We start from the raw sequence: 115,343 nt of genomic DNA on the forward strand, positions 1-115,343 counted from the left end.
TTACCATATTTTGGGTTATTTTTATCGGATTTTTCTTAACATTCAACACTTTTGGCAAGAAGCATACTATTGCTATGCTCGATGGGGAGCAAAAGCTAAAATCGATGACTTAGAAAAACGCTATCCTAAATTACTCCAACCCATCTTACATCAACAACTCAGCTTTAATTCCCTAGAAACCATTAGTACTATTGCCCACAGTTCGATATCTTTATCTAGCCAAACTTCCATTATTAGTAGCACAAATATTTCCAATGCCTTAGACTTTATGTCTATTATGAAAGCAGCTCAAGCTATTTCTAGTAGCATTGAATTGGATGAAATTATTGCTAGCCTGACGCAAATTATTCTCGAAAACTCCGGTGCAGAAAAATTTGCTTTAATTCTTTCTGAAGATGGAAACTTAAAAGTCAAGGCAATTACTTTTATTAATCACCAAGACAATTTTTCAATTCCAATCCAAACTATTCTTAAATCACAATCACTAGATACTTGTGAAGATATTCCGAGAAAAATTATCAATTATGTCAAAAATACTCAAAAAACAATTGTTATAGATAACTGCCAAACAGAGATACCTGGGCTACTTGGAGAATATCTGCTCGAATTTCAACCCCAGAGTGTATTTTGTACGCCGATTATTAATCAAGGACATTTAGTGGGTATTCTCTATTTAGAAAATAAATTAGTAGCAGGGGTATTTACTAGCGATCGCATCAAAGTTATCCAAATGTTATCTGTGCAAGCTGCCATCTCTCTAGAAAATGCCCGTCTTTATCAAGAATCTCAAGACAAAGCTCAACAGATCCAACAATCCCTCCAGCAGCAAAAAACCTTATTTAATGTTGTGAATCAAATCCGAGAGTCTTTAGATTTAGATGCGATTTTTCGTGCGGTAACTCAAAATATTCGCTCAATCCTTAATGTCTCACGCGTCGGAATTTATCAATTTCATATCGGTTTAAATTACGAATATGGCGAATTTATTGCCGAAGATGTCCTACCCCAATTTCCTTCTGGTTTAGCTGTAAAAATTCAAGACCATTGTTTTGGAGAGAACTATGCAACCCAATACAAACAGAGACGTTTTTGTGCAATGTCAGATATTCAAACCGCAGAAGTTTTAGATTGTCATCGGGCAATTTTGCAACAGTTTAATGTTAGAGCATCATTGGTTGTACCAATTATGCAAGATGACGAACTTTGGGGCTTACTCTGCATTCACCAATGCGATCGCCCACATCACTGGCAACCTTCTGAGATTGAATTTGCCCAACAAATTGCTGCACAAATGGGAGTTGCACTCCAACAAACCGATCTCCTGCTGGAAACTCGCCAACAAGCAACCCAATTAGAAGAAACACTCCAACATCTCAAAGAAACTCAACTTCAATTAGTACAAAATGAAAAAATGTCTGCGTTGGGAAACCTTGTAGCGGGGGTAGCTCATGAAATGAATAATCCTCTCGGTTTTATTTCTGCTAGCCTTGAACAAAGTAAACCTGTATTTGCAGATATTCTTAAACATCTGAAATTATATCAAGAAAGTCTGCCAAATCCCAAAGAGGAAATTATTGAACACGCCGAAGAAATCGACTTGGAATATAGCTTAGAAGATTTGCCCAAGATGATTGATTCGATGATGATAGCCTGTGACAGGCTGAAAAATATCAGTACCAGTCTCCGCACTTTCTCCCGTGCCGATCAAGACTACAAAGTACCTTTCAATATCCACCAAGGCATTGATAGTACCATTCTCATTCTCAAACATCGTCTGAAAGCAAATGAACAACGTCCCGCCATTGAAGTTATCACAAACTACGATAATTTACCTCAAGTAGAATGTTTTCCTGGTCAATTAAATCAGGTATTTATGAACATCCTGGCGAATGCTATTGATGCCTTGGATGAATCAAATACAGACCGGAGTTTTGGAGAGATTAAAGCCAATCCAAATCGGATTATAATTACCACCTCATTGCAAGAAAAACAGGTTGAGGTGAAGATTGCTGATAATGGTCAAGGCATGAGTGAATCAGTCAAACAAAAAGTATTTGACCACTTGTTTACTACAAAAGGTGTTGGTAAAGGAACAGGATTAGGATTAGCGATCGCTCAGTCTATTGTTGTAGAAAAACATGGTGGAACTTTGGATGTGAATTCTACCCCGGGCGTTGGAACAGAATTTGTAATTATCTTACCGATTCTGGCTCAGACTCAAAGTTAATTTGGTCGAAAGTGTGATTTCAGTTAATCATTGCCAGTCAATCGCACACCACAGACGTACACCCGCTATCATTGTTAACCCAGATTTACCAAAAGTTGAGTTTCTTTAATACCTCAATGAGTGGAGGATTTGAGGGAATTGTTACTGAAACTAAAGAGAAGTACGAAAGCCAAATTTGCTATATTGGCAGAGTTAAGTGCTGGGCTGATGAAGCTCGTTTTAGCGGTAAGCTAATCGGCATTTAACTTGCATAAAAGCAGGGCTGAAGCCCTTACTACAAGCGAATCATTCTGGAAAAATGAATGACGATTAGCTTATTGTCATTGAAACGATGATAGATGATGATTTGCCTAATCACTAGCAACCCAGTAAACAATGGATTATAAAAAAATTCGATTGCTGCAAGCAACTGTTAGATGATTCACCATTGGGTACAGTTCAGAATCTGGCTTCTACCGTGCAATATAAAACTGCCCTAGACGTAAGCCAGAGCAGTTTTTGATAGAAGTAAATTATATAGGAGACTTTTACTGTTGTCCCCGGTTTATCCATAATAATTATTGTTATACAATACTATTCACCTCAAATTTCGTGCTTTACACAAAAAACGAATAATCTTTAAATTGGCATTACAAAGTTTAGACGATGTTTTTCTACCAACTGATACCAATTTGAAAAATGATTGCGACAGATGGAAAACTGAAACACTTATCCAATGGATGTTTCACAATCCAAAATCTAAAATCTAAAATCCAGAATGGTATGAGGCTGGGAAATAACTCGCGCCCTATGTATATAGCGATAAACAGTTTGGCTACAAGAGTTTTTATTATAAGTACACCTATTGATGGCTAGGTTCTCTTCCTGATAATTTTACTTACGGTACGGAGTCTGTGATTTGCTGTCTCAGCCTCATCTAATGCCAGTTGCTCTGTCTCCAAATCTTGAGCGTGAGCTTCTCCCCTGCTCTCTTGGGTGTTAATGATAAATCTTCAACCGGACAGTATATGACAGATTAATAGTGCTGACCTATCCAAACTGAGTCGAGTTAGCCCGTAAATACACGTATGCAATTAGATTATAATTAGATTATTATATAACCGAAATATTACTGTGATTTTTGAAGGTTTTTATATATGTAAATGGCTGATTTCAGGGGATATACGGTAACAATAACCAAAGCGATCGCGGTAATTTAATTTTCATAAATCTTATATTATTCCGATTAAAAAACTCAGAAAAGATGACGAACACAGAATGTAGAAGCTGAAGCTAATAATCGATTCTAGCCTAAAACTAGTACGGTAAAACTCTGAGAAATGCCAAACGTAGTTTTTTTTAGAAGATGAGAGCCACTCTCTAGGCGTATGCGCATCTACAAGAGGTCTGAGGCTAAAAACCTCTTCTTTGGCACTTCAGGCTTTAGTGAAGACTTATGCAATGTATAGGTTTTTATGATGGAATTTTTAGATAATTTTTTCTCTACTAGCCAGTTTATTCCCCACGGACATTGCTATCTCTGGAAACCAGAATTGGTGTGGTTGCATCTGATTTCAGATGTGTTAACTGGACTTGCTTATTATTCAATTCCAGTGATGTTGGTTTATTTTGTTCGTAAACGGCGAGATATGCCTTTCGGCTGGATATTCCTAATGTTTGGCACATTCATCGTTGCTTGTGGCACAACTCATTTAATGGATGTATGGACGCTTTGGTATCCTACCTATTGGCTATCAGGGTTTCTCAAAGCTATCACCGCTTTTGCCTCCGTATTAACGGCTATAGAGCTTGTGCCATTGATACCACAGGCGCTGGCTCTACCGAGTCCTGCTCAACTAGAGGCTGCAAACTACCAGCTAGCGAAAGAAATTGCTGAACGTATACGGACTGAGGAGGTGTTGAGGGAAAGCGAACAACGCTGGCAATTAGCTTTGCGCGGCAATAAGGATGGAATTTGGGACTGGAATGTTAAAACCAATGAAGTTTTCTTCTCACCTCGCTCGAAAGAAATGCTCGGTTACGAAGACCACGAAATTTCTAACCATTTAAATGAATCTGTAACACGAGTGCATCCGAACGATATTGAGCGGGTGCAACAAGCGGTTCAAGATCACTTTGCTCAGAAAACACCGTTTTACATAACCGAGTATCGAATTTTATGTAAAGATGGCACCTATAAATGGATTTTAGATCGAGGGCAAGCACAGTGGGATGAAAATGGTAATGTAGTACGAATGGCAGGCTCACATACTGACATTACCGATCGCAAGCAAGCAGAGGAGACACTAAATAGCCTACTTAACCAATTAGAAAGCATGGTTGAGAAAAGGACAGGAGAGTTAAGAAGAATCAACGAATCATTACAGACAGAAATTACTGAACGCCAGCGAATAGAAGAAGCATTGCGAGAGAGCGAACAACGATTTCGGGCTGCATTCCATCAAGCTGCTGTTGGCATTGCCCATGTTGCAATCGATGGAAGCTGGTTGTTAGTTAATCAGAAGCTTTGCGATATTCTCGGTTACACACTCGAAGAATTACAGTTATTAACCTTCCAAGATATTACTCACCCGGACGATCTTAACACTGACCTGAAATATGTTGAGCAGATTTTAGCAGATAATATTCAAACTTACTCGATGGAAAAGCGCTATTTTCGCAAAGATAATTCTTTAGTTTGGATTAATCTCACTGTGTCTTTAATGCGCGAACCTAATGGGGAGCCAAAGTATTTTATTTCTGTGATAGAAGATATTAACGAACGGAAAGCCGCACAGCACGAACGCAAGGAGTGGGAAGAACAAATTAAAGCATCACTATTAGAAAAAGAGGTGTTATTAAAAGAAATTTACCATCGGGTCAAAAATAATTTACAGGTTATTTCCAGTCTGCTAAACCTGCAATCTGCCTATATCAAAGACCAAGAAGATTTGGTAATATTTCAACAAAGCCAACAGCGGATTGCATCAATGGCTCTCGTTCACGAAAAATTATATCAATCTCAAGACTTAGCAAGGATTAATTTTGGTGAATATATTCGAGATTTGGTAGCAAGTTTATTTACTGCTTATGAAGTCAATGAAGATGCGATCGCTTTAACAATAAATGCTGAAGATTGTATTTTTCTCGGTTTAGATACAGCAATTCCTTGTAGCTTAATTATCCATGAGCTTGTATCTAATTCCTTAAAATATGCATTTCCCAAGGATAGGAATGGTGTAATTAATATTGAAATCAAAAAAGAAATTAACAATAATTTAAGACTGATAGTTAGTGATAACGGTATTGGCTTACCACCAAATTTTGATTTTAAAAAACTCGCATCATTAGGATGGGAATTAGTAGATGCTTTAACCCATCAACTAACAGGAAACATGAATATTACAAGTGCTACTGGAGTAGAGTACCAAGTGATATTTCCTTTACCATAAATAATTAATAAAAAATGAAAAACGCAAAAATTTTAGTTGTGGAAGATGAAGCTATTGTTGCCAAAGACTTACAATATCGACTTAAAAAAGTTGGTTACACAGTGCCTGCTATCGCTTCTTCAGGAGAAGAAGCAATTAATATAGCAATAGAAATATCTCCAGATTTAGTACTGATGGATATCAAGCTTAAAGGCTCAATGGACGGCATAGAAGCTGCTGAAGAAATCTATAAGCGTTTGGATATTCCAGTAATTTATTTAACTGCTTATGCAGATGATAATACATTGGAACGAGCTAAGATAACTGAGCCGTTTGCCTACCTACTGAAACCTTTTAAAGAAAGAGAACTACAAACAAATATTGAAATAAGTTTGACTAAACATGGTTTGGAAAGGCAATTAAAAGTTAATAAAAAATGGCTGGATGCACTTTTAAAAAGTATTAGCGATGGTGTGATTGCTAGCGACTTACAAGATTTAATCACTTTTATGAATCCGGTTGCGGAAAATCTAACTGGATGGAAGCAAGAAGAAGCCTGTGGCAGAAATTCCTCAGAAGTATTTAATATTGCTAATGGCGAAACTCATAACCCTCTTGAAAGTCCGATTATAAAAGTTCTTCAAGATGGTACTATCGTTAATCTCCCCGCAGAAACAATTTTGATTACTAAAGATGGTGCAGAAATACCAATTGATGACAGCGCTGCACCGATTAAAGATGACAAAGAGAACATTACAGGCGCTGTATTAGTTTTTCGAGATATTACCGAACGCAAACGAGCGATTGAGGCACGTCAAAGGCAAATTGAGCAAGAGCAACTTGTGGTGCAATGGGAAAATATAAATCAACTCAAAAATGACTTTTTGAATTTAGTTTCTCACGAACTGCGATCGCCTCTGAGTAATATCAAGATGATGGTTCAAATGATACAACTATCTAATAATACTGAGCAAGCTCAACGTTATCTAAAATTAATCGAAAGCGAGTGCGATCGCGAACTAGAATTAATTAACGATCTACTAGACTTACAACGGCTAGAAAGCTCATCCTATCAAGTTATTACACCTGATGCGTTGCTCTTACAACAGTGGTTACTTTGGGTTATCGAGCCGTTTCAAATTCGTGTTCAAGAACATCAGCAAACTCTACAGGTGAATCTCCCTGTAAACCTCCCGCCGCTATTCTCAGATGGCATTAGCTTGGAACGCATCGTAATAGAATTGCTCAATAATGCCTGTAAATACACACCTGCGGGTGGTGAAATTGTCTTAAGTGTAAGTCACAATTCCTCGGAAACACCTGCAAAAACAATTATTACTGTCAGTAATTCAGTAGAAATTCCGGTAATAGAGTTACCACAGATATTTGATAAATTTTATCGTCTCCCCAATGCAGATATCTGGAATCAAGGTGGTTCGGGATTAGGTTTATCTATAGTACAGAAATTAGTCGAACAATTGCAAGGAAACATTCAAGTAGAAAGTGGCAATGGATGGACTACATTCACTCTGACATTAACTGATTTATAGCATTTGATAATCCATAAATTGCTAGGTGAGTTTGGGGAGCAAAAATTTTTTTGTTGTCAAACGTTTGGATACTTAGCAAATTATTTTCGAGAAATAATAGATTTTTGATATTAAAACTTCATGAAATTGATTGTTGTTCCGATTGGGTTTCACTGCCGTCTAACCCAACCGGAAATAATAGATTTTATCAGGAGTAATTAACCGAACTTGATATGAGATAATTAAAGCAAATTATTAAATATCGAAAAATGTCATTAACTATATCTTCCACACCTCAAGGTTTTAGTACATTCATCACTAATTTGGGAATACGAGATACAACTGATGATTTTGTATATATTCAATCATCAGTTCCTTGTGTTGCAGATGGAGTCTTCACTCAAAGTCTTTTTGCTGGGCCAAGTGTTACTATTAGCCGTGATAATTTAAAAGATTCACAAGCACAAGCAATTGTCGTTATATCTAAAAATGCAAATGTAGCTAATGGTTCTGTTGGCATTGCTGACGCTCATGAAGTTTTGCAATTAGTTGCAACTGAAACTGGAATTACTACACATAATATTGTGATAGCTTCTACAGGTGTAATTGGCAGACGTTACCCCATTGAAAAAATCCGAGATGGTTTATTAGGATTGGGCAAAAAATTGACTGATGCTGATTTTCATGCCGCCGCTCGTGGGATTATGACCACCGATACAATAGCTAAACTAGCTACACGGCAAATAGGAAATGCCAAGCTAGTAGGAATTGCCAAAGGTGTTGGCATGATTGAGCCTAATATGGCTACCCTTTTAACTTTCTTTTTTACTGACGCTGCAATTTCTGCAAATAGCCTTCGTTCTATTTTTCGTTCTACTATAGATAAAACTTTTAATTGCTTGAGTGTAGATACGGATACTTCTACTAGTGACTCCGCCGTGATTCTAGCTAATGGTTTAGCCGGTGAAGTTTCAGAACCAGATTTTGCTAGTGCATTGCAAGAAGTTGCACAGGAATTAGTGCTGAAAATTGCACGAGATGCAGAAGGTGCTACTAAGATAATTGAGGTAACTGTAGATTCAGCGATTAACTATGCACAAGCTAAAACAGTAGCTAAATCAATTGTAAATTCACCATTGGTAAAAACTGCTGTTTATGGAGCAGATCCGAATTGGGGACGAGTTGCTATGGCTATAGGCAAATGTGAAAATGAACAGGATATCAATCCAGAAAGAGTTATTATTAGTTTTGATAATGTGAAAGTTTATCCTAGTAGCTTAACTGAGGAAAATTTAGAACAGTTACGGCAAATTATGTCTAAGGATAAAGTAGATATTCATGTTAGCCTTAATATTGGCGAAGCCTCGGCAACTGTATGGGGTTGCGATCTTTCAGAGGGTTATATAGAAATTAATGGTAAATACTCAACTTGATTAAACCTCTTGCACAAATGCAAAGTTTGCCCTCAATCTCTTCTCCCAATTTTGGGAGAAGGGGAGCGAATTTCAAAGTCCCTCTCCCAAACTTGGGTGAGGGCTTTTGGTTCATTGCGCTTGGCATTGAAAAAAGAGCGTAGCGTCTCGTAGAGAAGGGTTAATTAGTGGGGGACAATTTCTAATTGCCCTTTTAAAGTTAAGTTGACTTTTTCCCTCGAATCTTGTCCAAGATTGTACCTTCATCAAAGAATTTTGCCTGAATCTCGTCCCATCTTCCTAAATCTTCAGCTTTGAAAATAGTTTTAATTCGGGGAAAATTGGCTTCTGTTTCTTTGGCGATCGCTAGGTTAACGGGACGAAATCCCAATTTGGCAAACTCTCGTTGCGAGTCTGGGGTGTAGAGAAATTTGATAAATGCTTCTGCAACAGAGCGAGTACCGTGTTTATCAACATTTTTATCGACAACAGCAACAGGATTATCGATGGAGATATTAATATCAGGTACAATATATGGAAGTTTTTCACCATTTTCCGTCGATACAATCATCTCTTTTTCATAGTTGAGCAAAACGTCACCCTGACCATGTTTGAAGAATAGTTCGCTGGCATTCCGCGCAGTTTTGGGTAACACAGGTACATTCTTATAGACTTTAGAAATAAAGTCTATTGCTTGATTGTCATTTCCGCCAGTATTTATCACTGAACCCCAGAGATTAAGAAAACTCCAACGAGCCGCACCAGAAGTTTTGGGGTTAGCTGTAACTATCTTGACGCCATCTTTTGCCAAATCTTCCCAAGTTTTAATATTTTTGGGATTACCTTCACGAATAGCGATCGCATCTACAGATTTGGTAACAATTGCATTATTAGGCGCTTCTTTTTCCCAACCTGGTTGAATAAAGCCCGCTTCAACAAGTTTATTAATGTCAAGGGGAAGTGACAAATGTACCACATCAGCTTCCTTACCCTCAATCACTGCTGCAAGGGTTTGGGAAGCGGACGCATCATAGCTTTGATTGAAAGTGACGTTTTGGTTGTGTTCTTTCTTCCATTGTTCGATAAATTTGGGAATGATTTGCTCGTATGCTGCGCTAGTAACTGAATAAGAAACAAACGTTAAGCTTACATTAGGCTGAGAAACTGCGCTAGTATTACCAGTGTAATTGACATTACGTAAAGAGCAAGCAGCTAACAGGATACTCAAACTAATTCCAGCTAAAAATAGAGAGACAATACCCCACGAAGTATATCTATAGAACCAACTTTGGATTGGTTGTATACACCACGGTTTTATAGCCTGCAAAGGTTTAACAATACAAGTGGAAACTAATTGAGTTAAATATCTCCTGAGTTTAAGAGTAGGTTGCCACTGGTTCATCAAATTTTTCCTTTGAATCTGTAGTATTTTAAACGAGATCCTGTAAAGGGTCATTATAAAACGGTGGTTAAACAAAAATATTTTTGATCAACCTAAATTTAAACAAGTATTAGGACTAGCCCTTTCAAGGTGGGTGAAAATTATAGTCTATAAATTCCTCTTTAAACTCTTCTCTCTGTGTTCTCTGTGCCTCTGCGGTTAAATAAATCACTTTTAAACCGCAGAGGCACAGAGAGCGCTGAGAAAAAATAGGAGACTTAACGAGTCACTTTGAAAGGGCTAGTCCTAGTTATTTAAAATATCAAGGAGAACTAGTTTTAGAAACTTCTGGACTACGAAACAAATACAATAATCAACGGTTAATAGATTTAATAAAAATATGCTTTTTTATTCTTGAATCCCTACGATATAAGGACTTAACCTGATATCAAGTATTAATTTTCTATAACTAGTCTAGGAGAGCCATATTAGTGATCATCCCCTAACCCCTTCTCTCTACAAACCGATTCATTCACAACAACTTATCTGGTGTAATTGGCAAATTACGAATCCGCTTACCTGTGGCATGATAAACTGCATTAGATATGGCAGCGGCTACCCCAACAATCGGAAGTTCCCCCAAGCTTTTGGTTCCTAGTGCATTCACATAAGGATCGTGTTCTTCAATAAATTGCACTTCCATATTGGGGATATCTGCATGAACGGGAATCAGGTAATCGGAAAGGTTAGCACCAACTATTCTGCCCTGATTAGCATCCATTACAGTTTTCTCCATCAGCGCCATACCAATTCCCCAGGTAATTCCGCCGATAACTTGACTCCGCGCTGTCTTGAAGTTGAGAATTCGCCCTGCATCATAAACGCCTACGCAACGTCTAACTTTAATTTCTCCTAAGAATTCATCAACTGCAACTTCGACAAATATCGCCCCAAAAGAATGTTTAGCGTATTGTTGGCTCTCTGGATTGAGTGAGGATTCCTCTGTAACTTCTAAACTTTCTAATCCATGACGGCGCAGAATATCGCTGTAGCTGTCTCGCTTCGATGGGTCTTGTTTTGAAAATATTTGCCCTGACTCAACGGTAATATCTTCTGTTTGCGATCCGTAAAGCAGAGAATTTGCATCTACGATCGCCATTTTAATTATCTTATCCCGTGCGGCGATCGCGGCTTGATGCACCGCCGGGGAAACACTGGCAACGGTAATTGAGTTCCCTGTCATCGGGGCTTTGGGAAGATTGGTATCACCTAATTCAAACTGCACTGGTAATCCCAATACCTCAGCAGCTACTTGCGTCATCACTGTATATGTACCAGTACCGATGTCTTGAGAACCACTTTGTACTTTTACTTCTCCAGTAGCAAAAATTTCTACCTTGACTGATGCAGTTCTAGCATTGGTGGGAAATGTCACACTTGCCATTCCCCAACCAATCAGGAAATGACGATCTCGCAAAGAACGGGGAACTGGATTGCGTTGTGCCCATCCAAAAATTTCTGCCCCTTTTTGATAACATTCTTTCAGGGATTTACTTGACCAAGGCAATCCTTTGTGGGGATCGATATCTGCATGATTTCTCAGTCTTAGTTCAATTGGGTCAATATTTAAGGTGTATGCCAGTTCATCCATTGCCGATTCTAAAGCAAACATTCCGGGTGCTTCTCCTGGTCCCCGCATAAAGGTTGGTGTGCCGGCGTTGATGCGTCCCAAACGGTATTTAATTTCCAAATTGGCACAGGCGTACATCATGGTTGTTGCAGCACCCACTGGTTCGGCAAAGTCATCAAACAGGGAAGTTAAAGATGTCCCAATTTGCTCGATTACAGTTAGTTTTCCTTCCTTGGTTGCACCTAACGTTAGCTGCTGCTGAGTTTCGGAACGGTGGCCGCAAGCTGTGTACATTTGCGATCGCGTTAGCACAACTTTTACTGGGCGTTTTACTTGCCGAGCGGCGATCGCTGCTAAAATCGTATGCGATCGCAACAGCGCCTTACAACCAAATCCGCCGCCTAAATATTTGGAGATGACGCGGACATTTTCTTCGGGAATATTCAGAATAGATGCAATTCGGTTTTGGGTTGCAGAAACGCCTTGAGTGGTTTCATATAGCGTCAAGTTATCCCCTGACCACATTGCGATCGTTGCAGAAGGTTCTAGGGGATTATGATGTTCTATTGGCGTAGTATAAACTTGCTCTACCAAAACATCTGCCTGTACTTTCCCCGATTCAACGTCGCCTCTAGTGATTTTAGCTGGCATCATGCCAAAAAATATTGATTCGGGTTCAAATATCTCTGTATGTGCCATTGTGACTGTCGGAATGGCTTCTTCGTAGATAATTTGTATCCTAGAGGCAGCAGTTTCGGCTTGTTCTAAAGTTTGGGCAATTACAATCCCCAGATGTTGACCATCGTAGTAGATATTATGGTCTTTTTCAGTTGACTGAGGTTGTGGAGGGCCAAAGAAGGGTATTTTTACCAGTGATGGGGTTTGTTGGTAGGTAACAACATCTAGCACACCAGGGGCGATTGCGGCTGCTGTTGTGTCTATTTGGATAATTTTACCGCTGGCAATCGCGCTTTGAAAAATCACTCCATAAGTTAAATTCTCGATTGGCACATCGGCTGTGTAAGGCGCTTCTCCCGTTACTTTCAGCCTACCATCAACGCGATCGAGTGGTTTCCCAATAATTTTATTCATAATTTTTCTGCCACAACTGAGAGTGCGCGTACCAAAGCGCGTTTGACTAATTCAATTTTGAATTCATTGTGTGTTTGCGGTTTTGCTTCCTTGACGGCTGCTGCTGCTGCGGCTGTAAAGATATCTTCGTTAATTGCTTTCCCTTTGATAATTTCCTCAGCATCCCTTGCACGCCAAGGTTTGGGTGCTACTCCCCCAAAAGCGATGCGTGCTGATTTTATCGTGTCTTGTTCTATATCTAAGGCAACAGCTACAGAAACGAGAGCAAATTCGTAAGAAGCTCGATCCCTTACTTTTAAATAATGGGACTTATATGCAAAATCTGGAACTTCAATAGCAACAATTAATTCTCCAGGCTGTAATAGAGTTTCTTTGGCTGGTGTCTCACCTGGTAAGAGATAAAAATCATGAATTGAAATTCGATGTGATTGTTCGATTCCTTGGATGCAAATCACTGCATCTAATGCCGTCAAAGCTACAGCTAAATCGGAAGGATGAACGGCAATGCAATGTTCGCTAGCTCCGAAAATGGAATGCATTCGATTGTAACCTGTAATTGCCGAACAACCTATACCGGGAGTGCGTTTATTACAAGGAAAAACCGGATCGCGAAAATAACCACAGCGGACTCGTTGCAGTAAATTCCCGCCTACTGTTGCCATATTTCGCAGTTGCGGCGAAGCGCTTTGTAATAAAGCTTGGCTAATTACGGGATAACATTCCTGAATTTGGGGATGAAAAGCCACATCACTCATTCGAGAAATCGCACCAATGCGGATTCCATTTGCTTGAGATTCAATATCTGCTAAGGGCAAACTATTAATATCAATTAATATATTCGCTGTTTGGACTCCATCTTTCATTAATCCCAGTAAATCTGTGCCACCAGCAATAAATGCAGCATTTTTGTCTTGCTCAACTGTGGCGATCGCCACTTCTTTTGAGGTAACTTTAGCATAACTAAATGGCTGCATCTTGCTTTTCCTCTAGCACATCCTGAATCGCCGCAATAATATTTGGATATGCTCCACAACGGCAAAGGTTTCCACTCATTTTCTCTCGAATTTCTGCCTCAGATTTTGGCGATTCTTCCAATATCATCCCTACGGCTGAAATAATTTGACCTGATGTACAGTAGCCACATTGAAAAGCATCATGGGTAATAAAGGCTGTTTGCATAGGATGGAGTTTACCATCTTGTGCTAATCCCTCAATTGTGGTAATTTCAGCACCGATGTGCATTACAGCTAGAGTCATACAAGAGTTAATGCGCCGATTATCAATTAATACAGTACATGCACCACATTCACCGCGATCGCAAGCTTTTTTAGTACCCATCAAACCCAGCTTTTCTCGAAGTGCATCTAGTAATGTAACACGAGGTTCTATCTTCAAGGAATAAGATGTATTATTAACATTCAGTGATAATTCTACTTCCTCTGAACCGAATATTTTCACTTCCTGAGTAAGTGAGTCTGAAGTTCTTGAAGCTAAGGAATTTTCTTCCATGTCTCATGTAGATAATAATTACATCATTTACTATACTACCGATAAAAAGTCTGCGGTTATTCTAGCTTTACTTCCTGATATTTAGAATTCGAGAAGGTAACGGCAAGAATGGATAGCAAAATGCACCTTCTTGAAAAAATGATAGGGCGGATCTGGGAACACTAAATGCTAAGGTCTTAAAAATTCAAAAGAATTATGATTAGCAGTGTAGTCACCATTCCCGGCTATCGAGTCAGCGAAGAACTCTACAACGGTTCTAGAACCCTAGTTTATCGGGCAGTTCGAGAGACTGACCAACAGCCTGTGGTCATTAAGCTGCTGAAAAATCCTTATCCCAGCTTCATTGAGCTTTTGTCATTTCGCAATCAGTACACCATAGCTAAAAATCTCAACTTACCTGGAATCATTCAAACCTACAGCTTGGAAACGTACCAGAATGGCTATGCGTTGATAATGGAAGACTTTGGGGGAATTTCCCTAAAGCAATGGGGAACTGTGCCAAATCTGATGGAATTTTTGCACTTAGCGATCGCCCTGTGCAATATATTAGATATTCTCATCCGTCATCGGATTATTCACAAAGATATCAAACCCGCCAATATTCTGATTAATCCAGAAACTCGTGATATCAGACTCATTGATTTTAGTATTGCATCTCTGCTACCACGAGAAACCCAAAGCCTGAAAAGTCCCAATGTGTTGGAAGGGACACTCGGCTATTTGTCACCGGAACAAACCGGACGCATGAATCGCGGTATAGACTACCGCACTGATTTCTATTCTCTAGGCGTAACTTTTTACGAGTTACTGACCGGGCAATTACCTTTCCAATTAAACGACCCAATGGAGTTAGTGCATTGCCATATTGCCAAACTTCCACCTCTAGTACATGAAATTAATCCAGAAATTGCGCCGATACTCTCAGATATTGTCAGCAAATTGATGGCGAAAAATGCCGAAGACCGCTATCAGAGTGCATTCGGGCTGAAATCTGATTTAGAAACTTGCTTGCATCAACTCCAGCAAACGGGCAAAATTGAAAGTTTCCCCATTGGGCAACGGGATGTTAGCGATCGCTTCATTATCCCTGAAAAACTCTATGGTCGGGAAGAGGAAGTCAAAACTTTGCTAGCAGCATTTGACCGTGTTACTAATCATCAGACAGAACTGATGTTAGTCGCTGGGTTTTCTGGGATTGGTAAAACGGCAATTATTAATGAAGTCCATAAACCGATTGTCGAACAACGGGGGTACTTCATCAAAGGCAAGTTTGATCAATTTAATCGGAATATTCCTTTTTCTGCCTTTGTACAAACGTTTCGAGATTTAATGGGGCAATTGAGATGTGAAAATGATACTCAATTATCAGCTTGGAAAACCAAAATATTAGCAGCGCTGGGTGATAATGGGCAAGTTATTATTGAGGTAATTCCAGAACTAGAACAAATTATCGGTCAACAGCTACCATCACCTAATTTATCTGGAACTGCGGCACAGAATCGCTTTAATTTACTATTTAAAAATTTTATCCAAGTATTCACTACCAAAGAACATCCTCTGGTGATTTTTTTGGATGATTTGCAGTGGGCAGATTCAGCATCTTTGAAGTTAATGCAGTTGCTGATGGATGATTCAGTGAGGGGATATTTATTATTGATTGGAGCTTACCGAAATCATGAGGTTTCTGCTGCTCATCCTTTGATGTTGACACTAGAAGAGATTGCTAAAGCCAAAGTCACAATTAACATTATTACACTAGCACCTTTGAGTACAGCCAGCTTAAATCAACTAGTTGCCGATACCCTCAGTTGTTCGCAAGAAGTCGCACAACCACTAACCCAACTGGTATATCAAAAGACTAAAGGTAATCCATTTTTTAGTACGCAATTTCTCAAAGCACTGCATGAAGATGGACTAATCCAGTTTGATTTTGATCGGGGAATTTGGCAGTGTGATATTCCTGAAGTGAAAGCGTTAGCTTTAACGGATGACGTTGTTGAATTCATGACATTGCAGTTGCAAAAGTTGCCAACAGCAACCCAGGATGTTTTGAAATTAGCTGCGTGCATTGGTAACGAATTTGACTTAGCAACCTTGGCGATGGCTACGCCCGCCGTTGGCGTTCGCGTTAGCGTCTCTGAAAGAGAAGCCTCTCCAAGAGAAGGCATCGCACGAGGCGCAGGCTCAAATAATCTGCCCACAACATCAGAAGCCGAAACTGCAACAGCCCTATGGAAAGCTTTACAAGAGGGCTTAATTCTACCTCAAACTGAAGTTTATAAGTTTTATATAGGTCAAGAGACTCAAACAATTGTAGGGCAAAATTCACAAGTAGTTACTTATAAGTTTTCCCACGATCGCGTCCAACAAGCTGCTTATTCCCTAATACCTGACGAAGAGAAACAGACTACTCACTTAAGGCTGGGGCATCTACTATTAAATAATATTTCTCCGAGCGATCAACAAGAGAATATTTTTCAAATTGTTAGTCAATTGAACATGGGGTTGGGGTTACTTACTCAACAGACCGAACGCAATCAACTAGCTCAATTAAATCTGGTAGCTGGACGGAAAGCCAAAGCTTCTACTGCCTACACTGCTGCGGTTCAGTATTTAACACTAGGAATAGAATTGTTAGCAGCAGACAGTTGGCAAAATCAGTATGCTTTGACGCTAGCGCTGTATGAGGAAGCCGCAGAAGCAGAATATTTAAACACCCACTTTCAACAAGCTATCAATCTAGCAGACCCGATCTTGCAAGAAACTACACATCTGTTAGACAGAATTAAGACCTATGAGCTAAAAGTTCAAATTTATATTGCTCAAGATCGGCAAGTTCAAGCTATTGAAACAGGGTTAAAAGCATTAGAGCAGTTAAAAATTTCCTTGATATTACCTGATGTAAAGCAGGAGAATCATTTAAAGCAACTACCAGAGTTGACAAGTTTAGCCAATATTCCAGAGATGAGCAATCCAGAATCTCTGGCTGCACTCCGGTTGCTGATTAGCATTACCCCTGCTGTGCATCATGTCAAACCGGATATGTTTCCGTCAGTGGCGTTGACAATGCTCCATCTTTGTCTTGAGCAGGGACATTCATCATTAGCTGCTTATGTCTATGGAATTTATGGCTTGTTTCTGTGTGCTGTAATCAAAGATGTAGACACTGCCTATCACTCAGGTCAGATATCTCTAAGGCTACTAGAACAATACCATGCCAAAGAACTCAGTTCCAAAATTTATATGCTCTTTGGTGTTTTTATCTGTGCTTGTAAAGAGCATGGTCGAAATACACTCAAGTTCTTACGAGAAGGTATGCAGTGTGGATTAGAAGTCGGAGACATCGAATACGCTAGCTATGCAATGATGGCTGAGTCTGCACATTTATTCTTGGTTGGAGAACCTCTAAATTATGTTGAGAAAAGGCAAGCAAAATATATTGATTTACTTTTAAACTTCAAACAAAAGCATTGTCTTGATTATGCCCAGATTTGGCGGCAACTCACTTTAAATTTACTTGGGCAAACCTCCGATCAATTTCACCCGACTGGGATTGATTTCGATGAGACAGAAATGCTGGTGCATTTTCATAAAACCCATAATCATCAATCACTATTTGCCATCTATGTAGCTAAAACAGTTATCCTTTTTACTTTTGAAAAGTATGAACTGGCTGTAACTAATGCAGAGCAAGCCACTGAGTTTGTAGATGGAGCCTTTGGTCTACTACTTGTTGCTGGACATAACTTTTACTATTCTTTGTCCTTACTTGCACGGTATTTGAACTGCGATCGCGTAAGCGTCCGCTCTGCGGAAGCGCTGCTGCCTCCAGCAGATCGCAATCAACAGGAACGTTGCTTACATCAAGTAGCTACCAACCAAAAACTCATGCGCTACTGGGCCGATAATGCTCCTGCTAATTTCCAGCACAAGTATGATTTAGTTGAAGCAGAGATAGCGCGAGTGATGGGAGATACACTCAAAGCAATGGAGTATTACGATCGCGCCATTGCAGCAGCTAAAGAAAACGGCTACCTCAACGAAGAAGCACTTAGCAATGAGTTGGCAGCCAAATTCTACCTCAACTGGGGTAAAGAAAAGGTGGCTCAAGCCTACATCCAAGAAGCCTACTACTGCTACGCTCGTTGGGATGCCAAAGCTAAAATCGATGACTTGGAAACACGTTATCCGCAATTACTCCAACCGATTTTGCAACAAAAGCAATTCACTATCCAGCCCTTAGAAACCCTCGCTATACCTGCCCGCACGATTCATCAACCAATGCAAACATCTAGCTCCAGCAGCACTTCTATCTCTGAAGTCTTGGATTTTGCCACCATCTTCAAAGCTTCCCAGAGTCTTTCTAGGGAGATTCAGTTAGACAAATTGCTCATTAACTTGCTCAATGCAATTATCACCAATGCTGGAGCCAGTAAATGTGTGTTGATATTGATGCAAGAGAATGACTTGCAAGTAGAAGCGATCGCTCAACTAGGACAAGAACCCAGCATTGGATTAGCACTGCCAATAGATCGGAGTTTTGATATTCCTGTCAGCCTGATTTACATTGTCAAACGCAGTCTACAATCCCTTGTCATCGCTGATGCCAGAATAGAGGCTGTTCTGGTGGCTGATTTCTACATCACGAAGCACCAGCCCAAGAGCCTATTGTGTAATCCCATCGTGCATCAGGGTAAACTGCTGGGAATTTTATATCTGGAAAATAACCTGGCTACGGAAGCATTTACACCAGACCGATTGGAAATTGTCAAGCTCTTATCATCCCAAGCTGCCATTTCGATCGAAAACGCTAATCTCTACAATACTCTCGAACAGAAAGTTAGCGATCGCACTCAACAACTTTCCCAAGCCTTAGAAGAACTCAAAACAACTCAAGATCAGCTTGTGGAATCCAAGAAAATGGCTGCTTTAGGTAGCTTGGTGGCAGGGGTTGCTCATGAAGTTAATACCCCGGTTGGTACTAGCATTACACTGGTATCGACTCTAATTGATAAAACTACCGCTCTCATCACCACAGTTGAGCAGGGACAGCTAAAACGGGCAGATTTAACCAACTACCTGAACCTTGCTAAAGAATGTGGAGATATTATTTTGACAAACCTTAATAGTGCCGCAGAGTTGGTGCAAAGTTTCAAACAGGTTGCTGTCGATCAAACCAACCTGGAGCGACGCTCTATTAGGGTTAAACTTTATCTGGAAGAAACGCTTTTTAGTTTGGCACCAAATTTAAGAAAAACACTACATACGGTAACTATAACTGGCGATGATACTGTAACCATTAACACTTATCCAGGAGCATTGGCACAAGTTGTCACCAATTTGGTGATGAACTCTCTCATGCACGCATATCAGCCCGAAGAAGCTGGGGAAATGCACTTTCATGTATTACAGCAAGCCGATCGAGCCATTATTCAGTACCGTGATGATGGCTGTGGTATTCCCGAAGAGTATCACAGCCGCATTTTTGAACCCTTTTTTACCACAGCAAGGCATCGCGGTGGAACAGGACTAGGATTGCATATTGTCTACAATCTAGTCACCCAAAAATTGCGGGGAAGAATCAATGTGCAAAGCGAAGTGGGGAAGGGAACTCTATTTATAGTAACCCTTCCACTTGAGTCACAGGTTACTCCATGAACGCCAGAATTAGGGATGATCGAGTATGTCCAGCGAAAATCAAAGGGTTTCCAACTCAGAAACTGATGCTTTTTTTGTCTTTGCAGACAACGATGATACGTTTATCTTTGCAGATGACAATGACGGACAACCAATCAATGAAGATGATAGGGGTTCCCAAGCGGTTTCAAACTCTCCACCAGCACCTGTAGCAGTTTGGAAAATCTTGATTGTGGATGACGATGTATTAGTCCATCGAGCCACAATTCTGGCACTCGAAGATTGCACTTTTGAAGGTAAACCTCTAACGTTTCTCCATGCCCACTCTGCTACAGAAGCAAAGTACTTAATCCAGACACATCCCGATACGGCGTTAATTTTGCTGGATGTCGTAATGGAAACAGATGATGCTGGATTGCAAGTGGTTCAGTATATTCGTGCAGAATTGCACAACCACCAAGTACGAATTATTTTACGTACAGGTCAGCCTGGAGAAGCGCCGGAAGCCTCGGTGGTGCTGGACTACGATATTAACGATTATCGGCTTAAAACAGAACTGACACGGCAAAAGCTGATTACAGTAGTGATTTCTTCCCTTCGTTCTTACGGTAATATCCTCAAAATAGAGAACCAGAATTCTGAACTTACCCTCGCCCTACAACATCTTCAACAAACTCAAGCTCAACTAATTCAAGCAGAAAAAATGTCGTCTTTGGGAGAAATAGTTGCAGGCGTTGCTCATGAAATTAACAATCCGACAAACTTCATTTATGGCAACCTGTTTCATACAGAAACTTATGTGCAGTCTCTGTTAAAACTCATCAAAACCTATCAAGAACATTATCCTACTCCAGTGGACGCGATCCAAACTATAGCAGAGTCTATTGATTTACCGTTTTTAATGGAGGATTTACCTAAACTATTCGACTCAATGCGAGTTGGAACTGAGCGTATTAAACATATTGTTGAATCACTGCGTAACTTCTCCCGCTTAGATGAAGCAGAAATTAAACCAGTAGACATTCACTCCGGCATTGAAAGCACTCTATTAATTTTGCAGCACCGACTCCAAGCTAATGCTAACCGCCCAACGATCGCGGTGATTAAAGAATATGGTCAACTGCCTTTGGTTAACTGCTATGTCAGTGCCCTCAATCAGGTATTTATGAATATCTTGAGTAATGCAATTGATGCTTTGGAAATGGGGACTGGCGACTGTAGAATAACAAGTGAAACATTTTCCCTCCCGACAATTCACATTCGCACCGAAATTCAGGATGCTAATAGAGTGCTGATTCGCATCGCTGACAATGGTACAGGCATGAGTGAATCGATACTCAAGAGAATATTTAATCCTTTTTTTACCACTAAACCTGTGGGCAGTGGCACAGGTTTGGGATTATCGATTAGCTACTCGATTGTGGTGGAACAACATAGAGGTCATTTAACCTGCTCTTCTGCGCCAGGCAAAGGTACAGAGTTTGTCATCGATATTTTTATTTAAAGTTGGTTTTTGTTACTACGAGCAACCGCAAAACTGATGACAATCCATTAGAACACGAATTCAGGGTTGATTCTTAAGGAAGATTGACTAAAAAAGTACTTAGGAGTCAAAGTAATGACTGTGGATCTAGCTGAAAGATAAAGTTGCCTTCAGACATGCAAGAAGTGTATATATTCGTAAGAATATTCTGAATTCTGACTTAATAATATAAACACAAATCTAACTCAGAAATTCTCCCAACCCATAGTAGAGAAAGTTGCTATTGTCGGTGTTGACCCAGGCGGTTTAGCTGCGGCGATCGCACTGAGAAGCCAAGGGATAGAGGTTCAAGTATACGAAAAAGCCCAAGAATTTCGTCCGGCAGGAACTGGACTAGGACTAGCTCCCAATGGCTTGCATTCTCTAGATACGATGCCTACGGCGGGCTGTGCCAACGCACCGGGAATTGTCGAAACCCTTAAAAGTTCAGGATGCGAGGTTCACCACACGGTTTTAAAGAATATTCAGTCTGAGACAATCCGAACTAATGACTAGATACGAACAGTGTCGCATCGAGCGTACAAAACTCATTCAAGCTCGTAGTGCCTTGGGTGAGATGCGTTACTACGACATTAACACCGTGGCATCTAATGGGCAGACGCAAGAGCGGCAAATGAGTCTTAACGATGATTTTCACAAATGGGTGTACAGCTTTAAGCCATCTGTAAAAAGTTAAATTCTAATGTGGAATTAGTAAAGTTACTTCGATCGCAACTAGCGAATAAAGTTACAGCAAACCCTAATCTTATCGAGTAATTTGAGGCTATCAGAAGTGACTGTTTTTAGTCAAGTTCTCAAACACAACAAATTCGTTGAATAATTGAGAATTACTCGCACAAAATCAACATAACTTAATCAAAGTGTTAATTTTTATGAAAAGTTAATGGCGATCTAATACAGTTGAGAATGAGCAACAAAATCCAGATGTAGAGATGCGATTTATCGCGTCTTAAAAGACAAATTGTCTACACGAATAACCCTTAACTCAAGCGTATTGGATCGCTATTAGCTTTTTGGGGGAAAGTGAATTATTAAACCTCGCTTTGGAGTTACTAACTCACTCCTGTTTTGGGTTGAGATTGAGCGCAAGTAATGACTTTAGCGTCTATTTTTAAGTTCCTGAAAATTCTCAATTGTCAAAAATATTTCTTCATCAGCTATTTGACTATTGTAATCGATATTAATTTTAGTTGGATAGCCAAGTTTAGCATTGTATTCTACATCCAGGTTGGATGCCTTACGGTTGATAGCATCTTGAATCACATTAAAGAGTTCGGGAATTGTGTCATATTTTTGAAAGAATTGCGGATTAACTGGTTGACCTGTAGCTACAGAAGTGATGGAAATTGGTTGACCATTACGTACTCGAATAACTACTGGCCCTCTAGCATCTGGTATACAGAAGCAACTATTGCTAACTGTAATGCGATAGTTATAAATATTTGCCCGCTCCCACAAACGCTTATTAAATGCCAACCGTCTTGAATTCAAGTTATTATTTGTTTGCGTTTGATATTGTGCTTTCTCTGCGGTAGTTTCGGATATACCTGGTAGATTCAGACCCAGAGATAGCAATAGTGTTGCACTGATAAGGATAGGTAAACGCATATTAATCGATTGATTAGTTGTAAAAACTCTAACTATTATTATGCTACAACAAATTTCAATTTATTTACGAGAGGTTGTTTAAATAAACTTTATCTTTTAATTAATTTTTCCGTAGAAAAATAAATCTGTATTTTTTAAGAATGCCCATCCATAATTCAACTTTCAATACATCAATTAGGAACTTTTCCGAAATATTTTTGATCGTCCAAAATTACCTGCTTTTCCAAAGCGATGCCTACGGTTGGCTACGCCTATGCAACAACTCTTAATACCATTTTAGATTTTAGATTTTAGATTTTAGATTTTGGATTTTGGATTGTGAAACATCCATTGGATAAGTGTTTCAGTTTTCCATCTGTCGCAATCATTTTTCAAATTGGTATAAGTTTTTCGGATCTATCTGGATTGAACTGTATAATCCTCCCCGTACTTGAAGTATGAGGAGGATTCAATTATCCCTAATTAGCAATCATCAACGTTGCTAATTAGGATTTAGCTACGAGCTTGCAGATATGCCTTAGCTTCTATGGATTTTAAGAGATGTTTACGCAACGATCTCAAAGCTTGTAGCTGATAATAATGGTGGGGCTGTGAATTGATTGTTATCGTTATCAATGTTGGCAAACAGACTACCTGTCCCAAAGCCTGGTGATGTCAAGTTTTGGTTGAAGAACAAGTTGCCAGTTCCAAGACTGTAAGTAATGAGTCCAGAGCTAGTTGCAGCTGCTGCATCATTAGCTACTATCCTAATTTGGAACAGATTATTGAGTCCGCCAAAAGTTGTCTTATCGAGGACAATTTTATCGCTAAAGCTGCTGAAGTCAGTAATTTTATCTACACCGAGATCGGCGCTATTGTACGCAGCGCCTGAGTTGAACACAAAGCGATCGCCACCAGCACCACCAGTCAGGATGTCATTGCCTTTACCACCTCGTAATGTATCATTACCAGTATCTCCATAAAGTAAGTCATTGCCAGCACCACCATAGAGGATGTCATTACCCTCACCACCAAAGCCGGTTAATGGTGTCGCTGTACCACTACCATCAAGGAAGTCATTTCCAGCCCCGCCTGTGAACCAGACTGCATTTAGAGAAGTTGCTGACAGGTTGTTGACATCGAGGGTGTCATCACCGCCACCACCATTGATTTCAAACCTCTCTGCACTGTCTACAGTCAGAGTGAAAGGAACTAGGTTCAACCGATCGAAGATTGCTCTGCCTTGAGCATCTTGTTGTAGGCGGAAGTTATCTCCCACACCCGCGCCGTTGACTTCAACCACGTCAAAGCCAGCGTTACCGCTGATTCTATCGCTACCGTCACCATTGTTCCAGATCAAGCGATCGTTGCCATTTCCGCCAGTGAAGGTGTCGTTGCCACGATTTCCGAGTATGGTATCGTTCCCATCCCCACCAGATAGAAAGTCGATACCATCGCCACCTCGTAACAGGTCATTACCGGTATCACCAGAGAGGAAGTCATTGCCAGTACCACCTGTCAGGCTGTCATTACCCTCACCACCCAAGCCTCTCAACGGTGTCGCTGTACCACTACCATCGAGCAAGTCATTTCCAGCCCCGCCTGTGAACCAGACTGCATTTACAGAAGTTGCTGACAGGTTGTTGACATCGAGGGTGTCATCACCGCCACCACCATTGATTTCAAACCTCTCTGCACTGTCTACAGTCAGAGTGAAGGGAACCAGGTTCAGCCGATCAAAGATTGCTCTGCCTTGAGCATCTTGTTGTAGGCGGAAGTTGTCTCCCACACCCGCGCCGTTGACTTCAACCACGTCAAAGCCAGCGTTACCGCTAATTCTATCGCTACCGTCACCATTGTTCCAGATCAAGCGATCGTTGCCATTTCCACCAGTGAAGGTGTCGTTGCCACGATTTCCGAGTATGGTATCGTTCCCGTCCCCACCAGATAGAAAGTCGATACCATCGCCACCTCGTAACAGGTCATTACCGGTATCACCAGAGAGGAAGTCATTGCCAGTACCACCTGTCAGGCTGTCATTACCCTCACCACCCAAGCCTCTCAACGGTGTCGCTGTACCACTACCATCGAGCAAGTCATTTCCAGCCCCGCCTGTGAACCAGACTGCATTTACAGAAGTTGCTGACAGGTTGTTGACATCGAGGGTGTCATCACCGCCACCACCATTGATTTCAAACCTCTCTGCACTGTCTACAGTCAGAGTGAAAGGAACTAGGTTCAACCGATCGAAGATTGCTCTGCCTTGAGCATCTTGTTGTAGGCGGAAGTTATCTCCCACACCCGCGCCGTTGACTTCAACCACGTCAAAGCCAGCGTTACCGCTGATTCTATCGCTACCGTCACCATTGTTCCAGATCAAGCGATCGTTGCCGTTTCCGCCAGTGAAGGTGTCGTTGCCACGATCTCCTATTAGAGTATCGTCCCCGTCCCCACCGGATAAAAAGTCAATACCATCGCCACCTCGTAACAGGTCATTACCAGCATTTCCATAAAGGCTGTCATTTCCACCCAAACCATTGAAGTTATCAGAAGCGGCATTACTAATACCTACATCTGCTGCATTAGTCGGCCCTGGCCCTGGAATCCAATTTACTGCCATGATTAATACTCCTAATTCTTAATTTCTCTAAGTGAATAATGAGTTACTAATACTTCATTTCTAGGAAAAGTATTGAAGTACTAGTTTCTGCCTATGAACTACAAAACTTATAGTTTTTAGCTGCTAAGTATTACTCAGAGGTATTTTCTTCTTTTATGCAGAATATTGGTTTTTGTAAAACTTCTTCACTATGAATTTTATAGACAGAGTTGACTACATCCTGACTTGTTAGGTCATTTAAAAAAGAAAGAGTAGCTCGTGAATGCCTTTTGCCAACTAGCTTTCAACTGATTGAACGATTTTCGCTCAAGTTCAAACAAATGTAAGTAACGTTGAACAAATGACAATATTAAATACTAACCCGTATTCGTATTGTGACTTTACTGACAACTGCTTAATTTGTTGATTAGTATTAATAAGTGAGTGTTTACCTCTAAAGTATAGTAAGTATTTATTCAAATATTTATAAGTAATAGTGATTTCAAAGCACCTAATAAAAATCAATTCATTCAGTCATTAACCCAGATTTTTGTTGAAGTTGGAGCATTTATTTTTACATTTACTCTCAAACAAGTGTTTATCTAACTAGTAAAATATAATACTTTAATCTGATTCAATATTTTGGTTCTGAATTACGTAAATTCGACGGCTCATATCGTGTCCGCTGAATTGCCCATAATAAAAGAACCTCACCCTGGTTTTGCTACGCAAAGCCTGTCCCTCTCCTTGAGGCGGTGTATACACAAGTCTTCTATCGGTGCGAACGTAGGCATCGCACTCAATATACTTCGTCGAAATGGTTATGCTTCCATCACAACTACTCAAAGATTTATCTCTAATGATATTGACAAAATTTTTGCTTTTATGGTATATACAAACCTGCTTATAGGCTATCCATTAATAGGTTATGATGTGCGATCGCATCCACCAATGGGAATTATATACTTAGCAACTATTGCTACGTCACCATTAGAACTCCCAAGGTAGATATACGATGGCCTATCAAAATATTGCAGCCTCCCTTTCGCCACAAGATATCCAAGAAATTAAAGCCGCGCTACAGACAGTCCAAAAAAAGATGCCCTTTCTGATTACTCTCAGCACTGAAGAACGACGCAAGTTAGTAAAAATGGGCGATAAAAGCCTAGCCTTTGTAAACAATAGCATCACTGCTGCTCAGTCTAACCGCGAAATCCTTCCAGCCACTTTTGATGTTGAGGAACTGGTTCAAGATTATCAATTAGCTGCTGCGCTTACCGAACTTTTAACCTCAATGCAGCAACTCACCGAACAGGTAGATGATACTTTAATGGCTGTCGGTAGTGAAGCTATGACTAGCAGTTTGACTGTTTATGATTACGTGAAGACTGCATCGAAAAAGACTCCCGGCTTAAAGACTGTCGCTGAACAGTTGGGCGAACGTTTTAAAGCTATTGGTAGAGGTAAATCTGCTAAAACTCCCGTCTCTTGATAATTTAATACTCATCGGCGAACTGTAGGGGCGTACATTTGTACGCCCCTATTCTGTAGACCTCTTGCATAAATCACAAAGAAGAACCCCACTCCGCCAAAGTTATGCTTTGTCTCTCCTCCCCTTAGTAAGGGTGTATACACAAGTAAAATTACCCCCCTTAATCCCCCCGATGCAAAGGGGGGAAACAGGAATCTAGTTCCCTCCCCTTTCCAAGGGGAGGGTTAGGGTGGGGTAAAACTGACGCAAAAAACCAGGTGAGTAAACTATTTCAGACTTGTGTATACACCGTAGTTACTAAGGGGAGGGGATTAAGGAGTGGGGTGCTAGGGACTTTTGCAAGATACCTTGTATATCACATTTTATCTCCGTCGTCGAGTATTTGAACCGGATGAATCCACCTTTTATCTCCGTTAACGAGTATTTGAACTGGATGAATCCACCTTTTATCTCCGTCAACGAGTGTTTTAACTGGATGAATCCACCTTTTATCTCCGTTAACGAGTATTTGAACTGGATGAATCCACCTTTTATCTCCGTCAACGAGTGTTTTAACTGGATGAATCCACCTTTTATCTCCGTCAACGAGTGTTTTAACTGGATGAATCCACCTTTTATCTCCGTTAACGAGTCTTTGAACCGGATGAATCCACCTCTACAGGTTTATTGAGTAGGGGCGCTATGAGAATATCTACCTATTATGCCGCTCTAAGATTTTGCGATCGCTATTCCCACACATCTATATAATAAGAAAACAGTTACGATGAGCGATAACTATATTTTGAAACGTATACATACATACAGACAGCAAATCCTAAAAGAAAATAAAGAAACCTGTCTTTCGCCTATCCAAATAATAAGATACTAATAGTAATAGGATATACAGAAAATAGATTTATAGCCTTACCAAATTCATATTTGAGTGCATCTGAGTACAGCTTAATATATTGCAAAATATCTTGATAAAATCTTAGCAAATGCTTACGGGTAAAGTTTCTTGTAGCGTGAACAGAAATTCTTAACCCCTGCCCCAAAAATACTAGTACCCCTATCATTAAATACTAGTGCCCCTACCCCAAGATAAATTTTAAGTTTATCTGGAGTCGGGGTTTCGGCGTTTGAGTACAACCTCAATCAATCCAATAAATCCAATCAGCATTGGATTTTCTATCGAGTTGGATGTCACCTGATATAAGCATAAAAATAGCAGATGACTCATTTACCAGATAGACATTACCGATGCAACAGTCTTTAGACAGTATTAGCGATCGCCAAACTACCAAAACGCAGGATTCTGCCCGTACATCCATGCTGAAAAATCTCCTCTCTGGCGTTTTTTTTGAGCCATTATTGAGTGATTTTCGCATTATTTTTGAGCGCGATCCCGCAGCACGTAATTGGCTAGAAGTGGTGTTTTGCTACCCTGGATTGCACGCGCTATGTTTGCATCGTCTTGCTCACTGGTTACATTGTCGAGGAGTCGGTTTTATCCCCCGTTTTATTTCTCATTTGGGGCGATTTTTGACGGGAATTGAAATTCACCCAGGTGCAGAGATTGGTGAGGGCGTGTTTATCGACCACGGAATGGGAGTAGTCATTGGCGAAACTGCAATCGTGGGCGACTATACACTGATTTACCAAGGCGTCACCCTTGGCGGAACTGGTAAAGAAACTGGTAAGCGTCATCCCACAGTCGGCAAAAATGCAGTGATTGGGGCGGGTGCGAAAGTTTTAGGTAATCTGCAAATTGGCGATCGCGTCCGTATTGGTGCAGGTTCGGTTGTCTTGCAGAATGTCCCCAGCGATCGCACTGTTGTGGGAATTCCCGGCCGAATTATTTCTCGCAACGAAAGCGCCAGCCTTTCTCCTCTAGAACATGGAAAGCTACCCGATGTGGAAGCAACCGTGATTCGTTCTTTGCTCTCGCGCATTGAAGAACTCGAAAAACAACTGCAAACTTTAAGCGTTAAGAGTCATTAGTCATTGGTCATTTGCAAATGACAAAGGACAAAGGACAACTGACAAAGGACAAATGATAAATGACAAATCACGTTTTGCAGATTCCTTTGAGCGATCGCTGGCGAATCTATCACCGTTTGCAAGAGTTAAAAATTAATTGCTCTTGTCCCCCCGATGGTTCTTTACGGGTACAAGTGAATAATTTGCTCGAAGTAATTCTAATTCGTAGTACAGTTATGCAACTTCTCGCTTCTCGTCACGAATTATTAGAATGGCTAGAGCGTTGCTGGCATTACAGTGATGAGTCATGATTATTTCAAAAAGACCTTATTTAGGGACGATTAATCTTGAATTCATGACGCAAGTACTGGACTTTATCCTTTTTGTTCATAGATGCACAAAGCTCAAATAGGTTTAGAGTTTGAAGCTACTGTCTGCTAGCAGAATTTGTTGCAGACTGAGATGGATTAGACGGGGTTTAGATTTTGTTGGGTCTACTAAATCTGAAACTTCCCTGACATATAGCAACAATTAAAAAGGCGAAATTCCTAAATATAAATTGGAATTTCTGATTTTTAAATTTTTCCCAAATTAAGAAATTGAAAGTTCAATCACTTATGGCGACTCGGAACAGAGATATAAAACTACTCAATTTTTTGCACAATGAACTTGAACTTTCAAATGCTGATATTGCTGTAGCTCTGCGACACCGTGAATTAGAAAATGGCCCGCTACCGATGCTCCTCTGGCAGTATGGTTTCGTTGACTTGGAGCAGCTAGGAAAGATATTTGATTGGCTAGCAGACCAAAGTTAGCGAATTTGTACCCCTTAGCATTGAGTACCATTACCTGCCTAAATTACACCCACATGCACTAGAAAAGATGAGGTTACGAAGATGATTACATCCTTAATTGCTGGCTTCTGTGTATTACTTTGTTCGGGATTTGCTAATAGTTATATTAGTTCATTGCTACTCGAAGACATTTCAACTGACATCGGTGAAAACGATTAGTAAATTATACATTGATTTAGTTCCCTGCCATACAGATGTGATGCTAATAATGGGGCAATAATTAAGGATCATGTATCCTACATTATGAATTGTGATATTTTTAGCATTTACCATCACGAGGGATTGTAGAGGGAAAGGATATTAAGAATACTTCCAATAGAGGGATATTTGCAATGAATCAAATCATAATTAATGACACTACATTACGTGATGGCGAACAAGCAGCAGGTGTTGCCTTTACTCTACAAGAAAAAGTAGCGATCGCGAAGTTTCTCGATGCTATTGGTATACCGGAATTAGAAGTGGGTATACCGGCTATGGGTGACGAAGAAACCCGTGCGATCGCCGCAATTTCTAACTTAGGTTTACAAGCAAAACTCTTGGGCTGGAACCGTGCTGTCATCTCAGATATCAAGGCTTCCATCGCTTGTGGTTTGAACCGGGTGCATATTGCTATTCCCGTCTCTGGTATCCAAATTGCCACTAAATTTCATGGTCAGTGGCGAGTAAGTTTGCAAAAACTCAAAGACTCAATCCACTTCGCCCTCGATCAAGGTCTTTGGGTAGCAGTCGGCGGAGAAGATTCTTCCCGGGCTGATGAAAACTTTCTCTTAGATGTAGCACTTTATGCCCAAGAATGGGGTGCATCCCGTTTCCGTTTCTGCGACACTGTAGGAGTTCTCGACCCCTTCACCACCTACACCAAAGTCCAAAGGCTGGTTTCAGCGTTGACGATTCCCCTAGAAATCCACACGCATAATGATTTTGGTCTGGCAACTGCCAACGCCCTTGCGGGTATCAAAGCCGGAGCTTCATCAGTGAATACCACAGTCAACGGATTGGGTGAAAGGGCAGGAAATGCAGCATTAGAAGAAGTTGTCATGGCGATCAAACGCATCTACGGCGTTGATTTGGGCATTGACACTCCCAGTTTGCTGGAACTGTCTCAACTAGTTGCAGCCGCATCAGGAGCCGATGTACCACCTTGGAAAGCGATCGTTGGCGAAAATACCTTTGCTCACGAATCTGGCATCCATGCTCACGGGGTATTGCAAAATCCCATTACCTACGAACCATTTGCTCCTGAAGAAGTGGGTTGGGAACGACGTTTAGTAGTAGGTAAACATTCTGGACGGCATTTAGTTGCTAACTTGCTAGAACAGCATGGAATTTTCTTGAACTCCCAAGAAACCCAATCTGTTTTAGATGCAGTGCGCCATCAATCGGTACAGAAAAAACGTAGTTTGACGACAGAAGAACTATTGAATTTGGTCAGAGAACAGAGGTACTCTCATGCAACGCGATGAATTAGAACTAAACTTGCCACCCGCTTTTGAAATCGGTGAAAAAGTCAGAGTTCGTAAACTGCTAAAAAACGATGGTACCTTTCCCGGTAAGGAAGTCGGCCAAGTTTTAGTCAACAAGGGAGATATCGGTTACATAGCGAGTATAGGCACATATTTGCAGACTTCCTATATATATGCTGTGCATTTCTTGGAAACAGGGTTCGTCGTCGGCTGTATGAAAAAAGAACTAGAATCGGTTGAGGAATCTCATGAAAGTAATGCTACGGATGAATGATGCCGGCACTTTAGTAGTCTACGTTGCTAAAAAAGACCTGGAAGAAGAAGTCGTCAAACAAACGGATGGAAATGATGGCAAAATTCTCACCCTAGCAAATGGTTGGGAATTAGAATTTCGTGATTTGCCAGACACAGCAAATTTACCTCAAACAGTAGAAGCTAAACGACTCGCTTAACAAGAATAGGGAGTGGGAATTTTAGATTTTAGATTTTGGATTTTGGAATTAAATTTCAATCTAAAATCTAAAATTTAATTGACCCATGCCCAATGCCCAATGCCCAATTCCCAATAACTTTTTATCAATCATGGGTAACAAGTATTTGACGTTATCAGAATTGAACCTTGAGGGACAGTTACTAGGTTTTGTTGGTGGTGAACCAGGAAAATATAAATACTTACAATTGGCGGTTCCATCTGGAGATGTGGAAATTAAACTGCCTAAAGAGTTACGTCGTTTACTAAGTTCATCCTTAGTTCCTGGTCAGCAACTTCGCATTTGTGGTCATAGTGAGATAGACTCGCGCACAAGTAAAATTAAAATTAAAGCCTATCAGGTGACACCAATCAATACTTGTCCAAAGCAAGATTTACCACCTCAAACCAAAGCGAGGATTATGGTATGTCAAAAGGGCGGTTGCTTGAAACGTGGTGGTAAAGGTTTATTATCAGAATTAGAAAAAACTTTGTGCGATCGCGGTTTGTCAGACAAAGTTACTATTGAATATACTGGTTGCCAAAAATGCTGTGGCAGCGCTCCCAACTGTGTTTTGCAGCTTGGTAAAAAGAAATACAAGAATATTCATCCTGATGCGATCGCATCTTTGCTAGAAAGTCACTTAACTTCAGAGCAATAAACTTCTCTAGCTATTCTTAAAATAATACATAACTTTGTAGGGGTAAAAATTTTACCCCTATTTTGGTTGGTATAGTATAGCACCCTTGTCAAACTGCGATCGGCTAAGTTATAACTGCTGCAACGTTAGTAATAACGAATACAAACAGAACTTATAAAAACCTGCCCTGGCGAATGGAATTCGCGGCTATACAGACAAAACCCACCTCCGTGGGTTTCAACTTCTTAGAGTCCGCGTAGGCGGACTTTGTTTGTGTAGCCGCGATTTCCAATCGCCAGGTATATTTGCTTTTTTAGAATTACCTTAAATACTTAAAAATCAATGTCTTTGTTTAGCAATTTACTCAATCTGCATTTAGGAAACAAACCGCGTGAAGATTTTTTTACTGAGATTGTTGCTTATTTTTTGTCCCTCAATAATGATATTTTACTTGATTGGCTAAAACATTACTCAATTATCGGTGATGATAAATATTCCAGCATCAAGATTTCAACTCAACAAGAACATCAAGCACTGGCGATCCATACTGAGGATAGTAGACTTGATATTGTAGTTGAACTTTCAACTGGTTTAACTACAGATGTAATATTTATTGAATCAAAAATTGGCTCTAAAGAAGGATGGGAGCAATTAAAAAAATATGCTGATATTTTGAGTAATTTACCAAATATCAAACATCGAATTTTAATTTACATCACCCGTGATTATGACCCAAAAGAAGAAATTAAAACTCCAGCATTTAATTTAGAGCCAAAAGTAATTTTTTATCAATTGAGGTGGCATCAATTTTATGCCCGCTTACAACAACACTCGACTGATATCTTAGCCCAAGAAATATTAATTTTCATGAGGAAAAATGGAATGTCTACCACTAATCAATTCTCATCAGTTGACTTATTGACAATGGTGAATTTTAACAAAACTCTCCATTTAATGAAATCAACTCTCAATGAAGAAGTACAGCGTGAATTCAAGCTAGCCTTTGGAGGTGTTATCAAAGGCGCAGCAAGTATGACTCAATGGAGATGGTACAGTATATATATTATCTATACTAAATTTTCAGGCGATAATCTTTGGTGTGGTCTTGGATACTTTAATTTAAATCCAGATACTTTAACAGAATATCCATATTTAGGTATATTTTTGGAGGTTTCTGCTAGTTTTGGAGAACGCCCAAAAATTATTGAATCTATGCAGAAAGTAATTAACGACAAACCCAATATATGGACTCCTGCTGATTTGACGATTTTGCCAGCATGTTCAGCTATTTTTTATCAAAAAAGCCTACAAGACTTTTTATCTGAAAAAGACCAGCTATCTGCTATTAAAGATTTTTTCTTGAAATCTATTGATGAACTCAAAAATATTCATCCAGATTTCAGCTTCCCTTGGAAAGGTGTAAGTATAGAAACAGTTACAGAACCTGATAAAGAAGAAGATCCAGATATATTATTATCTTCTATCGGTGAAGTTTAATCAGCTACAGCTATATTAAGATAAAAATAACTCTGCATTCTCGTAGTTGTTATGAGCCTTACCACTGCTAAACGCTTTACTATAGCTGAATATCACCGTCTAGCTGAACTCGGCTTCTTTGAGGAGAATGACCGAGTTGAGCTAATTAAAGGTGAAATAATCCAGATGGCAGCAAAAGGTACACCGCACTCTGTTTGCAGCACCCGCTTATATCGGGAGTTGTTCAAGCTGGTTCTAGAAGAGGCGATTCTTCGAGGACAAGAACCAATTATTATACCTAATGACAGTGAACCAGAACCCGATCTAGTCATTGTGCGAAATCGTCCTGATGACTATTTAGAAGCTCATCCTAGCCCATCTGATGTATTGCTGGTAATTGAAATTTCTAATTCCACTTTGAAATATGACCAAGATGTAAAATTATCTGTTTATGCAGAAGCTGGTATTTCCGACTATTGGATATTTAATTTAGTAGATAACTACCTAGAATCTTACAGCGAACCTTATAAAGATTTACAAGCTAAATATGGTTATCGCCGCAAGTTAATTTTTCTGCAAAATGAGTCAGTTAGTCTGCCATATTTTCCTGATTTAGTTCTGGATTTATCTAAAGTATTTCCAGGTTAATGTATGAGAGGCAATGTCTAATGACAAACCACTGTGTGTCTACGTTCTACACCTCTATCTTTCGGAGACTTCCCAAGGATTAATAATAGAAATACCACACCCTTCAAAGTCAGAGAAATTGCGTGTTGCTATAGTTGCTGCATGAGTGTAACAAATAGCTGCAATCTGAGCATCGGCTTGAGAAATGGGAGTCCCATTGTGTCTTCTTTGAGACGCAATATTAGCAAAAGCCACAGCAGCAGCTTGATCAAAAGGAAGAACACGCCCAGCAAAATCTTCTGAGAACATCAGTTGTGCTGCTTGACTAAGTTCTTCTCGCCGTTTTCCCGCAGGGAGTAAGGCGATACCATAGAGAATTTCTGCTTGAGTGATTGTTGTAGTAAATAGACTTATTAACGATTGTTGAGCAGCCCAACTACGAACTATTTCAGACTTTTTTGGCTTCATTAATTCGGACAAAACGTTTGTATCAAGAATAATCATTCTTCAAATGTTGATACAGTGCGAATAGGTTCTCTAGGAATTTCTGCTAATTCAAATTCTCCCAAATTTGCAAAACGCTGCTCAATCATATTAGCTAAGTTTAATGGCTGTTCGTGATTTTCTATTAGAGCCATACGAAGAATTTCTTTGGCTTCTTCTTCGAGAGAACGACCATGTTTTTCGGCTCGTTTCTGTAGACGATATTTGATGTCATCATCAAGATTAGATATAGTAATATTGTTCACAATCAATCCTCATATTACTTTTTAAATCAAACTTTCCAATGCGTGTTGTAAATCGTTCGTTACATCAGCAACAGCCTGTCTAGCACCCAACCGATTTTCCTTATATACCGGGTAACGCTCAGAAATAGATATGGGTTCACCCACAGTAATTTTTACCTTTTGCTTACCCAATTGCGGACGCTGCACAGTTTTATTGCCTTTGATTTTAGCAATCATTTGCCATAAAATTAAAGTCGTCTCAGCAAACCTTTCTACTGTTGGATTTTCGCGAATATAATTACCAGAAACAGCCACAAAACTTTCTACTAAACGCATGTGCCACATCCGTGCATTCGCTTCTTCCGCAATGCGATCGCCTAAAGCTCTTTCAACCGCAGATACTCCTTTGACATCTTTAAATTCTTCTCTAAATATATAATTCCAACCCGCTTGTTCTACTCGCCGACAACGGTCGCTCAAACTACCTTTTGACTGCAAATTAAAATACTGTTCTGAGATTAACAGCGCTGCATTCAACAAAGCTTGTAAACGAACAGCTAACGCTTCATTTCTATCTGGAATTTGCCCGTTGACAATCTTGGGATCTGGCAGTTTCTGATGATAAAACCGGGTGTAAAATTCCTCCATTAGCAAAAGTAAATGTTCTGCCAAAGTCAACAACCGAGGATAAAGCGACTCTATAGAAGCATTTTCTGCTGCATTCACAGGTAAACCACTAGCCGCTTCCAATTCACTTAAAAGATTTGCGATCGCATCCCAAGGAGCATCAACGTAACTATATTTAATCCCAACTGGTACAATTAGAACCTGTTCGGGGCGTTTAGCTTTGTGCAAGTCTTCAGCACACCAAAAGCCTAATTGGGCGATACCGGGTTCCAGAGGGCTAATATTCTCCGATAAACCATTAGTTGCACCTTCTGGCGCAGCCGCCATCGGGAATCTCCCATTGGCGAACAAGTCACGCGCCGAACGTAACCCCGTCCAGTCAGCCTTACCTCGCTGAATCGGAGTACCACCTAAATGAGAAGCAATCCAACCGACGTAGGAACCTGCCCATAGAGGAATGCCGCGATCGTAGATAAAATGAGCGTGAATCGGAAGTTGTAGTGCTGTACCTTGCGATCGCGCTGTCTTTGGTACAATTTGAGACAGCAAGTAACCCAAACAAAACGGATCGTCTGTTTTCGGATGGCGAAATGCCAGCATAAAACGGATCTTACCCTCCTGAAACTGGCGATAAAGATCCACCAGAACCTCTACGTTGTCTGCTTCAATTTGGGTAATAGGTGTTTGCCATTTTATCCAACTGGGTAGCAACAGATGGACAACTCGTAGCAATAAAGGGTTAAACGCGGGGGGAATAAATTCTAAGGGTGCTTGTGCTTGATAAATTACATCTGCCAAAGTAGTTTCTCCTAAAGATTCCCTGATTTTAATCGCCTGAAGGTTATTTCTTTTAAGATATCCTAACGGCTGTAATATGCCCTGAGTAATGAAGTCCAGGTAAAATCTGCCTCTTGTGCTGTGCTTGGCACATTACTCAGGTTAGAAAACTAGGATACCTTCTTAGTCTACGCAGATTATTTTAATGAAGCGTACTTACGCAGACTTATAAAGTATTTTCTGCTGCAATGAAAAGTGTTGGCAGATAGTGGAGGTTTAGCAGCACTTGCAAATCTTAATAACAAGAAAGACTCAAGCTAAATCCTGGCAATACATCTTCACCCGATAATTGTGTGGGTAGATTTCGCACTTCTACATCTTGTTTTTGACGATAAATTTCTACTTGCTGCTGTTGGGGGTTAATTAACCATGCTAACTGCACCCCTGCATCCATATATTCCTGCATTTTGGAACGCAACATTTCCAAATCATCCGTTGCTGACCTTAATTCAATGACAAAATCGGGTGCAATGGGGGGAAATTTGCGTCTTTGTTCAGGTGTAAGTGCTTGCCAACGTTCTCGTTGAATCCAAGCGACATCTGGGGAACGGTCAGCACTATTGGGTAATTTGAATATAGTAGAAGAACTGAAAGTGTAACCCAGTCCAGTTTGCCGATTCCAAATTCCCAGATCGATAATTAAATCTGCTTCTCGATTCCCACTTTCACCTCCAACGGGGGACATAATGATTAATTCTCCCTTGGCAGTGCGTTCAAATTTCAATTCGCGGTTATTTTGACATAAGTGATAAAATTGTTCGTCACTCAGGTGAACGGTGTCTAGTTTTAATGTCAAAAGACTCATAACCTAGACCTAGATTAAATAGTTGCAAAGATTATATCACAATACAGTTCAGATAAGCCCAAAACACTTGTAGAGACGGCGATTTATCGCGTCTCGAAAACCCAAAATTGTTGCCAGTAGACCTTAACTGAACCGTATTGGTTTATAAACAAATTAGAGATTCTGGAAAGGGAGTAAACGATGCGACTTTCACAAATGTTATTTGTTACACTGCGGGATGATCCGGCTGATGCTGAGATTCCTAGCCATAAATTATTACTCCGTGCAGGCTACATTCGTCGCATCGGTAGTGGCCTTTATGCTTATTTGCCGTTGATGTGGCGGGTAATGCAAAAAGTTTCCCAGATTGTGCGGGAAGAAATGAACGCGACAGGCGCACAAGAATGTCTCCTACCGCAATTACAGCCTGCTGATTTATGGAAGGAATCGGGACGCTGGGACACTTACACCAAAGCTGAGGGGATTATGTTTTCCCTAATTGACCGCCGCGAGCAACAATTAGGATTAGGCCCAACTCATGAGGAAGTAATCACAGCGATCGCTCGTGATATGATTCGCTCTTATCGCCAGTTACCACTGCATCTCTACCAAATTCAAACTAAATTCCGTGATGAAATTCGTCCCCGCTTTGGTTTGATGCGCGGACGAGAGTTTATCATGAAGGACGGCTACTCCTTCCATACCGATGAAGCCAGCCTCAAGGAAACTTACCAGGATATGTATAAAGCGTACAGCAATATCCTGCGACGTTCTGGTTTAGCTTTTCGCGCAGTGGAAGCCGATTCTGGTGCAATTGGTGGTTCTGGTTCCACAGAATTTATGATTTTGGCGGAAGCTGGTGAAGACGAAGTTCTCTACACTGAGGATGGTAAATACGCCGCTAACGTAGAAAAGGCTGTTTCTTTACCAATTGATGCCGAAACTTCACGGTTTACAACTTATGAGAAACGCGATACACCTGGAACAGAAACGATTGAAAAGGTGTGTCAACTCCTCAACTGTTCTCCTACTCAATTGGTGAAAAATGTCCTTTATCAGACAGTTTATGATAATGGCACAACAGTGTTAGTTCTGATAAGCATTCGAGGCGATCAGGAAGTTAATGAGGTCAAATTGCAAAATGAACTGACTAAATTAGCTTCTGAATATGGTGCTAAAACTATCATTAGTTTGAATGTACCAAATGTAGAAGCCCAGCAAGCATGGACAGCTAAATCTTTACCTTTAGGCTACATTGCGCCTGATATCGCAGATGAGTATATTGCTGCTAATAAACAGATCCATCCCAAGTTTTTGCGCTTGGTGGATCAAACAGCCGTTGATTTAAAAAACTTTGTTACAGGCGCAAATGAAGCTGGTTATCACGTAGTTGGCGCTAATTGGGGTGAGCAATTTAAGTTACCAGGGCGAGTAGTAGATATTCGTAAGTCAAGACCCGGCGATCGCGCCATCCATAACCCAGAACAAACTCTTGCAAGCGCCCGTGGAATTGAAGCAGGTCACATCTTCCAATTAGGCACTAAATATTCCCAAGCGATGGGTGCAACTTATACCAACGAACAGGGTGAAGAAAAGCCATTATTTATGGGTTGTTTTGGTGTAGGCGTGTCACGATTAGCCCAAGCTGCCGTAGAGCAATCTTATGATAAAGATGGGATTATTTGGCCAGTAGCGATCGCACCCTACCACGCGATCGTCACAATTCCTAACATTAAAGATGCTCAACAAATCGAAATTGCCCAAAAACTTTACACAGAACTCAATCAAGCGGGAATTGAAACCCTACTAGATGACCGCGACGAACGGGCGGGAGTCAAATTTAAAGATGCGGACTTGATTGGCATACCTTATAGAATTGTAACCGGACGCGCGATCGCTAATGGCAAAGTTGAAGTTGTAGAAAGAGCCACCCGCAAATCGCAAGAAATAGTCATTGATGAAGTGACAACAACACTTCATAAGTGGATTACAGAAGCACTAAGACATAGGGCATAAGTATGGAGAAGAGACAAGGAAGAGGGGGGAGACAAGGGAGAGACTTGTTCAATAATTTCCCCTTATCTTCCTGTCCCCTTATCCCCAACTTCTTAACTCCTAACTCCTAACTCTGAACTTTTCACTCTCGACTCTCAAAAATTTACATAATTTGGCAGGTGACGGATTAAAAATAAAAATCCTAAAATTATATTAGGGACTTGCAGAATTAAAAGCTATTAAGTCTCCTCTAGATTGTGGGAAACTCTCTACTTATAAGTATCGTCTTTAACCAGGCTGCTCCTCACATAACTACCATATCAGCCCTCAGTTAGGAAGGTTTTGAACATGAAAGACCAACAAGGATCTAATCGTATTTCTTCAGGCGTAATTGCAGCCGTGTCAGCAGCGGTTGTAGCGGTGGGTGGCGGTGTAGCTTGGTTTACCACACAATCCAGCAATCCTCCCACACCATCAAATCCTTCTGGCCGCATTGAGCCAGCACAGCCATCAACTAGGCAGCCAGCTAATGAGCAAACCCCCAACGTTTATTGGTTAAGATCAAATAACAAAAATCTTACTTTGGTTCCCCAGCCTATTAAAGTCGCTTCTATTCGACCCAACCAGCCTTTAGAAGCAGCTTTCCAAAGTTTGTTAGCAGGTCCAACAGAAGGGACAGATTCGACAACCATCCCTAAAGGAACCAAGCTATTGGGGTTGAAAGCGGAAAATGATGAGGTTCACGTTAATTTATCTGAAGATTTTACCAGCGGTGGTGGTAGCACCTCAATGATGGGACGCGTAGGACAAGTTGTTTACACTGCCACAACTTTAAATCCCAAAGCCAAAGTATACATTGATGTGAACGGCAAACCGTTGGATGTTTTAGGCGGTGAGGGTGTAGAGTTACAACAACCGCTAACTCGTGAACAGTTTCAAAAAGATTATCCCCTTTAAAAAAGTTAGGAGTTACAAGTTAGGAGTTTTAATTCATAACTCATAACTCATAACTCTCTTAAACTTACCGTTTACTATTTAACACGCGAAAATTCCGGGCTTGCTGCTCCAACCTTGTGGCGAGGCGATCGCAAACCCGATTACACAACTCAAAAATCATTTGATCTTCCACCCGGTAATAGGCGCAAGTTCCTTCACTGCGGCGGCTAAGGATACCTGCTTGCCACATTACCTTCAGGTGTTTTGACACATTTGCCTGGGAAGTCTGTGTTGCCTCTACCAACTCTTGCACGCATTTTTCTTCATCCCGTAATAAGTGTAGCAGCCGTAGGCGCATTGGCTCACTTAACAGGCTGAAGTATTCAGCTACTTGTTGCACCACTTCTGGTGGTAAAGGCAACGTTTGTTTCATCAGGGTTGACCCGCAAGGACTGAAAGTTTTAACAATGACTCACATCATATATACATTAATACTTAATCAGGGTTAATTCGCATCAAAGGTTGACCATATTCTACAGCGTCGCCATTTTGAAGGAGAATTTCCATCACCTGTCCAGAGACTTCGGCTTCGATTTCATTCATCAGCTTCATGGCTTCAATGATACAGACTGTTTGACCCTTGCGGACGCGATCGCCCACTTCCACAAATGCCGCTTCCCCAGGCGCAGGAGCGCGATAAAACGTTCCTACCATTGGGGAAGGCACTTCTACTAATCTCTGGTCAATGGTTGAGGCAGGATTTACTGATAACTGCATTTGTGTGCTAGTTCCAGTATTCTCAAATACACGAGATGTGGACACCTCCGTTACCTGACTTCCGCTCATCTGGTTTCCTCCAGATGAACCCGATGTCAAGCCTGAACCTACCACACCGCCTAAAGTCCCTTGACCTACCGACAACATCTGATTGCTAATGCTCACAGCCTTACGGACTGTTAGCTCAAAATCATCGCTTTTGAGTATGACTTCTGCAATATCTGTTTGTGCGATAGTTGCCAGTAGTTGGCGGATTTCATTAAAGTCCAATGGCACAGTTTTTATTACCTCGACCTATCCGTAAATTAGCATTTTAAGTGTGGCAGGGGATTAATCCCTATGTAGGGATTTCAAGCGGGACTTGCATCTCCGTAGAGATGAAAGTTATTCCCTGCTGATATATTTATCTTCCTGGGTATCAACTTTGATGCGTTCTCCTTGAGAAATAAACAAAGGAACCATCACAACTGCACCAGTTTCTAGAGTTGCTGGTTTTGAGCCACCTGTGGCAGTGTCACCTTTTAAACCTGGATCTGTTTGGACAATTTCCAGAACTACAGACTTAGGTAACTCTACTCCCAATACCTGTTCGCCCCACCGAATCACTTCGGCTTCCATACCTTCCTTAAGGTACTTGACGCGATCGCCAATTTGTTCACGAGTCAATCTGCCTTCTTCGTAGGTTTCCATATCCATAAAGACAAACTCATCGCCTTCTTTATAGGTATGCTGCATCGTGCTTTTTTCTAAAGTAGCTTGCGGCACTGTTTCCCCTGCGCGGAACGTTTTTTCCATAACGCTCCCACTCTGGACATTTTTTAGCTTAGTTCGTACAAAGGCGGAACCTTTGCCTGGTTTGACGTGCAAGAATTCAAGCACTCGCCATACAGACCCATCCAATACAATTGAAACACCGGGTCGAAAGTCGTTACTGGAGATCATGAAACTTTCAAATTTTGGAAGACAATCGGCATTTATTGTACCCTTCTAGGGTCGTCATTGGGCATTTGTCATTAGTTTAGTGTCATTGTCATTAGTCATTTTTCCTCTGCCCTAGACCTCTGCTCCACTCATCACCTAACGTGGGAAGATTATTTATGGGTTACGTCCAGTCAACAATTCACTGCTGCATTTGAGTTATCCCATGCTTAACTTATTAAAATCCTGGCTGAAGAACAGCCTAATGGCAATACTGCTGATAACAATATTTTTAGGCATAACTACAGCTGGGTGGACTCCCTCCAGTAGTGCCGCGTTACCATCCGGCAATGCAATTACCGACGGAAAGGCTTTGTTGCGGTATGCACTCCCGATAGATAACAAACCTGTGCGGCAACTACAAGGCAGTTTAGAGGACATCTCTGCCCAACTGCGGGCGAATCGGCGTTGGGGTGCTATTTCCAAAGACATTAGCCAAGCATCCCGCATTCTCGATAAACCTTCCCAAATCTTAACAAGCGTTCCCGCAGAACGCCAACCCCAAGCCGAAGCTTGGATTACCGAGTTGAAATCTGGGGTGGGTAAATTACAAGAATTGGCGAACAGCAAAGATAAAGAACAAATTCTGCAAGAGAGAGGCAAACTTCTGAATCTTGTTACTCAGCTAGAAGAGTCAATGGTGAAACAATTCCCCTTTGAAGTGCCTGCTGAGTACAGTAATCTGCCGCAACTTAAAGGTCGTGCCACTGTAGAAATCAAAACCAACAAAGGCGATTTGGCCCTTGTCGTAGACGGTTACAGCGCTCCCGTGACTGCTGGTAATTTTGTAGATTTGGTAAATAGGGGTTTTTATAATGGCTTAGAATTTACCCGTTCTGAAGAATCTTACTTTCTCCAAACTGGAGATCCTGCTGGGAAAGATGTGGGTTTCATTGATCCAAAAACGGGCAAATATCGCGCTATTCCCTTAGAAGTCTTAGTCCAAGGCGATAAAGCACCTACTTATGGCATTACTCTAGAAGAAGCTGGTCGTTACGTTGATATGCCAGTTCTGCCTTTTTCTGCCTTTGGTGCAGTAGTGATGGCTCGTCCTGAAAGTGAAGTAAATGGTGGTTCATCACAATTTTTCTTCTTTTTGTTTGAACCAGAACTCACCCCCGCCGGACGCAACCTGTTAGATGGACGCTATGCCGTTTTTGGCTATCTCACCGAAGGTAAAGAAGTTTTGGATAAACTGAAGGCTGGTGACAAAATTGAATCGGCAACTGTGGTTCAGGGAATAGAAAATCTGGTTGAGCCGCAAGCTGCATAAGAAGACACAGGGGACAGGAAAAGAATAATTCTTGTACAGACGCGATTAATCGCGTCTCTCCTGATTCAGATTTCCGGCGGTGAACACCTGATCAACTGCGATCCTTAAGTTATGGACAGAGAGGAATTTATCAAGCGCTACAGTAATGAAACCGATTTGGTTGGGATTGATTTGAGTGGAGCCGATCTCAGAGGACTTGGTTTTGATGGAGATATGAGTGGAGCCAATCTCAGTGATGCCAACTTGGAAGGAGCGGATTTGGGATCTGTTGAACTGTGCGATGCCAACCTGAGTGGAGCTAACTTGAGAAATGCCATTTTGGATGATATTGACTTCAGTGGAGCTAATCTCACTGGATCTGACCTGAGCGGTGTTCGTATGCATCAAGCCAGTTTCAATAATGCTATTTTGAAGGATGTTAACCTGAGTGGTGCCGATTTGTTGCAAACTGTATTTGATAGTGCTGACTTGAGGAGTGCCAATCTCAGTGAAGCTTTTCTCGATGAAACTTTCTTTTACAATACCAACCTCAGCAACGCAAATTTGATGGGGGCTAAGTACTTGAGTGAACGTAGACTGAAGGGTGCTATCTTGTGCAACACTATCATGCCAGATGGGAGTATTAGAAATGATGGTTGTAGGGAAATGAGGCAGAATAATTACTAACTTTTAACTTCTAGCTTCTAACTCCCCTAACTCAGATTCCCTGCGGTGAATATCCGATCAACTGCGATCGCTAATTCTGGAAAAGTCCGTGATACAATTTGCTGAGTGGCTGTAAAAACTGTTTCTTCGTAAAATCCATCTTCCAGTAGTAACACTGAAACTTTTGTCGCCAGTGGGTCTACAATCCAATATTCAGGAACCTCTAAAGCAGCATATTCTGAGCGTTTATAACGATAGTCCCGTTTCACCGACTCTGGACTAACCACCTCGACAATTAGTAATGGTGGTGACTCAAATACTGCTAGAGCATTCAATAATTCTCTAGCTTGTTCCAGTGTCACTACACACAAATCAGTCAACCTAGATTTATTTCTACCCGTCCTCACCCCACTTTCTCGAAAACACAGCCAAGGTGAGCTACAACGTTTGATTTCTGCATCTAGCAATTGCTCAAGAAATTTGGCAATCAGGAAATGTTCTATAGTAGGTGGGTTCATTAACTCTAGCTTGCCATCCACCAGTTCATAATGAAAATCGCTACCATCATCATAGGTTAAGTACTCCTCAAATGTGATGCTGGTTACTGGTGTTGTTACCATTCCAACTGACTCCTAGACAATACCCTTATCTTAAACAGTAAAGTAAATCATCAGTTTTCTTCGTAATTTTGCAACACGGAAAACCGATTGTGAACATTAAGTTATCTTCTCAACAGGTAAAAGATACTGGCGAACAAGGTCTTTTAGAAAGATTACAGCGCTTCTGCCCACCAGAAATTATCGGCGATGATGCGGCAGTACTTGAGACTGCACCAGGGCAATCTTTGGTAGTTACTACAGATGTACTGGTTGATGGCGTGCATTTTAGTAATCTCACCACTTCCCCAGAAGATACTGGTTGGCGAGCTGCTGCTGCCAATTTATCAGATTTAGCAGCAATGGGCGCTTCCCCATTGGGAATCACTGTCGGGTTGGGACTACCCGGTGAACTTAGGGTGAGTTGGGTAGAACGCTTGTACCAGGGAATGACAGAATGCCTGCAAAAATACAATACCCCAATTGTTGGGGGTGATGTCGTGCGATCGCCTGTAACTACTCTGGCAATTACCGCTTTTGGTCAAGTCAACCCTAGTCAAATTATTCGCCGTTCTGCTGCTGTTCTTGGGGATGCGATCGTCGTTACAGGCGTTCATGGAGCCTCCCACGCTGGCTTAGAACTACTCTTGCATCCCGAACTAGGACAAAACCTCAAAGATGTAGAACGCACGGCTCTAATCCGCGCACATCAACGTCCCCAACCACGATTAGATGTCTTACCAATCCTCTGGAAAATTTTAGCATCCCAATGCCCAATGCCCCATGCCCCATGCCCCATGCCCATTGCTGGTATGGATAGCAGTGATGGTTTGGCAGATGCAATTATCCAAATTTGCCGCGCCAGTGGCGTTGGCGCTGTCTTAGAATACAGACAAATTTCCGTACCAAAAACTTTTAACAATTGGCTGACACCAGACCAAGCGTTAAAATATGCTCTATATGGTGGCGAAGACTTTGAATTAGTGCTGTGTTTACCACAAGAATTAGCATTAGTCTTAGTGCAACATCTTGGAGAAGGTGCTGCGATCGCAGGCAGGATTATAGCCGGATCGAAAGTAATATTGCACGACGAGCAAAAAAAGTTCCCTGACCAAGTTCTGAATCTTAGCCAGGGATTTCAACATTTTGGTCAATAGTGTGTTTGGGATTTTTCTAATGACTAATGACCAATGACTAATGACAGTTTGGGATTTTTCTAATGACTAATGACCAATGACTAATGACAAATTATTGCCACTTCTCAGCTACTAATTCTGCCAAATCCAAGACTCGTTGGCTATAACCCCACTCGTTGTCATACCACGCCATAACTTTTACTAAGTCATTACCCAAGACCAACGTCAAGTTAGCATCGACAATTGAAGAAGCATCACTACCTTGATAATCGGAAGATACTAGTTCTAGTTCGCTGTAGTCCAAAATTCCTTTAAGTGGGCCTTCGGCAGCATCTTTGAGAGCTTGGTTAACTTCTTCAGTAATAGTACGCTTCTCAACCTGAACTACGAAATCTACCATTGAGACGTTCGGGGTTGGTACGCGCAAGGCAACACCATTCAGCTTGCCTTTGAGGTCTGGGATAACCAGCGCCACTGCTTTTGCTGCGCCAGTAGAGGTGGGTACAATGTTTATCGCTGCGGCCCTCGCCCGTCGTAAATCCCGGTGAGAAGCGTCTAGCAATCGCTGATCGCCTGTATAGCTGTGGGTAGTGGTCATCGTACCTTTGATGATGCCGAACTTATCGTTCAACACCTTGGCGATTGGTGCCAAGCAGTTGGTAGTACAGCTAGCGTTACTGATAATATTGTGTATGTTGTGGTCATAGTCGTGATGATTCACACCAACCACAAAAGTACCATCCTCGTTTTTACCAGGAGCGGTAATCAGAACTTTTTTGGCTCCAGCATTTACGTGCTTGAGCGCTCCTTCTTTGCTAGTAAATACCCCGGTTGCTTCGATAATTAGGTCAATTCCCCAATCTTTCCAGGGCAAGTTTTCGGGATTGCGATCGGACACGCACTTAATGGTCTTACCGTTGACGATGATAGAGTTATCGTCAGCACTAATCTCAGCACCTTTGATCTTGCCTAGCATTGAGTCATACTTTAGCAGGTGAGCATTGGTTCTAGGGTCTGAAGTGTCATTAATAGCGACAAGATCAATCCGACTATTCTCTCTACCCACCCAGCAACGCGCAAAGTTACGTCCAATCCGCCCGAAACCGTTGATTGCAACTCTAATCACAGTGTCTTGCCCTCTGTATTTATGCTTATATGTTGATATCGTTGACCCCAATCATATCGCAAAGGGGGGGGGCACTTTTAACCATAAAGTGTTAGATCAATAAAAAAACACATAATTTATTCAGATTTGTAAGAGTAGAGATTGTTGTTAGTGATATATGATCTGACCGATTCCGGGACTAAATAACGAATTGACTGGCGATCGCGGCAAAATTTGCGAATTAGACTTGACGAAACCCCTACTAAAGGTATATTCAAGAGTTGCCAGTTAATGATCGCAGACTCCTCCTTGAGTTGTTGCTCCACTTGCTTGCAGATTAATTTGCTTTGAGTTATAGTCTCACCACTTAGCTGTCGGGGTGCGATTAACCAATCACACATTTGTGCTAATTCGTGTCCTCGGTACCAACCGGGTAAGGTTTGGAAAGTATCCAAGCCCACAATCCAGTACCAGTGAGTATTTGGGTAACAAGCAGATAAGTCAATCAGGGTGTTAATGGCATAAGAAGTCCCAGAGCGATTAGTCTCCACTAGTGAGACAGTAAATGCTGGGTTATCTTTTATTGCTAATTGCAGCATTTGCAGACGATGCTCAAACAAAGCTGCTTCTTTGTGAGGAGGATTTAGGGTTGGTACCCAAATAACCTTTTCAAGGGATACTTGATGCAAAGCTGTCTCGGCTACGAGCAGGTGTCCCCAATGAATTGGATCGAATGTGCCACCAAAAATTGCTAGTTGCTGCATCCAGATAAGCCTGGGTTATATGCAATTGAAAAATAGTTTCATTACCAATGTACTATTGTACTCAATTCACGCCTAGACTTGATGCAATTTCAATTTAGTTTCACTAAACAATGTATTATGTAGCCAATTCCAGTAAGGTAGCCAAAAATATGTATTTGACATTACAAGAATTTCTTTCCCGATGCGGCCAAAATTTTCAGAATAATCTTAAGAACAGTTCAGAAATAGCAAAAACCTCCAACCAAGGTAAAATCATTCTCAACCAGGAAAACCAGAGCAGAAACATCATTTGGGCATCAAACATGAACATGATACAGGAGTAGTTACGGTAAAAATCAAATTCCTGTTATGATACGCGTGTCATTTGTGATTATGGTGTGGTGTGGTGTAAGAGGAGCAATAAATGACTAATTCTGTAGATTTTAGTGGTAGACCATTTCATTTTATTGGCATCGGTGGCATAGGTATGTCTGCTCTGGCATACGTTCTTGCAAAGCGTCAATTTCCAGTGTCAGGTTCGGATCTTCGTCCTAACCACATTACGCACAAGTTGGAATCTATCGGTGCTCATATTTTTAGTAAACAAGAGGCAAGCAATCTCGAATTCTTTCACCCTCAGGTATTGGCTAATCCAGTAGTATTAAATTCACAAGAACAATTATCTGCTGATACTAAGTCAAAACTGCCTCAAGTCATTTGTTCAACAGCAATTAACACTAATAATTTAGAATACAAAGCAGCGCTGGAATTAGGTTGTCCAGTTTTACATCGTTCAGATGTACTAGCAGCTTTAATTGCCGATTACTACAGTATTGCAGTGGCAGGAACACACGGCAAAACTACAACCAGTAGTATGATTGGCTATATGCTTCTGGAAGCGGGTCTAGACCCAACGATTTTAGTCGGTGGCGAAGTCAATGCTTGGGAAGGTAATGCTCGATTGGGACAAAGCCAATATTTAGTAGCCGAAGCAGATGAATCAGATGGTTCTCTGGTAAAACACGCTCCCGAAATTGGTATCATCACCAATATTGAACTCGATCACCCTGACCACTACGATACATTAGAAGAAGTTATTGACATCTTCCAGACATTTGCTAAGGGTTGTAAAACGTTAATAGGTAGCATTGACTGTGCGACAGTGCGCGATCGCTTGCAACCCACAATCAGCTACAGTTTACACTCAGATACCGACGCTGATTACACCGTCACCAATATTGATTATCGTGCTGATGGTACCACGGCTTTGGTTTGGGAAAGAGGTACAGCTTTGGGCGTGTTAAAGTTGCGGTTGCTCAGTCGGCACAATCTCAGCAATGCCCTAGCCGCAGTCGCTGTTGGTCGCGCTTTGGGCTTAGAATTTGGAGCAATTGCCAAAGGTATCGCCACCTTCGAAGGAGCAAGACGACGCTTTGAGTTCCGAGGTGAAGTCAATGGCATTACCTTCATTGATGACTATGCTCATCACCCTAGTGAGATTCGCGTTACTCTCGCCGCAGCCCGTTTACAGGCAAGACCAGGGCAAAGAGTGGTTGCTATCTTCCAACCCCATCGCTATAGCCGTACACTGACCTTTTTAAATGAATTTGCCGAGTCTTTTACCCATGCTGATTTGGTGGTGTTGACTGATATTTACAGTGCAGGCGAACCTAATTTAGGGCAAATTAGTGGTGAACGTCTAACGGCGGAAATTGCTAAACAGCATTCGCAGGTAGTTTATCAACCAACTTTACCAGCAGTGTGTGAGTACTTGCTACAAACACTACGCCCAGGAGACTTGGCGCTGTTTTTAGGCGCTGGAAATTTGAACCAGGTGATTCCTGAAGTAATTACGACACTTTGTGAGCCGGCTAAAGCCACATCCTAAGTGGAAACTTTGCGAAGTTTTATTTCTGAGCAAAGCGCTCCTCTCGCAACGGTTTCATCTGTGAACTCTATTACCGTATATTTACGGTAGATTAATGTAAAAATTTTACCAAAATAAAGTAAAGATGACCATTTCCCAGGCAGCTGGAAACGTCTGCACAGTTTCTGCTTTGAATACAAAGAAACAGCAAACAGCTAATTCAGTGGAGAGCGAAGTAATTTACTTACCCAGTACTGATTGTGCGATCAAGTCCCAGGCTTCTTTGTCAGCATTTACTTCCTATAGAGTTGGGGGAGCAGCTGATTTATACGTTGCCCCCCGAAACTTAGAAGCACTGCAAGCAAGTCTTAAATACGCAAAAGAACGTAATTTAAAAGTGACAACGTTGGGAGCAGGTTCTAACTTGCTGGTAAGCGATGGTGGTATATCAGGCTTAGTTATTGCTACTCGTCATCTCCGCTTCAACCACTTTGATCCCCAAACCGGTCAATTAACCGTTGCTGCCGGAGAATCAATTCCCAGCTTGGCATGGGCGGCAGCAGAATTAGGGTGGCAAGGATTGGAGTGGGCTGTTGGTATCCCCGGAACAGCAGGAGGCGCCGTGGTGATGAACGCAGGGGCACATAATAGCTGTATCGCAGATATGTTAGTTAGCGCCCAGGTACTTTCACCCGATGGTACGTTGGAAACTCTTACCCCGGAACAGTTAGGTTATAGCTACCGGACTTCATTATTGCAAGGTGGCGATCGCATAGTCACCCAAGCCACCTTACAACTTGCGCCAGGTGCAGACCCAGCCAAAGTTGTGGCAATTACCAAAGAACACAAAAAGCATCGGTTAAGCACTCAACCATACAACTTCCCCAGTTGTGGCAGTGTGTTTCGCAATCCCAAGCCTTACAGTGCTGGCTGGTTAATTGAACAAACTGGTCTAAAAGGCTACCAAATTGGTGGAGCACAAGTAGCACTACTACATGCTAATTTTATCGTTAATCGTGGTGGAGCAAAAGCTAGTGATATCTTCTGTCTCATTCGCCACATCCAACATCAAGTACAAGAACGTTGGTCTATTAATTTAGAGCCAGAAGTCAAAATGCTCGGAGAGTTTCAAGGTGCTTGTGGATAAAGAATGGGGAATGGGGAGATGAGGTAGAAGAATATAAGAACCAATGTCCAATACCCTACTCCCTACTCTCAACTCTATGACGCATTAATTATTGGTAAAAAAAGAGTCAAATTACTTACCGCATCTATAATTGAATTTGATTTGTTATTCAACGCACACGCGTACAAATAATTATGACAGGAAAAGGACAGGGATTCGGCTTTGGCTTAGGAAAAATGAAAGAATTAGCCGAAGCTTTTAAGAAAGCGCAGCAAGTTCAAGAAGGCGCAAAGCGACTCCAAGAAGAATTGGAGCAAATGGAGATTCAAGGAGAATCTGGCGGTGGTCTGGTGAAGGTAATTGTCAGTGGGAACCAAGAACCCAAGCGAGTGGAAATTTCTCCAGATGCTTTAGCAGAAGGTGCAGAAGTACTTTCTGATCTTGTAACAGTGGCAATGAAAGAAGCCTACAACAAGTCCACAGCAACAATGCGGGAACGTATGGAAGAATTAACCAGTGGGTTGGAGTTACCTGGATTTTAGTCATTAGTCATTAGTCATTAGTCATTGGTCATTAGTCAAAAGACAAAGGACAAAGGACAAAAGGCAAATGACTATTGACAAAGGACAAAGTATATCTATGCCTTATAAGTTGCTGTTTGTCTGCTTAGGTAATATCTGCCGATCGCCATCGGCAGAAAACATCATGAATCATCTAATTGAGCAGGCTGGCTTGAGCGATCGCATCCTCTGTGACTCTGCTGGTACATCTAGCTATCACGTTGGTAGCTCACCTGACAGACGCATGAGTTCTGCGGCGGCTGCTAAGTTGGGAATTAAACTGCGTGGTCGAGCACGCCAGTTTCAAAAGTCAGACTTTCAAGACTTTGATTTGATTTTGGCTATGGATCGAGAAAATTATGAGAACATTCTCACTCTCGATCAAACTAAGCAATATCAGCATAAAGTGCGTTTGATGTGCGAGTTTTGCTCTCGACACACTCTAAAGGAAGTTCCAGATCCCTATTACGGTGGTCAAGAGGGATTTAATCAGGTTATTGATTTACTGATCGATGCTTGTGAAGGTCTGCTCACAAAAGTTAAAAGTGAAGAGTTATGAGTTAGGAGTTAGGAGTTTTAATTCCTCACTCCTCACTTTTAACTCCTAACTTTTATTCCACCAGACCATGCTTCATCGCAAAACGCACTAATTCCGCGCGGTTGCTGGTTGAGGTTTTTCTCAATAAACTGCTAACGTACTTTTCCACAGTTCGAGGACTCAGGTGTAGCTGATGACCCATTTCGGCATTAGAAAGACCATGAGTCAATAACTCTAAGACTTCCTGTTCTCTGTGAGTTAGGGCTGAGTGCAGATGGGATTTCTGAATTTGAGTGGACAGAGAATTTTGGGCATCCCCCGCTTTTGTCAAGCCGGAAATGCCCAAACTATCTTTATGAGAAAAACGATACTCTGATTGGATAATTTGCGATCGCTCCAAAAGATTGCGGATTGCTGCTGCTAACTCTTCCAGTTCAAAAGGCTTGGGTAAATATAAATCACACCCTGACTGGTAGCCCAGAATTCTTTCTTGGGTCTTAATGCGTGCCGTTAATAAAATTACAGGCAATAAACGAAACACTGGTTGTTGACGCACCCGGCGCACCAGTTCATAGCCATTCATCCGTGGCATAACAATATCCGTGACAATCAAATCAGGATGATACTCATCCACCATAAACAAAGCCTCTTGACCGTCATTAGCCGTGATCACTGAGTAGCCAGACAGTTCAAGATAGTCGCTAACAGACAGACGAGTGCCCAAATCATCATCCACTACAAGGATCGTCAAGGGCATGGATAATACACCCCTAGCATTTTTTTACCCAGAAATTTGCTTTGATATACTCCGTTAGTGAACACAGACAATAATAGTGTTCTTATGTTTCATACTATGACAGGATTACCAGCTAATGACTGCTCTCAGGGTTTATTTATAAAGGAAATCTTAAATCATTAGGAAGGTTAACGAAGTGTAACCACCTTAGACTCCCTGTGCTTAGGAGGCATAGAGAGCTTTGTAATTTGTAACAACTCATCAATTAAGGAGAGTGAATGTTCATTCATTAGCGTCATACCAATTATTTTTCAGGATTTATGCAAAAAGGGAGTGAGGGCAATTCATCTAAACGCAAAAAAGAAAGTTACGCGGAGGCTTTCGTACAAGCGGCTTACCAAGGGTATTGCCTCTACTTGATGTGTAAGTCCTATTTGTGAAACTGCACAAAATCAGGCTTGGTAACACAAGTTGCTCAAGCAACTTGTTCTATGAAACCTCAGAGGTAATCGCTATCAGCTAACTTAAAGTTGTCAGAAAAGCTTAATTGTGAACTTAGAAAAGCTAAATTAGTGATATACAGTTCACCATTTATAGCGGTTCTAAGATACACCGTATAATTCACAAGCCAATCCAAATAATTTTTTAGGTACATTTAAAGCACACAAAATTATCAATGAGCGACAAGAACGAAGGTTACAAAGTTATTTGCGACAACCGTCAAGCCCGTTATTTGTATGAAATTCTAGAAACTTACGAAGCTGGAATTGAGTTGACAGGAACAGAGGTGAAGTCGATTCGTGCGGGGAAAGTCAATCTCCAAGATGGCTATGCTTTGCTTCGCAATGGCGAAGCATGGCTGATCAATGTGCATATCTCGCCTTACAACGCTAGTGGACAATATTTTAATCATGAACCACGGCGTACACGCAAGCTACTATTGCATCGTCAAGAACTCCGTAAGCTAATTGGCAAAGTCGAACAGCAGGGTTTAACTTTAATCCCTTTGAAAATGTATCTCAAACGAGGCTGGCTAAAAGTGAGTATAGCCCTTGGCAAAGGTAAAAAGCTCCACGATAAGCGAGAAGATCTGAAACGGCGCCAAGACCAGCGTGACATTCAACGGGCAATGAAAAGTTATTAAGGGTAACGTGTGGTCAAACTACCATACTAGAATGAGAAATCGATTACTGTTAAAATCATGTTGTATATCCACAGCGTGAGTTATAAAAATGCCGAGTTTCTAGCCGCAGATTGATTTTGTTAAGGTTGAGAACCGATAGAGTGGTGAGTAACTTCGGATAGCATCAGGAACTTTTACAACTTATGAAAAGTAATTTCATTACAGCTGTTGGCGCTGGCGTTCTCACCTTGAGTATGGGAATTTTACCTTTAACTCTATCTGCACAAGCTCAGACAACTAATGACACCGGAGCCACTACTACTGCTCCAACAACGACTACTGACGATCGCAACGATTTTGATTGGGGTTGGCTAGGATTACTTGGTTTATTCGGTCTAGGCGGGTTGGCTGGCAAAAAGAGCGATCGCGAACCTGTAGCTTATCGCGACCCTAATGCCCCAAATGCTACTACCTACAGAGATTAGACAACTCAAAGTTTATTCATAGAAAATTCAAAAGTTGTCAGTTGTACGGTAAGAAAACAACTGACAACTTATTTATGTTAATTTACTGCTGGTTCTGAGTTAGTTGTATTTGTCTGGTTTTGAGCTAAAGGTGTCCAGTAGCTGGCAATTAAGGCAACGATGAGCCACCAAAGGGTATTGACTTCAGGACGATACCAGACAGTATCTACAGTACCGTGAGCTAGCATACCCAACAAAATAGCGATCGCTCCGATTAACCAAAATCCCTCTACACTTCTGATTTGTCGCAATCGTCGCACTTGCAAAAGTGCCGTATTAAATGTGACAATTAGTAGCCAGAGAAAGCAGGCTAAACCAACAAAGCCAGTTTCTACAGTCACTTCAAACAATATCGAATAGGCGCTCAAAGCAGTGTAACGAGGGCGTTGGTAGAGGGGATAAACTTTATTAAAAGAGCCGTGACCAGGACCAATGCCGAAAATCGGGCGATCGCGAATCATTTCAAAAACAGCATCCCACACATTTCGGCGAAAATTATTACTGCTATCCTTACGGTCGGCAAAAATACTAAAGACTCGCAGCCGCACTGGCTCTACAAATATCACTGCTAGCACCAATACGCCGATCAAACCTCCTAAAACAATCGGTATTGACCAAGTACGCCAAAAACGAGGCATTTCCACGCTTTTCCAGTAAACTAGCAATGCCATCACAGCTAACACTGCCACCACTAGTCCAATCCAACCACCACGACTAAAAGTCAGAATCAGGCAGGAAATATTGACAATTAGCATTGTTAATGCAAGAGCTTTTTTAGGCCAACTTTGCCATACAAAAATTGCCATTAAGCTAAAAATTACTGCTGGTAAGAGGTATCCAGCCAATAAGTTGGGATTGCCTAAATAACTGTAGACTCTTGTAGTCTTAGACATAGGAGATTCTGGATCAACCCAAGTAGCCAGTGCTGTGGCTCCAAAAAACCATTGCCGCAACCCATATACACTAACAATTAACGATACGTGCAGATAAAGGATGATAATCCAAGAACGGAGGCGAGGCGACCTTAATACCCTGGCACAAAGGGTAAATAGTAGCAAATACAAGGTCAAGGTTCCCAAGTCGTTAAGTGCCACCTTTTTCACTGGTGATAATGCTGTTGCGATTGCGGCAACTCCCCAGTAGAGCAGTACCAGCAAGTGAATGGGAGTGACTGACGACGAGATATTTGCTGGCGTTACTTCATCAGATAAAGTTAACAACAGCCAAAATCCGACACAAGCCACCAGCAAAAAACCCACCAACGTACTGGAAGCAAAAGGTGCTAGAGCATATATTAAGCTGAGTAAAGCCGCTGCGATCGCATCTCCCCACTGGAGCAAGACGCTAGTTTGCCGCCAAGAACTTAGCAGTCCCACCAGAGAGCGGTGTACATAACTGGTAGCAAGATATTCTTTGAGCGGTAAAGTTGATAGAGTAAATCGTTGCCAGACTAAATTCATAAAAAACATTGCGATCAATTAGCCTGCCGACGCAGAACTTGGAATTGATCATAATGCCTATAGCTATAAAAAGGTAATAACAGAGATTGCACATCGCGTGATGGCGCTCTTATTCCTAGCCATCAGCCAATAGGAAGTTAAGAATAGTTCTTCATATACTTAGTACAGCTTGACGTAAAATGGTGGCGAATTGAGGGTTGAAATTTAAAGGCATAGGTAAGCGCAGAAGCACACAGAGAATACGTTACAAACTAATGAAATCTACATAGAAAATACGTCTTTCCCAATCTCCATTACCCCTTATCCCCAGAGGGGACCCCACCATCCCTAATCCCCACGATTAGACATCGCTAATTGCTTGTGAGGAAGTCGCTAGTTGCAGTGGCAAAGAAAGCACATAACGATATCCTGATTCTGGTGAACCTTGAATCAAAATATGTCCACCATGCAATTCTGCCAGTTGACAACTTAATAAAAGACCTAAGCTTTCACGAGAAAGACTTCCATGTGATTTAGCTAAATTCATACCTGAACTAGTAGCAAAGAAATTTGAGTGGGAATCACTCAAGTTTTTGGAATTTTCTACTGCTACTGATGAAGTATCTAGTTGTTCTTGTCTTTCTGTATGAGTATTGTAAGTTGCTACCTCACCTGTAAGCTCCAGCAGCGACAAAGAATTGAGACGGAAGTAAGGATCGACCTCTGTTATGCCATCCCCTAACCAGGGATGGGAAACCCAAATAGTAATGTTGAGCGTATCTTCTTTGTAAGAAACATGAATGCGAACAATGCTACCTGTAGCCGAAAGTTGAATCACACTGAAAACCAGATGATAAAGCATTTGCCGCACCTTGTCTTTATCTAAAGGCCAAATGCGATTGCGTCCCGGTTCTATAGACAGGCGAATATCTTGCTCGCGGCGATTAGCTACTTCTTCTAGGGTATTGATAGCTTGTTGGCATAGCATTTCAATATCCACGGGAGCTAGATTTAGCACCGTTGAGTTTTCATCCATAGTTCCTAGTTCGGTAATTTCGTTTACTAGGGAAAGTAAGTACTTACCACTGTGTTGGATAATTTCCAAATATTCTCTCTGCTTTGTCGTCAAAGGCCCATAAATCTCACGTCCTAAAACACTAGCCATACCGAGTACAGATGTTAAGGGCGTGCGTAACTCCTGAGTTAGCTGACTCAAAAGTTCTAGCTTCAGTTGCTTAGTAGAAACAGAGTCGCTATCTTGAGTGGATGCAGTGATTTTAATTTCAGTGTTACGTTCCTCATTCAGTGAAAATATCGGAACATTCTTGGCAACGCTTGATTCGAGTTTCCCTTGCAAGAGTCGGTTACGTTCAAATTCACTCATGCACCAACGAGCAATGATTTGTAAAAACTCAATGTCTCGGGTTGTAAAATTGCGCGGGACTAAATCCATCACCGCCAATGCACCCAAACAATGTCCCTCAGCATCAATTAGTGGCGCTCCTAAGTAAGCACGAATACCATAATCTTGCACCAACTTGCTACTAGCAAGGACTGGATCAGTAAGTTTATGTGTATCATTAATCACAACTACTTGAAAGCTATCTACTACCTGAGTGCAAAATGATTCCCGGCGTAGTAGTTGGCGGCTTTGTGCCAAATGATTCATTAGTCCTAGTCTAGATAAGCCTATCGCCGATTTGAACCAATGGCGTTCTTGATCCACGAATCCCAATATGGAAATTGGTGCTTCCAAAAAGTGGGCAGCAGTCTGTGTGGCTTCTTCAAAAACCGGAATCGTTTCTGGTTGCCGCAAACCTAAATCGGACAAAGCTTTGAGGCGTTGCTGTTCTCTTGATTCATGAGAATCCCAACCGTCCTTTAGGGCAAATAATTTGTTTTCAGGCTCTATCATTGCCACTGCTACCTTAATAATTTCTCGATCGTGTAATTGATCCAAGTCCTATTTCTAGGTTATCAATTGCTATTTTAAGCATTCCCTAATTTTGCCTCTGACAAACAAATTTAGGGCAAAAATTTTTTCTCCCTTCCATTAAGCCAAGATGTGGTGTCTGCTAGTTACTAGTTACTGATGCTGAATGTTCTTTATTTAGCACTGGTGTAGTCTTTCTTGCTTGAGATTTTGCAATCAGACTGCGTTAGATTTGGATTCAGTCAGGGTAAGCTAATGCTAAGGATACAATACAAAGAGGTTGTCATTCTTTATGTACAGAAGGGGAAATTTTTACTGGGGTATTCAAAGTAAATTTACTTAAAATGATTTCTATATTAGTGTAATTAAATGTAGCCATTTTACTGATAACAGCTAGCACCCAGAGATGATAATCCTAGTGTAGGATGACGTAAATAGAGCAACCATATCCCTACGAGTTCGCAAACTACCAAATTATTGAAAAGCTTAGTTCATAAGCTTTTTGAATTTTGAGAGAAGTTGGAGTGGCGGCTTCAGAGAAGTTTGATGGCAACTTCGGACGCTCAAATGAATAGGGCGTGACTTTGAATTACCCATAACCGACTAAATAGTTGATCTCAGCCTTTATCCAATAGATTAAATCTATTACAATTTCACGCTGAAAATTGCACAAGGGTTTCTATTTTTTCCATACAAGGAAATATTTTTGAGGACGACTGGTAATGAATAAAATGAATATTAGAGTTCCTTTTGTAGACCTGAAGTTACAACATGAACCAATTCAAACACAATTGCAAGATGCAATCCAATCTGTATTGGAACGGGGAGATTTTATTTTAGGGCAAGCACTCTCAGATTTTGAAGCAGCATTTGCGGCAGCGTCTGGTGCAGATTATGGAGTTGGTGTGGCATCAGGAACAGATGCGATCGCTCTGGGATTACAAGCGTGTAATATTGGTGCTGGCGATGAAGTGATTTTACCCGCAAATACTTTTATCGCAACCTTAATTGGGGTAATACGTGCTGGCGCCAAGCCAATTTTGGTAGATTGCGATCGCCAAACTGCTTTAATTGATTTAAGAGAAGCAGCAAAGGCAATTACGCCTCAGACTAAAGCAATTATCCCTGTGCATCTCTATGGTCAGATGGTATCACCACGCGATCTTGTAAACTTTGCCGATACCTACAAACTCCTAATTTTTGAAGATGCCGCCCAAGCACATCTCGCCCAAAGAGACGGATATTACGCTGGTTCAGTAGGAATAGCAGCAGCTTTTAGTTTCTATCCCAGCAAAAATTTGGGAGCATTTGGGGATGGGGGAATGCTGTTGACACGAGATTCAGATGTAGCCCAGAAGATGGTGCGCTTGCGAAATTATGGTGCATCGCAAAAGTATTTTCATACTGAACCAGGTACGAATAGCCGCTTGGATACTTTGCAAGCAGCAATTTTGCACAAAAAACTTCCATATTTGCCGCAGTGGAATCGCGATCGCTTGACTATTGCCCAGCAGTACGATCGGGAACTAGCACCCTTGGCAACTGCTGGAATTATCCCTATAGAAAATCAAAGTGATACAGGACACGTTTATCATCTTTATGTGATTAAAATTGATGATTCTTGCCCAATAGAACGCCAGCAACTTCAGGAAAAACTCACAGCAGTAGGAATTCAAACTGGCATTCATTACCCAATTCCTTGTCATCTCCAGCCAGCATTCACCAACTTAGGCTATCAACCGGGAGATTTTCCCCAAGCAGAGAAGTTGTCAAAGCAAATATTATCATTACCAATGTATCCTGGTTTAAGGAGTAGCCAAGTTAAAGAAGTTGTAGCAGCGATCGCCAATGCAGTCTCAACAAATTATCAGGCAGATAATCTATCTGCTGCTGACCTTGGCAGCGTGGTAGCCTGAAGTTAATTCATACTTAATGTACATCTAACAATTAGACATTTGTCATTTGTCCTTTGTCATTTATCCTTTGCAAATGACCAATGACCAATGACCAATGACCAATGACTAATGACTAATAACCAAAGTTTTTGAATTACTTAAAATCATGGCACTCCGGCAACAGGTTAAACAGATAAACGCATCAGGCTTGTTAAATTTAGCTATTTTAGGCGTTTTGCTGCTGCTTTATGCTCCAATATTGCTACATTGGTTGGATGGTTGGCTGCACAAAAATATCAGTACAGAACACGAATATTTCAGCCACGGGATTATTGGTCTACCATTTGCAGCTTATCTGGGCTGGGTGAACCGGAAAAAGTGGAGACGTTTGCCAGATACCATCAATCCTTTAGGCGCTGTTTTATTGTTATTAGGAGCAATTTTTTATCTTAGCGGTGTTACAGAGTGGGTTAACCTTTCCTTGCCCGTTATATTAATAGGACTATGCTTGTGGTTTAAGGGAATAGCAGGTTTGCAATTACAAGGATTCCCTCTACTACTAGTATTTTTAGCAACCCCAACAGCATTACCCTATCTTATTGCTCCCTACACCATGCCTCTCCAAAGCTTCATCGCTGGCACAGCAGGTTTCATACTGAATCAATTTGGTATGGAAGTAACCGTAGATGAGATCAATCTCTACGTGGGAGGACGGATTGTAGAAGTTGCTCCCTATTGTGCAGGGCTGAAAATGTTGTTTACGACTCTCTACGTTGGTTTGATGCTGCTTTATTGGACAGATGCTTTGTCTTCACGGCGGACAACTATATCGTTTTTATCTCTTGCTGCGATCGTTAGTATTATTGCCAATATCATTCGTAATACTTTACTGACTTTCTTTCACGGCACGGGTCAAGAAGCGTCTTTTAAATGGCTGCATGAGGGTTGGGGTGGCGATCTTTACTCTGCTTGTATGCTGGTGTCACTAGTGCCCTTACTGAATTGGATTAATAGCTATTTTTCAGCATCTCTAGAAACTGAGCAAGAAGCAGAAAGTTAGCACCGTTAGGCATTGGGCACACAAGGCAGAGGTGAAAGGGGCAGAGGAGAAAAACTTTCTGCAACTTCTCCCCTACTCCCAACTCCCTTAATTTTTCATCACTTATACGTAAGTCCTAAATATTACTGAACTCACAATGTGATTTTATAAAGTAAAATTTTGCCTAAGTATTGCAAATTTTACTGATGATTTCTTTCTCTAAATTTTTCAAGGAAAACCAATTGACTCAGGTAGCAGCACTTTTGTTATTGCTACTGCTGCTAGCAATGGCAGGGGTTCCTGGATACCTGACAGGACACTGGCAATGGAAACAGCCGCCCGCTGTTACTACCCTCCACGAATTAAAACAGATCCGCAAGACTGGGTTAATCCTTCCTGGTTGGCAAACCATTGAACAAGCAGAACAGCAAATTGGCGAACATCATTGGTCTTTGCAGGTAATTAAAAAAGAAGGTTCTGAATCGCAAGCAATCCTGCTTTTGTTGCCGCAAAATGGGCCTATGGATCAACCAGAGGTAGAGTGGACAGACGTTAACGGCTGGGGAAGGTCACGCTGGGGAAAGTGGGATATAGCTCAATCTCGTTCTGCAGAATTTACTGTCAAACCATCTGCAAAGTTGGCTTCTAATGTCAAAACTAAAGTAGAAGCTAGATTCTTTCGCGCCTCCACACCACAGCAAACCTTCGCTGTTTTGCAATGGTATGCGATGCCAGACGGCGGAAATCCATCACCTTTTCACTGGTTCTTGGCAGATCAACTGGCACAGTGGCGCAAGCAACGTACTCCTTGGGTTGGCGTGAGTATTCTGATTCCAATGGAACCTTTGGGGCAGGTAGAAACATCTTGGTTTTTAGCCCAGTCTATTGGAGAAACAGTGCAAGCTGCATTAATGGCAGGCCCTTTGTAGAGTCTGTTATACATGCCCTTGTGCAGAGATTTATCAAGAGTATCTCTATAAATTGTGTTCAGGCTGAAACTCACTTACAAGATGTTCACAATATGAAGTTAGAAACTAAATTTAGCAAAATTATTCTCTTTCTCTTGGTAAATACTTGTAGATAAAAGAGACACTGAAGGCATTTTTAGAGTAAAATAACCACTCGGCGCTACTAATTTCTATATCAATATTTTCTGCACCGATGTTCATAGATGCCAGTTATTATATGCGTGGATTCAGCGCCCTGTGTTTTGTCAGTCTTCAAGTAGGAGTTTTCTTAACAACACCTATCCAACTTGTTCTTGCCCAGCCTTTTCCATCTCAAGGACAATCACTAGGGCAATTCCCCTCACCTGTGCCAGTTAATGAAGTTGCACCCCCAGATGCAAATGAAGAAATTTCTCCGCAACTCAGCCGCTACCTTTTGGGGCCAGGAGATGCAATTGGTGTTGTGCTTCAGCGTCCTCCTGGCCCATACCGTTTAGGCATAGGAGATGGAATCAGCGTTTCGGTTCAGCGCTTTCCAGATTTGAGCTTTCAAGCTTTAATCAACCCAGAAGGTAATATTGCGGTGCCGTTATTGGGAACAGTTTCTTTACAAGGCTTAACTTTGGAAGAAGCTCAAGAAAAAATTCGCTTGGGTTTAAATCGTTATGTAGTCGATCCAATAATAGTTTTAGCATTAGCAGCGCAGCGTCCAGACCTCAGTTTTCAAGCTGTAATTAGTCCAGAAGGTAACATCATCGTGCCGCAAGTGGGAACGGTGTCATTAAAAGGTTTAACCTTGGAAGAAGCTCAAGAAAAAATTCGCTTGGGCTTGAGTCGCTTTTTCCCAGATCCAGTCGTGGTAGTATCTTTGGCAGGAACACGACCAGTTCAAGTCACCATTAGCGGAGAAATATTTCGACCAGGAATTTATCCAATTAGTTCACCAACACCCCGTGTTGCTGATGCCTTGCTAATATCTGGTGGTTCAACGTTGAATGCAGACCTGCGACAGGTACAAGTACGCCGAAAGTTAATCGATGGTTCTGTGATTTCACAAACTATTGACTTATACGCAGCACTGCAAAATGGCGGTTCAATCCCGAATTTACGCTTGCAAGACGGAGATGCGATACTCGTACCCCGTCGTGAAGTCGGTAATGAGGATGGTTATGACCGCAATTTGGTAGCACGTTCATCCTTGGCTACACCACAGATTAGAGTCCGAGTTTTAAACTACGCTGCGGGTGGTCTTTCCATTCAAGCACTGCCTAACGGCAGTACATTTGTAGATGCTTTGGGAGGAGTAAATCTAGACACTGCTAATCTGAGAGATATCGCTTTGGTTCGCTTTGATTCGGAACGAGGCAGAGCTATTACCCAAAAACTTGATGCTAAAAAAGCTCTAGGCGGTGATGCGTCTCAAAATGTGGCACTTCAAGATAACGATGTTATTGTTGTTGGTCGGAACCTCATTGGTAGAATTACTAATTTCTTGACCACCATTACCCAACCTTTCTTCAATGTTCAATCCTTTCTGCGGTTTTTTGACAACGTCGGTGGTAGATAAAATAAATTAGTAACATTAAAAGAAGAATACAATCTGGAAATAGTTTGGAGTGTAGGAAGCCATATCTCTAAGTTATCTTTGAATTCATTAATGGAAAAATCTTAAAGATATCAACCGATATATACAGTAGGAAGTTGATAGCGTCCTTGTATCAAAGCCACTATCTTGAGTTTGGTGCTTCCTAAATTTTGAATTTTGAATATTTAAATTTTGAATTGGAGCGAAGCGACCATGACCCCACCAATTGTTAAGCGCTATCTGATTGCTTTTGATAAATATAAGTGGATTGGACTAGCTAGTTTTGGTTTAGTTGTCGCCGGATCAACTGTGGTGGCTATGCAACCAGAGCCACCTACTAGCTATATAGCATCTGGGGCACTTAGTTATAGTGGACCACCAGTTTCTTTCTCTACAACTGGTAATGAAATCCAACAGCAAGGAAAGGAACTGAATGAGGATGTTTTACTTTCAAACCAGATAATTGCAGGTGTGGCGGAGAAAGTTGGTGTCAAACCGAAACAACTCGGTGCAAGTCTTGCCCTTTCTCTACCTAAAAAAAACGCTAAGAGTGGAGAATTAGAATCTCCTCTGTTTGAACTGAAATATGTAGATAGTGACGCCAAACGAGGCATACAGGTCTTGACGGAATTGATGCAAGCAATGATCAAGTTGAGTAGTGACATCAATACTGGGCGATTACAAGCAATTATTCAAAAGATTAACGATCGCACACCACAAGCTAAACGGGAATTGCAAATTGCTGAAAAAAAGCTAGAACAGTACGATCGCGTCGAGCGAACCGCAATCTTAGCAGCAGAGAATGGCAGCTTGTTAAGCGCCATTACTGCCAGCCAGAATCTCCAACGGCAAATTCAATTAACTATTTCTGGGGTTGATGGTCAAGTTCGCAGTTTACAAAATAAGTTAGGCTTAACAGTCGCACAAGCTTATGTTTCTTCTGCTTTGAGTGCCGATCCAATTATTGGTAACTTACGAGCGCAAATTTATCAAAGTGAATCGCAAATCGCTGTACTCCGAAAAGATTTGCGGCCGGAACATCCAACGATGGTGCAGTTAATGCGTCAGAAACAAGCTGCTGAGGAATTACTACAACAACGTGCTGCTGAGGTTTTAGGTGGTGATGGAACGGCGGCTCCGCTTCAGGGTAGCGTTGCAGGTATTCGCACTCAAAGCAGCTTAGATCCAACACGCCAGCAATTGGCAAACCAAATGGTGTCTTTACAAACTCAAAGGGAGACACTACAACAACAACTAGCTCAAGAAATCCAACTAGAAGCGCGACTCCGGCGAGAGTATTCTCTGATACCTAATAAGCAATTAGAGCGATCGCGTTTAGAACAGGAGGTTGGACTCAAAAAAGCCATCTATGACCAAATGCAGGTGAAGCTAACCGATGCGAAAACCGCAGAGGCAGAAACTACTAGCAGCCTTAGCATTGCCAGACGCCCCGCAGTTACTGTCGATCCTAAACCTCCGAAGAGTGTGCCTATTACCCTGGCTGTGGGTGGTTTCTTAGGTCTATTGGTTGGTGGCGGTGTGATATTTTTGTTGGGAGCGCTGGAAGGCACTTTCAAAACCAGGGAGGATATCCGCGAGAGCCTCAAGCAACGGGAAGTGGTACTGTTGGGAGAATTGCCTTTAATGCCAGTTGATGATTTGGAGCCAGATGCTGTACCGGTAGTATTTTCCCAAGATTCTCCTTATTTAGAATTTTATGAAAAATTTCGTAGTAATATGCGCCGGATTGGTGGTAAAAACTTAAAGGTAGTATTGATTACTAGCACCAGTAGCCTAGAGGGTAAAACAGCAAGTGCTTATAATTTGGGTGTCGCTTCAGCCCGTGCTGGTAAAAGAACCTTGATTATCGAAACAGATTTGCGATCGCCTTCCCGTTGTGCATCCTTAAAAGTAATTCCTGACCCGGAAGCCACGATTGAACCCCTGCGTTATTACGCTAATTTGAGTGAGTGTATTCGTTTAGTTCCTGATATTGAAAATTTATACATTCTTCCCAGTCCTGGCCCAGTGCGGCATTCCGCTGCGATTCTTGAATCTAGCGAAATGCGGCGGCTGATAGAAGATGTCCGCGAACGTTTTGATTTAGTAATTTTAGATACTAGTCCACTCAGCATATCCAACGATCCTTTGTTAATTCAACCCTACAGTGATGGAATCGTACTAGTGGCGCGACCACACTATACACAAGAGAACATGCTAGGTGAAGCTATCGATCAATTGGTTGAATCTGAACTGGGGTTATTGGGAGTAATTATCAATGGTGCTGATATCATCGTTTCTGTACCTGAAGAAGTTGCAAAATCATCAACATTTATATCTGAGGTAGAACAATCAGAAGAAGTTTCAGCGAGTGCCAACAAAAACTAATAGTTTCAAATGTGGAAATTTTAATGCAGAGTATCGCATTGGCATTGCCGTTGGCGTTCGCTTTAACGTATCTGAAAAATATGAGTCTTGCAGAGAATAAGCAGAGAATTGAGAGGTAGCAAGTTTTTTGCTACGAGTTTCAGGAAATGCTGTATTTAGTCGCGCCGAAACAAGCCAAATAGAGGAGCGAGAATTACCCCAAATACAAAACCACCGATGTGCGCCCAATATGCAACTCCACCAGTTTGTACGGTCATATTAGCGGCTGTTTGCAGGGTAGCAAGACCGGATATCACATTTTGCACAACAAAAATTCCAATTATGACTAGTGCTGGAACTCTGATTGTGGTGATGAAAAACCCCAAAAATATTAAAGTCATGACTTGAGCGTGGGGAAAGCGGATAATGTACGCACCCAAAATCCCAGAAATTGCACCACTTGCACCCAAAGAAGGAATCTCAGAATTCATCCCAATAAACCATTGGCACAAGGCAGCTAAAGCACCACACGCCAAATAAAAAATCAGATATTTGGCATGACCTAATCGATCTTCAATATTGTTGCCAAAAACCCAGAGAAACACCATATTTGAGATTAAGTGCCACCAACCACCATGTAAGAATTGCGACGTAAATAACGTTATCCACTCTCCATTCAAATTGGTGGTTAACTCTTGAGGTACTACTGCATACTCACTTAAAAACTGACTCAATTGTGGATGTGACAGGCTCACCTCGTGAATAAAAACTAAAACATTCATGCCAATTAACCCATAGGTGAAATACGGAGTAATTCGCGTCGGATTTTCATCGTAGAGGGGAAACACAGGTGTTTTTCCTAAATTATTGACTAACTGCAATATAGCTTGTAAGGCTAGCAGTTGCGAAGGTTAAACAATTTCACCTATTAAATTAATCAGTATATTTGAGGTTAATTACGATACAATGAAAATTACTTATACCAAGATTCTTCCTCGGATTTATCACTAAATAAACCCAACAGTGGGCCGAGAATTGCCCCAAAGATAAACCCGCCGGCATGGGCCCAGTAGGCAATACCACCACTTTCCATACCGATGTTGGTACGTGCTTCCAGGCTGGTAAGTCCGTAGAAGGCTTGTTCGAGAAACCAGAATCCTAAAAAGAAATATGCGGGGACGCGAAAAGTCGGGAAGAAAAACCCTAGAGGTACTACGCCGAGAACTTCAGCGTTGGGGAAGCGAAGAATGTATGCACCCATGACACCTGCGATCGCACCACTTGCACCCAAAGAAGGAATGCTAGAATCTTGAGCGAAGAACCACTGGGTCAAGGATGCCAAAACACCACAAGATAAATAAAACAGTAAATATTTGGCATGACCTAACTTATCTTCAACGTTGTTACCAAAAATCCAGAGAAACAACATATTGCCAGCTAAGTGCAAGAAACCGCCGTGCAAAAATTGTGAAGTAATCAAAGTTGCCCACTCTGGTACTGGTTGATGTACAGAGATACCAGCAAAGCTTAAAGTCAGTTCTCGTGGAACTACAGCCGCAAGGTGTAGAAACCCATTTAATGCTTGGGGAGGAAGATTTGCTTCATAAAGAAAAGCAAGGACGTTGACAGCAATCAACCCATAAGTTACGTAAGGCGTGATTTTTGTCGGATTATTATCTCTAATGGGAACCACGAGCGTTTTTTCCTGAGTTTAAGACAGCAATTCTACAATACGGAATTTTGTAAGTAGTTTCTTCTACCTCGTGGATGGATCTGGCTTTGAGACTTAAAAACCGAAAGCCAAAAAACCACCATCGACAGTGATACATTGTCCAGTGATGAAAGATGCCGCAGGCATACAAAGAAATGCTACTAAACCCGCTACTTCTTCTGGTTGACCAACTCTTCCCATAGGTGTTTGGGACAGAACTAATTTGAGAAAATCTTGGTTATCGAGTACAGACTCGGTTAAAGGAGTGCGAATAGCCCAAGGTGCTACGGTATTTACCCTAATTTGATCGCAAGCCCATTCAACTGATAGCGATCGTGTCAGTTGATTTATAGCCGCTTTAGTCATACCATAAGGAGCGCCTGTACGGTTCGAGACTAAACCTGCCACAGAACTTATATTCACAATGCTGCTATTTTCCCTATTTTGTAGTAGAGGGTAAAATAGACGGCACATCTCAAAAATTGATGTCTGGTTTGTCTGGATGATGAACTGATATTCAGCAGCTGTGTAGTCTAGTACTTTTTTGCTGATATTGGTTCCCACATTATTAACCAGGATGTCTAATTTATCCCAGGTTTTGCCAACCTGCTCAAAAATGGCTTGTCGCCCCTCAGCGCTTGCAACATCTGCCGTAATTCCATAAGCAGGTAATCCTAATTCTCGCCAGATAATTAGTTGTTGGTCAACATCTTGAGAATTCCGTGCCACAATGATGACTTCTGCACCTAGAGATAAGAACTCATTGGCAACAGCTAGTCCAATGCCTTTGGTCGCACCTGTAATCAGTGCTTTCTTTCCTGTCAGTGTCCAGCGTAGACTTAGCCTTCCGTAGGCATCACTCATTTGTAATTTTGCGGATTTTTTATTTTCAAGGTATCAGTTTAAGAGTTTATCTTGTAAGTGCCCAATGAGATCGCTTTTTATAGTAATGTAGGCGATCGCAATCCCTAAAGCATTTACCGCATCTGATTCCAATTCAGTAGCGGATCAAACCTATGTTTTTTTCAAATTCTCTGGAAAATCAACTCCAGCACTGGAACGAAACCATTCGCAATCAACCGAAAAATCCTAATGCTTACGTTCGCCGGGGTATGATTAACTTCCAACTGGCAAAAATTGATGAATCTATTCAAGATTTCGACATAGCAGAGCAATTGGATGCTAGTATTAAACCCTACCTCTGGCAACGTGGATTATCGTATTATTATGCAGAAAGATTTGCTGAGGGCGCTGAACAATTTGAAATAGATTTGACTGTGAATTCTCAAGATGTAGAAGAAACAGTATGGCAATATCTCTGCATAGCTCGTTCGTTAGGTGTTGAAGAGGCACGTAAATCTTTACTAACTGTGAAAAATGACCCTCGACGTATTATGCAGCGCGTATATGATTTGTATGCGGGAGATTGTACACCAGATGATGTTTTAACTGTTGGTGAATCAGAAGGGATAAAGGGAAATTTTTACAGTCATCTTTACTTGGGATTATATTACGAAGTCGAGAATAATGTTGATTTGGCTGATGAATATATAGTGAAAGCTGCTGATAATTACAAAATTGATGATTATATGTGGTATTTAGCGCAGGTACATAAAAAATTACGAGGGTGGATATAGTGCTTATAATGACAGATGTAGCACTCTTCGACGAATGTTGACTATACCATGCACAATTCCTAAGATTGCACCGATGTAAAGTCCAATATGGATTCCCCAAACCAACATAAATTTGGAAACTTCTGCTGGCTGAACGACTGGCGTAATTTGATCGGCAAAGAAGGGAAATTGAAAATAATAAAATATGAATCCTGCGATCTGAGCAACTAAAATTGCCCAAGTAATCGGATACCGTGCCATTTTAAGTAATTGACGATAAGACAAAGGTAACTTTCGTCTCTGATTAACCAAGAGAAATATGCCGTAACTTAAAAAACCAGCAAAAAACCCCGCCTGAAATCCAACCTCACTGACTTCCCAGCGAAAACTAGAATCATAAGGAACATTTTTGAAGTAATAAAAGTAAGCAGGTGAGAGAGTACAGGTAATCTGATCGTTAACGATACCAAACCCAGCACCGATTAAACCGGACACGATTAAAAACGAGTATTCCTGAAGTTTTGTCGGTTTTGTTGGATTACGCCAGTAGTCTAGCGCTACAATCAAACCCATCAGCAAAAACAAAATCAGCAGTCGATATTGATATGGGATATTTTGCATAAGACAATTGGTTTAATCCAAAATTAGCCTTTCAGGAAGTGTGACTATTTACAACTTATTCAGAATTTTCACCATTGTATGCGAAGCATCTGTGGAGATAGCGTGAAATTCAAAGATTGACTATCTATCATGTCAATTTTCGGTTGCTTCAGTTTCAAACTGCACTTGTCTGTACAAATGGGCGTAGGCGTAGCCCGTCGTAGACATCGCAATTTCCACATCTACAGATTCCAGCCGCAATATATCGTCCAAATTATACTCCGACAGCACCCATTTCCCCTGTTCGTTACCCATTACCACATCCTCTGAACAGAATAAGCATCGAATTTTTTATCCCTGCTAATAATAATTAAGGAGTGATTGATAGCCTGTGCAATCAACATTCGGTCAAATGGATCGCCATGATGTAGCGCGAGATTCCGAACTTGAACTGTATCGGCAAAAGATAGCGGAAGTATGAGAATATCTGAAGCGTCGATTGCAGCACCTATTGTTTCATAGCTCTGTTGAAGCGATAATTTGCCAAGGTTCAACTTGATGGCAATTTCCCAAAGACTAACGATACTGAGATAAACTATATCTGCGGTATTGATCATCATCCTCAGATTATCTGGAAGGCTGGAGTCATTTTCAGTTAACCAGATAAAGGCATGAGTATCTAAAAGGAAACCACTCATTCCATATATTCCTTAAAAACTTCAAGAGGTTCATCAAAGTCATCAGGCAGAGGTAAAACAAAAGTTCCTTTTAAGATGCCAGAACGACGCTTTTTTTGTTGTAAACTTTCCTGAGAAACAGCCTTTGAATAATTCTCAACTAAATATTTGGCATAATGCAAGAGTTCTTGTTTAAGTGATTCTGGCATCTGATCTAGTGTTTGTAAAATTTCTGCATCAATAGCCATGATTTCTCCTGAGAGGTTCTTCTACTTGTAATTTTAGGGGAATTTCTGGAAGGGATTTTATTTTTCGGTGGCTTCGGTTTCAAACTGCACTTTGCAGTACAAATGGGCTATGTCTACGACGGGCTATGCCTACGCACACTGTGTCAGAATCGCTATTGTAGGCGATGATGCTTATCAGAAGTAGTATGTGCTTTTCAGATGTGTAGGAAATTAGGCGATCGCCTTTAAAAGAAAGCTTTCCCGTTGTGCCTCAACAGATAACCTAAGCCAGCTAACGGTTTAGCTCACCCCCCACAGAGAACCTAGAGCATCCAGCAGATAACCTTTCGGCGGTCGGGTGCAGGGCGTTCTTAGATGCATTTTACTCGTCGGTCATCTCATCAAATAAATCACTACCATTACCATTTGATGCACCATCAGTATTCAATTGTGGAAGTTCAGACAGCTTTTGACGAACTTGAGCGATTGTGGAAATTGTTTCTTTACTAGCTGACAGTGGATGAGAAAGCTCAACATGTCCGCATAATGTATTTGTGATGTTATCAAGCACTCCATTCCATCCTGCGTTTGCTGCTGCAAGTGCTATGTCTCGCTCATGTAGTGCCGCCAATATTTTTTGTGCAATCTGATCCTGCACTTCATGAATTGGTAAGGGAATGAGCGTCTTTTTTACATCTTCGTCAAGAATAGCAGGGTAACTTGAGCCTGTACTCCATTTTCTAAACTGCTCTAGCATTTTATTCCGTAGATGCTTTCTGGCGATCGCCTCCTAGATTTTTCGCAATAATTCCCGAATAGCGATCACACAATCACCAAAAGCTAAAGGTGAAATTGTCACATCTTCTGCAAGTATGCTCTCACTGTGATATCCGTCTGGACTAGGGAGACGATACATATACAACTTGCGTCCATTCACATCTAAAATCCAGTACTCAATAATACCTGACTTAGAGTATGCGTTCGCTTTTACTTCTCGATCGTATTTGAGACTGGAATCAGCTATTTCAATCAGTAAAAATACTTCGGAAGCATTGGGATGGTGATCCTCATAATCTAATGGATTCAGCTTCACCACTGAAATATCTGGCTCTGGTTCAGAATAATCATCAAGTTGTACTGGTGACTGGATTCTTAATAAAACTTTGTCACCCAAACGTTGACGTAATAACCTTTCTGTGCGGGTAATTGCTGATTCGTGAGCAGTACCTTTTGCTAACATTCTGATAATTTGTCCCGCGATTAATTCTAAGCGTTCTTCAGGATGAAAAATCCCCATTTCCGCCATTTGGTGATACTCTTGAACACTAATTAGGCGAATATTGGTCAGCATAAGATTCACGTTAACTTCCTAACATTTTATCCCGCAGATGCTTAATGTGATGTGCAAGCGGTTTGTTACGCCGCCGCGATCGCCGCAATATGCAACAATAGCAAGTAAAACAGTAAGAGCAGTTCTCACTAACCATCATCCCCTATGCAAGTCAAAGACATGACCATCGAAGAACTCAAACTTCTGATTCAAGAAACTGTTGCCGAAACGATTCAATCTCTATTGGTTGATCCTGATGAAGGCAAACAAATAAAGCCAGAAGTGAAACAGCAACTACTCGACTCCCTACAACGTACTCAATCTGGAGAACGTGGAATTTCTGCTGAGGAAGTAGCAAAAAACCTGGGATTGTCTTGGTAATGAGCTACGAGATCGAATTTAAATCAGAGGCGACTATCGGGTTTGAAACTCTCACCTCAACTATTCAAGAGCGCATCCTGCGTAAAATTCGCTGGTTGTCTGAGAACTTTGAGGACTTAACCCCTCAACCTTTGAGTGCTGATTTAAGCGGTTTGTTTAAACTCAGAATTGGTGACTACCGGGTTATTTATTCCTTTGATACTGAAGTACAACTCATTACAATTCATCAAGTTGGGCATCGCCGTGATATTTACAATTAACAATCGGTCATCAGTTTATCCTCAATCACACTCCAATTGAAGACTCAGTAGATTCACGTTAACGTCCCAGCATTTTATCCCGCAGATGTTTAATGCGATCGCGCAATTTACCCGCCTCTTCAAATTCTAGTTTTTTCGCCGCCTCTTTCATCTGTGCTTCTAACAGAGTAATCAACCCTGGAATCTGTTCTAATGGCAGTTCATCTATATGTTCATCTACAACTTTCAAGTCAGTTGCATTTAACCGCCGAGATACATCCAAAAAAGCTAAAATCGCATTACTTGATTTTTTGACAATTGGTTGCGGTGTAATCCCATTTAGTCGATTATGTGCTGTTTGAATACCACGCCGCCGGTCTGTTTCATCAATAGCTTTAATCATGCTACCTGTCATATTATCTGCATACAAAATCGCTTGTCCCTGGACGTGACGCGCGGCTCTACCAATAGTTTGAATTAAGGAACGCTCGGTTCGCAAAAAACCTTCTTTATCTGCATCCATAATTGCTACTAAGGAAACTTCGGGTAAATCCAAACCTTCTCGCAGCAAATTCACTCCAACCAAAACATCAAATTTCCCCTCGCGCAAGTTCTGCAAAATCTCAATGCGCTCAATAGAAGTAATCTCAGAATGTAAATACCGTACCCTGATACCGTGGTCTTGCAAATATTCGGTTAAATCTTCCGCCATCCGCTTAGTTAATGTGGTAATTAACACTCGTTCATGGCGGTCGGCTCTATCTTTAATTTCACCTAACAAATCATCAATTTGTCCTTCTGTGGGACGCACGGAAATTTCTGGATCAACCACTCCAGTTGGTCGAATTACTTGCTCAACTATATGATCTTCAGAAACTTCTATTTCCCAATTTCCGGGAGTTGCTGAAACAAAAATACACTGATTTACTTTTTGCCAGAATTCTTCTGCTTTCAAAGGACGGTTATCAGCAGCGCTAGGAAGCCGAAATCCATGTTCAATTAAAACTTTTTTTCTCGCTTGATCGCCGTTATACATACCGCGAATTTGGGGTACGGTAACGTGAGATTCATCGATAATTAATAGCCAATCTTTAGGAAAATAATCAATTAAACATTCTGGTGGATCTCCAGCTTGTCTTCCTGCTAAGTGACGGGAATAGTTCTCAACGCCGTTGCAATAACCGACTTCGCGCAGCATTTCTAGGTCATAGCGTGTACGTTGATCTATACGTTGCGCTTCTAATAATTTCCCAGCTTGTTCTAAGTCTAATTTTTGCTGTTTTAACTCGGCTGCAATATCATAACAAGCTACTTCTAATCGTTCTTCTGGGGTGACAAAGTGACGTGCTGGGTAAACATTTACGGCTTCCAAACTTTTGAGAATTTCCCCTGTCACCGGGTCAATATAGCGGATCGCGTCAATTTCATCACCAAAAAATTCGACGCGAATAATTCGGTCTTCATAAGCTGGACCAATTTCTAAGACATCACCACGGACACGAAATTTTCCCCGGCCCATTTCTATGTCGTTGCGGCTATATTGAACATTTGCCAAATCCCGTAAAATTTGGCGTTGATTGACTTCCATACCTATCTGGAGGGGGATGGCAGCTTTAAGATATTCTGCTGGCATTCCTAAACCGTAGATGCAACTGATAGAAGCAACGACAATGACATCACGACGTTCAAAAAGCGATCGCGTCGCTGAATGCCGCAACATATCTATTTCATCATTAATCGCTGCCGTCTTCTCAATATAAGTGTCGGTAACGGGAATATACGCTTCTGGCTGATAATAATCGTAGTAACTGACAAAATACTCCACTGCGTTGTTGGGGAAAAAATCCCGCAACTCGTTACAAAGCTGTGCAGCCAAGGTTTTGTTATGCGCTAGAACTAAAGTCGGCTTGCCAATTTTCTCAATAACTGCTGCTACCGAAAATGTCTTGCCAGTTCCAGTGGCTCCTAGTAAAGTTTGGTAACGGTTGCCTGATTGGATACTAGCAGAAAGTTTAGCGATCGCTTGTGGTTGATCGCCTGTGGGACTAAAGGGAGCTTGAAGACAAAATTCTGTCATACAGTTTTGCTATAAATACCCTATCTCATGGTGACGATTCCGCCCTGTATCCATTGTAGCTGGCTTAATAGACCAAATAAATAGTAATAATTATTTACAAAAATTATTAATTTGAATTTACTTATGTATTAGTTTTAAAGATTCTTATATCTATATGAGGTTTTTTAAGGTTAAACTTTAAGGTATATGGGAAAAAATTTCATCTTTCCTTAATTATTGTAAAATTCAATTAACAAACTAGAGGTGTTCGTTTATGACTATTAGCAACGCTGGCAAAGCAACCAGTTCTCGGCAAAAGTATGCCAAGTCTCCAGGGGAAGCTACAGAGGAAGTTGAAAATCAACCAGACCAGAGCTTGAATGCAGATAAAGTCGAGGAAGTTACTGAACTGCCAGTGGGAGCTTCTGGAACACTGGCCATTTCTGGAATTCGTCCTATAGGCGCTAGCGACTTAGAAGTTGCTGAACACCTCTCAATTGCTGGGGTGCGTCCCGTTAGCACCAGCACGTTAGAAGTAGTTGAAACCTATAACTCAATGGGTATTCGTCCAATTGGCGCTAACACATTCCAAGTCGTTGAAAGTATAAATCTCTCTGGGATTCGTCCAATTGCCTCAAGTTCATTGGCAATTTCTGATAGTTATTCTACCTTCGGGAACCGTCCTATAGCACCAAATGAGATTGACAATTCTGAAAGCCTGATGGGTTTTCTCGATTAAACAAAAAATATTCCTATAACTTTATTAACCCAGTTTCTATACGAAACTGGTTTTTTTATTTAAAAAGTAGAGATTACCGTATTTACATTTGTTCTATGTCTTTTAGCATAGGTAACTAAACTCTCCTGACTTTAATTTACATTTCATCAACAGCCAGGATGCTTACTACAATTACTTTTCTTCATTTTTAGTTTTGAGTTTTTAATTTTGAATTGTTTAATATGCCTTGTGGTAGAAGGCTTTAGCAAAAACTTTAAGTTACTGTGTGAAAGTAATAACAAATACGTTTCAAAGTTAGTTTGTTTATAGCTTTGAAATGAGTTTTTAATTTAATCAGGAGTATCAAAATGAGCATAGAAGATCGCGCAAAGGCTGCTGCCAAAAATGTTGAAGGTAAAGCCCAAGAAGCATTAGGAAACGTTACTGGAGATCCAGAAGATAAAGCTAAAGGTAAAGCAAAGCAAGCCGAAAGCGAAGTACGTCACGGAATAGAAGACGTAAAAGATAATGTCAAGAAAAACATTGACTAGTAATTCATGATTTTTTTTGCAGAAACTCTAGGGATATAAATGGGGTGGATTCCATTTTTGCAGGAAAAAATTACGAAATGCTAAACATTCAATGCTATGCACCTTTATTCTCTTCTTAGCAAGCGTTGAAAGATAAAGGACTAGCTTGATTGACAGAACTTTTATAGAGACGTAATTAATTACGTCTCTATATTTATGCTTAATTTATTCTTATAATTATTAGAAAGCAATAATAGCAATGTCTACGACGAGCGTAGCTAGGGCAACTTTGTCCAATCTGAAAATTATTTCAAATCTCAAAAATTGTAGTAATATACCACAGGCATTAACTATCTTCAGCTACATCTGATTGTTAGCGCTGTTAAATTCACAATCGATGAGAATATACCGTGAACCTAACTCTTTATTTCCTCCGTCACGGACAGACAGAATGCAGCCGCAATAATTCCTTTTGCGGTTCTATAAACTCAGAACTCACTCCAGAAGGCTTGGAGATGGCAAAGGCTTTTGCAGACACATATAGTTTTATGGATTGGATAGCAATATTTTGTAGTCCAATGCAGCGAACTGTATTGACAGCAAAACCTTTGTATGAAGCAATAGGGATAGAACCACAACTTAGGGATGGTTTGAAGGAAATCAACTATGGCTTGTGGGAAGGAAAAACGGCAGAAGTAATTAGCCGTGAATATCACGATGATTATATTCGCTGGTCAGCAGATCCCGCTTGGAATGCGCCTACTGGTGGAGAAATGGCGGTTACAATTGCTTATCGTGCCTTGCAGGTAATTGAAGAAATCAAGCAAAATTACACTAGTGGTAATGTGTTAGTGGTTTCACACAAGGCAACTATCAGAATTATTCTGTGTAGTGTATTAGGGATTGATGTGGGACGTTTCCGTTTTCGTTTGGGATGCCCTGTTGCTTCGGTCAGTATTGTAGAATTTACTTCACATGGCCCGTTGGTAAAGGTTTTGGCAGAGCGTAGTCATTTGGATCAACGTTTGCAAAATTTACCAGGAACGTGAAGGAGTTAAAAGTTAGGAGTTAGGAGTTAAGAGTTATTATTTTTACCTTACTCCCCCTCGCTATCTGGCTCAGTATATTTGCATAAAACGTTTATCCCAATTTTCAAAATTGAAATTCTATACCTTCTGGTTGCAATTGTAGGCAGTTGCCCTTGCTCGACAAGCGTGCTATATCAATCTTGTAGCCACTACAGCACTTTCATAACTGGCCCACGCCAGGACAATGGAACGACGATGAATTCACTTGGATCTCAGTCGAGGGTTGAACTACAAGATCGAGGGATGTCTTCTTTGAACAACCCCAAGGATTGGTCATGGCCATTCTGGGCTGCTGTCCCACTTTACCCCTACGGCAGGCGGCGGACACTTCGTAAGGAAATAGTTCAGGACACTATCTGGACATTCGATCAGCTTCACGGCATTCTCTACACCATCGTGCCGATTCGCATGACTATCGTCAAGCTCTCTGCCGGAGGACTTCTGGTATATGCACCCGTTGCTCCCACAACTGAGTGTATCCGCTTGGTTAATGAGTTGGTAGCAAAGCACGGTGAAGTTAAGTACATCTTACTGCCAACCAGTTCTGGTCTGGAGCATAAAGTCTTCGTTGGTCCCTTTGCTCGTCGCTTTCCTCAAGCACAAGTCTTTGTTGCCCCACACCAGTGGAGTTTCCCGTTCAATCTGCCGCTTAGTTGGCTAGGCTTTCCCCAAAAACGAACTCAAGAACTCCCAGAGGACTCAAGCCTTGCTCCCTTCGCTCTAGAGTTTGACTATGCAATATTGGACATCGACTTGGGACGAGGAGCTTTTGCAGAAGTTGCAGTGTTTCACAAGCGATCGCGCACTCTGCTTGTAACTGATTCTATACTTTCTGTGCCAGTTGACCCACCAGAAATCCTCCAATTAGATCCTTATCCCTTACTGTTTCATGCCAGGGACAATGCCTGGGAAACGATCAAGGACAATGAAAACAACCGCCGCAAGGGATGGCAACGCATTTCCCTGTTTGCGCTTTACTTCCGTCCAAGTGCCTTAGAAGTTGCTTCAATCGGACAGATGTTTCGTGATGCTCTCAAAGCACCACAGCGATCGCTAAAAACGTACTTTGGTTTATTTCCTTTTCGCTGGCAAGAAAACTGGAAGCAGGCATTCGATGCTCTACGAGGTCAGGGACGACCATTTGTCGCACCGATTTTGCAAATCCTCATTTTTCCTCAAGGACCAAGCCAAGTCCTCAACTGGGCTGATACAGTTGCAAGTTGGGATTTTCAGCAGATTATTCCCTGTCACTTTGACGCGCTAATTAAAGCAAATCCGCGTCAATTTCGGCAAGCATTTGCTTTTATGGAAAAAAATCTTTCTTCTAGCGAAAGCCAGCCTCTATTGGAGGAAGATTTAAAATTCATTCAGGAACTAGAAGCGGGTCTAGTTAAGCGCGGTATCGCAACGCCAGCTAAAGATAAGTTGTAATCAATTAGCTGAATTATTTAAAACCTCAGCGATCGCCTGGGAAATCGGTAAGCCAGGACAGCGTTCCAGCCAGAAGAACTCGCCAACTGGGTTAACTTCAAGGAATACATGACGACCATCAGGAGTCAAAATAATATCAAGCGCCCCATAGTTTAAACCAAATTCTGCCATGAGTTTGAGCAATTTTTCTTCGACATCTTCGGGCAAAGTGTATGATTCCCAAGCGTCGAGTAAGGCGATTCCCTGTTTGCGCCAGTCGTAACGTGCCTTATCTAAAGCTTGAGAATCAACCGCAGCCGTTAGCACACGCTTACCTACAATAATTGTCCGCAATTCCAATGCCTTGGGAATCTTCTCCTGAAATGTCATTGGGCAGAAACGTAAGCCATCAAGGTTGTCTAGATCCTCTGATGAAATTGGATTTGTAAACACAACTTTTTCTCGCCCTCGTTCATCATAAATAGCGAAGGAAGAGAGCATTTTGGTAATCATTCCCTGCTGACACTCTTGGGCAAATTGCTTTACTGCTACAGGATTATTTGTAGTCAGAGTGCGAGGCGTATCTAGACCAATATCTCTTGCTATTTGTAATTGCAGTTGCTTATTTTCGGCTCGGCGAATATTTGGCAGAGGGTCAAGATGAAACCCCCTGATACTAGCAATCATTCCCTCAATGCTAACGCGAGATTCTTTCAGTGAGGCTTCTCTAAGTTGCCTATCCATCGAGTTGGGAATTTTTGATCCAATTGCAATGCGCCGATACCAAACTGCTGATACTTCATTTAAATCTAATGTCTGGTCATCGACACTCAGAATCACTCGCTTAGTACTACCATAGTAAATATCTAACTGCATTTCTGTGGGAAATCGGTCTGTGTCAAAACGAAATGCTTTCTTTCCTTGGGCTTCAATTGCCTGAATAACTAGAGGAATACTTTCGTTATCTTGGCTGTGAGTAATGATTAAAGCAGTCATGTACAAATATGGAGAATGAAGTACGCTACAGATAAATATAGGGGTTATCAGTTGGTTGGGAATTTTTAAGTAAGAGCATTTTACTTCGGGCTTGTTGAAAGTAGTGCAGATGCGATCGCTAGAGAAATTGGATAGTCCAAATCTCTCTCCAGCATCCCCCACTCTCCTGTCGGATTAATTTCTAAAAAAACATATTCTCCTGATGGCGTTTTAATCAAATCAAATGCTCCAAAAATCAGTCCAAACTTAGCCATAAAGGCATCCAAACAACGGATTAGTTTATCAGGTAATTGCTCTGGTTGCCAGGTAAGAATCTCTTTTGTCTCACGTCGCCAATCCTGGGTAGATGCTGCATACTCAGACGCATCTAGCCCCCCGACAAAGAAATTGCCATTCACATACACTGCTCGTAGTTCTTGCTGTTTAGGGATTTGTTCTTGAAACATAACTGGACAATAACGCAGTGTTTCAGCATCAAGTAAGTCTTCTTCTTTAACGACGCTGGTATACATGAAAAAAGAGGAGACTTGCATCCCAGAAGAAAGAGGTCTGAGCAGCTTGACAATCATTTTTCCCTTAACTTGGTGGAAAAATTCTCGTGCTTCTTGAGGATTGTTGGTGACGAGAGTCCGAGGTATGACAAGACCTACTTCCGATGCAATCCGCAGTTGGCGTAACTTGTTTTCAGCTGCACTTATCCGGCGTAAATCATCCACCCACTTAGCTTCTTTCAGGCTGTCCCAAAAGCCATCTAAGACTGCGAGTGATTCACTAGAACAGACTGCTTGAAATTGTGGAGCCAATTCTTTACCGAGATCGGGTTGCCAAATACGCCGCATCCATACTGCTTGCACTTGCTCCGTGTTGAGGGAGCGATCGTTATATTGCAGTGTATGATTGCTACCAGAGTTACTTAAATTAGCCTGGAGTTGGAGTGCGATCGGAAACTTATCAGTATCAAGACGAAAGGGCTGTGCGCCTAGTTTTGATACTGCTTCTGCAACTCTATCTATTGTAAAGTAATCACCACTATGGGTGATTAATAAAACTACATCACGATCGAGGTGCATAAAATATTTTTATTAGTTTTGGCATTTTCAGTATTGTCAACTCTTGAAAAAGCAAAATATTAAAAAAGTGAACTTAATTTTAATGGGAAGCCAACTCCTAGATGAAGTTGGCACTAAATGTATTTTTCTTCTGACAATAATTTTAAAACCGCATCTCTGGTGTAGTCAAAAGTATGCAGCTATGAAGGTCAAGACGGCGAACTGTCATCACCATCTGAAGGATACTTCTGAGTAACAGCGTACTCATCACTATCAGAAGGGTACTTCTTGGTTACTGAAGTGGCATCTTCTTGATCGGATGGAAACTTCAGAGTTTGGGCAAGTTCATCCTTATTCTTATTTGTGGCATTATTGCATCCACCGATAATCGCTTTTGATTCTTCATCAGAAAGGTCTTCAAGGCTTTGCCCTTCCAAGAATCGAGCAAAGAATGGTACTGCTTGTGAATTCAACTCTTCTGGTTTGTTTTTAGACACAATCTTCCTCCTATAACAAGTGAATCTAAATTTATACTGTATCTGTATGATATGACATAATACTTACCAATATCTTTGCCAAAATAAGAGTTTATACATCAACTCACCCTCGAAAAGTGGCAAAGGTATTGACTTACCAAAACAAGTATTAATTCATCCTTTATAAATATTTACTTTTGTGCAATTATGCTTGTATAAAGTTAAAAATATAATAATTTTTCTTAAGCAAGTATGTACGGGGCGATCTTTAAAAGCGCGACATTTCCAAGAATTATTCACTTCAAAATAATTCAAAATATTCTCTTTGCTCCCAGTTAGTCACCTGTTTTAAATAGTCTTCTGGTAGCTGATCGGCGACGGACTGCAAAAAGCGATTGATTTCACTCTGTTTCATCTTTATGATGAAGTTGATGAACTGCTGCCCCATTTTTTGAGAAAAAAGTTCGCTTTGGCTCAAATATGAAATCGCCTCTGGCAAACTTTTGGGTAAGGTCGGGCTTTCTGTAGCGTAAGGTGACTCTGTTGGGGAGCCAGGATCAACTTTACGATCTACAGCATCTAATCCAGAAATCAATTGCGATGCCATATACAGATAAGGATTGGCTGCTGGTTCTCCAACTCGGTTTTCAATGTGGGTGGTGGGGTCATCATAACCGCCTTGTAATCTAATCATTGCCCCTCGGTTTTCCAATCCCCATCCGGCACGGTCAGGTGCTAGGGAATAAGACCTAAATCTTTTGTAGCCGTTAATTGTTGGGGTTGTGAACACAGTAGCGGCATTGGCGTGTTTCAGAAGACCACCAACGAAGTGTTTACCTAAATCTGACATTAGGGATTTGGAGTTTGCAGACATGAAAGCGTTCTCGCCTGTGCTTTGGTCTACAAGGGATTGGTGCAAATGCCAGCCATTGGAAGAAGAACCTTGCAATCCTGGACGACACATAAATGATGCGATGTAACCTTGTTGACGGCAGATTTGCTTGGTCGCCATTCGGAATATCATCATTGTATCCGCAGCTTGCAACGCCGGAATCGGGTCAAAGGTAAATTCAAATTGACCCGCACCTCCTTCGTTTTCTACACTCCTTAAAGGCAATCCCATTTCAACTAAGTTTTCTGCCAGAACGCGCAGCAAGTCGTGAATCTCTGGATTGTGGGATTCTAAAAGATATTGGAAGCTATGCTCTACAGCGCTAACTTTGGCAGGTTCACCAGGTTTTCCAGAAGTACCAACATTAGCGATCGCTAACATCGGATCTAACAACTTTGCCAGATACCACTCAACTTCTAAGCCGACAATATGCTCCAACCCTCTTTGATGTAACTCTACCAATGATTGGCGCAAAATACCGCGACTGGAAAAGGGCATTGCCTGACCATTTTGAAAGTACTCGTCACAGAGAATAAAGCCAGTACGTTTTGCCCAAGGCAGAATTTTGAAGGTAGCAGGGTCAGGAACAGCCACAAGATTTGGCGCACCTGTCATCAAAGGCATATCTCAACTACCGCCAGGAACAAACGGGTTAAATACTATTGCACCACCAGTATCAAACAGGAATGTCCCTGTGCTGATTTGCATACCGTTTTCTAAGGCACTGAAAAATGTCTGGGGTAAGAGCGATTTGCTGCGAACAATCCCATGCTGGTCTGACCAAGCGGTACGAATCAACAATAAATCCCGTTCTTTGACAACAGCCTCGATCTTTTCAGATGCTTCTTTTTGGATTTCTGTCCACAGGTGATGACGCTCAATAAATCCAGGTCTTTTCATTTGGATTGCCTAATCATGTTCAACTGCTTGTGCGGTTAGTTTGAAATTAGCTTTCATCAGGCGCTTCCATTCTTGGTGATAACCGCGAATTGCTAACTCATCTGTCACAGGTTGAATACAGGATTTATAAGTAAACGGCATCTCCTGCTAAATGCGCAAAAAATACTTTTTAAATGATTAAAATTATCGCATCTCGCCAAATTCCTTGATATTGCCCAGATTATGAGTAATATATACTACTCTCTAGACAAGGGATTATACCATTGATCCTTTGGCAAGAGCAGTCGATCTGACTCAGGTGGCCCCCATGTATTTGGCTCATACTCGTAAACGGGTGTGACGTTATCGAGAATTGGCTGGACAATCCGCCATTCCTCTTCTACAGTATCTTCCCGTACAAACAAGGTGGGATCGCCCCGCATGGCATCACCCAAAAGACGCTCATAGGGTTCCATCTCGTCTCCACCTCCGTAAAAGGCCAGGAGTTCAACCGCAGAGCCGATCATATCTTCTCCAGGGATTTTAGTGCGAGCGCCCAATCCCACAATTACCTCTGGATCTAGTAAAAAACGAACATAATTAGCGTTTTCTTGTCTTCCCTCCTGGAACACGTCTAAAGGTGGACACTTGAACTTGACCATCACCTCAGTAGTTTTAACAGGCAATTTTTTCCCAGCCCGGATGTAGATGGGAACTCCTGACCACCGCCACGTATTAATAAATAACCGCACGGCAACAAAAGTTTCTACTTGGGAGTCAGGCGCAACACCTTCTTCGTTGCGGTAATCAGAAAATTGACCGCGAATAATCTCATTGGGTTGCACTGAAGGTATAGCTTTGAGAATACGCTCTTTTTCATCCCGAATGGAATCGGTAGCAGTACTGGCGGGAGCATCCATGCACACTGAAGCCAATACTTGCAGCATATGGTTTTCCACTACATCTCGAATTGCACCAGTCTCCTCATAGAAGCGCCCCCTTCCTTGAATGCCAAAGTCCTCTGCCATCACAATCTGGATGCTTTCAACATAGTTGCGATTCCAGATGGCTTCGAGAAAAGAGTTGGCAAACCGAAAATAGAGTAAATTCAGCAGTGGTTCTTTGCCCAGGTAATGGTCGATGCGATAGATGGCAGATTCGGGAAAAACTGATGCCAGAATTTTATTTAACTCGCGTGCTGATTCCAAATCCCGTCCAAATGGTTTTTCAATTACCACCCGCGCATTTTTAGCACAGCCTGATTCGCCCAATCCTGATACTACTTGTGCAAACAGGCTGGGTGGAATTGCCAGATAGTACAGGGGATGAGTGGCATCACCAAGGGCTTGACGTAATTTTTCGTAAGTTTCTGGTTTGTTGTAGTCACCAGCAACGTACTGGAGTAGTCCAGAAAGTTTCTCAAATGCAGCTTGATCTATACCACCATGATGTTCTAGGCTATCGCGTGCCCTTTCTCTAAGTTGATCCGTCGTCCAAGGTCGTCCGGCAACCCCAATCACTGGGACATTAAGATTGCCCCGCCGTACCATTGCCTGAAGGCTGGGGAAGATTTTCTTGTAGGCCAAGTCACCTGTGGCCCCAAAAAATACTAGTGCGTCTGAATCAGGAGTTCCCATGACTAACCTCTTTAGGAATTAGCTTTTTTATGATGCCCGCCAAACTGATAGCGTATGGCTGACAAAAGTTTGTTGTCAAAGTCTGCTTCGCCGGGTCAAGCGAGCAAAGAGTGCTGCACTTAACACCAATTCATCAATTGCTGCGATCGCACTCCAGCGACCTTTGCTAGAATTCTCTTGCTTGTATTGAAGTCCGACTGGTGGATAAATTACAGAGGTTTAAGACCCTCACTACGAAAGTTGTGACTTTTGAATTCTGGCTTCTGGATTTTTTTCAATTGGTATCAGAATTATACTCAGGGATTTCCGAAAAATAAATCATACCAATTTGGGATTTTAGATGAAAAATCCTTGCAACTCTCAGATATGCATAGAATGTATACTCAAAAACCTGAAGAATAAATAACATTCCGGTGGGTAGAAGAGACAGCCAATAGAGTATGCGATATTACGATGAGGAATTTCTCATACCATTTCTTTGTGAGACTGCGCCAAACCCTTTTAACTTACTTTCTTCCTTTCTTTACTTTGTGTCCTTTGCGTCCTTCTCTGACGAGACGCTGCGCGAATGCGGTTCGTTTTCCTTTCTTGTACTTAAACATGGTTTAGCGCATCTTCATACAGAATTGGTATCAGAAAAGACAATTGATTTGATTTAGGCGATCAAAGAATTTCTTAGTGCCCACCAATGCTGCACTCCTTAGACGAAGAAATTCTAGAGCAAATGTTGTCAGAATTAATCAGATAGTAATTTATTTTTCTTAAAAATCAGAGTTGGCAGTAATTAAATAATGGATTTATTTGACCAGCATCTTGCAAAAATAACTGAAGAAGAAGCACCCCTAGCGGCTCGGATGCGTCCACGGACACTTGATGAATTTAGTTGGTCAAGATCATATTATCGGACAAGGAAGGCTACTGCGGCGTGCTATTAGCTTGGATCAACTGTCTTCATTAATCTTTTCTGGGCCACCAGGGACTGGCAAGACTACTTTAGCGCGGGTTATTGCCAACAGCACCCGCGCTCACTTCATCGCTATCAATGCCGTACTTTCGGGAGTTAAAGAAATTCGAGCGGCAATTGAAATAGCCCAACAACAGCGCAAGTTCCATAATCAACGAACTATTCTTTTTGTCGATGAAGTTCATCGCTTTAATAAGTCTCAGCAAGATGCTCTATTGCCTTGGGTAGAGAATGGTACAATCATTCTCATTGGTGCTACCACCGAAAATCCTTTTTTTGAAGTCAATAAAGCACTTGTCAGCCGTTCGCGGATTTTTCAACTTCAGCAATTAACTGATAAAGATTTATATAAAATTGTTGAGCAAACACTAGCTGATTCGGAACGCGGTTATGGCAAGTTAACAGTACAAATTGACGCAGATGCTTTAGATCATTTAGTTAATGTTGCTAACGGTGATGCTCGTTCATTATTGAATGCTTTGCAACTGGCTGTAGAGACTACACCACCCGATGCTACAGGTGTTATTCATATTCCCCTAACAGTAGCAGAAGAATCAATTCAGCAGCGTGCTGTTTTATACGATAAAGAAGGGGATGCCCATTTTGATACCATCAGTGCTTTTATCAAGAGCTTACGAGGTTCTGACCCAGATGCAGCACTCTACTGGTTGGCTAAAATGGTTTATGCAGGTGAAGACCCGCGTTTTATTTTCCGTAGGATGTTAATTTTGGCCAGCGAAGATGTCGGATTAGCCGATCCACAAGCGGTTGTGGTCACAAATGCCTGTGCCGAAGCATTCGATCGCGTGGGAATGCCGGAAGGACGTTATCATTTGGCACAGGCAGTACTTTATTTAGCGACTGCACCCAAATCCAACAGCCTTATGGGTTTTTTTGATGCTTTAGCAGCAGTAGAAATTGAAAATGTTGCAGAAGTTCCCACTCATCTTAAAGATGCCAATCGGGATAAAAAAGGTTTTGGGCATGGAGCGGGTTATCTCTATCCTCACGCTTATCGAGATCATTGGGTAGAACAGCAATATTTACCCACCAGCTTGCAAGGTCAATTGTTCTACCAACCATCAACCCAAGGTTATGAACACCAAATCGCTACACAAGTAGCACGTCGTCGGGAAGCTCAACTTGCTGCAATAGTAGAAGGTATTGGTGTTGCACCAATGGAAATCATGACTTATGGAACTGTTGACCGAGCAGATGAGCGTTGGTTGCAACGTACACTTTCTCAGGTAAGTACACAATTAGCATCTGTGCGCGATCGCATTTTCACTTTCGCTCAATTACAACGTCATCATTTAGTATTGGATTTAAATGCCGCCACTGGTTTACTTACTTGGGAAGCAATCCGACAAGTTCCTGAAGGCGGGGTTTATGCCTGTGTTCGCAATAGCTCTGATGCCAATGCTTTAATTGAACAAGCTGCGGCACTTCCTGAAACAATGCGACCAATAGTTTTTACTGCATCTGTTGCACAGATACCTGCTATGCTGGCATCTCTTGCACCAAATGTACAGTTTGACTCTATTATCGGGCGCAATATACTAGCCTCCCAAGCGGATAAGGGACTTGCTGCTCAAATTTTAGGTCAATTAATCCCGCACTCAGTCAAACTTATTTTAGCTGAGACAGTACCTCGTCATACCCAAAGGTTTTACCGCCTACTGCCCAGCCAAAATCTCGATGCCCAATTGTATGAGCGATTAGTTTTAGCAGAAGAAGCTATTTATACAGATGCCTCTGACCCCATGCTTAACTGGGACGCTGACGATTTGCGTCACGCTTTTGCTTCAAATGGACACTACGTACAAGTGGTTCTTGAACAGTATTTGACACTAATGCACATCTCTGACAATTTTATCAAGCGTTTATTTACTGCTAATCTTAATCGACCAAGTTATGGCGATCGCCTGGCTGCAAATTTGACCAGTGAGGAAATAGACATTATTAAAAGTTTATTTACTCGTTACTTACTCAACCAATCCGTTAATTGGTCAAGCACTGTGGCATTTTTAAATATTAGCAAATGAATATTTTCTGGCTATCAAATCACAGTTGTTGGTAGCCGCAAGTGATATCCTGTCCGGTTCAAGACTTATCATTAAGACGGCAGGGAAGCAGGGGGCAGGGGGCAGGGGGAAAGAGGGTTTCCTGGTTTTTGCACAGATGCGTGAATTATAACTAATTAGGCGGACATGATATGAATTGCTTCTCTTCTCTACGAGAGGCTACGCCCTAAGCGTAGCTATGCCGCAGGCTTTACGAGACGCTCCGAGAACATTCCATTCGCAATGACATTGTGTAATTAATTCTGTCTGACTACTTATTTATTATTTTCTATTGGACAATTGATTGCTCCTTGAGGAGAACGACCTTGTAAGGCTTGTAAAATATTTTGAGATGCTTCTATAGCAATGTCATATCGTAAATCATCCACCGCAGATCCTAAATGGGGAGTAAAAAAAGTTTGGTCTTGTTTCTCTAGCAGAGATGGAGGAATTTTCGATTGGCGATCGCTACGGGCCCAATCTTCTAGTTCAAATACATCAGCGGCATAACCCGCTAAATGCCCAGACGCTAAAGCATCGCTCACCGCTTGTTCATCAACTACTGAGCCACGACACGGATTGATTAAGAAACTCCCTGGTTTCATCCGTGCTAAAGATGTCTCATTTATCAAATGAAACGTTTCTGGTTGTAGAGGAACCATTAGCACAACAAAATCACTGGTTGCCAATAGCGTATCTAGAGAAACCCGTGACAAGCACCAAGCTGCAGCTTTTTCCTTGGGTAAAGGCATCGCATCGGTGTAAATCAAGTTCATTTCAAAACTAGAAAGCCGTTGAGCCAGAGCTTGCCCCAGGCTCCCCATACCAACAATTCCCAGTGTTCGGTTTGCTAATCCCATACCGTATAGATGCGGTCGCCAACCTGCAAACGTGCCTTGACGAATTAAGCGATCGCCTGGCAACATCTGGCGGGCTAACCCGATAATCAATCCAATGGTCAACTCAGCCGTTGGTACAGCCAATAAGCTAGGTACGATTGTGAACCAAATACCTTGACGAGTACAGGCATCAACATCAAAGTTATCGTAACCTTTCAATGCTCCGGCGATAATCTTCAATTTTGGACAAGCTTTCAGAAACGCCTTATCGATTTGATCTGGCATAAAAACCATCAAAGCTTCAGCGTCCTGCGCCAACTTGAGAATTTCTTGACGCGGTAAAGTCTCTCTAGTTGGATTTGCAACTACCTCACAATACTCACTTAAGTTTGTAATAATTTCAGGGTGAACCCAGTGGGTAATTACAACTTTAGGTTTCATCAGCAACCTCCTAACCTAAACGTTTTCTAAGATAACTACTAAAACTATCAACCAGAATGACCATAAGCAAAATAACTAGCAGCACTGCTGAAACTTCGCGGTCATTGATCGAGCGAAGTGCGCCAATTAGCTCAAATCCCATACCACCAGCCCCAACCGCTCCCATAATTGTGGAGGCACGAAATAGTCAATATACCGGCATAACGAGATAAAATAAGTTTACTTTTGTAGAGAAGTGGACATCTGTGGAAGCTCTGGATACTCATTTATCCCATTTGCAAGCAACAGTAGCCAAGCTAGAGGGATTAGGGCGTATTTTCTCACTCTAATTGTAAGTCGAAAAATTTTATGAAACTCTACTATGTAACTTTAAACAATACAGATGAAGCACGTCAAATTGGTCGAGCATTACTGGAATGTAAGTTAGCAGTTTGTGTCAATTGGTTCCCAATTACTTGTGCTTATAGTTGGCAAGGAGAAATTACTGAAGAACCAGAAGTTGTTTTAATGATCAAAACTCAAGATGGTTATGCTTTAGAAATCGAAAAACTTATTCAAGAGCATATTACTTATACTAATTTCATCGCCGAAATTTATCCGACAGCAGTTAATCAGGGTTTTGCCAATTGGTTGAATGCAGAAGTTTCACCGCGCTAACAATAGAAATTACCTAATACCATTTTTCCCTCTGCCGCTCGCTGCTCTCTGCCTACACAGCGATATGATATTTTTTTAGTTGGAAGTCCCTTATGCCTCAAAAGCTTTATTCTAACTATTTTACTGGAGGTCAACAATGGCAGTTCTCAAACTAGAAAATGGAACTCTCCACACCGATTTAATTCACATTGCTCAGGAATTAGCCCCCCTGAATATTCAAATTAATCGTCAGACGGTAGGAGATAACCCCAGACTCCAACATTTATTGGCACAGGATAGTCTCAACGAAGATGAAAAAGAACAAGTACTCAAAGCAATAGATAGTTACTTTGAGCAACTACAACAAACAGCCGGCTATAAATCTCGTGATTTGGTTGTCCTTCATCAAGGGATTCCTAACCTTGATGAGTCAATGGCAAAGTTTGACCAAATTCATACCCATGCAGATGATGAAGTCCGCTATATCATTGATGGAGAAGCGATTTTTGGCTTTGTACGTTCTGATGGTAGTCAAGTAGAACTGACAGTACAACCAGAAGAATATATCAACATTCCAGCCGGAACCGAACATTGGTTTTATCTCACCCCAGCAAAACGGGTGAAAGCAGTACGCTATTTCATCACCACAGAAGGTTGGATACCCCAATATACAGGCAGAGAAATTCGCACCCGCCAACCCCTGGTGAGTTGAGAAGGCAGAAGGCAGAAGGTAATCCCCATAAATTTAGGGGCTTTAAACCCATTCTTCAGAGGGCAAAAATATATTTTCTTCTTTCTGCCTTTCTTCGGTAAATTCTAAATTATCAAACATTACAAATTACCAATTAGTATGAAGCGGATTGTTTTTTGTGACTTTGATGGCACTATTACAGTTGATGAAACTTTTGTTGCGGTTCTGAGAAAGTTTGCACCAGTACTTTCTGAAAAACTCCTACCTGAAATGTATGCAAAAAGGCTGACATTGCGAGAGGGAGTCAAGGAAATTCTGCAATCAATTCCATCTGCAAGTTATCCAGAAATTCTGGAATTTACTAAACCTCAATTGATACGTCCTGGGTTTATAGAGTTGTTGGATTTTCTGGAGTGTCAGGGAGTTTCATTAATAGTAATTTCTGGGGGACTACGGGGAATGGTAGAGGTTGTTTTGGATAGGATAGTGCATAGAATAGAGAGAATTTATGCTGTAGATGTCGATATTAGCAGTGCTTATTTAAAAGTAAATTCTGAATACGAAGGAGATACAGAACTGATTGCTAAGGTGCAAGTTATGGATCAATACTTAGCCGATGAAAAGATCGCTATTGGTGACTCCATTACCGACTTAAATATGGGATTGCAAGCTTCTGTTGTCTTTGCACGCTCTCCTTTAGCAGAATATTTAGATGAACACCAAAAATCCTATATTCCCTGGAATGATTTTTTCCAAATCCGCGATTATTTAGCAAAATCATGGAGTTAAACCCAACATTACCAGATCCTCGTTTGCAACTAATTGCCACTGCTCGGTATTTTTACCAACAAGATTGGATGGTAGGAACTGCCGGCAACCTCTCGGCTAAATTAGCTGATGGCAGTTTTTGGATTACAGCTAGTGGTAAATCTAAGGGTGAGTTATTACTCAACGATTTTGTTCTGATTGCTCCAGATGGCAAAATAGAAGCATCAGCCACCCAGGTGATACCTTCAGCTGAAACAGCTATTCATCAACTAGTTTACCGCCTGTTTCCAGAATCACTTGCTTGTTATCATATACATTCTATTGAGAGCAATTTAGTTTCCCGTTTGGTTGAAGGTGATAGTTTACTTTTACCACCGCTAGAAATGCTCAAAGGTTTGGGAATTTGGCAAGAAAATCCCTGTTGTGTAATGCCAATTTTTGCTAATCATCTCCAAGTTGCCCACATTGCTGGTGATATTGAACAACGCTTTGCCATCACTCCACCGCAAATATCCGCATTACTAATTCGGGATCATGGTTTGACAGTTTGGGCTTGTTCTCTTGAAGCTGCTCGTAATTATATTGAGTTATTAGACTACATTTTTCGCTACATGGTTACTGCCATTCGCTTAGGCATAAATATCTGAAATCCTACTTCATGGCAAAGTTAGATGGGTCTTGATCTCGTCGATGCTTAGTGGGAATGGGGACTGGCTGCCCATCACCTGCAAGGGCTGCGGTTTTCTCCAGGGATTCCCTCAATCGCTTGGCTGCGTAGATAGACATATCTCGTGGTACATTAATGCGATCGCGCAAATATCGGAGAGCGACATCAGATCCCGATGGAGGTACACAGTCCTCGCCTGTCATCATGTGTGTTAAAGCACAACGTAGCGCTAGATCAAACAATTTATCATCTAAGGGGTTAACTCGGATAATATTGCTCCGGTGCTTGATAGTTCGTTTAAGAGCTTCCATCCGGGAGTTTTCGGGTTCTGGATAAGTAACATCTGGTAGCCCGAACCAGGGGCCGTTATCCACCCGCGCTTTATTGAGAAGCATCTGGGTTTCGCCGTTTTCCCAACAGCCCCCCATTTGGGGCGGCAAATCATGTGCGTGAGTGTGAAAGTCGCTCTGGGTACCGCAGTAGGTCGGTCGGCTTTCCATTGCCGCAAACCATGCGCTCAAACGAGGGTTTTCCTCCCGCAGTGAGTAGCCCTTGTAGTAGTAAAGGCTCGCATTCATCCGTTCGAGATATGGCGTAAAAATGACATCGACGATGCCGAAGCTATCTAGAAAGTAAGGGCTAGGGGTGCTACCCAGAGCCGACTCTACCCTAGCCACCACTCCGATAAATTGTTCTCGGTTGCGTTGTTCTTGTTGAGAGGAATCGGTTCTAGAGCATAGCCAAGCGCACCAAGCTCTAAATAAAAGTCGTTCTAATTGACGTAAAGGAAGAACCGTGCGGTCTTCCATCCCTTGGTTCAATGGAGCAAATACCTTTTCCAAAGCGATCAAAATGTCATCGCTTTCCTTAATAATCCGTCCATCTAGCTCGATCGCGGGGAGCATTCCTGATGGTACCTTACGTTTGTACCAACTTTCTTTCTCCCCATAGCAGAACATTGTCACTTTTTCGATGCGGTAGGGGATTTGTTTTTCCTCTAGCCATAACCAAACTTTTTGACAGTAAGGACACCAAGCGTGGTTATCGCGGTACAGCGTTACCCGCACATCAGATTCCGACTGACCAAACAAGCGCAACCTGGCTCTAGCATTGGTGAGACCATTAACGGTATCTATTTGATAGTCCGTGAGGGTTTCTAGTTCTTCCCAGCTTAAGGGTGCGGTAGTCATAGGGGGAGTTGCGTAGGGCAATACTTAGGGCAATTCTATACTCTACAATATTTTCAATTACACCAAGGCTTTATTTAACCATAGGTTCGCCCATCAATTCTTTCCATTTCTCTTTTAAGAAAAAGTTGAAGTGACGATACCACGCTCAAAGGTTTTGGCAATTTGGCATAAATTATCTCTGAATTGCCGTTTAAATGAGATATCAACAGAACAGACAAATCGCCAGTTGTTGACCCAACGCTGTAGACGAACTCAGCAGCCCCCCACAGCGCTCGGTCATCGCTTCTCTACAACTGGCTAGTAATATACTAGAAAATACATAGTAAATGTGCAATGGCGATACCTGCGGCCGTCAACTACGCTCTTTTTCTACTTAAATTTTGCTGAATTTTTGAGAGGAAAGTTCATCAGACACTTTTTTTAGTTCTGGTTCAACTACTGTCAAATGTTGCTCCAAAATTGCCAAATTCCGAATGTTGGACTTATAGAAAGCATCAAACAAATCACCCACTAAAGGCACAGTACCAACGACTGTTTCCAAACCTACATTAAAAATCATTTTGGCTAAGTCTTGACGCGGGATGCCAAACCGAGTAGCTAAAAATATAATGTAAGCTGAAAACGCTGTACTGATTAAATCACCAGCACCTGGAACTAGACCAATGATTGGGTCTATGCCAATGCGAAAACCTGTCAAAGGGATACGTATTGATGTATCCATCAGACGGCTGAGTTTGCGGATGCGATTTAGAGTAGCAAGGCGTTTGGCAGCGTCCATAATTGACCATATTTACACTACTTTTAAATTGCCCTATTTCTAGTTATTTGTCTTGTACCGTTAGAAATAACAAGTATGAATAAAAATTCTGAATACTGCCTAAAAAAGCAGATAGATGGATGATATAGTTTGTTGCGATCCTGCGATGGTAAACTACGCTCTATTATTTCTTATGACCAAAACCTTGTATCGTATAGTCGGGTGTGTCTTATTCCACTAGTTTTTTCTTTACTGAGCATGGGTGCAAGTACGGCAAAAGCGATCGCCCAAACTACGTTTCTATTCGATGTAGTATATGACTTCGGTATATATGTAATTGGGATTGGTTTGATGTTACGCAGACGCGGTTGGCTGTAAAATACTCCTCAATTTTGGGCACGATTTGCGATCGCGTCCAGAATTTGACCGAAAATGGCTCGAAGTACTAACGCTTATATTGGTAGATTTCTCATACCAGATAAGGAAATTGCCCAAAGAAATAAAAATATCAGTGGGAGTAGTAGACTTTAATAGCTTGAGAGTATTTTCTTCTGCCTCTTTCCTTATACTAGCTTTTGTTTTTTTGGTTTGAGAATTGCTGAATATGAGACAGACACTCTAGCCAGACTAATAAAATTGAGGATTGTGAAGAACATGGCGCAAAATCGCAGATTCCGGTGCAGTATATTGTGTAACAGGACGAAGCTGCACCCGGTAGGGGTGGCAAAGTACCATACAAGGAGTAATTAATGAATACACTGTCGTCATGCGATGTGCGCTGGGATGTTCTTAAGGTTTTATACTCGCGTCTGCAAAGGCTCACCCCAGGAACTAAAGAGGCAGAGATTACTGAACACGCACTCTCCCTAGCTTTAAACTCCAGACGCCAGTCAAAGGATGTTAAGTTCTTTCTCTACAAAGACGTTTTGAATAACGCAAAACATAGCATCCTGCGAACTCAGGCGCGACGTAGCGCTCTTTACCAGAAGCTAACTGCATACTCATTGTATGGAGTAGGTAATTACGAGACACCAGAAGCCATCTGTATTGCATACGAGCTTGAATTCAGTATACGGAAAGCTGTTAAGCAACTTGATCCAAAAATGCTTCGCTGCCTAGATGGGATGCTTGTTGATGAAAGTATTGCCGAAACTGCCGTAGCATGTGGTATTTCGCGCCGGAGCGTAGAGCGGGCACGGCACAAGATACGCGAGATTTCGCAGTCTATTCTTTTTGAGCAGAAGGCAGGATGATGGGGGCGCATGTCACGTTTTTAACAACAAGCTTCGGGCGGTTTGCGTTCCGGTTTCTTCCTAAAGTGGTGCGTGCCATGATTCCTACTGAGATGATTGGAGCCTATCTTCTCATCACTAATGGAACACCTGTTTACATCGGGCGTTCAGATCATTGCGTTCAAAGTCGGCTCTCAAAGCACCCTCTGCTAGGATGTGCGTCGCACTTTGTTTGGGAACCGTGTCGAAGTTCGCTTTGCGCGTTTTACCTTGAAGCTTTCTGGTTTCATCAGCTTCAGAATTCATTTGATCTGCTGAATACCATTCACCCTGCTCGACCATTAGGTTTCGACCATCCTTGCCCCTTCTGCAATACCAAAGACATTGATGCCTTGCGGTTTGCTCTGTATTAGAAAGGCCTTTTGGTACTAACTAGATGAAGAATTAATTGATGACGTTCAATACTCTGGCGCATAAACAATGCACCACAGACTAGGAATAAACAAAAGGGAAAATCTTCATGGTAATAACAAAAACGAATACTCCTGACATCAAACAGCGGATTCCAGTGGTTCTCAGCGGTCACGCACTTATGTCTCTCCGTGACTCTGGTTATAGTCTCGCAGCGGCATTAGGAGAAGTAATTGACAACAGTCTAGAAGCAAATGCAAATAATATCCTTTTACGCCTAGACGAGTCGCAGGATAAGTATGGCAAGAAGCACATCCACCGAATTGTTATTGTCGATGATGGACTCGGTATGGGTGTAAACATACTGCCGTACTACCTGCAAATTGGTTTTTCCACAAGGTATATGCACAAAGACACCATTGGGAAATATGGCGTTGGTGCAAAGCTAGCGGCACTCAATTATGGACGTCGAATTGATGTTTGGAGTCGTATACGAGATGATGAGCCTTGGCAGCATGTCTATTTCGATTTAGATAATGCCGTTGAACAAGAAGAAAAAGGCGAAGTTGTAGGCATTGAGATACCTGACTTAGAACCCTTTCCTGGTGATCTCGTATCGCTGCTACCTCAAGGGTCTGGGACAGTGGTGATTTGGTCGAAAGTTGATCGCCTTGAAGAGGGGCGGCGAGCGCCAGACGCTCAAGCACTGCGGGTAGAAGTTGAGAAGGAACTATCCCGGACGTTTCGTCATTTTCTTGATGGCGGGATTAAGATTTTTGTGAACGACACAAAGCTGCTCCCTCACGATCCTCTGTTCCTAATGGAAGGAACTTGGGCAGACAAGGTGCTTACAAAATACTACTCTCAAAACAGCAAAGCTAACGGGCAAGACAGTCAAGAGAATTCCCCGCAGAACCGCAAAACCCACTTTCCAGCACAGATTATCGCTAAGAAGGAGCGAATAGAAATCGCAGGCTCTATTGCTGAACTTACTGTGACGCTTTACCCCAAAGAAGTGGTACGGGAGCCACGAAAAGGCGGAGATGAACTTGCTAAAAAGCTTCGCATACCAGAAAACGAAGGTTGTATAAGCTTTGTGCGGCTTGATCGCGAGATTAACTACACAATTGTGCCCAAGATATTCCCACGAGCTATCCAGCCACAAGACCGCTTCATAGGTATTGAGGTGGCATTTACGCCTGAGCTTGACGAATATTTCGGTGTTCGCAACGTAAAGCGAGGCGTTGAACCTCATGATGAACTCAGGACTAAAATTCGTGATCTCTTAAAGAAACATATTGCTGAGGCAGGCGAGAAACTTAATGAATTATGGGGCAAAATAGCTACAGAGGAACAAACGCACCAGGGAGAACACACTCCTGTCGTTAAAGCTAGCAAGAACGCAAATCGCACGCTTCCAAAAAGTCGCGCTAAAGGGCCAGAAGATCAGACAGTACAGGAACGTATAAAACGTGACTTAGCTAAAGATGTAGTTGGAGATGACAAGAAGGCGCAGGAGCAATACCTTGATTCTATTAAGGATCTCCCCTTTGTAATCGAGTCGGTAGACTTCCCTGGCAATATGTTTATAGATATTCAGCATTTAAATGGTCAGATTGTCATCCGACTCAACACTCGGCATCTGTTCTATAGGGAAATGTGGGAACCTATTCGGTCTATTGCTCAACGCACACCAGGGGGAGTATCCGGTGATGAGGCGGTTCGAGCTGCAAAACGGACTATTGAGGCTCTGACCCTCTTGATAATCGCATATGGTAAGGCTGAGTCAATGGATGAAAATCCGCGCGAACGCTATGGAGACCTACGGATATACTGGGGTCAATTCTTAGAATCTTTGATGGGGAAGGTAAAAGACATCATTTAAACCGATTCCCCTACTCTTGAATATCGGATGTTGCTGTTCTGAACTTGGAGTACCGAGTTTTGAGGGTGAAAGATCGCCTTTCATTAACTATCATTCACTCTTGGATCTCGGATGTTGTAGTTCAAAGCACAAAGTTCCGAGTTAAAAAGGAGAGCGATCGCCTTTGGATCTCGGATGTTGCTGTTCAAAGCTCGAAGTTTCGTGTTCTGATCTCGAAATTTTGTGTTCAGAGGGTGAAGCTTCGAGTTCAGAACTCGGAACACCGAGCAATTTACTCCAACATCCGAGTTCAGAACTCGGAACGCCGAGCAATTTACACCAACATCCGAGTTCTGAGCTTCAACATTGCACATAAGAAGTGCGATCGCCGAGCTATTTTCTACAACGCTGCGGCTTGAGGCTTGGATTTCCGAGATTTACGGGCGAACCTTTGCCCCATTTCCTCAACTACTCCATCTAAACCAGCGCCTTGTCCACTAGCTTTGGCATAGTTATACACCTGCAACGCGGCTGCATAAGCTTCACTACCCACTGCTATAGATGTATCATCCAGCAACTCTTGTAATTGCGACAAAGACAGCAGTACTGGATACAAAGCTTCAAATAATTGAACGTCTTTCCGCATTTCATTGAGGTCAAACGATCGCGGCAAAAACTCTGGGTTCTGTGTCGCCACCTCCAATGCTTTACTGACAAAGGCGCGGCTTTTATCTCCCATCTTGGGTAAAGCTTTCCGCTCCTCGTTACTTAAATCAATCAAAAATGGTAATTTGTTTTTAATGGTGGCGATCGCTTGCAACACAGCATCTCTATCTGATTGCGCTAGTGTTGCACTAATTGGGGCTGTGGACATAGAAATTAGTCTCCAGTATGTTGCTTAATTTTAAAGTGCCCACATATACCAGTTTAATTGCAATAACACTAATAAAAATTCCAAGGACAAAGGGTGAGCTTTGTCAAAGTGCGGGTTACGCCTAAGCCTTTAACTCACCATAATTTATACCAATTTGAAAAAAGAATGCGACAAATACACCACTTGTAGAGACGCGATTCATCGCGTCTTTACCCAAGGATGTGTTGCTACTGCCTTTATAGCCGTCTGCAATTGAGTCGAGTGCAGACCTTCTTAGAGGCACAGCAATGCCGTGTTTTTAACCGCTTACTTTACTCCAAACATATTTTTGGCAGGTTTCGCAGGCGGCTTTTGCTTCCTCTGTTTGCGGATTGGTGAAGACGGGATGGTAACGTAACCTGTCACAACAAACTTGCAACCATGCACGCCAGTCACCGCGCCACAAACGCACAGTGCCATCTTCACCGCCGCTAACAATCGTCTGCCCATCGGCGCTAATGGCGACAGAATAAACCCAACCCTCATGACCGCGTAAAGGTTCAGCTAAAGCAAGACCTTGCAGGTTCCACAAACGCACAGTGCCGTCATCACCGCCGCTAACAATCGTCTGCCCATCGGTGCTAATGGCGACAGAATAGACCCAACCTTTATGACCACGCAAAGGTTCAGCTAAAGCAAGACCTTGCAGGTTCCACAAACGCACAGTGCCATCACCACCGCCACTAACAATCGTCTGCCCATCAGCGCTAATGGCAACAGAATTGACAAAACCCTGATGACCGCGCAAAGGTTCAGCTAAGGCAAGACCTTGACAATTCCACAACCGCACAGTGCCGTCATCACCGCCACTAACAATCGTCTGCCCATCGGCACTGATGGCGACAGAATTGACATAACTCTGATGACCACACAAAGGTTCAGCTAAAGGAAGACCTTGCAGATTCCACAACCGCACCGTGCCGTCACTACCACCACTGACAATTGTCTGCCCATCGGCACTAATAGCGACAGAATAAACCCAACCTTTATGACCAAGCAAAGGTTCAGCTAACGCAAGACCTTGGTAGTTCCACAACCGTACCGTGCCGTCAGTACCGCCACTGACAATCGTCTGACCATCGGCGCTAATGGCGACAGAATAAACCCAACCCTTATGACCACGCAAAGGTTTTGCGGAAGGAAGACCTTGGTAGTTCCAAAATCGCACCGTTCCGTCAGTACTACCACTAACAATCGTCTGCCCATTGGTACTGATAGCAACAGACCTAACATTGCCTTCGTGACCGCGCAAAGGTTCAGTTAAGGGAAGACCTTGGCGATTCCACAACCGCACAGTGCCGCCATCACTGCCACTGACAATCGTCTGCCCATCGGCACTGATGGCGACAGAATTGACATTACCCTGATGACCGCGCAAAGGTTCAGCCAAGGAAAGACCTTGGCGATTCCACAGCCGCACCGTACCATCAGCACCACCACTGACAATATTCTGTCCATTGGCGCTGATGGCGACAGACCTCACATTACTCTCATGACCATACAAAGGTTCAGCCAAGAGAAGACCTTGGGAATTCCACAACCGCACCATACCGTCAGCACCACCACTGACAATCGTCTGCCCATCGGCACTGATGGCGACAGAAGAGACATCATTTTTATGTCCACGCAATGGTTTAGCTAAGGGAAGACCTTGGCGGTTCCACAACCGCACCGTGCCATCAGCACCACCGCTGACAATTGTCTGCTTATCAGCGCTGATGGTGACAGAAGATACATTACCCCGATGACCGCGCAAAGGTTCAGCTAAGGAAAGACCTTGGTAATTCCACAACCGCACCATACCGTCAGCACCGCCACTGACAATCATCTGCCCATCAGCACTGATGGCGACAGAAGAGACATTACCCTGATGACCGCGCAAAGGTTCAGCTAAGGAAAGACCTTGGTAATTCCACAACCGCACCGTACCATCAGCACCGCAACTGACAATCGTCTGCCCATCAGCACTGATGGCGACAGAAGAGACATTACCCTCACGATCGCGCAAAGGTTCAGCTAAGGGAAGACCTTGGTAATTCCACAACCGTACAGTGCCGTCAGTACCACTACTAACAATCGTCTGCCCATCAGCGCTAATAGCGACAGAAGAGACATTCCCCTCATGACCGCAGAAGGGAATCGAGACTCTTGCTTTATTCACCACCCGATTTAAACTGTTTTGAACTGATGCAAGAATCTGCTGGGGTAGTTTTTCTTGATTCTCCCCCATAGCTTGAATTGCCAAAACTAGACTATCTAGGGGTTGTAAGGGCAATAAATCGTCTACTCTAGCCGCTTTCTCTCGCAACTGGGATTCAGTAAGCGCCCTTTCTATCTCGGCAATCCGGTCTTTGTCATCGGCATCGCTGCGCTGGTAAAAATCCTCATCTTGTTGGGGTGATTGCAAATCAGGCTGCAATTGTTGCCAGCTATCCCTCACCTCCGCCAGCAATCCCTTTTGCATTAAATATTTGTCATCCGGTCTTTCGTTTAACCATTCCCGTCGGGTATTTTCTAATGTATCGCTCAACGGCCACAAGTCTCGGTCTTGTTGTCGCCACTGGGCAAACTGCTGCCAACTTTCAATTAAAGCTTCATGGGCTAAATCAATCCAGACTTCTCCTTTTTCATCTTTCCCAGTAACTAATAAGCGTCCCGTAACCAATCCCGCTTCACCATCTAGTAACTCATTAAGTTGTTGCTGTTGATTGGCATCATCACCTGCAATATTTAATAATGTGGCTTTTGCTTGGCGCTGTTGGGTATCCTTTTCTCCCTCTCCCGTTCGCACTAACCGCAGAAAAATCTGCTTAATCCATTCTTTTTCTTGCTGACTGCGTTCTTGAGTTGGGGATTCTTTCTCATAATCTTGGTAGTGATAAACATTTTCTGCATGGAGATTTAACACCGCAGTTAATCCTCCCAATTTTTCATACTCTTCTTGGGTGAGTTGATGTTTCTTTTGCTCGCGTTTATCCCAGAGTTTAGTTAAGGCAAACTCTAACAGTGACAAACTCCCTGGTTCTTGTTGAAAATTTTGGAGAATTTTTAATGCTCCTGCTTCTTCAACACCATGAACCTGAAGCTTGGCAGGTTTGGCAATTGTCTCCTTTAAATCAACTCCAGTTAAAGACGGCATAAAAACTGCCTGCGTTTGAATCAGCTGAGTCAGAGAAGGATTATCTAAACAGGATTCCAGAAAATCGCCTCGCATAGTAATTACAACTGCTAACCGCGAATCATGAATCTCTACTACCCCAGTCAGTAGTTCAATAAATCTTTGCCGTTCTTCCTTATCTATACAAACTGTAAAAACTTCCTCAAACTCATCTACCACCAGCAAAAATTTTTCTGTGTTAGCCACAGTTTCTGCATCATTAATAGGTTTCAGGTTGCCTAAACTGTTGTCATCCTGAGCAATTTCAACCACAAGGGCGTATTGTGTCATTTTGTTTTGTTAAAACTATTGAGAAAAATACCTCTGTGCTTTAAAATACCCAAATTGACTAGTAATTTACCCATTAGAGTTAAAAACTCTAGATTTAAAATTCAAGTAGCGGTTAAGCAATACGCGATAGAAGCACAATATTAAAGTCTTAGTGGCTGGGATAAGCTCTATACCTTGTAGTTCGGTAGTAATTACGGGAGCGATGTCTAAAGGCGAGCTAAGACTAATTAGAAAATTTCAGCTTAAGTTGACACCGATGGGAATTACCGTGCTACTACCTTGAGAAAAATCTCACATCGCGCTAGTCTTCATTGACGTAACTGCACGCTGTAACATTAGGCGATGATAAATCAACTCTCTCCAGAAATTCCCTCTTGCACTTGGAGCCGTCCTATCGGCTTAGGCTGGAACAAACCTTATACCGTCCGCTACGCAAGTAATATCGATGATGGCCCTTGGCATGGTATGCCTTTAGGCGGCTTTGGTGCAGGTTGCATCGGTCGTTCTTCACGAGGAGACTTTAACCTGTGGCACATCGACGGCGGTGAGCATACCTTTAAAAACATTCCCGCTTGTCAATTCAGTGTGTTTGAATCCAATAGCACATCTTCCCAAGCCTATGCTTTATCTACCCAAGCGCCCGATGATAGTACTCTCAAGGCTTGGCAGTGGTATCCGATAGTTCCCAGCACAGAAGGGACGGGCAATTATCACGCGCTATATCCACGTAGCTGGTTTGTGTATGAAAATGTATTTCAAGCACAATTGACTTGTGAGCAATTTTCCCCAGTCTGGGCGGGTAATTACCAAGAAACTAGCTACCCTGTGGCGATATTCCTCTGGAATGCCCACAATCCCACAGATGCACCGATTACTCTCAGCATTATGCTCACTTGGCAAAATATGGTGGGCTGGTTTACAAACGCTCTCAAATCTCCCGAAGTGCGCGTGCGCGATGATGGTAGTCCGGTTTACGAATACCAACCGCGCTGGGGCGAAAGTCAAGGAAACTATAACCAAATAGTTGAAAATACACAACAGTTTGGCTGTGTTTTAGGTCGGGTTGGTAGTGATGAACCTTTGCAAGAAGGCGATGGAACTTGGTGTATTGCGACGCTGAAACATCCCCAAGTGGAAGTATTCCATCATAGTCGCTGGAATCCTGAAGGAACGGGTGAGGAAATATGGCAAAGTTTTGCTAAAGATGGCTCTTTGCCCAATTATGTTGATACTACTCCAGCAACAGAGAATACACAATTAGGGGGTGCGATGGCTACGCCGGCCGCAGGCATCGCAATCCGTTTCACTCTCCAACCAGGCGAAACTCTCGAAATCCCCTTTGTCCTGGCTTGGGATTTGCCGATAACAGAATTTGCGGCTGGAGTCAACTATTACCGCAGATATACAGACTTTTTTGGTAAAAATGGCAACAACGCCTGGGCGATCGCATCCACTGCATTACAAGAATACCAAACCTGGCGATCGCAAATTCAAAGTTGGCAAAAACCCATCCTCGACCGCGAAGATTTACCCAACTGGTTTAAAATGGCTCTATTTAATGAGCTTTATGACCTCACTAGCGGCGGTACTCTCTGGAGTGCAGCATCAGAACTTAACCCCATCGGTCAGTTTGCGGTGCTGGAGTGCTTAGATTACCGTTGGTATGAAAGTCTAGATGTGCGGTTGTATGGCTCTTTTGCTCTACTGATGCTGTTTCCAGAATTAGAAAAGTCGGTAATTCGGGCATTTGCACGGGCGATTCCTCAAGGTGATGATACTCCCCGAATAATTGGCTATTACATGACAATTAAAGCCGAAAGCCCGATTGCAGTTCGCAAAGTTGCAGGTGCAACACCCCACGATTTAGGCGCACCCAACGAACACGTTTGGGAGAAAACTAACTACACTAGCTATCAAGACTGTAATTTATGGAAAGATTTAGGTAGTGATTTTGTCTTGCAAGTATACCGTGATTTTTTACTCACGGGTGCTGACGATGTGGAATTCTTGGCAGATTGCTGGAATGCCATCGTTCAAACCCTCGACTACCTGAAAACTTTTGACCTCGACGGCGATGGGATTCCTGAAAATTCTGGTGCGCCTGACCAAACTTTTGATGATTGGCGATTACAAGGTGTCAGCGCCTATTGTGGTGGGTTGTGGTTAGCGGCGTTAGAAGCTGCGATCGCAATTAGCGATATTTTATTAACTCATAAACTTGGCGATCTTGGCGTCTTGGCGGTTCAAAAATCCACTTATGAAACTTGGTTACGACAATCTCTTCCTATTTACCAAGAAAAACTCTGGAATGGGGAATATTACCGACTGGATAGTAAAAGTGGTTCCGATGTAGTGATGGCAGATCAATTGTGCGGACAATTTTACGCCCGACTGCTGGACTTACCTGATATTGTACCGAGCGATCGCGCCCTTTCTGCGCTGAAAACTGTTTATGATGCTTGCTTTTTGAAATTTTGTAATGGTGAGTTTGGTGCTGCTAATGGTGTTCGTCGTGATGGTTCACCAGAAAATCCCAAAGCTACTCATCCCTTAGAAGTTTGGACGGGAATAAACTTTGGGCTGGCGGCTTTTCTAGTACAGATGGGAATGAAAGATGAAGCGTTGAGGTTGACGCAAGCTGTGGTGCAGCAAATTTATGAAAATGGTCTGCAATTTCGCACGCCAGAAGCTATCACCGCAACTGGTACTTTTCGCGCTAGCACTTACCTGCGGCCAATGGCGATTTGGGGAATTTACTTAGTTATTAATTGACTATCAAAGCGGTTCTCGTTTTGATGTAATACACGTAGATGTCATTGGTGTCAACTTAAGCTGAAATCTTCTGAATGTATAAGTTTTACCCCCAGTCCCTCTCCCAAAATTAGCAGAAGGAAGCGAATTCTCCAGTTCCCCTTCTCCCAATATGGGCTACGGTGTACACACAAGTCTGAAATAGCTGATTAATCAGGGTTTTACCCCACCCTAACCCTCCCCGTATGTATTGGGGAGGGAACTAGATAGATTTTCTTATTTCCCCCAATGCATCGGGGGGATTAAAGGGGGTAATTCGACTTCTGTGTACAATGGATGTTTCACAATCCAATATCTAAAATCTAAAATCCAAAATGGTATAACCTGTCTTCATCTGAGAAAGCAGACTTTAGATTTGCGATTTTATTTTCCGAGTGTTTCCGGAAGCGAAGGAAAATTTCAGTAATGGTAAGAGTTGAAGCATTGAGAATTTAAAACTACTTTTTCAAAAAATGCAAATATTACTAGCTTTAGCTATAAATATTGCTAATGTTTCCCAGACTACGTTCACAATCAAAAACTAGGTTATGACGTGCCTATTCCTTTACTCAACAGCAAAGTTAATCAGATTGTAGCGCTGTGTGTTTGGCAATGATTAGCCAACATTAGGGCATACGCTTAAACCCCTACAGTTTGCGTAACTTAACGCCAGTAAATCTCACAGGTGCATTTCACCAACGCTTTACTACAAGCAGTCCAAACTTCAGGATGTGAAGCGCTATTCAGTGAGGACTAGTCTTAGTAAGCAGTCTTAGTAAGCCGGACTCATATTATAACCCTTGGATAGCTCATTGTCAAACAATTCATTGTGTAGTTGTCTGGAGAGATAAAGGCGATCGCATATTGATTTTTGATCTTGTACCACCATTAGCCCAATTGCCGCTACATTTGTACTCTCACTTTTATAACTCTTATAACTCTGTTAAATATTCATATCATATATAAATGATAATTTTCTGCTGAATCAACTTAACAATCTTCTGTATTAATTAGCTTTATATATATTATTAAATTTTCTAATATTCTACAAACTGAGCTTGCTACATTTTTTGAGTAAATCTATCCATTTGCAGATCTTTTTATTAACTCAGCTAAGGCTCGTTATAACTATCTATCTATATTATCTATGACCAGTAATTTTATTTTACAACTGGTCTATTTTCTGATGACTGGCTGATCCTTATGAAATATTTGCGTTCGGGTTACAGCGATTATATTTAGATACGCTAAAGCTGTAGTTTTGGCAAACAAATAAAGACAAGTCTAATAAGTATTATTGTCTAATCCAACTTATTCAAAAAATAGGTTCAATCCTATGGCTTTGAACGGTTTTATTCTCTATTGCCTAATATTTTTACAAGTTGTTTTACATTCTATTTAATGGTATTGTTTTCTAGTTACTCGATAATAATAAAGGTTTTAAAATGATATCGGGTGAGGGGTAAGACCCCCCAAGAATTAGCAAAAGAGGACAAAACTAAAAGCTGCACAATACACAAGGAAGTATCGGAATATATTCAGTAAATTTGACCTATAAATATACTAGATTAGGAGATGACAGTAACTACAAAAAATAGTATAAATACGAATGGTGTTATTAACGCTCAAAGATAAATATATTTTCTCTCTTAGTCTAAAAAAATATGCAAACTTCCCGGAAATTGCCTAATTCAACAGTAGTAAGAAATATAAGCGTGTGAACCAAGAAACTTTATTTACTTAAGGATTCTTATCCCTTGTAAACATCAAACACCGCTCCATTGCTGATAATTTGCCACAAGCAATTCAAGATTTGCAAAAAGGCTAGTACAGTTTGTACACCTCAATTGAAACATCAACAATCGCAGAGAAGAAAATAGTTTACTTCACCCAAAATAACTAAACACTATGATGAATCAAGACATTGCTGGTATTAGTAGTAACTTAGATAAGACAGTGAAAGCTCAACAATTTGACAAAGTAGTTGAAGCAATTCTTGCTGGAAAGTATTCTTGGGCATGTGTTTTAATGTTGCGATTTGGTGGTTATAATCCTCTCCATTACATTCCATATCGCACCTACAATCGATTGCTCAAAGAGAACTCTCAAGCAGATAGGACAAAACAACAGCAAAGTGAAAATCTAAAAATGCTGAAACATGCTCATGATTCTCGGTCTGATAATAATGTGTCGTCCGCTGCTTAAGCAAAATTAAAGACGTAGCTTATCTAGAAGTAGTTAGAAAGCAAAAAGCAGAAATCCGTGCGGGTAGTTTAGACCAGAGATTGACACAGCAAGTTAACGAACATCAATCAAGCAAATCGCCATTAAAACCAGAAAATGTTCAAGACATTTCCTTGAAATCCTGTGGATTCAATTAAAAAGTATTTAGAATCAATAGATTCTCCTCTAAAGCTGATTGATTATCTGAAAGCCTGTTATGCTAATTTGAAATCTATAGCATGACAGGTTTTCTATAGCAGTCATTAATTTGATAATTTTTTGTAAAAATCTGCCAAAATGGCAAATATATACTAATGATATTGGTAAACTAATAACAACTGCAATTTCAATTAAAATAGAGGTGATTTAGCAAGCAAGTTAATTTAAAAAATAAAATCAACGATTAGTTCTGACTATGAAATAAATCAAGCTGACTACTTTTGTAATCAGCATTTCATGGAGTAAATAACTCCTAGACCAAGACCAATAATCCAACCGTTGCTACTGGTGGTTCTTTTTTTGAGAAAGTCTGAGCAAAGAAAATTTGGTGAGGTGGATTCCCCCAATCCAAATTTTACACAGCTTTCACTGACTGCAGACAGTGCGAGTAATGCTGATAAAACTTTCTATCCTGTGGTTGGTGTTGCTTTAGTTAATAAAGCAAACGCTTAACATCAATTCCAGGAACAGAAATAGAAAAGTTACGGTGAAATTGTTGTCCTTGACTGGTAGAACTAGTAGCTCATACGCTTCTCTTTCGACTATTGTAATCCTAGTCCTCCCAACCTGGATTATCTTTGGTTTCTAAACTTTCAATTTATATAGCAACTACTGGAAGTTCAAAACTTGAATAGCTTCCAGTTTTTTATCTATATATAAAAATAAATAAGGTAGGCAAATTGCCTACCTTACTTTTTGTGAATACTAGACATCTGGTGAAATTAATCTAGAACCCTTGTAGAGAGGTAGCACCGTTACGTCTCTACATTCTTTTTCGCTTCCATGCTTAATGAATTGATTAATTCAAAAATGAATTAAACCTTGGCTAATTCTGGAGTAGGACTCTTGCTGTTGCGAATTGCTGTAATAGCCTCAGCATAATCTTTTGCGTTAAACACAGCTGAACCGGCGACAATCGCATTGGCTCCCGCTTCCAAAACTTGCCAGGTATTATTTGCCTTCAGTCCCCCATCCACTTCAATCCAGGGGTCAAGACCACGTTCATCACACATTTGGCGCAGCTTGCGAATTTTGGGTAATACACCAGGGATAAAGCTTTGACCACCAAAACCAGGGTTGACGCTCATAATTAGTACTAAATCGCACAAATCTAGAACATATTCAATTAGTTCTAGAGGGGTACCAGGATTAAGTACAACACCAGCTTTCTTACCAAGCTCTTTTATTTGCCCCAAGGTGCGATGCAGGTGTGGAGAAGCGTTATGCTCGCAGTGTACGGAGATAATATCAGCACCAGCCTTAGCAAATCCCTCTACATACTTTTCTGGCTCCACAATCATCAAATGGACATCCAGCGGCTTGGTTGTAATCGGACGAATCGCCTCCACAATCAGAGGGCCTATCGTAATATTAGGTACAAAACGACCGTCCATGACATCAACATGAATCCAATCTGCTCCAGCTGCATCTACGGCACGAATTTCGTCACCCAGGCGACTAAAATCGGCTGATAGGATAGATGGAGAAATTACAATGGGCTTTTGAGATAGGTTTTGGGTCATGGCTAGTGGATTTTTAAGCGTCCTCGTCTGTACGCATTGTAACAAAACATTGAACAAGACTCATAATTTTGATCCCGGTTTTTTGGGGAGTGGGAGTGGGGAGGCAGGGGAGCAGAGGAGCAGAGGAGCAGGGGAGCAGAGGGGCAGGGGAGCAGAGGGGCAGGGGGACAGGGGAGACAAGGGGACAAAAGTTAGATCCCTTATCTTGTTGTCCTCTTCACCATACCCAATGACCAATGACAAATGACAAATGACAAATGACTAATAACTAATGACTAAAAAACTAACCTGGATATTTTGGGGATTAACTGCTTCTTGTCTGAGTGCGCCAGTAATTGCTTCAGCTTTAGAATCTGCACTAGGAACTAACGGCATTGATGCTCTGAAGCTACACAAACCTCCTTATAATTTAATCGGTCGCAAGATTGCTATTGGTCAAGTGGAAATTGGCCGGCCGGGAATGTTTGGGTGGGATAAGGCGGTGTCTAAAAATCGTGCCATATCTTTAGCAGCGGTTTTCTTACGCAATGGCCCAGCTAAGTCTAATAATGGTGTTGACCCCCACGCTTACAATGTCGCTGGTGTAATGGTGAGTCAAGATAAAGCATTACCAGGAGTTGCGCCGGGAGCGCGATTGTATTCATCAGCGGTGGGTTCGACTAAAAACATGGGTCAGCCAGAAGAATGCTTATCGGCACAGCACATAGCGCTCCAAAATAGTGGGGATGTCCGTGCTATTAACTTTAGCTTTGGAGAACCTCTGAGCCGCGATCCTCGACCGGAGGCTACTTTAGACGGCAATGCTTTACTAACTTTATGTGTTGACTGGTCTAGTCGCGCTCATGATGTTTTGTATGCGATCGCTGGCAACCAGGGTAAGGGTGGTATTCCTATTCCTACCGATAATTTTAACGGAATAAACGTGGCTTTTTCATCCCGCCGAGGGGAAGTCTTTAACAAAGTAGACGTGGCGAATCTGGCGGGTGTTAACCAAGGGGTGAGTGGAAGACTGGCTGGAAGGGAATTTGACCTTGATGGGCGTCGCGCTATCAGTTTAGTTGCTCCTGGCAATAATATTCCCTTGCTTAATCCAGATGGCAAATTGAACAAGGTTACAGGTACAAGTTTTGCGGCGCCTCAAGTTACAGCTACTGTTGCTCTGTTGCAGGAACTTGCTGACCGACAGATGCGAACAAAACAACCCCACTGGAGCATTGATTCTCGGCGTCATCAAGTAATGAAAGCTGTATTGCTGAATTCAGCAGACAAAATTTTAGATAGCGGCGATGGCTTAAAGTTGGGAATGACTCGGACGCTAATTGATAAACAAAATCAAAACTGGCTAGATTCTGATGCTTATAAAGATCCAAAAATTCCTTTGGATGCCCAAATGGGAGCGGGTCATTTAAATGCATTTCGCGCTTATCAGCAATTTAATGCTGGTCAATGGCAAGCATCAGCAGCAGTGCCAGCTATTGGTTGGGATTATCGCACAGTTGATGTCGGAGCATCTGTTGACTATATATTAGCAAAACCGTTAAAGCAGGGAAGTTTTGTTGCTGTCACCCTAAGTTGGGATCGATTGGTAGAACTCAACGATAAAAATAAAAACCAGCAATATGACTTAAGTGAAAGTTTTCGCGATCGCGGCTTAAATAATCTCGACCTCTACTTAGTAAAAGCTGATGCTCAAAATTCTGAAGCTGGTGCTATTTGCTCCTCAATCAGCCAAATCGATAGTGTAGAACATATTTTTTGCCCTGTTCCTGCTGCTGGCAATTACAAAATCCGTGTTCAGTTTCGTCAAAAGCTCAATGAAGCGACTCAAGCCTATAGTTTAGCTTGGTGGAGTGTTCCTGTTAATTGAAATAGATTAGCACAAATATCTGTGTAAAATTACAGTATTTTTCTCGTTCTCATGCTCCGTATGGGAACGAGATTTCATGCTTCTGAGAAAGGTTATTCGATCTATAAAAACCTAATAAAAGTGGTTATTTTATGATTACGTAGCTTACAATACGTTTATACGTAAAGATAAAAATTCTTAGAAATCAAAATTTTTTATCAGTCGTCTGTATAGCCGTCTCAATAAGGAATTAGCAACTCCACAAGTTGTGTTTAATTACTCTGAGCTACTAATTTGCTGTTACGAAAACTGTAACAGTCCCATTTTTCTATTGGAGTAAATGCAATAGTTAGTCATTGACACAGTATCTGCGTCAACTCTGAGCACAAATCGGGAATCTTTGGCAAGTGAGGTAGCAGAATGAATCGCCATAAATTGAGTGATGCGAAAGAAAATTTCCTGCAAAGACGTTACGGTGTTAGTCTAGGCAGACGTTATGCTCTGGCAGCTGCAAGTGTCGTTTTATTCAGTGTATTAGGGTGTTCTCAAGTCGATAGTAATAAAAGTGCCCTTGCCCAATCTAGTTTACCTCAGCCAGAAACTCCATTGCAAAAAAAAACAGCGAAAACGGATACAAAAATCGTTGAATCTAGCAATAAGTTTGGCTTCAAACTATTCTCAGAAGTTCTGAAAAACGATTGGGGTGAGAAAAATATTTTTATCTCACCTTCGAGTGTTGCGATCGCTCTTGCTATGACTTACAACGGCGCTAGCGGTTCGACTCAACAAGCAATGGCAAAAACCCTAGAATTACAGGGGATGAATCTACCAGAAATCAACTCTTCTTACGCGGCGGTATTAAAACAGCTTTTAGACAATTCAGATGCAAAAGTGCAATTGAAAATCGCTAACTCACTTTGGGCAAATCAAGATGTTAGCTTTGCACCAGACTTTCTCAAGAGAACCCAGGAGTTCTATCAAGCCAAAGTCAGCAATTTAAACTTTAAAGATGCCGCCGCATCTAGTATTATCAATAACTGGGTCAAAGAAAATACTAATGGCAAAATCACTAAAATAGTTGAAAAAATTGAACCAAATCAGGTATTATTTCTGATTAATGCCATATATTTTAAAGGTAATTGGACTAACGAGTTTGATAAGAAACAAACTGCTCCATACCCTTTTTACATCACATCTGGTAGGCAAAAACAACACCCAATGATGTCACAGAAGGGTGATTATACATACTATGAAAGCGAAAAATTTCAGGCAGTTAGTTTACCTTATGGGAAAGATGGTAAGATAAGTTTTTATATCTTCTTACCCAAAAAGAATTCTAACCTCAAAGCCTTTTATCAAAACTTGAATATTGAGAACTGGGAAAAATGGATGACTCAGTTTAACAATCAAAAAGGGTTTATTCGTCTACCCCGATTCAAAACAGATTACGATATTACACTCAATGATGCTTTAAAAACTTTAGGCATGAAGGAGGCTTTCAGCAACAAAGCCAATTTTTCTGACATGGGTAAAAATTTTGCCATTAGCCAAGTCAAGCATAAAACTTTTGTTGAAGTGAACGAAGAAGGGACTGAAGCGGCGGCGGCTACTTCAGTGGGAATAGTAGCAACATCTTCGAGACAAGAACCAGAACCATTCCGAATGATTGTCGATCGTCCTTTCTTCTGTGCCATCAGGGATAATCAAACGGGAAACATTTTATTTATGGGTTCAATTATCGAACCACAATGAGGATGTAGGAGGGATTGAAGACTTTATCTTTTTAAAAGAGAACTTCCAAAAAATAAAATCCTCAGTGAATATAAATGATTAATTTACATTCACTGTATGTGCGGATAGTAATACCAATTCAATTAATGATTGCAACACATCTTTGGCTAAAGACGCGATGAATCTCGTCTCTACAAATGGTCTATTTGTCGCATTCTTTTTTCAAATTGGTATAATTTTTATAAATCATTATCTGTAAAGGGGACTATGGATGGTGAAAATCTTTTCAGTGATGGTGAAAATTCTAACCTCGCGGCATAATCATCTATTTGTGATAGTTCCATTTCAATTGTTTGCTGCTCTTTTTCATCAAAAAGCAACTGAATTTGATAACTTGTCCAGAATTGTTCACCTAGTTCATCTTCTAAATCAAAAGGCTGTTCTTCATCACCCCATATATTCGACCAAAGGACTATTTTATTAGCCCGAAAATGGTTTTGACCTTTTGTATTTCCAAGGACAAAATATACTTCGATATTTAAATTAAATCCCAAATCATCGACTTCTGCCTCTGCTATCTGACAGCTAACAACAATTAAGCTATCTGGGTTAACATCTACTACCTGCTGTTGGCGTTGTAATAATTCTTGAAATACAAAATTAGGTAATAACTTTGAACTCTCCTCATTTAGGTTTTTTTGAGTTTCTGGAGAGTAACGAGTTTTTAATTCTTGCGTAATTAAATTTAAAATATCTTCACTGGCTAAATTGAGAACTATCTGTTTATTTGCAGGCTTAAGGAAACATCCTTGATTAAGATTAATATGTTTTTTAATTGGCATAGTTCTCTAAAATCCTTATAATGCGAACGGATAATTTACAAATCAAGCTCAAACAAAGGTAATGAATAAATATTAGTTTAGCTTCTGTTATACATTTTTAGCAAGACGTAATTAACAGTAATTACATCATTTAAATGATAATTATAAATGACTGTGATTGCAGAGCTAAAAAAATATTCATCGGCTCAGGATAAAAATGCCACAGTGCTTGATTAAGTAACCATTAAAAAACAAGTGTATTGCTGCTGTCATCAATATCTTGGGCATCATCAACAGGTTTAGGCAAATCTTGGACTGTTGCAGTATCTTCAACGTAGTCATCTCTTTCTTCTAAAGAATTTTTCCTTGTATGAATCTAAAGTTAAACTAAAATTAATCATTAATACCAATCTCAAACTGGTGTTACCCATTTGGAAACACTAAATTTGAAAGCCTTCAAAATTTAACAGCATGGTCAGCAGCATGGTAAGTATTCTCGGATACCACGTAACTGAAGAAATCTACGATTTTTATTAACTGAACCGTATTGACTCATAATCAGTGTAGAACTGAACCGTATTTTCCAAACTTTGCTGTAATTTCAGCTTCAACCCCTTCCTGTCTAATTAGCAGATTAATATACATCATCTACGATGCAATACTAAAGTTAATTAACTTAATTTTTTTAGTTTCTTGTTCAAGAAGATAAAATCCTTAAATTTTAAAAAAAGATTTTTGAAAATTATAAACTAAACCATGACTAAAGTCACAGTTAAAACATACACAAGATAAACAATAGTTGTTAAATTAGTAGTGTTTTGTAATAATTGTCCAGTTAAAAAGTTCGATTTCTATCGGGGCTTGTGACTGATTTTTCTTACTCTTTCAGCAACATCGTTTTTTTATGTGTAGATTAATTGGCTATCTTGGTAACGCCATCCTCTTAGATGAGTTGCTGTATAAACAAGAGCATTCGCTCTACAAACAAAGTTACAGTCCTTTGGAATTAAAATCAGGAGTAGTGTGTGGAGACGGAGTAGGTGTAGGCTGGTACGACGAAGTGGGTAAACCCTTTATTTACCGAAATACTATCCCGCTGTGGAACGAACCGAATCTGGAAGAGTTGAGCAACTATGTACAATCCAGTTGTACTCTCGGCTATGTCCGATTAGCTGGGATAGGTGAATCCCTCGACATTAGCAATTGTCAGCCATTTCGTAGTGGGAAACTTTTGTTTGTGCATAATGGCGAGATATCAAACTTTCAACAAACTCTTTGTAGACCAATACGTGAGAGCCTCTCTGATTCCACTTACCGCCTGATTAAAGGCACGACTGACTCTGAACACATCTTCGCCTTACTAGTGGAAATGTGGCAGTCGTCTCCAAACAGCACTCTGTTGTCAGCATTAAATGCCACACTTCAAAAATTGACTAAGTTGGCATCAGAACACGACACCAGCTTTAGTGCCAATGTAATTGTCAGTGATGGTCAAGCAGTTGCAGCAATTCGCTATGCTTATCGCACACAAGCACCTACTCTTTATTGGTCTTATGATGAACTCAAGCAGCCAAACCAAGTTATTGTTGCTTCTGAGCCTTTATCCAATAACCAAAATTGGACTGCTTTTGATGAGCAAAGTGCGCTATTTGTTGAAGCCCAGTCATTACAGCCAACAATTAGCCGATTGGAGAGATTTGTTCCCATTGGGGTTTAGATAAGGATTGCGATTTTGTTTAAATTGAGCTTTTCCCTCTAAAGTTGGTGCAATGGTAGACAAGCATTGCTATTGCTTGTACCAAAAGGCAGCAGTTGGAAGCAAGTGAGAGAGACAACATAAATTATCCGTCTTACAACTCCTCTGGGAACTAGCTAGTGTCACCGATAGCGAACGCGAGTGCAGAAGCGTTAGCTAGTCATCGGTGACACAATCATCATTCATTTTATGGCTCCCTTGTACTCTGTCCATCACTGTACCCACGCAAGCCGGAGCGATCGCCTACTTACTTATAGTGCCGAGTACGAGTATAGAGGGAAACAGATGATTTCTTCAGACCTCACACGCAAGGAATGCCCTGTTGCCTGATTCAATCCAATTTCAGTTACCCTGAATGACCAAAATAGTTTTATGATTTTCTACGAAAGCATATTTGAAATTATTTAGGTTTACTACCAAAATATTCTCAAGCTCATCCTAAAACATGGTGAATAGTAAATCACCTTTAGCTAAATTCGTGCAATGCTGGTTTTGAACCTTCTTCCAGGGTCAAATAAAGTACAGGGAGATGCAAAAGTATGGCTGAACACTCATTTCATGACCAACTGAGTTTAGAGGAACAAACTGAAAAACTCGGCAAGCAAGCAGTAAGCTTGGGTTTGATTCCCAGCTTTGTAGTGCATTACTTTCCTGATACCTGGGTATTTTATATACCCAATCAAAGTCAATCGGAACCGCTGACACCAGAAGAGGCATACTTTCGTTTAAAGCAACTGGTTAAACAGTAGATATTTTGACGACAAATTTTTGAAGACAACGGCTAGACACTGCAATTGTTAAGTAACAGTAGTTATGGCGAAACCAGCAATTTTAACCGTCGATGACGATCCAGAAGTATTGCAAGCGGTGTCACGAGACTTGCGTCATCAGTATGGCGATCGCTTCCGCATTGTCCGGGCAGATTCAGGTATCACGGCTCTGGATGTGGTGCAGCAACTAAAATTGCGGAATGAAGCAGTTGCTCTATTTTTGGTGGATCAACGTATGCCCCAAATGGGAGGCGTGGAGTTCCTGGAACGAGCAAAAGGCATTTTTCCCGATGCGAAACGTGCCTTACTGACGGCCTATGCAGATACGGATGCTGCCATTAAATCGATTAATAGTGCCAGACTTGATTATTACTTACTCAAGCCCTGGAATCCACCAGAAGAGAGACTATATCCGGTTTTAGATGATTTGCTAGACGACTGGCTAGCTGGATTCCGCCCACCCTTTGAAGGCATTCGAGTCATTGGTAATCGCTGGTCGCCTTTTTCACATCAGGTGAAAGACTTCCTAGCACGGAACCAGGTTCCATTTAAGTGGTTAGATATTGAACTGGAGCCGGATGCAGAAAAATTGGTGGAATACGCCCAAGCTGATTGTAGACAACAATTACCCTTGGTGCTGTTTCCCGATGGTTCCCGGTTAATTCAACCATCTAATTTAGAAATTGCCGCCAAAATTGGACTGCAAACTCAGGCAGAGCGCCCCTTCTATGACTTAGCGATCGTGGGTGCTGGACCTGCCGGACTTGCAGCCGCCGTCTATGGTGCTTCTGAGGGATTGAGTACTGTCTTAATTGAGCGTGAAGCGCCAGGAGGACAAGCTGGTACGAGTTCGCGGATTGAGAACTATTTGGGGTTTCCTATTGGTTTG

At 41.6% G+C, this 115,343-nt stretch carries 103 protein-coding genes and 2 pseudogenes (1 of these 105 running past the window's edge); 59 read left to right on the forward strand and 46 right to left on the reverse strand.

The window, feature by feature from the left end; translation table 11 throughout:
- The 5 genes from HWQ42_RS21965 to argJ all read left to right on the forward strand — a co-directional run.
- Window positions 1-2,227: GAF domain-containing protein (locus tag HWQ42_RS21965; RefSeq protein ID WP_292816131.1), on the forward strand; the 2,227-nt coding region annotated here is incomplete at its 5' end.
- Between the two features lie 116 nt (window positions 2,228-2,343).
- Window positions 2,344-2,472, forward strand: coding sequence for a hypothetical protein (locus HWQ42_RS21970; RefSeq protein WP_292816133.1), 129 nt, complete (start codon window positions 2,344-2,346; stop codon window positions 2,470-2,472).
- 1,209 nt (window positions 2,473-3,681) lie between these two features.
- Window positions 3,682-5,658: a PAS domain S-box protein gene (locus HWQ42_RS21975; protein WP_292816135.1), complete on the forward strand. Its 1,977-nt coding sequence runs from the start codon at window positions 3,682-3,684 to the stop codon at window positions 5,656-5,658.
- A gap of 14 nt (window positions 5,659-5,672) precedes the next feature.
- Window positions 5,673-7,187 (forward strand): ATP-binding protein, encoded by a 1,515-nt coding sequence (locus HWQ42_RS21980; protein WP_292816136.1) that lies wholly within the window; start codon window positions 5,673-5,675, stop codon window positions 7,185-7,187.
- 248 nt (window positions 7,188-7,435) lie between these two features.
- A complete protein-coding gene (argJ, locus tag HWQ42_RS21985) occupies window positions 7,436-8,599 on the forward strand; it encodes a bifunctional glutamate N-acetyltransferase/amino-acid acetyltransferase ArgJ (RefSeq protein WP_292816138.1) in 1,164 nt (387 codons plus the stop codon).
- 199 nt (window positions 8,600-8,798) lie between these two features.
- Here argJ and HWQ42_RS21990 read toward each other — a convergent pair whose 3' ends face one another.
- From HWQ42_RS21990 to HWQ42_RS22005, 4 genes are all read right to left on the reverse strand, one after another.
- Complete coding sequence (locus HWQ42_RS21990; protein WP_292816140.1) at window positions 8,799-9,980, reverse strand: sulfate ABC transporter substrate-binding protein; 1,182 nt, start codon at window positions 9,978-9,980, stop codon at window positions 8,799-8,801.
- A 511-nt stretch (window positions 9,981-10,491) separates the two neighbouring features.
- Window positions 10,492-12,681, reverse strand: a complete 2,190-nt coding sequence (locus tag HWQ42_RS21995) for a xanthine dehydrogenase family protein molybdopterin-binding subunit (protein ID WP_292816141.1) — start codon at window positions 12,679-12,681, stop codon at window positions 10,492-10,494.
- The gene (locus HWQ42_RS22000; protein WP_292816142.1) at window positions 12,678-13,655 is read right to left on the reverse strand and encodes a xanthine dehydrogenase family protein subunit M; all 978 of its coding nucleotides are present in this window, start codon (window positions 13,653-13,655) and stop codon (window positions 12,678-12,680) included. The genes HWQ42_RS21995 and HWQ42_RS22000 overlap by 4 nt, the downstream gene beginning before the upstream one ends.
- The gene (locus HWQ42_RS22005; RefSeq protein WP_292816143.1) at window positions 13,642-14,190 is read right to left on the reverse strand and encodes a (2Fe-2S)-binding protein; all 549 of its coding nucleotides are present in this window, start codon (window positions 14,188-14,190) and stop codon (window positions 13,642-13,644) included. The genes HWQ42_RS22000 and HWQ42_RS22005 overlap by 14 nt, the downstream gene beginning before the upstream one ends.
- 195 nt (window positions 14,191-14,385) lie before the next feature.
- Here HWQ42_RS22005 and HWQ42_RS22010 point away from each other — a divergent pair, with 195 nt between their 5' ends.
- The 4 genes from HWQ42_RS22010 to HWQ42_RS22025 all read left to right on the forward strand — a co-directional run bounded on the left by HWQ42_RS22010 (window position 14,386) and on the right by HWQ42_RS22025 (window position 22,046).
- Entirely contained in the window at window positions 14,386-19,848 is a 5,463-nt protein-coding gene (locus HWQ42_RS22010) for an ATP-binding sensor histidine kinase (RefSeq protein WP_292816144.1), read from the forward strand.
- 25 nt (window positions 19,849-19,873) lie between these two features.
- Entirely contained in the window at window positions 19,874-21,331 is a 1,458-nt protein-coding gene (locus tag HWQ42_RS22015; protein ID WP_292816145.1) for an ATP-binding protein, read from the forward strand.
- Window positions 21,332-21,634: 303 nt separating this feature from the next.
- On the forward strand, window positions 21,635-21,865 hold the full coding sequence (locus HWQ42_RS22020; RefSeq protein WP_292816262.1) for a hypothetical protein: 231 nt from the start codon (window positions 21,635-21,637) through the stop codon (window positions 21,863-21,865).
- Window positions 21,858-22,046, forward strand: coding sequence for a hypothetical protein (locus tag HWQ42_RS22025; RefSeq protein WP_292816146.1), 189 nt, complete (start codon window positions 21,858-21,860; stop codon window positions 22,044-22,046). Before HWQ42_RS22020 ends, HWQ42_RS22025 begins: the two co-directional genes overlap by 8 nt.
- 422 nt (window positions 22,047-22,468) lie before the next feature.
- On the opposite strand, the gene HWQ42_RS22030 is transcribed toward HWQ42_RS22025, so the two are convergent.
- Window positions 22,469-22,978 (reverse strand): DUF6174 domain-containing protein, encoded by a 510-nt coding sequence (locus HWQ42_RS22030; protein WP_292816147.1) that lies wholly within the window; start codon window positions 22,976-22,978, stop codon window positions 22,469-22,471.
- A gap of 544 nt (window positions 22,979-23,522) precedes the next feature.
- Complete coding sequence (locus HWQ42_RS22035) at window positions 23,523-25,577, reverse strand: calcium-binding protein (protein ID WP_292816148.1); 2,055 nt, start codon at window positions 25,575-25,577, stop codon at window positions 23,523-23,525.
- Between the two features lie 657 nt (window positions 25,578-26,234).
- Here HWQ42_RS22035 and HWQ42_RS22040 point away from each other — a divergent pair.
- The 12 genes from HWQ42_RS22040 to HWQ42_RS22095 all read left to right on the forward strand — a co-directional run bounded on the left by HWQ42_RS22040 (window position 26,235) and on the right by HWQ42_RS22095 (window position 34,561).
- Entirely contained in the window at window positions 26,235-26,564 is a 330-nt protein-coding gene (locus tag HWQ42_RS22040; RefSeq protein WP_292816149.1) for a hypothetical protein, read from the forward strand.
- A gap of 7 nt (window positions 26,565-26,571) precedes the next feature.
- Complete coding sequence (locus HWQ42_RS22045) at window positions 26,572-27,048, forward strand: hypothetical protein (RefSeq protein WP_292816150.1); 477 nt, start codon at window positions 26,572-26,574, stop codon at window positions 27,046-27,048.
- Window positions 27,049-27,439: 391 nt separating this feature from the next.
- Window positions 27,440-27,718: a hypothetical protein gene (locus HWQ42_RS22050; protein WP_292816151.1), complete on the forward strand. Its 279-nt coding sequence runs from the start codon at window positions 27,440-27,442 to the stop codon at window positions 27,716-27,718.
- A 569-nt stretch (window positions 27,719-28,287) separates the two neighbouring features.
- The gene (cysE, locus tag HWQ42_RS22055; protein ID WP_292816152.1) at window positions 28,288-29,028 is read left to right on the forward strand and encodes a serine O-acetyltransferase; all 741 of its coding nucleotides are present in this window, start codon (window positions 28,288-28,290) and stop codon (window positions 29,026-29,028) included.
- Between the two features lie 59 nt (window positions 29,029-29,087).
- Window positions 29,088-29,318 (forward strand): Asr1405/Asl0597 family protein, encoded by a 231-nt coding sequence (locus tag HWQ42_RS22060; protein WP_292816153.1) that lies wholly within the window; start codon window positions 29,088-29,090, stop codon window positions 29,316-29,318.
- 306 nt (window positions 29,319-29,624) lie between these two features.
- The gene (locus HWQ42_RS22065) at window positions 29,625-29,822 is read left to right on the forward strand and encodes a DUF2949 domain-containing protein (protein ID WP_094349915.1); all 198 of its coding nucleotides are present in this window, start codon (window positions 29,625-29,627) and stop codon (window positions 29,820-29,822) included.
- Between the two features lie 371 nt (window positions 29,823-30,193).
- Entirely contained in the window at window positions 30,194-31,327 is a 1,134-nt protein-coding gene (nifV, locus tag HWQ42_RS22070) for a homocitrate synthase (RefSeq protein ID WP_292816154.1), read from the forward strand.
- Complete coding sequence (locus tag HWQ42_RS22075) at window positions 31,314-31,601, forward strand: nitrogen fixation protein NifZ (RefSeq protein WP_094349913.1); 288 nt, start codon at window positions 31,314-31,316, stop codon at window positions 31,599-31,601. The genes nifV and HWQ42_RS22075 overlap by 14 nt, the downstream gene beginning before the upstream one ends.
- Window positions 31,576-31,779, forward strand: a complete 204-nt coding sequence (gene nifT, locus HWQ42_RS22080) for a putative nitrogen fixation protein NifT (protein ID WP_114083693.1) — start codon at window positions 31,576-31,578, stop codon at window positions 31,777-31,779. The genes HWQ42_RS22075 and nifT overlap by 26 nt, the downstream gene beginning before the upstream one ends.
- A gap of 130 nt (window positions 31,780-31,909) precedes the next feature.
- Window positions 31,910-32,458, forward strand: a complete 549-nt coding sequence (locus tag HWQ42_RS22085) for a (2Fe-2S) ferredoxin domain-containing protein (protein WP_292816264.1) — start codon at window positions 31,910-31,912, stop codon at window positions 32,456-32,458.
- Between the two features lie 321 nt (window positions 32,459-32,779).
- Window positions 32,780-33,934 carry a PD-(D/E)XK nuclease family protein gene (locus HWQ42_RS22090; protein ID WP_292816155.1) on the forward strand — a complete coding sequence of 385 codons (1,155 nt, stop codon included), beginning with the start codon at window positions 32,780-32,782 and terminating at the stop codon, window positions 33,932-33,934.
- 51 nt (window positions 33,935-33,985) lie between these two features.
- Window positions 33,986-34,561, forward strand: a complete 576-nt coding sequence (locus HWQ42_RS22095) for a Uma2 family endonuclease (protein ID WP_292816157.1) — start codon at window positions 33,986-33,988, stop codon at window positions 34,559-34,561.
- Window positions 34,562-34,615: 54 nt separating this feature from the next.
- On the opposite strand, the gene HWQ42_RS22100 is transcribed toward HWQ42_RS22095, so the two are convergent.
- The 4 genes from HWQ42_RS22100 to HWQ42_RS22115 form a co-directional block, all read right to left on the reverse strand.
- Window positions 34,616-35,044 carry a type II toxin-antitoxin system VapC family toxin gene (locus tag HWQ42_RS22100; RefSeq protein ID WP_292816159.1) on the reverse strand — a complete coding sequence of 143 codons (429 nt, stop codon included), beginning with the start codon at window positions 35,042-35,044 and terminating at the stop codon, window positions 34,616-34,618.
- The gene (locus tag HWQ42_RS22105) at window positions 35,041-35,289 is read right to left on the reverse strand and encodes a plasmid stability protein (protein WP_292816160.1); all 249 of its coding nucleotides are present in this window, start codon (window positions 35,287-35,289) and stop codon (window positions 35,041-35,043) included. The genes HWQ42_RS22100 and HWQ42_RS22105 overlap by 4 nt, the downstream gene beginning before the upstream one ends.
- Before the next feature lie 21 nt (window positions 35,290-35,310).
- Window positions 35,311-36,693, reverse strand: coding sequence for a 1-acyl-sn-glycerol-3-phosphate acyltransferase (locus tag HWQ42_RS22110; protein ID WP_292816162.1), 1,383 nt, complete (start codon window positions 36,691-36,693; stop codon window positions 35,311-35,313).
- Between the two features lie 274 nt (window positions 36,694-36,967).
- A complete protein-coding gene (locus tag HWQ42_RS22115) occupies window positions 36,968-37,537 on the reverse strand; it encodes a Uma2 family endonuclease (protein WP_292816164.1) in 570 nt (189 codons plus the stop codon).
- Between the two features lie 180 nt (window positions 37,538-37,717).
- Here HWQ42_RS22115 and HWQ42_RS22120 point away from each other — a divergent pair, with 180 nt between their 5' ends.
- Window positions 37,718-39,532: a proline--tRNA ligase gene (locus tag HWQ42_RS22120; RefSeq protein ID WP_292816166.1), complete on the forward strand. Its 1,815-nt coding sequence runs from the start codon at window positions 37,718-37,720 to the stop codon at window positions 39,530-39,532.
- Between the two features lie 327 nt (window positions 39,533-39,859).
- The gene (locus tag HWQ42_RS22125; RefSeq protein ID WP_292816168.1) at window positions 39,860-40,468 is read left to right on the forward strand and encodes a GerMN domain-containing protein; all 609 of its coding nucleotides are present in this window, start codon (window positions 39,860-39,862) and stop codon (window positions 40,466-40,468) included.
- 64 nt (window positions 40,469-40,532) lie between these two features.
- Here the strand turns inward: HWQ42_RS22125 and HWQ42_RS22130 are convergent, their stop codons facing one another.
- The 3 genes from HWQ42_RS22130 to efp all read right to left on the reverse strand — a co-directional run bounded on the left by HWQ42_RS22130 (window position 40,533) and on the right by efp (window position 42,166).
- Window positions 40,533-40,880, reverse strand: coding sequence for a helix-turn-helix transcriptional regulator (locus tag HWQ42_RS22130; protein WP_094349905.1), 348 nt, complete (start codon window positions 40,878-40,880; stop codon window positions 40,533-40,535).
- A gap of 62 nt (window positions 40,881-40,942) precedes the next feature.
- Window positions 40,943-41,500 carry an acetyl-CoA carboxylase biotin carboxyl carrier protein gene (accB, locus tag HWQ42_RS22135; protein WP_292734719.1) on the reverse strand — a complete coding sequence of 186 codons (558 nt, stop codon included), beginning with the start codon at window positions 41,498-41,500 and terminating at the stop codon, window positions 40,943-40,945.
- 108 nt (window positions 41,501-41,608) lie between these two features.
- A complete protein-coding gene (efp, locus tag HWQ42_RS22140) occupies window positions 41,609-42,166 on the reverse strand; it encodes an elongation factor P (RefSeq protein WP_094349903.1) in 558 nt (185 codons plus the stop codon).
- A 202-nt stretch (window positions 42,167-42,368) separates the two neighbouring features.
- Here efp and HWQ42_RS22145 point away from each other — a divergent pair, with 202 nt between their 5' ends.
- Together HWQ42_RS22145 and HWQ42_RS22150 are read left to right on the forward strand one after the other, a co-directional pair.
- On the forward strand, window positions 42,369-43,475 hold the full coding sequence (locus HWQ42_RS22145; RefSeq protein ID WP_292816169.1) for a peptidylprolyl isomerase: 1,107 nt from the start codon (window positions 42,369-42,371) through the stop codon (window positions 43,473-43,475).
- A gap of 111 nt (window positions 43,476-43,586) precedes the next feature.
- Entirely contained in the window at window positions 43,587-44,141 is a 555-nt protein-coding gene (locus HWQ42_RS22150) for a pentapeptide repeat-containing protein (protein ID WP_292816171.1), read from the forward strand.
- Window positions 44,142-44,167: 26 nt separating this feature from the next.
- Here the strand turns inward: HWQ42_RS22150 and HWQ42_RS22155 are convergent, their stop codons facing one another.
- Complete coding sequence (locus HWQ42_RS22155; protein ID WP_292816173.1) at window positions 44,168-44,740, reverse strand: Uma2 family endonuclease; 573 nt, start codon at window positions 44,738-44,740, stop codon at window positions 44,168-44,170.
- An 89-nt stretch (window positions 44,741-44,829) separates the two neighbouring features.
- Here HWQ42_RS22155 and thiL point away from each other — a divergent pair, with 89 nt between their 5' ends.
- Window positions 44,830-45,873, forward strand: a complete 1,044-nt coding sequence (gene thiL / locus HWQ42_RS22160; protein ID WP_292816175.1) for a thiamine-phosphate kinase — start codon at window positions 44,830-44,832, stop codon at window positions 45,871-45,873.
- 91 nt (window positions 45,874-45,964) lie between these two features.
- Here the strand turns inward: thiL and HWQ42_RS22165 are convergent, their stop codons facing one another.
- Window positions 45,965-46,978: a type I glyceraldehyde-3-phosphate dehydrogenase gene (locus HWQ42_RS22165; protein ID WP_292816176.1), complete on the reverse strand. Its 1,014-nt coding sequence runs from the start codon at window positions 46,976-46,978 to the stop codon at window positions 45,965-45,967.
- A gap of 116 nt (window positions 46,979-47,094) precedes the next feature.
- Complete coding sequence (gene nadD / locus HWQ42_RS22170) at window positions 47,095-47,721, reverse strand: nicotinate (nicotinamide) nucleotide adenylyltransferase (protein ID WP_292816178.1); 627 nt, start codon at window positions 47,719-47,721, stop codon at window positions 47,095-47,097.
- A gap of 403 nt (window positions 47,722-48,124) precedes the next feature.
- Here nadD and murC point away from each other — a divergent pair, with 403 nt between their 5' ends.
- The 4 genes from murC to HWQ42_RS22190 all read left to right on the forward strand — a co-directional run bounded on the left by murC (window position 48,125) and on the right by HWQ42_RS22190 (window position 51,812).
- The gene (gene murC, locus HWQ42_RS22175; protein WP_292734738.1) at window positions 48,125-49,588 is read left to right on the forward strand and encodes a UDP-N-acetylmuramate--L-alanine ligase; all 1,464 of its coding nucleotides are present in this window, start codon (window positions 48,125-48,127) and stop codon (window positions 49,586-49,588) included.
- 124 nt (window positions 49,589-49,712) lie between these two features.
- The gene (gene murB, locus HWQ42_RS22180; RefSeq protein WP_292734740.1) at window positions 49,713-50,714 is read left to right on the forward strand and encodes a UDP-N-acetylmuramate dehydrogenase; all 1,002 of its coding nucleotides are present in this window, start codon (window positions 49,713-49,715) and stop codon (window positions 50,712-50,714) included.
- A gap of 173 nt (window positions 50,715-50,887) precedes the next feature.
- Entirely contained in the window at window positions 50,888-51,235 is a 348-nt protein-coding gene (locus tag HWQ42_RS22185; protein ID WP_099100025.1) for a YbaB/EbfC family nucleoid-associated protein, read from the forward strand.
- A gap of 97 nt (window positions 51,236-51,332) precedes the next feature.
- Window positions 51,333-51,812 carry a low molecular weight protein-tyrosine-phosphatase gene (locus HWQ42_RS22190; protein ID WP_292816266.1) on the forward strand — a complete coding sequence of 160 codons (480 nt, stop codon included), beginning with the start codon at window positions 51,333-51,335 and terminating at the stop codon, window positions 51,810-51,812.
- Window positions 51,813-51,864: 52 nt separating this feature from the next.
- On the opposite strand, the gene HWQ42_RS22195 is transcribed toward HWQ42_RS22190, so the two are convergent.
- Window positions 51,865-52,548, reverse strand: coding sequence for a response regulator transcription factor (locus tag HWQ42_RS22195; protein ID WP_292816180.1), 684 nt, complete (start codon window positions 52,546-52,548; stop codon window positions 51,865-51,867).
- Window positions 52,549-53,203: 655 nt separating this feature from the next.
- On the opposite strand from HWQ42_RS22195, the gene smpB reads away from it, so the two are divergent.
- Both smpB and HWQ42_RS22205 read left to right on the forward strand, forming a co-directional pair.
- Window positions 53,204-53,671: an SsrA-binding protein SmpB gene (gene smpB / locus HWQ42_RS22200; protein ID WP_094349892.1), complete on the forward strand. Its 468-nt coding sequence runs from the start codon at window positions 53,204-53,206 to the stop codon at window positions 53,669-53,671.
- Between the two features lie 182 nt (window positions 53,672-53,853).
- Window positions 53,854-54,135 carry a WGxxGxxG family protein gene (locus HWQ42_RS22205; protein WP_292734749.1) on the forward strand — a complete coding sequence of 94 codons (282 nt, stop codon included), beginning with the start codon at window positions 53,854-53,856 and terminating at the stop codon, window positions 54,133-54,135.
- A gap of 77 nt (window positions 54,136-54,212) precedes the next feature.
- Here the strand turns inward: HWQ42_RS22205 and HWQ42_RS22210 are convergent, their stop codons facing one another.
- Window positions 54,213-55,634 (reverse strand): IctB family putative bicarbonate transporter, encoded by a 1,422-nt coding sequence (locus tag HWQ42_RS22210; protein ID WP_292816181.1) that lies wholly within the window; start codon window positions 55,632-55,634, stop codon window positions 54,213-54,215.
- 340 nt (window positions 55,635-55,974) lie between these two features.
- Window positions 55,975-57,528, reverse strand: a complete 1,554-nt coding sequence (locus HWQ42_RS22215; RefSeq protein ID WP_292816267.1) for a GAF domain-containing sensor histidine kinase — start codon at window positions 57,526-57,528, stop codon at window positions 55,975-55,977.
- Between the two features lie 740 nt (window positions 57,529-58,268).
- Between HWQ42_RS22215 and HWQ42_RS22220 the strand changes: the two genes are divergently transcribed.
- The 5 genes from HWQ42_RS22220 to HWQ42_RS22240 all read left to right on the forward strand — a co-directional run bounded on the left by HWQ42_RS22220 (window position 58,269) and on the right by HWQ42_RS22240 (window position 65,400).
- Window positions 58,269-59,462 carry a DegT/DnrJ/EryC1/StrS aminotransferase family protein gene (locus HWQ42_RS22220; protein WP_292734755.1) on the forward strand — a complete coding sequence of 398 codons (1,194 nt, stop codon included), beginning with the start codon at window positions 58,269-58,271 and terminating at the stop codon, window positions 59,460-59,462.
- 145 nt (window positions 59,463-59,607) lie between these two features.
- On the forward strand, window positions 59,608-60,501 hold the full coding sequence (gene crtB, locus HWQ42_RS22225) for a cyanoexosortase B (RefSeq protein WP_292816183.1): 894 nt from the start codon (window positions 59,608-59,610) through the stop codon (window positions 60,499-60,501).
- Window positions 60,502-60,686: 185 nt separating this feature from the next.
- Window positions 60,687-61,409 (forward strand): cyanoexosortase B system-associated protein, encoded by a 723-nt coding sequence (locus tag HWQ42_RS22230; protein ID WP_292816185.1) that lies wholly within the window; start codon window positions 60,687-60,689, stop codon window positions 61,407-61,409.
- Window positions 61,410-61,641: 232 nt separating this feature from the next.
- Complete coding sequence (locus HWQ42_RS22235) at window positions 61,642-62,994, forward strand: polysaccharide biosynthesis/export family protein (RefSeq protein WP_292816187.1); 1,353 nt, start codon at window positions 61,642-61,644, stop codon at window positions 62,992-62,994.
- A gap of 231 nt (window positions 62,995-63,225) precedes the next feature.
- Window positions 63,226-65,400, forward strand: coding sequence for a tyrosine-protein kinase domain-containing protein (locus HWQ42_RS22240; RefSeq protein ID WP_292734768.1), 2,175 nt, complete (start codon window positions 63,226-63,228; stop codon window positions 65,398-65,400).
- Between the two features lie 155 nt (window positions 65,401-65,555).
- Here the strand turns inward: HWQ42_RS22240 and HWQ42_RS22245 are convergent, their stop codons facing one another.
- From HWQ42_RS22245 to HWQ42_RS22255, 3 genes are all read right to left on the reverse strand, one after another.
- Window positions 65,556-66,227 carry a rhomboid family intramembrane serine protease gene (locus tag HWQ42_RS22245; protein ID WP_292734771.1) on the reverse strand — a complete coding sequence of 224 codons (672 nt, stop codon included), beginning with the start codon at window positions 66,225-66,227 and terminating at the stop codon, window positions 65,556-65,558.
- A 125-nt stretch (window positions 66,228-66,352) separates the two neighbouring features.
- The gene (locus tag HWQ42_RS22250) at window positions 66,353-67,072 is read right to left on the reverse strand and encodes a rhomboid family intramembrane serine protease (protein WP_292816189.1); all 720 of its coding nucleotides are present in this window, start codon (window positions 67,070-67,072) and stop codon (window positions 66,353-66,355) included.
- 93 nt (window positions 67,073-67,165) lie between these two features.
- Window positions 67,166-67,954, reverse strand: a complete 789-nt coding sequence (locus HWQ42_RS22255) for an SDR family oxidoreductase (RefSeq protein WP_292816191.1) — start codon at window positions 67,952-67,954, stop codon at window positions 67,166-67,168.
- Window positions 67,955-68,106: 152 nt separating this feature from the next.
- Between HWQ42_RS22255 and HWQ42_RS22260 the strand changes: the two genes are divergently transcribed.
- On the forward strand, window positions 68,107-68,727 hold the full coding sequence (locus HWQ42_RS22260) for a hypothetical protein (RefSeq protein WP_292816193.1): 621 nt from the start codon (window positions 68,107-68,109) through the stop codon (window positions 68,725-68,727).
- Between the two features lie 3 nt (window positions 68,728-68,730).
- On the opposite strand, the gene HWQ42_RS22265 is transcribed toward HWQ42_RS22260, so the two are convergent.
- The 6 genes from HWQ42_RS22265 to HWQ42_RS22290 all read right to left on the reverse strand — a co-directional run bounded on the left by HWQ42_RS22265 (window position 68,731) and on the right by HWQ42_RS22290 (window position 71,561).
- Window positions 68,731-69,327, reverse strand: a complete 597-nt coding sequence (locus tag HWQ42_RS22265; protein ID WP_292816195.1) for a hypothetical protein — start codon at window positions 69,325-69,327, stop codon at window positions 68,731-68,733.
- Window positions 69,328-69,459: 132 nt separating this feature from the next.
- Window positions 69,460-69,621 carry a hypothetical protein gene (locus HWQ42_RS22270; protein WP_292816271.1) on the reverse strand — a complete coding sequence of 54 codons (162 nt, stop codon included), beginning with the start codon at window positions 69,619-69,621 and terminating at the stop codon, window positions 69,460-69,462.
- Window positions 69,621-70,004 (reverse strand): type II toxin-antitoxin system VapC family toxin, encoded by a 384-nt coding sequence (locus HWQ42_RS22275; RefSeq protein ID WP_292816197.1) that lies wholly within the window; start codon window positions 70,002-70,004, stop codon window positions 69,621-69,623. Before HWQ42_RS22275 ends, HWQ42_RS22270 begins: the two co-directional genes overlap by 1 nt.
- The gene (locus HWQ42_RS22280) at window positions 70,001-70,231 is read right to left on the reverse strand and encodes a DUF2281 domain-containing protein (protein WP_292734791.1); all 231 of its coding nucleotides are present in this window, start codon (window positions 70,229-70,231) and stop codon (window positions 70,001-70,003) included. Before HWQ42_RS22280 ends, HWQ42_RS22275 begins: the two co-directional genes overlap by 4 nt.
- 361 nt (window positions 70,232-70,592) lie before the next feature.
- Window positions 70,593-70,967 (reverse strand): hypothetical protein, encoded by a 375-nt coding sequence (locus HWQ42_RS22285; RefSeq protein WP_292816199.1) that lies wholly within the window; start codon window positions 70,965-70,967, stop codon window positions 70,593-70,595.
- A 33-nt stretch (window positions 70,968-71,000) separates the two neighbouring features.
- Window positions 71,001-71,561 (reverse strand): Uma2 family endonuclease, encoded by a 561-nt coding sequence (locus tag HWQ42_RS22290; protein ID WP_292816201.1) that lies wholly within the window; start codon window positions 71,559-71,561, stop codon window positions 71,001-71,003.
- Window positions 71,562-71,720: 159 nt separating this feature from the next.
- Here HWQ42_RS22290 and HWQ42_RS22295 point away from each other — a divergent pair, with 159 nt between their 5' ends.
- Together HWQ42_RS22295 and HWQ42_RS22300 are read left to right on the forward strand one after the other, a co-directional pair.
- Window positions 71,721-71,921, forward strand: a complete 201-nt coding sequence (locus HWQ42_RS22295; RefSeq protein ID WP_292816203.1) for a hypothetical protein — start codon at window positions 71,721-71,723, stop codon at window positions 71,919-71,921.
- Window positions 71,921-72,181 carry a type II toxin-antitoxin system RelE/ParE family toxin gene (locus tag HWQ42_RS22300; RefSeq protein WP_292816205.1) on the forward strand — a complete coding sequence of 87 codons (261 nt, stop codon included), beginning with the start codon at window positions 71,921-71,923 and terminating at the stop codon, window positions 72,179-72,181. Before HWQ42_RS22295 ends, HWQ42_RS22300 begins: the two co-directional genes overlap by 1 nt.
- Window positions 72,182-72,239: 58 nt before the next feature.
- Here HWQ42_RS22300 and uvrB read toward each other — a convergent pair whose 3' ends face one another.
- Window positions 72,240-74,237, reverse strand: coding sequence for an excinuclease ABC subunit UvrB (gene uvrB, locus HWQ42_RS22305; protein WP_292816207.1), 1,998 nt, complete (start codon window positions 74,235-74,237; stop codon window positions 72,240-72,242).
- Window positions 74,238-74,490: 253 nt separating this feature from the next.
- Here uvrB and HWQ42_RS22310 point away from each other — a divergent pair, with 253 nt between their 5' ends.
- From HWQ42_RS22310 to HWQ42_RS22325, 4 genes are all read left to right on the forward strand, one after another.
- Window positions 74,491-74,955 carry a hypothetical protein gene (locus tag HWQ42_RS22310; protein WP_292734809.1) on the forward strand — a complete coding sequence of 155 codons (465 nt, stop codon included), beginning with the start codon at window positions 74,491-74,493 and terminating at the stop codon, window positions 74,953-74,955.
- A gap of 347 nt (window positions 74,956-75,302) precedes the next feature.
- Complete coding sequence (locus HWQ42_RS22315; RefSeq protein ID WP_099103871.1) at window positions 75,303-75,485, forward strand: CsbD family protein; 183 nt, start codon at window positions 75,303-75,305, stop codon at window positions 75,483-75,485.
- A 389-nt stretch (window positions 75,486-75,874) separates the two neighbouring features.
- Window positions 75,875-76,513, forward strand: coding sequence for a histidine phosphatase family protein (locus HWQ42_RS22320; RefSeq protein ID WP_292816209.1), 639 nt, complete (start codon window positions 75,875-75,877; stop codon window positions 76,511-76,513).
- A 282-nt stretch (window positions 76,514-76,795) separates the two neighbouring features.
- A complete protein-coding gene (locus tag HWQ42_RS22325; RefSeq protein WP_292816211.1) occupies window positions 76,796-77,983 on the forward strand; it encodes a DUF4336 domain-containing protein in 1,188 nt (395 codons plus the stop codon).
- Here the strand turns inward: HWQ42_RS22325 and HWQ42_RS22330 are convergent, their stop codons facing one another.
- The 7 genes from HWQ42_RS22330 to zwf form a co-directional block, all read right to left on the reverse strand.
- Window positions 77,984-78,958 (reverse strand): MvdD family ATP-grasp ribosomal peptide maturase, encoded by a 975-nt coding sequence (locus tag HWQ42_RS22330; RefSeq protein WP_292816213.1) that lies wholly within the window; start codon window positions 78,956-78,958, stop codon window positions 77,984-77,986.
- Window positions 78,959-79,038: 80 nt separating this feature from the next.
- The gene (locus HWQ42_RS22335) at window positions 79,039-80,028 is read right to left on the reverse strand and encodes an MvdC family ATP-grasp ribosomal peptide maturase (protein WP_292816215.1); all 990 of its coding nucleotides are present in this window, start codon (window positions 80,026-80,028) and stop codon (window positions 79,039-79,041) included.
- Window positions 80,029-80,216: 188 nt separating this feature from the next.
- Entirely contained in the window at window positions 80,217-80,504 is a 288-nt protein-coding gene (locus HWQ42_RS22340) for a microviridin/marinostatin family tricyclic proteinase inhibitor (protein WP_292816217.1), read from the reverse strand.
- 280 nt (window positions 80,505-80,784) lie between these two features.
- Window positions 80,785-81,999 carry a glutamine synthetase family protein gene (locus HWQ42_RS22345; protein ID WP_292816219.1) on the reverse strand — a complete coding sequence of 405 codons (1,215 nt, stop codon included), beginning with the start codon at window positions 81,997-81,999 and terminating at the stop codon, window positions 80,785-80,787.
- A gap of 3 nt (window positions 82,000-82,002) precedes the next feature.
- The gene (locus tag HWQ42_RS22350; protein ID WP_292816221.1) at window positions 82,003-82,275 is read right to left on the reverse strand and encodes a hypothetical protein; all 273 of its coding nucleotides are present in this window, start codon (window positions 82,273-82,275) and stop codon (window positions 82,003-82,005) included.
- Window positions 82,276-82,284: 9 nt separating this feature from the next.
- On the reverse strand, window positions 82,285-82,416 hold the full coding sequence (locus HWQ42_RS22355) for a hypothetical protein (RefSeq protein WP_292734827.1): 132 nt from the start codon (window positions 82,414-82,416) through the stop codon (window positions 82,285-82,287).
- 95 nt (window positions 82,417-82,511) lie between these two features.
- Entirely contained in the window at window positions 82,512-83,891 is a 1,380-nt protein-coding gene (gene zwf, locus HWQ42_RS22360) for a glucose-6-phosphate dehydrogenase (protein WP_292816222.1), read from the reverse strand.
- Between the two features lie 873 nt (window positions 83,892-84,764).
- On the opposite strand from zwf, the gene HWQ42_RS22365 reads away from it, so the two are divergent.
- Window positions 84,765-86,900, forward strand: a complete 2,136-nt coding sequence (locus HWQ42_RS22365) for an AAA family ATPase (RefSeq protein WP_292816224.1) — start codon at window positions 84,765-84,767, stop codon at window positions 86,898-86,900.
- 293 nt (window positions 86,901-87,193) lie between these two features.
- Here HWQ42_RS22365 and HWQ42_RS22370 read toward each other — a convergent pair whose 3' ends face one another.
- On the reverse strand, window positions 87,194-88,198 hold the full coding sequence (locus HWQ42_RS22370; RefSeq protein WP_292816226.1) for a phosphonate dehydrogenase: 1,005 nt from the start codon (window positions 88,196-88,198) through the stop codon (window positions 87,194-87,196).
- A gap of 10 nt (window positions 88,199-88,208) precedes the next feature.
- Window positions 88,209-88,382, reverse strand: a pseudogene (locus tag HWQ42_RS22375) (phosphonate ABC transporter, permease protein PhnE); the annotation flags it as partial.
- 164 nt (window positions 88,383-88,546) lie between these two features.
- Here HWQ42_RS22375 and cutA point away from each other — a divergent pair.
- From cutA to mtnB, 4 genes are all read left to right on the forward strand, one after another.
- Window positions 88,547-88,855, forward strand: a complete 309-nt coding sequence (gene cutA / locus HWQ42_RS22380) for a divalent-cation tolerance protein CutA (RefSeq protein WP_292816228.1) — start codon at window positions 88,547-88,549, stop codon at window positions 88,853-88,855.
- A 136-nt stretch (window positions 88,856-88,991) separates the two neighbouring features.
- Entirely contained in the window at window positions 88,992-89,546 is a 555-nt protein-coding gene (locus HWQ42_RS22385; RefSeq protein WP_292816230.1) for an acireductone dioxygenase, read from the forward strand.
- Between the two features lie 138 nt (window positions 89,547-89,684).
- Window positions 89,685-90,314, forward strand: coding sequence for an HAD-IB family phosphatase (locus HWQ42_RS22390; protein WP_292816232.1), 630 nt, complete (start codon window positions 89,685-89,687; stop codon window positions 90,312-90,314).
- The gene (gene mtnB / locus HWQ42_RS22395) at window positions 90,305-90,940 is read left to right on the forward strand and encodes a methylthioribulose 1-phosphate dehydratase (protein WP_292816234.1); all 636 of its coding nucleotides are present in this window, start codon (window positions 90,305-90,307) and stop codon (window positions 90,938-90,940) included. The genes HWQ42_RS22390 and mtnB overlap by 10 nt, the downstream gene beginning before the upstream one ends.
- A gap of 4 nt (window positions 90,941-90,944) precedes the next feature.
- Here the strand turns inward: mtnB and HWQ42_RS22400 are convergent, their stop codons facing one another.
- Entirely contained in the window at window positions 90,945-92,150 is a 1,206-nt protein-coding gene (locus HWQ42_RS22400) for a glutathione S-transferase family protein (protein ID WP_292816236.1), read from the reverse strand.
- 373 nt (window positions 92,151-92,523) lie between these two features.
- Window positions 92,524-92,928 (reverse strand): DUF4112 domain-containing protein, encoded by a 405-nt coding sequence (locus HWQ42_RS22405; RefSeq protein WP_292737928.1) that lies wholly within the window; start codon window positions 92,926-92,928, stop codon window positions 92,524-92,526.
- A 728-nt stretch (window positions 92,929-93,656) separates the two neighbouring features.
- Between HWQ42_RS22405 and HWQ42_RS22410 the strand changes: the two genes are divergently transcribed.
- Window positions 93,657-94,160 carry a hypothetical protein gene (locus HWQ42_RS22410; RefSeq protein ID WP_292816238.1) on the forward strand — a complete coding sequence of 168 codons (504 nt, stop codon included), beginning with the start codon at window positions 93,657-93,659 and terminating at the stop codon, window positions 94,158-94,160.
- Between the two features lie 117 nt (window positions 94,161-94,277).
- Here HWQ42_RS22410 and HWQ42_RS22415 read toward each other — a convergent pair whose 3' ends face one another.
- Window positions 94,278-94,445 carry a hypothetical protein gene (locus HWQ42_RS22415; protein ID WP_292816240.1) on the reverse strand — a complete coding sequence of 56 codons (168 nt, stop codon included), beginning with the start codon at window positions 94,443-94,445 and terminating at the stop codon, window positions 94,278-94,280.
- Between the two features lie 286 nt (window positions 94,446-94,731).
- Between HWQ42_RS22415 and HWQ42_RS22420 the strand changes: the two genes are divergently transcribed.
- Both HWQ42_RS22420 and HWQ42_RS22425 read left to right on the forward strand, forming a co-directional pair.
- Window positions 94,732-96,435 carry an ATP-binding protein gene (locus HWQ42_RS22420; protein ID WP_292816241.1) on the forward strand — a complete coding sequence of 568 codons (1,704 nt, stop codon included), beginning with the start codon at window positions 94,732-94,734 and terminating at the stop codon, window positions 96,433-96,435.
- Between the two features lie 65 nt (window positions 96,436-96,500).
- Window positions 96,501-96,833, forward strand: coding sequence for a hypothetical protein (locus HWQ42_RS22425; RefSeq protein WP_292816243.1), 333 nt, complete (start codon window positions 96,501-96,503; stop codon window positions 96,831-96,833).
- On the opposite strand, the gene HWQ42_RS22430 is transcribed toward HWQ42_RS22425, so the two are convergent.
- The 3 genes from HWQ42_RS22430 to HWQ42_RS22440 form a co-directional block, all read right to left on the reverse strand.
- The gene (locus HWQ42_RS22430; RefSeq protein WP_292816245.1) at window positions 96,815-97,288 is read right to left on the reverse strand and encodes a hypothetical protein; all 474 of its coding nucleotides are present in this window, start codon (window positions 97,286-97,288) and stop codon (window positions 96,815-96,817) included. The genes HWQ42_RS22425 and HWQ42_RS22430 overlap by 19 nt on opposite strands.
- 121 nt (window positions 97,289-97,409) lie before the next feature.
- Window positions 97,410-97,571: a hypothetical protein gene (locus tag HWQ42_RS22435; protein ID WP_292816247.1), complete on the reverse strand. Its 162-nt coding sequence runs from the start codon at window positions 97,569-97,571 to the stop codon at window positions 97,410-97,412.
- Window positions 97,572-97,586: 15 nt separating this feature from the next.
- A complete protein-coding gene (locus tag HWQ42_RS22440) occupies window positions 97,587-100,775 on the reverse strand; it encodes a WD40 repeat domain-containing protein (RefSeq protein ID WP_292816249.1) in 3,189 nt (1,062 codons plus the stop codon).
- Window positions 100,776-101,117: 342 nt separating this feature from the next.
- Between HWQ42_RS22440 and HWQ42_RS22445 the strand changes: the two genes are divergently transcribed.
- On the forward strand, window positions 101,118-103,547 hold the full coding sequence (locus tag HWQ42_RS22445) for a GH116 family glycosyl hydrolase (protein WP_292816251.1): 2,430 nt from the start codon (window positions 101,118-101,120) through the stop codon (window positions 103,545-103,547).
- Between the two features lie 1,929 nt (window positions 103,548-105,476).
- Window positions 105,477-105,946, forward strand: a pseudogene (locus tag HWQ42_RS22450) (HetP family heterocyst commitment protein).
- A gap of 876 nt (window positions 105,947-106,822) precedes the next feature.
- Here the strand turns inward: HWQ42_RS22450 and rpe are convergent.
- Window positions 106,823-107,530: a ribulose-phosphate 3-epimerase gene (gene rpe / locus HWQ42_RS22455; RefSeq protein ID WP_094349276.1), complete on the reverse strand. Its 708-nt coding sequence runs from the start codon at window positions 107,528-107,530 to the stop codon at window positions 106,823-106,825.
- A 271-nt stretch (window positions 107,531-107,801) separates the two neighbouring features.
- Here rpe and HWQ42_RS22460 point away from each other — a divergent pair, with 271 nt between their 5' ends.
- A complete protein-coding gene (locus HWQ42_RS22460) occupies window positions 107,802-109,397 on the forward strand; it encodes a S8 family serine peptidase (protein WP_292816253.1) in 1,596 nt (531 codons plus the stop codon).
- 399 nt (window positions 109,398-109,796) lie between these two features.
- A complete protein-coding gene (locus tag HWQ42_RS22465; RefSeq protein WP_292816255.1) occupies window positions 109,797-111,128 on the forward strand; it encodes a serpin family protein in 1,332 nt (443 codons plus the stop codon).
- Between the two features lie 218 nt (window positions 111,129-111,346).
- Here HWQ42_RS22465 and HWQ42_RS22470 read toward each other — a convergent pair whose 3' ends face one another.
- The gene (locus tag HWQ42_RS22470; protein ID WP_292816256.1) at window positions 111,347-111,949 is read right to left on the reverse strand and encodes a hypothetical protein; all 603 of its coding nucleotides are present in this window, start codon (window positions 111,947-111,949) and stop codon (window positions 111,347-111,349) included.
- Window positions 111,950-112,832: 883 nt separating this feature from the next.
- Here HWQ42_RS22470 and egtC point away from each other — a divergent pair.
- From egtC to HWQ42_RS22485, 3 genes are all read left to right on the forward strand, one after another.
- On the forward strand, window positions 112,833-113,645 hold the full coding sequence (egtC, locus tag HWQ42_RS22475; protein WP_292816257.1) for an ergothioneine biosynthesis protein EgtC: 813 nt from the start codon (window positions 112,833-112,835) through the stop codon (window positions 113,643-113,645).
- 578 nt (window positions 113,646-114,223) lie between these two features.
- Window positions 114,224-114,433, forward strand: a complete 210-nt coding sequence (locus HWQ42_RS22480; protein WP_094349271.1) for a hypothetical protein — start codon at window positions 114,224-114,226, stop codon at window positions 114,431-114,433.
- 64 nt (window positions 114,434-114,497) lie between these two features.
- Window positions 114,498-115,343, forward strand: partial view of an FAD-dependent oxidoreductase gene (locus tag HWQ42_RS22485; RefSeq protein WP_292816259.1) — the 5' portion only. The gene runs 819 nt beyond the window's last position; 846 of the gene's 1,665 nt are visible here — the first part of the coding sequence; the start codon lies at window positions 114,498-114,500; its stop codon lies off the right edge, out of view.

This window comes from Nostoc sp. JL23, assembly GCF_017115065.1.
GTDB classification, from domain to species: Bacteria; Cyanobacteriota; Cyanobacteriia; order Cyanobacteriales; family Nostocaceae; genus Nostoc; species Nostoc punctiforme_A.

Coding starts and splice junctions, on each gene's coding strand:
- HWQ42_RS22310 (WP_292734809.1), top strand. CDS start 74,491: ATGACTATTAGCAACGCTGGCAAAGCAACCAGTTCTCGGCAAAAGTAT.
- HWQ42_RS22290 (WP_292816201.1), bottom strand. CDS start 71,561: ATGCTGACCAATATTCGCCTAATTAGTGTTCAAGAGTATCACCAAATG.
- crtB (WP_292816183.1), top strand. CDS start 59,608: ATGGCACTCCGGCAACAGGTTAAACAGATAAACGCATCAGGCTTGTTA.
- HWQ42_RS22090 (WP_292816155.1), top strand. CDS start 32,780: ATGTCTTTGTTTAGCAATTTACTCAATCTGCATTTAGGAAACAAACCG.
- HWQ42_RS22050 (WP_292816151.1), top strand. CDS start 27,440: ATGAATCCACCTTTTATCTCCGTTAACGAGTATTTGAACTGGATGAAT.
- HWQ42_RS22410 (WP_292816238.1), top strand. CDS start 93,657: ATGAATACACTGTCGTCATGCGATGTGCGCTGGGATGTTCTTAAGGTT.
- murC (WP_292734738.1), top strand. CDS start 48,125: ATGACTAATTCTGTAGATTTTAGTGGTAGACCATTTCATTTTATTGGC.
- HWQ42_RS22420 (WP_292816241.1), top strand. CDS start 94,732: ATGTCTCTCCGTGACTCTGGTTATAGTCTCGCAGCGGCATTAGGAGAA.
- HWQ42_RS21970 (WP_292816133.1), top strand. CDS start 2,344: ATGAGTGGAGGATTTGAGGGAATTGTTACTGAAACTAAAGAGAAGTAC.
- HWQ42_RS22365 (WP_292816224.1), top strand. CDS start 84,765: ATGAATTTAGTTGGTCAAGATCATATTATCGGACAAGGAAGGCTACTG.
- cysE (WP_292816152.1), top strand. CDS start 28,288: ATGCAACAGTCTTTAGACAGTATTAGCGATCGCCAAACTACCAAAACG.
- HWQ42_RS21975 (WP_292816135.1), top strand. CDS start 3,682: ATGATGGAATTTTTAGATAATTTTTTCTCTACTAGCCAGTTTATTCCC.
- HWQ42_RS22195 (WP_292816180.1), bottom strand. CDS start 52,548: ATGCCCTTGACGATCCTTGTAGTGGATGATGATTTGGGCACTCGTCTG.
- HWQ42_RS22295 (WP_292816203.1), top strand. CDS start 71,721: ATGACCATCGAAGAACTCAAACTTCTGATTCAAGAAACTGTTGCCGAA.
- HWQ42_RS22260 (WP_292816193.1), top strand. CDS start 68,107: ATGTTTTTTTCAAATTCTCTGGAAAATCAACTCCAGCACTGGAACGAA.
- HWQ42_RS22370 (WP_292816226.1), bottom strand. CDS start 88,198: ATGAAACCTAAAGTTGTAATTACCCACTGGGTTCACCCTGAAATTATT.
- HWQ42_RS22215 (WP_292816267.1), bottom strand. CDS start 57,528: ATGATAGAGCCTGAAAACAAATTATTTGCCCTAAAGGACGGTTGGGAT.
- rpe (WP_094349276.1), bottom strand. CDS start 107,530: ATGACCCAAAACCTATCTCAAAAGCCCATTGTAATTTCTCCATCTATC.
- HWQ42_RS21990 (WP_292816140.1), bottom strand. CDS start 9,980: ATGAACCAGTGGCAACCTACTCTTAAACTCAGGAGATATTTAACTCAA.
- HWQ42_RS22185 (WP_099100025.1), top strand. CDS start 50,888: ATGACAGGAAAAGGACAGGGATTCGGCTTTGGCTTAGGAAAAATGAAA.
- HWQ42_RS22030 (WP_292816147.1), bottom strand. CDS start 22,978: ATGCGTTTACCTATCCTTATCAGTGCAACACTATTGCTATCTCTGGGT.
- HWQ42_RS22060 (WP_292816153.1), top strand. CDS start 29,088: ATGACAAATCACGTTTTGCAGATTCCTTTGAGCGATCGCTGGCGAATC.
- HWQ42_RS22330 (WP_292816213.1), bottom strand. CDS start 78,958: ATGACTGCTTTAATCATTACTCACAGCCAAGATAACGAAAGTATTCCT.
- nifT (WP_114083693.1), top strand. CDS start 31,576: ATGAAAGTAATGCTACGGATGAATGATGCCGGCACTTTAGTAGTCTAC.
- smpB (WP_094349892.1), top strand. CDS start 53,204: ATGAGCGACAAGAACGAAGGTTACAAAGTTATTTGCGACAACCGTCAA.
- HWQ42_RS22000 (WP_292816142.1), bottom strand. CDS start 13,655: ATGCAGCCATTTAGTTATGCTAAAGTTACCTCAAAAGAAGTGGCGATC.
- HWQ42_RS22190 (WP_292816266.1), top strand. CDS start 51,333: ATGCCTTATAAGTTGCTGTTTGTCTGCTTAGGTAATATCTGCCGATCG.
- HWQ42_RS22480 (WP_094349271.1), top strand. CDS start 114,224: ATGGCTGAACACTCATTTCATGACCAACTGAGTTTAGAGGAACAAACT.
- HWQ42_RS22130 (WP_094349905.1), bottom strand. CDS start 40,880: ATGAAACAAACGTTGCCTTTACCACCAGAAGTGGTGCAACAAGTAGCT.
- cutA (WP_292816228.1), top strand. CDS start 88,547: ATGAAACTCTACTATGTAACTTTAAACAATACAGATGAAGCACGTCAA.
- HWQ42_RS22155 (WP_292816173.1), bottom strand. CDS start 44,740: ATGGTAACAACACCAGTAACCAGCATCACATTTGAGGAGTACTTAACC.
- zwf (WP_292816222.1), bottom strand. CDS start 83,891: ATGGGAACTCCTGATTCAGACGCACTAGTATTTTTTGGGGCCACAGGT.
- HWQ42_RS22315 (WP_099103871.1), top strand. CDS start 75,303: ATGAGCATAGAAGATCGCGCAAAGGCTGCTGCCAAAAATGTTGAAGGT.
- HWQ42_RS22095 (WP_292816157.1), top strand. CDS start 33,986: ATGAGCCTTACCACTGCTAAACGCTTTACTATAGCTGAATATCACCGT.
- HWQ42_RS22415 (WP_292816240.1), bottom strand. CDS start 94,445: ATGAATTCTGAAGCTGATGAAACCAGAAAGCTTCAAGGTAAAACGCGC.
- HWQ42_RS22390 (WP_292816232.1), top strand. CDS start 89,685: ATGAAGCGGATTGTTTTTTGTGACTTTGATGGCACTATTACAGTTGAT.
- HWQ42_RS22240 (WP_292734768.1), top strand. CDS start 63,226: ATGACCCCACCAATTGTTAAGCGCTATCTGATTGCTTTTGATAAATAT.
- HWQ42_RS22045 (WP_292816150.1), top strand. CDS start 26,572: ATGGCCTATCAAAATATTGCAGCCTCCCTTTCGCCACAAGATATCCAA.
- HWQ42_RS22255 (WP_292816191.1), bottom strand. CDS start 67,954: ATGAGTGATGCCTACGGAAGGCTAAGTCTACGCTGGACACTGACAGGA.
- HWQ42_RS22265 (WP_292816195.1), bottom strand. CDS start 69,327: ATGCAAAATATCCCATATCAATATCGACTGCTGATTTTGTTTTTGCTG.
- HWQ42_RS22300 (WP_292816205.1), top strand. CDS start 71,921: ATGAGCTACGAGATCGAATTTAAATCAGAGGCGACTATCGGGTTTGAA.
- HWQ42_RS22100 (WP_292816159.1), bottom strand. CDS start 35,044: ATGATTATTCTTGATACAAACGTTTTGTCCGAATTAATGAAGCCAAAA.
- HWQ42_RS22120 (WP_292816166.1), top strand. CDS start 37,718: ATGCGACTTTCACAAATGTTATTTGTTACACTGCGGGATGATCCGGCT.
- HWQ42_RS22125 (WP_292816168.1), top strand. CDS start 39,860: ATGAAAGACCAACAAGGATCTAATCGTATTTCTTCAGGCGTAATTGCA.
- argJ (WP_292816138.1), top strand. CDS start 7,436: ATGTCATTAACTATATCTTCCACACCTCAAGGTTTTAGTACATTCATC.
- nadD (WP_292816178.1), bottom strand. CDS start 47,721: ATGCAGCAACTAGCAATTTTTGGTGGCACATTCGATCCAATTCATTGG.
- HWQ42_RS22465 (WP_292816255.1), top strand. CDS start 109,797: ATGAATCGCCATAAATTGAGTGATGCGAAAGAAAATTTCCTGCAAAGA.
- HWQ42_RS22430 (WP_292816245.1), bottom strand. CDS start 97,288: ATGTCCACAGCCCCAATTAGTGCAACACTAGCGCAATCAGATAGAGAT.
- HWQ42_RS22010 (WP_292816144.1), top strand. CDS start 14,386: ATGATTAGCAGTGTAGTCACCATTCCCGGCTATCGAGTCAGCGAAGAA.
- HWQ42_RS22350 (WP_292816221.1), bottom strand. CDS start 82,275: ATGAAAAGACCTGGATTTATTGAGCGTCATCACCTGTGGACAGAAATC.
- HWQ42_RS22025 (WP_292816146.1), top strand. CDS start 21,858: ATGACTAGATACGAACAGTGTCGCATCGAGCGTACAAAACTCATTCAA.
- HWQ42_RS22325 (WP_292816211.1), top strand. CDS start 76,796: ATGTCTTCTTTGAACAACCCCAAGGATTGGTCATGGCCATTCTGGGCT.
- HWQ42_RS22235 (WP_292816187.1), top strand. CDS start 61,642: ATGTTCATAGATGCCAGTTATTATATGCGTGGATTCAGCGCCCTGTGT.
- HWQ42_RS22085 (WP_292816264.1), top strand. CDS start 31,910: ATGGGTAACAAGTATTTGACGTTATCAGAATTGAACCTTGAGGGACAG.
- HWQ42_RS22335 (WP_292816215.1), bottom strand. CDS start 80,028: ATGCACCTCGATCGTGATGTAGTTTTATTAATCACCCATAGTGGTGAT.
- HWQ42_RS22385 (WP_292816230.1), top strand. CDS start 88,992: ATGGCAGTTCTCAAACTAGAAAATGGAACTCTCCACACCGATTTAATT.
- HWQ42_RS22005 (WP_292816143.1), bottom strand. CDS start 14,190: ATGGAAGAAAATTCCTTAGCTTCAAGAACTTCAGACTCACTTACTCAG.
- mtnB (WP_292816234.1), top strand. CDS start 90,305: ATGGAGTTAAACCCAACATTACCAGATCCTCGTTTGCAACTAATTGCC.
- HWQ42_RS22210 (WP_292816181.1), bottom strand. CDS start 55,634: ATGAATTTAGTCTGGCAACGATTTACTCTATCAACTTTACCGCTCAAA.
- murB (WP_292734740.1), top strand. CDS start 49,713: ATGACCATTTCCCAGGCAGCTGGAAACGTCTGCACAGTTTCTGCTTTG.
- HWQ42_RS22285 (WP_292816199.1), bottom strand. CDS start 70,967: ATGCTAGAGCAGTTTAGAAAATGGAGTACAGGCTCAAGTTACCCTGCT.
- HWQ42_RS22115 (WP_292816164.1), bottom strand. CDS start 37,537: ATGAGTCTTTTGACATTAAAACTAGACACCGTTCACCTGAGTGACGAA.
- HWQ42_RS22270 (WP_292816271.1), bottom strand. CDS start 69,621: ATGGGTAACGAACAGGGGAAATGGGTGCTGTCGGAGTATAATTTGGAC.
- HWQ42_RS22150 (WP_292816171.1), top strand. CDS start 43,587: ATGGACAGAGAGGAATTTATCAAGCGCTACAGTAATGAAACCGATTTG.
- HWQ42_RS22460 (WP_292816253.1), top strand. CDS start 107,802: ATGACTAAAAAACTAACCTGGATATTTTGGGGATTAACTGCTTCTTGT.
- HWQ42_RS22035 (WP_292816148.1), bottom strand. CDS start 25,577: ATGGCAGTAAATTGGATTCCAGGGCCAGGGCCGACTAATGCAGCAGAT.
- HWQ42_RS22065 (WP_094349915.1), top strand. CDS start 29,625: ATGGCGACTCGGAACAGAGATATAAAACTACTCAATTTTTTGCACAAT.
- HWQ42_RS22075 (WP_094349913.1), top strand. CDS start 31,314: ATGCAACGCGATGAATTAGAACTAAACTTGCCACCCGCTTTTGAAATC.
- HWQ42_RS22445 (WP_292816251.1), top strand. CDS start 101,118: ATGATAAATCAACTCTCTCCAGAAATTCCCTCTTGCACTTGGAGCCGT.
- HWQ42_RS22205 (WP_292734749.1), top strand. CDS start 53,854: ATGAAAAGTAATTTCATTACAGCTGTTGGCGCTGGCGTTCTCACCTTG.
- HWQ42_RS22280 (WP_292734791.1), bottom strand. CDS start 70,231: ATGGCTATTGATGCAGAAATTTTACAAACACTAGATCAGATGCCAGAA.
- HWQ42_RS22275 (WP_292816197.1), bottom strand. CDS start 70,004: ATGAGTGGTTTCCTTTTAGATACTCATGCCTTTATCTGGTTAACTGAA.
- HWQ42_RS22400 (WP_292816236.1), bottom strand. CDS start 92,150: ATGACTACCGCACCCTTAAGCTGGGAAGAACTAGAAACCCTCACGGAC.
- HWQ42_RS22015 (WP_292816145.1), top strand. CDS start 19,874: ATGTCCAGCGAAAATCAAAGGGTTTCCAACTCAGAAACTGATGCTTTT.
- uvrB (WP_292816207.1), bottom strand. CDS start 74,237: ATGACAGAATTTTGTCTTCAAGCTCCCTTTAGTCCCACAGGCGATCAA.
- HWQ42_RS21995 (WP_292816141.1), bottom strand. CDS start 12,681: ATGAATAAAATTATTGGGAAACCACTCGATCGCGTTGATGGTAGGCTG.
- HWQ42_RS22470 (WP_292816256.1), bottom strand. CDS start 111,949: ATGCCAATTAAAAAACATATTAATCTTAATCAAGGATGTTTCCTTAAG.
- HWQ42_RS22345 (WP_292816219.1), bottom strand. CDS start 81,999: ATGCCTTTGATGACAGGTGCGCCAAATCTTGTGGCTGTTCCTGACCCT.
- HWQ42_RS22220 (WP_292734755.1), top strand. CDS start 58,269: ATGAATAAAATGAATATTAGAGTTCCTTTTGTAGACCTGAAGTTACAA.
- nifV (WP_292816154.1), top strand. CDS start 30,194: ATGAATCAAATCATAATTAATGACACTACATTACGTGATGGCGAACAA.
- HWQ42_RS21980 (WP_292816136.1), top strand. CDS start 5,673: ATGAAAAACGCAAAAATTTTAGTTGTGGAAGATGAAGCTATTGTTGCC.
- HWQ42_RS22145 (WP_292816169.1), top strand. CDS start 42,369: ATGCTTAACTTATTAAAATCCTGGCTGAAGAACAGCCTAATGGCAATA.
- egtC (WP_292816257.1), top strand. CDS start 112,833: ATGTGTAGATTAATTGGCTATCTTGGTAACGCCATCCTCTTAGATGAG.
- HWQ42_RS22355 (WP_292734827.1), bottom strand. CDS start 82,416: ATGCCGTTTACTTATAAATCCTGTATTCAACCTGTGACAGATGAGTTA.
- HWQ42_RS22230 (WP_292816185.1), top strand. CDS start 60,687: ATGATTTCTTTCTCTAAATTTTTCAAGGAAAACCAATTGACTCAGGTA.
- HWQ42_RS22440 (WP_292816249.1), bottom strand. CDS start 100,775: ATGACACAATACGCCCTTGTGGTTGAAATTGCTCAGGATGACAACAGT.
- efp (WP_094349903.1), bottom strand. CDS start 42,166: ATGATCTCCAGTAACGACTTTCGACCCGGTGTTTCAATTGTATTGGAT.
- HWQ42_RS22405 (WP_292737928.1), bottom strand. CDS start 92,928: ATGGACGCTGCCAAACGCCTTGCTACTCTAAATCGCATCCGCAAACTC.